General features: G+C 67.9%; 105 protein-coding genes (1 of these 105 cut by a window edge). 43 read left to right on the forward strand and 62 right to left on the reverse strand.

Features of this window, described 5'->3' with window-relative positions:
* Positions 1–117 precede the first annotated feature (117 nt).
* Entirely contained in the window at positions 118–519 is a 402-nt protein-coding gene (locus tag KMW22_RS12265; RefSeq protein ID WP_221090340.1) for a hypothetical protein, read from the forward strand.
* Between the two features lie 18 nt (positions 520–537).
* On the opposite strand, the gene KMW22_RS12270 is transcribed toward KMW22_RS12265, so the two are convergent.
* The 8 genes from KMW22_RS12270 to KMW22_RS12305 form a co-directional block, all read right to left on the reverse strand.
* Complete coding sequence (locus KMW22_RS12270; RefSeq protein ID WP_221090341.1) at positions 538–1,290, reverse strand: ABC transporter ATP-binding protein; 753 nt, start codon at positions 1,288–1,290, stop codon at positions 538–540.
* Positions 1,287–2,120 carry an ABC transporter permease gene (locus KMW22_RS12275; protein WP_221090342.1) on the reverse strand — a complete coding sequence of 278 codons (834 nt, stop codon included), beginning with the start codon at positions 2,118–2,120 and terminating at the stop codon, positions 1,287–1,289. The genes KMW22_RS12270 and KMW22_RS12275 overlap by 4 nt, the downstream gene beginning before the upstream one ends.
* A 9-nt stretch (positions 2,121–2,129) precedes the next feature.
* The gene (locus KMW22_RS12280) at positions 2,130–3,080 is read right to left on the reverse strand and encodes an ABC transporter substrate-binding protein (protein WP_221090343.1); all 951 of its coding nucleotides are present in this window, start codon (positions 3,078–3,080) and stop codon (positions 2,130–2,132) included.
* Positions 3,081–3,254: 174 nt separating this feature from the next.
* The gene (gene sat, locus KMW22_RS12285; protein WP_221090344.1) at positions 3,255–4,424 is read right to left on the reverse strand and encodes a sulfate adenylyltransferase; all 1,170 of its coding nucleotides are present in this window, start codon (positions 4,422–4,424) and stop codon (positions 3,255–3,257) included.
* A gap of 132 nt (positions 4,425–4,556) precedes the next feature.
* The gene (locus KMW22_RS12290) at positions 4,557–5,285 is read right to left on the reverse strand and encodes a phosphoadenylyl-sulfate reductase (RefSeq protein ID WP_221090443.1); all 729 of its coding nucleotides are present in this window, start codon (positions 5,283–5,285) and stop codon (positions 4,557–4,559) included.
* A 29-nt stretch (positions 5,286–5,314) separates the two neighbouring features.
* Positions 5,315–5,854, reverse strand: a complete 540-nt coding sequence (gene cysC, locus KMW22_RS12295; protein WP_221090345.1) for an adenylyl-sulfate kinase — start codon at positions 5,852–5,854, stop codon at positions 5,315–5,317.
* The gene (locus KMW22_RS12300) at positions 5,851–7,422 is read right to left on the reverse strand and encodes a nitrite/sulfite reductase (RefSeq protein ID WP_221090346.1); all 1,572 of its coding nucleotides are present in this window, start codon (positions 7,420–7,422) and stop codon (positions 5,851–5,853) included. Before KMW22_RS12300 ends, cysC begins: the two co-directional genes overlap by 4 nt.
* Before the next feature lie 12 nt (positions 7,423–7,434).
* Positions 7,435–7,887: a DUF4395 domain-containing protein gene (locus tag KMW22_RS12305; protein WP_221090347.1), complete on the reverse strand. Its 453-nt coding sequence runs from the start codon at positions 7,885–7,887 to the stop codon at positions 7,435–7,437.
* Positions 7,888–8,064: 177 nt separating this feature from the next.
* On the opposite strand from KMW22_RS12305, the gene KMW22_RS12310 reads away from it, so the two are divergent.
* From KMW22_RS12310 to KMW22_RS12320, 3 genes are all read left to right on the forward strand, one after another.
* Positions 8,065–8,517, forward strand: a complete 453-nt coding sequence (locus tag KMW22_RS12310) for a protease inhibitor I42 family protein (protein WP_221090348.1) — start codon at positions 8,065–8,067, stop codon at positions 8,515–8,517.
* Between the two features lie 49 nt (positions 8,518–8,566).
* The gene (locus tag KMW22_RS12315; RefSeq protein ID WP_221090349.1) at positions 8,567–9,097 is read left to right on the forward strand and encodes a phosphoribosyltransferase family protein; all 531 of its coding nucleotides are present in this window, start codon (positions 8,567–8,569) and stop codon (positions 9,095–9,097) included.
* 101 nt (positions 9,098–9,198) lie between these two features.
* Positions 9,199–9,741, forward strand: coding sequence for a phosphoribosyltransferase family protein (locus tag KMW22_RS12320; protein ID WP_221090350.1), 543 nt, complete (start codon positions 9,199–9,201; stop codon positions 9,739–9,741).
* Positions 9,742–9,870: 129 nt separating this feature from the next.
* Here KMW22_RS12320 and KMW22_RS12325 read toward each other — a convergent pair whose 3' ends face one another.
* The 3 genes from KMW22_RS12325 to KMW22_RS12335 form a co-directional block, all read right to left on the reverse strand.
* Positions 9,871–11,109 carry an NAD(P)/FAD-dependent oxidoreductase gene (locus KMW22_RS12325; protein ID WP_221090351.1) on the reverse strand — a complete coding sequence of 413 codons (1,239 nt, stop codon included), beginning with the start codon at positions 11,107–11,109 and terminating at the stop codon, positions 9,871–9,873.
* Complete coding sequence (locus tag KMW22_RS12330; RefSeq protein WP_221090352.1) at positions 11,106–12,212, reverse strand: semialdehyde dehydrogenase; 1,107 nt, start codon at positions 12,210–12,212, stop codon at positions 11,106–11,108. Before KMW22_RS12330 ends, KMW22_RS12325 begins: the two co-directional genes overlap by 4 nt.
* A 220-nt stretch (positions 12,213–12,432) precedes the next feature.
* Positions 12,433–13,422, reverse strand: coding sequence for an NADPH:quinone oxidoreductase family protein (locus tag KMW22_RS12335; RefSeq protein ID WP_221090353.1), 990 nt, complete (start codon positions 13,420–13,422; stop codon positions 12,433–12,435).
* Positions 13,423–13,558: 136 nt separating this feature from the next.
* Here KMW22_RS12335 and KMW22_RS12340 point away from each other — a divergent pair, with 136 nt between their 5' ends.
* From KMW22_RS12340 to KMW22_RS12360, 5 genes are all read left to right on the forward strand, one after another.
* A complete protein-coding gene (locus KMW22_RS12340) occupies positions 13,559–15,655 on the forward strand; it encodes a 3-hydroxyacyl-CoA dehydrogenase NAD-binding domain-containing protein (protein ID WP_221090354.1) in 2,097 nt (698 codons plus the stop codon).
* An 18-nt stretch (positions 15,656–15,673) separates the two neighbouring features.
* Positions 15,674–15,862 (forward strand): type II toxin-antitoxin system HicA family toxin, encoded by a 189-nt coding sequence (locus KMW22_RS12345; RefSeq protein WP_221090355.1) that lies wholly within the window; start codon positions 15,674–15,676, stop codon positions 15,860–15,862.
* Entirely contained in the window at positions 15,859–16,314 is a 456-nt protein-coding gene (locus KMW22_RS12350) for a helix-turn-helix domain-containing protein (protein WP_221090356.1), read from the forward strand. The genes KMW22_RS12345 and KMW22_RS12350 overlap by 4 nt, the downstream gene beginning before the upstream one ends.
* Positions 16,315–16,334: 20 nt before the next feature.
* Entirely contained in the window at positions 16,335–17,516 is a 1,182-nt protein-coding gene (locus tag KMW22_RS12355) for an acetyl-CoA C-acyltransferase (protein ID WP_221090357.1), read from the forward strand.
* Positions 17,517–17,614: 98 nt separating this feature from the next.
* Positions 17,615–18,562 carry a ring-cleaving dioxygenase gene (locus KMW22_RS12360; RefSeq protein WP_221090358.1) on the forward strand — a complete coding sequence of 316 codons (948 nt, stop codon included), beginning with the start codon at positions 17,615–17,617 and terminating at the stop codon, positions 18,560–18,562.
* A gap of 62 nt (positions 18,563–18,624) precedes the next feature.
* Here the strand turns inward: KMW22_RS12360 and KMW22_RS12365 are convergent, their stop codons facing one another.
* The 5 genes from KMW22_RS12365 to KMW22_RS12385 form a co-directional block, all read right to left on the reverse strand.
* Entirely contained in the window at positions 18,625–19,176 is a 552-nt protein-coding gene (locus KMW22_RS12365) for a hypothetical protein (RefSeq protein ID WP_221090359.1), read from the reverse strand.
* Positions 19,177–19,262: 86 nt separating this feature from the next.
* The gene (gene miaB, locus KMW22_RS12370; RefSeq protein ID WP_221090444.1) at positions 19,263–20,642 is read right to left on the reverse strand and encodes a tRNA (N6-isopentenyl adenosine(37)-C2)-methylthiotransferase MiaB; all 1,380 of its coding nucleotides are present in this window, start codon (positions 20,640–20,642) and stop codon (positions 19,263–19,265) included.
* A 123-nt stretch (positions 20,643–20,765) separates the two neighbouring features.
* Positions 20,766–21,194 (reverse strand): hypothetical protein, encoded by a 429-nt coding sequence (locus KMW22_RS12375; protein WP_221090360.1) that lies wholly within the window; start codon positions 21,192–21,194, stop codon positions 20,766–20,768.
* Complete coding sequence (locus tag KMW22_RS12380) at positions 21,191–22,363, reverse strand: amidase (protein ID WP_221090361.1); 1,173 nt, start codon at positions 22,361–22,363, stop codon at positions 21,191–21,193. The genes KMW22_RS12375 and KMW22_RS12380 overlap by 4 nt, the downstream gene beginning before the upstream one ends.
* Positions 22,364–22,692: 329 nt before the next feature.
* Complete coding sequence (locus tag KMW22_RS12385) at positions 22,693–23,202, reverse strand: LEA type 2 family protein (protein WP_221090362.1); 510 nt, start codon at positions 23,200–23,202, stop codon at positions 22,693–22,695.
* A 75-nt stretch (positions 23,203–23,277) separates the two neighbouring features.
* Between KMW22_RS12385 and KMW22_RS12390 the strand changes: the two genes are divergently transcribed.
* Entirely contained in the window at positions 23,278–24,306 is a 1,029-nt protein-coding gene (locus KMW22_RS12390) for a hypothetical protein (RefSeq protein WP_221090363.1), read from the forward strand.
* A 96-nt stretch (positions 24,307–24,402) separates the two neighbouring features.
* A complete protein-coding gene (locus tag KMW22_RS12395; RefSeq protein ID WP_221090364.1) occupies positions 24,403–25,056 on the forward strand; it encodes an outer membrane lipoprotein carrier protein LolA in 654 nt (217 codons plus the stop codon).
* Positions 25,057–25,198: 142 nt separating this feature from the next.
* Here the strand turns inward: KMW22_RS12395 and KMW22_RS12400 are convergent, their stop codons facing one another.
* Positions 25,199–25,828, reverse strand: a complete 630-nt coding sequence (locus KMW22_RS12400; RefSeq protein ID WP_221090365.1) for a C40 family peptidase — start codon at positions 25,826–25,828, stop codon at positions 25,199–25,201.
* A gap of 408 nt (positions 25,829–26,236) precedes the next feature.
* Between KMW22_RS12400 and KMW22_RS12405 the strand changes: the two genes are divergently transcribed.
* The 5 genes from KMW22_RS12405 to KMW22_RS12425 all read left to right on the forward strand — a co-directional run bounded on the left by KMW22_RS12405 (position 26,237) and on the right by KMW22_RS12425 (position 29,352).
* Entirely contained in the window at positions 26,237–26,602 is a 366-nt protein-coding gene (locus tag KMW22_RS12405) for a hypothetical protein (protein WP_221090366.1), read from the forward strand.
* Positions 26,603–26,627: 25 nt separating this feature from the next.
* Complete coding sequence (locus KMW22_RS12410; protein ID WP_221090367.1) at positions 26,628–26,900, forward strand: DUF1844 domain-containing protein; 273 nt, start codon at positions 26,628–26,630, stop codon at positions 26,898–26,900.
* 1 nt (position 26,901) lies between these two features.
* Positions 26,902–27,342 (forward strand): D-aminoacyl-tRNA deacylase, encoded by a 441-nt coding sequence (dtd, locus tag KMW22_RS12415; RefSeq protein ID WP_221090368.1) that lies wholly within the window; start codon positions 26,902–26,904, stop codon positions 27,340–27,342.
* A gap of 80 nt (positions 27,343–27,422) precedes the next feature.
* Positions 27,423–28,508: a LysM peptidoglycan-binding domain-containing M23 family metallopeptidase gene (locus KMW22_RS12420; protein ID WP_235692913.1), complete on the forward strand. Its 1,086-nt coding sequence runs from the start codon at positions 27,423–27,425 to the stop codon at positions 28,506–28,508.
* A gap of 55 nt (positions 28,509–28,563) precedes the next feature.
* Positions 28,564–29,352, forward strand: coding sequence for an N-formylglutamate amidohydrolase (locus tag KMW22_RS12425; RefSeq protein ID WP_221090369.1), 789 nt, complete (start codon positions 28,564–28,566; stop codon positions 29,350–29,352).
* A 7-nt stretch (positions 29,353–29,359) separates the two neighbouring features.
* Here the strand turns inward: KMW22_RS12425 and KMW22_RS12430 are convergent, their stop codons facing one another.
* Complete coding sequence (locus KMW22_RS12430; protein WP_221090370.1) at positions 29,360–30,349, reverse strand: polyprenyl synthetase family protein; 990 nt, start codon at positions 30,347–30,349, stop codon at positions 29,360–29,362.
* Between the two features lie 126 nt (positions 30,350–30,475).
* Here KMW22_RS12430 and KMW22_RS12435 point away from each other — a divergent pair, with 126 nt between their 5' ends.
* Both KMW22_RS12435 and KMW22_RS12440 read left to right on the forward strand, forming a co-directional pair.
* Entirely contained in the window at positions 30,476–31,417 is a 942-nt protein-coding gene (locus tag KMW22_RS12435; protein WP_221090371.1) for an alpha/beta fold hydrolase, read from the forward strand.
* Positions 31,418–31,572: 155 nt separating this feature from the next.
* A complete protein-coding gene (locus KMW22_RS12440) occupies positions 31,573–32,757 on the forward strand; it encodes an amidohydrolase family protein (RefSeq protein ID WP_221090372.1) in 1,185 nt (394 codons plus the stop codon).
* A 57-nt stretch (positions 32,758–32,814) separates the two neighbouring features.
* On the opposite strand, the gene KMW22_RS12445 is transcribed toward KMW22_RS12440, so the two are convergent.
* Positions 32,815–33,276 (reverse strand): hypothetical protein, encoded by a 462-nt coding sequence (locus KMW22_RS12445; protein ID WP_221090373.1) that lies wholly within the window; start codon positions 33,274–33,276, stop codon positions 32,815–32,817.
* A 162-nt stretch (positions 33,277–33,438) separates the two neighbouring features.
* Here KMW22_RS12445 and secA point away from each other — a divergent pair, with 162 nt between their 5' ends.
* Positions 33,439–36,048: a preprotein translocase subunit SecA gene (gene secA / locus KMW22_RS12450; protein WP_221090374.1), complete on the forward strand. Its 2,610-nt coding sequence runs from the start codon at positions 33,439–33,441 to the stop codon at positions 36,046–36,048.
* Positions 36,049–36,306: 258 nt separating this feature from the next.
* On the opposite strand, the gene KMW22_RS12455 is transcribed toward secA, so the two are convergent.
* The 3 genes from KMW22_RS12455 to KMW22_RS12465 all read right to left on the reverse strand — a co-directional run bounded on the left by KMW22_RS12455 (position 36,307) and on the right by KMW22_RS12465 (position 39,299).
* Positions 36,307–36,930, reverse strand: coding sequence for a hypothetical protein (locus tag KMW22_RS12455; protein WP_221090375.1), 624 nt, complete (start codon positions 36,928–36,930; stop codon positions 36,307–36,309).
* A 61-nt stretch (positions 36,931–36,991) separates the two neighbouring features.
* On the reverse strand, positions 36,992–37,486 hold the full coding sequence (locus KMW22_RS12460; RefSeq protein WP_221090376.1) for a DUF892 family protein: 495 nt from the start codon (positions 37,484–37,486) through the stop codon (positions 36,992–36,994).
* 340 nt (positions 37,487–37,826) lie between these two features.
* Entirely contained in the window at positions 37,827–39,299 is a 1,473-nt protein-coding gene (locus KMW22_RS12465) for a GGDEF domain-containing protein (RefSeq protein WP_221090377.1), read from the reverse strand.
* Between the two features lie 421 nt (positions 39,300–39,720).
* Between KMW22_RS12465 and KMW22_RS12470 the strand changes: the two genes are divergently transcribed.
* The 3 genes from KMW22_RS12470 (at position 39,721) to polA (ending at position 43,968) form a co-directional block, all read left to right on the forward strand.
* Positions 39,721–40,251, forward strand: coding sequence for a DUF4142 domain-containing protein (locus tag KMW22_RS12470; RefSeq protein ID WP_221090378.1), 531 nt, complete (start codon positions 39,721–39,723; stop codon positions 40,249–40,251).
* A gap of 686 nt (positions 40,252–40,937) precedes the next feature.
* Positions 40,938–41,081: a hypothetical protein gene (locus KMW22_RS12475; RefSeq protein WP_221090379.1), complete on the forward strand. Its 144-nt coding sequence runs from the start codon at positions 40,938–40,940 to the stop codon at positions 41,079–41,081.
* A 115-nt stretch (positions 41,082–41,196) separates the two neighbouring features.
* A complete protein-coding gene (gene polA / locus KMW22_RS12480) occupies positions 41,197–43,968 on the forward strand; it encodes a DNA polymerase I (protein WP_221090380.1) in 2,772 nt (923 codons plus the stop codon).
* 223 nt (positions 43,969–44,191) lie between these two features.
* On the opposite strand, the gene KMW22_RS12485 is transcribed toward polA, so the two are convergent.
* The 7 genes from KMW22_RS12485 to KMW22_RS12515 form a co-directional block, all read right to left on the reverse strand.
* Positions 44,192–44,467: a thioredoxin domain-containing protein gene (locus KMW22_RS12485; protein WP_221090381.1), complete on the reverse strand. Its 276-nt coding sequence runs from the start codon at positions 44,465–44,467 to the stop codon at positions 44,192–44,194.
* A complete protein-coding gene (locus tag KMW22_RS12490) occupies positions 44,457–45,449 on the reverse strand; it encodes a ribonucleotide-diphosphate reductase subunit beta (RefSeq protein ID WP_221090382.1) in 993 nt (330 codons plus the stop codon). The genes KMW22_RS12485 and KMW22_RS12490 overlap by 11 nt, the downstream gene beginning before the upstream one ends.
* A gap of 65 nt (positions 45,450–45,514) precedes the next feature.
* Positions 45,515–47,602 carry a class 1b ribonucleoside-diphosphate reductase subunit alpha gene (gene nrdE, locus KMW22_RS12495; RefSeq protein ID WP_221090383.1) on the reverse strand — a complete coding sequence of 696 codons (2,088 nt, stop codon included), beginning with the start codon at positions 47,600–47,602 and terminating at the stop codon, positions 45,515–45,517.
* A complete protein-coding gene (locus KMW22_RS12500; protein ID WP_328774685.1) occupies positions 47,581–48,003 on the reverse strand; it encodes a ribonucleotide reductase stimulatory protein in 423 nt (140 codons plus the stop codon). The genes nrdE and KMW22_RS12500 overlap by 22 nt, the downstream gene beginning before the upstream one ends.
* Positions 47,987–48,436 (reverse strand): acyl-CoA thioesterase, encoded by a 450-nt coding sequence (locus tag KMW22_RS12505; RefSeq protein WP_407928444.1) that lies wholly within the window; start codon positions 48,434–48,436, stop codon positions 47,987–47,989. The genes KMW22_RS12500 and KMW22_RS12505 overlap by 17 nt, the downstream gene beginning before the upstream one ends.
* A gap of 522 nt (positions 48,437–48,958) precedes the next feature.
* Positions 48,959–49,288: a cyclic-di-AMP receptor gene (locus KMW22_RS12510; protein ID WP_174366391.1), complete on the reverse strand. Its 330-nt coding sequence runs from the start codon at positions 49,286–49,288 to the stop codon at positions 48,959–48,961.
* Between the two features lie 100 nt (positions 49,289–49,388).
* Positions 49,389–49,895, reverse strand: a complete 507-nt coding sequence (locus tag KMW22_RS12515; RefSeq protein ID WP_107136248.1) for a transcription initiation factor IIE subunit alpha family protein — start codon at positions 49,893–49,895, stop codon at positions 49,389–49,391.
* Positions 49,896–50,462: 567 nt separating this feature from the next.
* On the opposite strand from KMW22_RS12515, the gene KMW22_RS12520 reads away from it, so the two are divergent.
* The 3 genes from KMW22_RS12520 (at position 50,463) to KMW22_RS12530 (ending at position 53,464) form a co-directional block, all read left to right on the forward strand.
* The gene (locus KMW22_RS12520) at positions 50,463–51,197 is read left to right on the forward strand and encodes an ABC transporter ATP-binding protein (RefSeq protein WP_221090385.1); all 735 of its coding nucleotides are present in this window, start codon (positions 50,463–50,465) and stop codon (positions 51,195–51,197) included.
* Positions 51,187–52,452 (forward strand): ABC transporter permease, encoded by a 1,266-nt coding sequence (locus KMW22_RS12525; protein WP_221090386.1) that lies wholly within the window; start codon positions 51,187–51,189, stop codon positions 52,450–52,452. Before KMW22_RS12520 ends, KMW22_RS12525 begins: the two co-directional genes overlap by 11 nt.
* Positions 52,453–52,615: 163 nt before the next feature.
* Complete coding sequence (locus KMW22_RS12530; protein ID WP_221090387.1) at positions 52,616–53,464, forward strand: metallophosphoesterase family protein; 849 nt, start codon at positions 52,616–52,618, stop codon at positions 53,462–53,464.
* 193 nt (positions 53,465–53,657) lie between these two features.
* On the opposite strand, the gene KMW22_RS12535 is transcribed toward KMW22_RS12530, so the two are convergent.
* The gene (locus KMW22_RS12535; protein WP_221090388.1) at positions 53,658–55,340 is read right to left on the reverse strand and encodes a fasciclin domain-containing protein; all 1,683 of its coding nucleotides are present in this window, start codon (positions 55,338–55,340) and stop codon (positions 53,658–53,660) included.
* A 665-nt stretch (positions 55,341–56,005) separates the two neighbouring features.
* On the reverse strand, positions 56,006–59,284 hold the full coding sequence (locus KMW22_RS12540; protein WP_221090389.1) for a DNA translocase FtsK: 3,279 nt from the start codon (positions 59,282–59,284) through the stop codon (positions 56,006–56,008).
* 426 nt (positions 59,285–59,710) lie between these two features.
* On the opposite strand from KMW22_RS12540, the gene KMW22_RS12545 reads away from it, so the two are divergent.
* The gene (locus KMW22_RS12545; protein ID WP_221090390.1) at positions 59,711–60,106 is read left to right on the forward strand and encodes a Mov34/MPN/PAD-1 family protein; all 396 of its coding nucleotides are present in this window, start codon (positions 59,711–59,713) and stop codon (positions 60,104–60,106) included.
* A 54-nt stretch (positions 60,107–60,160) separates the two neighbouring features.
* Here the strand turns inward: KMW22_RS12545 and KMW22_RS12550 are convergent, their stop codons facing one another.
* Positions 60,161–61,111, reverse strand: coding sequence for a nucleoside hydrolase (locus KMW22_RS12550; protein WP_221090391.1), 951 nt, complete (start codon positions 61,109–61,111; stop codon positions 60,161–60,163).
* Positions 61,112–61,188: 77 nt separating this feature from the next.
* The gene (gene pulA, locus KMW22_RS12555; RefSeq protein WP_221090392.1) at positions 61,189–64,899 is read right to left on the reverse strand and encodes a pullulanase-type alpha-1,6-glucosidase; all 3,711 of its coding nucleotides are present in this window, start codon (positions 64,897–64,899) and stop codon (positions 61,189–61,191) included.
* Between the two features lie 244 nt (positions 64,900–65,143).
* Here pulA and KMW22_RS12560 point away from each other — a divergent pair, with 244 nt between their 5' ends.
* A complete protein-coding gene (locus KMW22_RS12560) occupies positions 65,144–65,344 on the forward strand; it encodes a hypothetical protein (RefSeq protein ID WP_221090393.1) in 201 nt (66 codons plus the stop codon).
* A 53-nt stretch (positions 65,345–65,397) separates the two neighbouring features.
* Here the strand turns inward: KMW22_RS12560 and galK are convergent, their stop codons facing one another.
* From galK to KMW22_RS12605, 9 genes are all read right to left on the reverse strand, one after another.
* Entirely contained in the window at positions 65,398–66,441 is a 1,044-nt protein-coding gene (gene galK, locus KMW22_RS12565; RefSeq protein WP_221090394.1) for a galactokinase, read from the reverse strand.
* On the reverse strand, positions 66,438–67,559 hold the full coding sequence (galT, locus tag KMW22_RS12570; protein ID WP_221090447.1) for a galactose-1-phosphate uridylyltransferase: 1,122 nt from the start codon (positions 67,557–67,559) through the stop codon (positions 66,438–66,440). The genes galK and galT overlap by 4 nt, the downstream gene beginning before the upstream one ends.
* A complete protein-coding gene (locus KMW22_RS12575) occupies positions 67,552–69,039 on the reverse strand; it encodes a glycoside hydrolase family 36 protein (protein ID WP_221090395.1) in 1,488 nt (495 codons plus the stop codon). The genes galT and KMW22_RS12575 overlap by 8 nt, the downstream gene beginning before the upstream one ends.
* A complete protein-coding gene (locus KMW22_RS12580) occupies positions 69,032–71,065 on the reverse strand; it encodes a beta-galactosidase (protein ID WP_221090396.1) in 2,034 nt (677 codons plus the stop codon). The genes KMW22_RS12575 and KMW22_RS12580 overlap by 8 nt, the downstream gene beginning before the upstream one ends.
* A 402-nt stretch (positions 71,066–71,467) precedes the next feature.
* The gene (locus KMW22_RS12585) at positions 71,468–72,319 is read right to left on the reverse strand and encodes a carbohydrate ABC transporter permease (protein ID WP_221090397.1); all 852 of its coding nucleotides are present in this window, start codon (positions 72,317–72,319) and stop codon (positions 71,468–71,470) included.
* Positions 72,316–73,179: a carbohydrate ABC transporter permease gene (locus KMW22_RS12590; protein WP_221090398.1), complete on the reverse strand. Its 864-nt coding sequence runs from the start codon at positions 73,177–73,179 to the stop codon at positions 72,316–72,318. Before KMW22_RS12590 ends, KMW22_RS12585 begins: the two co-directional genes overlap by 4 nt.
* Before the next feature lie 97 nt (positions 73,180–73,276).
* Positions 73,277–74,587 (reverse strand): extracellular solute-binding protein, encoded by a 1,311-nt coding sequence (locus KMW22_RS12595; RefSeq protein ID WP_221090399.1) that lies wholly within the window; start codon positions 74,585–74,587, stop codon positions 73,277–73,279.
* 65 nt (positions 74,588–74,652) lie between these two features.
* Positions 74,653–75,411 carry a DeoR/GlpR family DNA-binding transcription regulator gene (locus tag KMW22_RS12600; RefSeq protein ID WP_224604195.1) on the reverse strand — a complete coding sequence of 253 codons (759 nt, stop codon included), beginning with the start codon at positions 75,409–75,411 and terminating at the stop codon, positions 74,653–74,655.
* A gap of 545 nt (positions 75,412–75,956) precedes the next feature.
* A complete protein-coding gene (locus KMW22_RS12605; protein WP_221090400.1) occupies positions 75,957–76,295 on the reverse strand; it encodes an FKBP-type peptidyl-prolyl cis-trans isomerase in 339 nt (112 codons plus the stop codon).
* A 246-nt stretch (positions 76,296–76,541) separates the two neighbouring features.
* Between KMW22_RS12605 and lepB the strand changes: the two genes are divergently transcribed.
* The 3 genes from lepB (at position 76,542) to KMW22_RS12620 (ending at position 78,403) form a co-directional block, all read left to right on the forward strand.
* Entirely contained in the window at positions 76,542–77,114 is a 573-nt protein-coding gene (gene lepB, locus KMW22_RS12610; RefSeq protein WP_328774686.1) for a signal peptidase I, read from the forward strand.
* Positions 77,115–77,183: 69 nt separating this feature from the next.
* Positions 77,184–77,693 carry a hypothetical protein gene (locus KMW22_RS12615; RefSeq protein WP_221090401.1) on the forward strand — a complete coding sequence of 170 codons (510 nt, stop codon included), beginning with the start codon at positions 77,184–77,186 and terminating at the stop codon, positions 77,691–77,693.
* A complete protein-coding gene (locus KMW22_RS12620) occupies positions 77,690–78,403 on the forward strand; it encodes a DUF2259 domain-containing protein (protein ID WP_221090402.1) in 714 nt (237 codons plus the stop codon). The genes KMW22_RS12615 and KMW22_RS12620 overlap by 4 nt, the downstream gene beginning before the upstream one ends.
* 272 nt (positions 78,404–78,675) lie before the next feature.
* Here KMW22_RS12620 and KMW22_RS12625 read toward each other — a convergent pair whose 3' ends face one another.
* The 3 genes from KMW22_RS12625 to KMW22_RS12635 form a co-directional block, all read right to left on the reverse strand.
* On the reverse strand, positions 78,676–80,319 hold the full coding sequence (locus KMW22_RS12625; protein WP_221090403.1) for a VOC family protein: 1,644 nt from the start codon (positions 80,317–80,319) through the stop codon (positions 78,676–78,678).
* Between the two features lie 69 nt (positions 80,320–80,388).
* The gene (locus KMW22_RS12630; protein ID WP_221090404.1) at positions 80,389–80,874 is read right to left on the reverse strand and encodes a MarR family winged helix-turn-helix transcriptional regulator; all 486 of its coding nucleotides are present in this window, start codon (positions 80,872–80,874) and stop codon (positions 80,389–80,391) included.
* A 90-nt stretch (positions 80,875–80,964) separates the two neighbouring features.
* Positions 80,965–82,239 (reverse strand): PLP-dependent aminotransferase family protein, encoded by a 1,275-nt coding sequence (locus tag KMW22_RS12635; protein WP_221090405.1) that lies wholly within the window; start codon positions 82,237–82,239, stop codon positions 80,965–80,967.
* A 351-nt stretch (positions 82,240–82,590) separates the two neighbouring features.
* Here KMW22_RS12635 and KMW22_RS12640 point away from each other — a divergent pair, with 351 nt between their 5' ends.
* On the forward strand, positions 82,591–83,139 hold the full coding sequence (locus tag KMW22_RS12640; protein WP_221090406.1) for a LabA-like NYN domain-containing protein: 549 nt from the start codon (positions 82,591–82,593) through the stop codon (positions 83,137–83,139).
* Between the two features lie 4 nt (positions 83,140–83,143).
* Complete coding sequence (gene queA, locus KMW22_RS12645) at positions 83,144–84,271, forward strand: tRNA preQ1(34) S-adenosylmethionine ribosyltransferase-isomerase QueA (RefSeq protein WP_235692914.1); 1,128 nt, start codon at positions 83,144–83,146, stop codon at positions 84,269–84,271.
* A gap of 133 nt (positions 84,272–84,404) precedes the next feature.
* Here the strand turns inward: queA and KMW22_RS12650 are convergent, their stop codons facing one another.
* Entirely contained in the window at positions 84,405–85,424 is a 1,020-nt protein-coding gene (locus KMW22_RS12650; protein WP_328774687.1) for a GNAT family N-acetyltransferase, read from the reverse strand.
* Between the two features lie 74 nt (positions 85,425–85,498).
* Between KMW22_RS12650 and KMW22_RS12655 the strand changes: the two genes are divergently transcribed.
* From KMW22_RS12655 to KMW22_RS12665, 3 genes are all read left to right on the forward strand, one after another.
* A complete protein-coding gene (locus KMW22_RS12655) occupies positions 85,499–87,562 on the forward strand; it encodes a M3 family metallopeptidase (RefSeq protein WP_407928445.1) in 2,064 nt (687 codons plus the stop codon).
* Positions 87,563–88,034: 472 nt separating this feature from the next.
* The gene (locus KMW22_RS12660; protein ID WP_235692915.1) at positions 88,035–88,532 is read left to right on the forward strand and encodes a CAP domain-containing protein; all 498 of its coding nucleotides are present in this window, start codon (positions 88,035–88,037) and stop codon (positions 88,530–88,532) included.
* A gap of 128 nt (positions 88,533–88,660) precedes the next feature.
* A complete protein-coding gene (locus KMW22_RS12665) occupies positions 88,661–89,359 on the forward strand; it encodes a CoA transferase subunit A (protein ID WP_221090408.1) in 699 nt (232 codons plus the stop codon).
* Between the two features lie 172 nt (positions 89,360–89,531).
* Here KMW22_RS12665 and KMW22_RS12670 read toward each other — a convergent pair whose 3' ends face one another.
* Genes KMW22_RS12670 through deoC form a run of 7 tightly spaced genes read right to left on the reverse strand, consistent with a single transcriptional unit; the run spans position 89,532 to position 94,964 of the window.
* Positions 89,532–89,879 carry a hypothetical protein gene (locus KMW22_RS12670; RefSeq protein WP_221090409.1) on the reverse strand — a complete coding sequence of 116 codons (348 nt, stop codon included), beginning with the start codon at positions 89,877–89,879 and terminating at the stop codon, positions 89,532–89,534.
* A 42-nt stretch (positions 89,880–89,921) separates the two neighbouring features.
* Complete coding sequence (locus KMW22_RS12675; RefSeq protein WP_221090410.1) at positions 89,922–90,248, reverse strand: hypothetical protein; 327 nt, start codon at positions 90,246–90,248, stop codon at positions 89,922–89,924.
* Positions 90,249–90,294: 46 nt separating this feature from the next.
* Positions 90,295–92,343, reverse strand: coding sequence for a peptidoglycan D,D-transpeptidase FtsI family protein (locus KMW22_RS12680; RefSeq protein ID WP_221090411.1), 2,049 nt, complete (start codon positions 92,341–92,343; stop codon positions 90,295–90,297).
* The gene (locus KMW22_RS12685) at positions 92,340–92,882 is read right to left on the reverse strand and encodes a transmembrane protein 268 (protein WP_221090412.1); all 543 of its coding nucleotides are present in this window, start codon (positions 92,880–92,882) and stop codon (positions 92,340–92,342) included. The genes KMW22_RS12680 and KMW22_RS12685 overlap by 4 nt, the downstream gene beginning before the upstream one ends.
* A gap of 16 nt (positions 92,883–92,898) precedes the next feature.
* Positions 92,899–93,678 carry a rod shape-determining protein MreC gene (gene mreC, locus KMW22_RS12690; protein WP_328774688.1) on the reverse strand — a complete coding sequence of 260 codons (780 nt, stop codon included), beginning with the start codon at positions 93,676–93,678 and terminating at the stop codon, positions 92,899–92,901.
* Positions 93,675–94,301, reverse strand: a complete 627-nt coding sequence (locus KMW22_RS12695; protein ID WP_221090413.1) for a Maf family nucleotide pyrophosphatase — start codon at positions 94,299–94,301, stop codon at positions 93,675–93,677. Before KMW22_RS12695 ends, mreC begins: the two co-directional genes overlap by 4 nt.
* Complete coding sequence (deoC, locus tag KMW22_RS12700; RefSeq protein ID WP_221090414.1) at positions 94,302–94,964, reverse strand: deoxyribose-phosphate aldolase; 663 nt, start codon at positions 94,962–94,964, stop codon at positions 94,302–94,304.
* A gap of 548 nt (positions 94,965–95,512) precedes the next feature.
* On the opposite strand from deoC, the gene KMW22_RS12705 reads away from it, so the two are divergent.
* From KMW22_RS12705 to KMW22_RS12715, 3 genes are read left to right on the forward strand one after another with little or no spacing between them, the layout of a single operon-like run.
* The gene (locus tag KMW22_RS12705; protein WP_221090415.1) at positions 95,513–96,013 is read left to right on the forward strand and encodes a peroxiredoxin; all 501 of its coding nucleotides are present in this window, start codon (positions 95,513–95,515) and stop codon (positions 96,011–96,013) included.
* Positions 96,010–96,702: a ribose 5-phosphate isomerase A gene (rpiA, locus tag KMW22_RS12710; protein WP_221090416.1), complete on the forward strand. Its 693-nt coding sequence runs from the start codon at positions 96,010–96,012 to the stop codon at positions 96,700–96,702. Before KMW22_RS12705 ends, rpiA begins: the two co-directional genes overlap by 4 nt.
* Before the next feature lie 8 nt (positions 96,703–96,710).
* Complete coding sequence (locus tag KMW22_RS12715; protein ID WP_328774689.1) at positions 96,711–97,370, forward strand: GNAT family N-acetyltransferase; 660 nt, start codon at positions 96,711–96,713, stop codon at positions 97,368–97,370.
* On the opposite strand, the gene KMW22_RS12720 is transcribed toward KMW22_RS12715, so the two are convergent.
* A complete protein-coding gene (locus tag KMW22_RS12720) occupies positions 97,367–99,400 on the reverse strand; it encodes a thioredoxin domain-containing protein (protein WP_221090417.1) in 2,034 nt (677 codons plus the stop codon). The two genes, KMW22_RS12715 and KMW22_RS12720, sit on opposite strands and share 4 nt — an antisense overlap.
* A 294-nt stretch (positions 99,401–99,694) precedes the next feature.
* Here KMW22_RS12720 and KMW22_RS12725 point away from each other — a divergent pair, with 294 nt between their 5' ends.
* Positions 99,695–100,693 (forward strand): hypothetical protein, encoded by a 999-nt coding sequence (locus KMW22_RS12725; protein WP_221090418.1) that lies wholly within the window; start codon positions 99,695–99,697, stop codon positions 100,691–100,693.
* A gap of 24 nt (positions 100,694–100,717) precedes the next feature.
* On the forward strand, positions 100,718–102,547 hold the full coding sequence (locus KMW22_RS12730; RefSeq protein ID WP_221090419.1) for an arginine--tRNA ligase: 1,830 nt from the start codon (positions 100,718–100,720) through the stop codon (positions 102,545–102,547).
* Between the two features lie 65 nt (positions 102,548–102,612).
* On the opposite strand, the gene KMW22_RS12735 is transcribed toward KMW22_RS12730, so the two are convergent.
* The 7 genes from KMW22_RS12735 to KMW22_RS12765 all read right to left on the reverse strand — a co-directional run bounded on the left by KMW22_RS12735 (position 102,613) and on the right by KMW22_RS12765 (position 108,247).
* Entirely contained in the window at positions 102,613–103,143 is a 531-nt protein-coding gene (locus KMW22_RS12735) for a GrpB family protein (protein WP_221090420.1), read from the reverse strand.
* Between the two features lie 54 nt (positions 103,144–103,197).
* Entirely contained in the window at positions 103,198–103,887 is a 690-nt protein-coding gene (locus KMW22_RS12740; RefSeq protein WP_221090421.1) for a polysaccharide deacetylase family protein, read from the reverse strand.
* Positions 103,884–105,002: an MGDG synthase family glycosyltransferase gene (locus tag KMW22_RS12745; RefSeq protein WP_328774690.1), complete on the reverse strand. Its 1,119-nt coding sequence runs from the start codon at positions 105,000–105,002 to the stop codon at positions 103,884–103,886. The genes KMW22_RS12740 and KMW22_RS12745 overlap by 4 nt, the downstream gene beginning before the upstream one ends.
* Entirely contained in the window at positions 104,999–106,144 is a 1,146-nt protein-coding gene (locus KMW22_RS12750; protein WP_221090422.1) for an LptF/LptG family permease, read from the reverse strand. Before KMW22_RS12750 ends, KMW22_RS12745 begins: the two co-directional genes overlap by 4 nt.
* Positions 106,145–106,282: 138 nt before the next feature.
* On the reverse strand, positions 106,283–106,711 hold the full coding sequence (fabZ, locus tag KMW22_RS12755; protein WP_221090423.1) for a 3-hydroxyacyl-ACP dehydratase FabZ: 429 nt from the start codon (positions 106,709–106,711) through the stop codon (positions 106,283–106,285).
* Between the two features lie 120 nt (positions 106,712–106,831).
* Entirely contained in the window at positions 106,832–107,872 is a 1,041-nt protein-coding gene (mreB, locus tag KMW22_RS12760; protein ID WP_107136290.1) for a rod shape-determining protein, read from the reverse strand.
* 90 nt (positions 107,873–107,962) lie between these two features.
* Entirely contained in the window at positions 107,963–108,247 is a 285-nt protein-coding gene (locus KMW22_RS12765; RefSeq protein WP_221090424.1) for a hypothetical protein, read from the reverse strand.
* A 218-nt stretch (positions 108,248–108,465) separates the two neighbouring features.
* On the opposite strand from KMW22_RS12765, the gene KMW22_RS12770 reads away from it, so the two are divergent.
* The 3 genes from KMW22_RS12770 (at position 108,466) to KMW22_RS19565 (ending at position 111,207) form a co-directional block, all read left to right on the forward strand.
* Positions 108,466–108,720: a hypothetical protein gene (locus tag KMW22_RS12770; RefSeq protein WP_221090425.1), complete on the forward strand. Its 255-nt coding sequence runs from the start codon at positions 108,466–108,468 to the stop codon at positions 108,718–108,720.
* 179 nt (positions 108,721–108,899) lie between these two features.
* Positions 108,900–110,069, forward strand: a complete 1,170-nt coding sequence (locus KMW22_RS12775; protein WP_328774691.1) for an acyl-CoA dehydrogenase — start codon at positions 108,900–108,902, stop codon at positions 110,067–110,069.
* 136 nt (positions 110,070–110,205) lie between these two features.
* On the forward strand, positions 110,206–111,207 hold the full coding sequence (locus KMW22_RS19565; protein WP_221090426.1) for a potassium channel family protein: 1,002 nt from the start codon (positions 110,206–110,208) through the stop codon (positions 111,205–111,207).
* A gap of 238 nt (positions 111,208–111,445) precedes the next feature.
* Here KMW22_RS19565 and KMW22_RS12785 read toward each other — a convergent pair whose 3' ends face one another.
* Positions 111,446–111,658 carry the final stretch of an HD domain-containing phosphohydrolase gene (locus tag KMW22_RS12785; protein ID WP_221090427.1) on the reverse strand. The gene runs 1,818 nt beyond the window's last position, so only the last 213 of its 2,031 coding nucleotides appear in the window; its start codon lies beyond the right edge, outside the window — the gene reads right to left on this strand; its stop codon occupies positions 111,446–111,448.

Here is a 111,658-nt window from a genome sequence, read left to right on the forward strand (position 1 = left end):
TCGCGGCCGTTGACGAGCGATGTGCTTGGCTGATGACCCAAGAAGCTCTGGTTTCGCGCACGACGTACTTCCACTGGCTTCCCAATGCGTAATGTCCAATCTTTACTTCATTTTCGTATGATCCGGCGCTTTCCGCAGCTGTACCACGGCGAACTGTATGTCCTGCTGGCCCTGATCGAATGTTCAAGGACAGAAGGGAACACCTGCCCGGCCCCTTTGGAAGTGCCAGCGGCAGTGAACCGGAAGTACAAGCAGGCTCTGGCCGATCTGGCGCAGACCTTGCCCACACAGCTGGCGCTGGCGGATGACAGCACCCCCGATGGGCTGGGCCACGTTCAGGCCATGCTGGCTCTGCTGGCTTTCGGGCACGGCCAGGCGTATGCGGCGCATCTCTGCTGGGGCGCCCAGACCATGAATGCTGACCTGAGCCTCACGGCACCCCTGCGTGACTATGAAGCGCGTTCCGGCCGAACCGCGCTGTCGGACCAGCTGAAAGCCCGCCGGAGGGGCGGGCCTTGAAAGCGGAGCTGTAGGGCTTTACACCCGCAGCAGGCGCTGCAACTCCGTCACGCTGGTCTGGCTGGCGGGGGCGTCCAGGGCCACCTCGCCGTCGCGCAGGGCCACGATGCGCTGGCCCAGGTGCAGGGCCTCGTCCAGCTGGTGGGTCACGAACACCACCGTCACGCCGGACTGGCGCCACAGGGTCAGCAGTTCGTCGGCCAGGGTGGTGCGGGTGGCATGGTCCAGGGCGCTGAAGGGTTCGTCCAGCAGCAGCAGGCCCGGGCGCGTGACCAGGGCGCGGGCCAGGGCCACCCGCTGGCGCTGCCCGCCCGAGAGTTCATGCGGGCGCCGGCCCTCGTAGCCGGCGAGGCCCACCTGCCGCAGGGCGTCGGCCACGCGGCTCTGGCGTTCGGCGCGGGGGCCGGCGCGCAGGCCAAAGGCCACGTTGCCCGCCACGGTCAGCCACGGAAAGAGCGCGGGTTCCTGCTGCACCAGTGTCAGGCGCGGGTGGGGCCCCCGGATGGTTTCGCCGCCCAGGGTGATCTGCCCGGTCTGCGGGCGTAGAAAGCCCGCCAGCAGCGACAGCAGGGTGCTCTTGCCGCTGCCGGACGGGCCCACCACACACAGGAATTCGCCGGCTGCCACATGCAGGTTCAGCGGCCCCACCCCGGCGCCGGTGGCTTTGCGGCCGTGGTAGCGGTAGGTCACGCCGTCCAGCGTCAGGGGAGCCCCACCGCGCGCGGCGGCAGAAGCGGCAGCAGGCCCGGCAGCATTCATGGTGGTGGTCATTGTGGCACCTCCAGGCCGTAGTCGCGGCGCACCCGGCCCTCGAAGGTGCGCAGCAGGGCGTCAAACAGGCCGCCAATCAGGCCAATGATGATGATGGTGGCCAGCACCAGCGCCACGTTGGCTGTGTTGCGGCCCACTTCCAGCTGCTCGCCCAGGCTGGCGACCCCGCCGATCAGGAGTTCCCCGCCCACCAGGGCCCGCCACGCGAAGCTCCAGGCAGTGCGCAGCCCGGTCAGGATGTTGGGCAGCGAGGCGGGCAGCAGCACCCGCAGGGTCAGGCCCAGCGAGTTTGCTCCCAGCGTGCGCCCGGCCACGCGCAGGGCGGGCGGCACGTTCAGCAGCGCGCCCGACACCGCCAGGGCCATGGGAATGAACCCTTCCAGAATCACCACGGCCAGCGCGGCGCGTTCATTCAGGCCGAAAAACAGAATGGCAAACGGCACAAAGGCAATGCTGGGCACGCTCTGAATGCCCGTCAGGTACGCGCCCAGGGTGGTGCGCAGGGGCCGCCACGCGCCCATCAGCAGGCCCACCAGTACCCCCAGCGCCACCGCGATCAGGTAGCCGGTCAGCATCCGGCGCAGGCTGCCGCCGATGGCCGACAGCAATTTGCCGTCCTGCGGGCCACTGCCCCACAGCCCGTAGCTGATCTCGGTCCAGACCGCCTTGGGCCCCGGAAACACGTAGGGCGGGTACAGCTTCAGCACGTCGGTGAGCAGCCACCACACGCCCAGAATCAGCACGAGGCCCAGCAGTTGCCAGCCCAGCGCCACCCAGCGCGAGGGGCCGCGCGCCGGGCGGCCAGGGCCCGCATGGTCAAGCGTGGTCATGTCCAGGCCTCACTTGCGAAGAAACGGAGTGAGGTCCGGGGCGCTGCGGGCGTAGCCGGCTTCCACGTTCAGGGCGGCGTATTCCTTGAGGGCCGCCGGGTCCAGCGCGGTGGTGAAGCGCGTGCGGGCAAAGGCGCGCTGCAGCACGCGGGGATCAATCTTGGCGCCCGTCAGGGCCAGCAGCTGCTTGTTGACCGCCGCCTGGGCCGCCGCCGGGCTCTTGTTGATGAACGCCACGGCGTCGGTGTGCGCTTTGAGGAACGCGGTGACCAGCGCCGGGTTGGCCTGGGCGAACCTGGCATTCACAATCACGATGGTGGTGGGGTAGTTGCCGCCCCGCCACACGGTTTTTTCCGTGCCAATGATGCGGTGGCCCTGCGCTTCCAGCACCGCGCCCCAGGGCTCGGGGACCAGCGTGGCCTCCACGCGTTTGGCCGCAAAGGCAGCGATCACGTCGGCGGGAGCCACAGGCGTGATGGTCACGCTGCCGCCGTCGGTTTTGGGCTTCAGGCCGTTCTCGTTCAGGATGTGGCGCAGGCTGATGTCCTGGGTGTTGCCCAGGGTGGGCACCGCCACGGTCTTGCCGGCCAGGTCCTTGTAGCTCTTGATGGCGCTGTCCTTGCGCGCCACCAGTACGGCGCCTGCCTCGCTGGCCCCGGCGATGATCTGCACTGGCATGCCGCGCCCGATGGCATTGATGGCCGGCCCCGGCCCGATGTAGGCGATGTCAATCTGCCCGGCCGCAAAGGCTTCGGTCAGCGTGGTGCCTGAAACGAACTCCTTGGGCTCCAGCTTGACCTTGCCCAGCGCCTTTTGAAAGGTGCCGCGTTCCAGGCCTACCAGGGCGGGGGCGTGGGTGAGGTTCGGGAAAAAGCCCAGGCGCACGCTCTGCGCCTCCTGGGCCGAGGCGAGGCTGGGCAGGGCGAGGGCCAGGGCAAGGGTCAGGGCAAGTCGGGTCATGGAACCTCCTAAGAAATCTTGGGCGCACTCAGAGATGCTGCATTTCACGGTGGGGGGCGGGCCGTCACGTGTGACCACACCCGCCCCACCTTGAGGGCTTCTTAAGGCCTGATCAGGGACATGAGAGCGCGGTGGGTGTAGGACCAGCCGGCCCCCCACCGCTTCCCTAGCGCCTCAGACCGGCTCGGCGTAGGCGGCGCGCAGCACCTCGGCCACTTCCGGGCGGGTGAACTCGGCGGGCAGCGGCTCGCCGGCGCGCAGCTTCTCGCGGACCTTGGTGCCGCTCAGCACGAGGTGGTGCGAGGCGTCGTGCGGGCAGGTGCGGGGGCTGACCAGTTGCCCGCAGGAATTGCAGTAAAAGGTGTGCTCGAACTTCAGAATCTGGATCCCCAGTTCCTCGGGGGCGTAGGCGCTGAAAATTTCCTGGGCGTCGTAGGTGCCGTAGTAGCTGCCCACGCCCGCGTGGTCGCGCCCCACGATGAAGTGCGTGACGCCGTAGTTGCGCCGCGACAGGGCGTGCAAAATGGCCTCGCGCGGGCCCGCGTAGCGCATGGCGGCCGGGTACACGCTCAGCAGCGTGCGTTCCTGGGGGTAATAACCCTTCAGCAGCACCTCGTAGGCCTGCACGCGGGTGTCGGCGGGCACGTCGTCGCCCTTGGTGCTGCCCACCAGCGGATGCAGCAGCAGGCCGTCCACCAGTTCCAGCGCCACTTTCTGCAGGTACTCGTGGGCGCGGTGAATGGGGTTGCGGGTCTGGAACGCCACCGTCGAGCGCCAGCCGCGCGCTTCAATGACCTCGCGCACCTCGGCGGGCGTGCGGTGATGGCGGGGAAAGGCGCCGCGCGGCACCTCGAACAGCGCCACCTCGCCGGCCAGATACACGTCGCCCTGGGCATACAGCGCCGCCACGCCGGGGTGGGCCTCGTCGGTAGTGCGGTAAACCTCCTGGGCTTCCAGGGTCTTGCGGGCATCGAAGGCCTCCTGCACCTCAATCCAGCCCACGTCCTGGCCCCCGAAGGTCAGGACCACGCGGCCACGGGCGCGCGCGGCGTCCTCGCCCGACACGGGCAGCGTGATCGGAATGCTCCAGGGCGTGCCGTCCGCAAGGCGCAGGCGCGAGAGGATGCTGAGGTAATCGGCCTCGTTCACGAAGCCGCGCAGGGGCGAGTAGGCGCCCGTGGCCAGCATCTCCAGATCGGCTGCCGAGCGCTCGCTCAGGGCCAGACGGGGCAGGCCGGCCAGTTCAGCGGGGTCGAAATCGTGACCGGGGCGGCGCAGGCCGCTGACCAGGGTGCCGCCAAGCGGCGCGGGCAGAAGGGTGGATTCGGGCAGCAGGATGGTCATGGCAGGGGCGTCCTTGGGGGCAGGGGTGGGTGCAGAGGGTTGTGGATGAAAAGACTCAACTATTGGGGCAAAGAAAGGGCGGGGCAGATCAGCGGGAACGGCGACATCGCTGGGCAGGTCGCGGGCACCACCTCACAGGCGGCCTTCCCCGGCCCACAGGCCACATTCGGTCTTGCCTTTCCCTGCCCAGCGGCCCGCGCGGGCGTCCTCGCCGGGGCGCACGGCGCGCGTGCAGGGCCAGCACCCGATGCTCAGAAAGCCGTCCCAGTACAGCGGATTCACCGGCAGGTCGTGGTCGCGGGCGTACGCTTCCAGCTGTTCACGGGTCCAGTGGGCCAGCGGGTTGATCTTCACCCGCGTGCCGCCCTCTTCCACAAAGGGAATATCGGCGCGGGTGGCGGCCTGGTCGCGGCTGCGGGCGTTCAGCAGCGCAGAGGGGGCCTTTTGGCGCAGATACGCCTGCAGCGGCGCCACCTTGCGCGCCGCGCAGCAGGCATCCGGGTTGCTGGCGTACAGCGTGGGGTCGGTCTGCCCGTCGTCCGGGTGGGCGCCCGCATTCAGCGTGACAAAGGTCAGCTGCGGGTAGCGCGCCGCCAGCCGGTCGCGGGTCGCCAGCGTTTCGGGAAAGTGGAAGCCGGTGTCCACGAACACCACCTCGCCCTGGTAGCCCGCCTGCGCGGCGAGGTCCAGCAGCACTACCCCGTTCAGGTTGAAGGCACTGGGCATCAGCAGGTCCGGGTAGGTGTCCAGCGCCCAGCGGATGATCTCCAGGGGCTCGGTCCCCGGGGAAAAGGTGGTGGGGGAGAAGGAGGCGAGGGGAGCGGGCGCAGCAGCCTCCGCACCGGCGGGGCCATCCGCCATCCGCCATTCGCCATTGGCCTCTATCGCCGTCACAGCCCCAGCGCCCCCAGCAAGCGCGCCACACCCTCCTCCACGCTGATCTGGTCGGTGCGCAGGTGCAGGTCTGGCTGTTCGGGCGCCTCGTAGGGATCGCTCACGCCGGTAAAGTGCGGGATTTCGCCGGCCAGGGCCTTCAGGTACAGGCCCTTGACGTCGCGGGCGGTCACCACGTCCAGCGGGGCGTCCACGAACACTTCCAGGGCGTTCGGCAGCCCAGCCAGCACCTCGCGCCGGGTGTCGGCATACGGACTGATGGCGCTCACGAGTACGGTGACGCCGTGCCCCGCCAGCAGGCCAGCCACGAAGCCGATGCGGCGCACGTTGGTATCGCGGTCCGCCTTGGAAAAGCCCAGGCCCTTGCTCAGGTTCTCGCGCACGGCGTCGCCGTCCAGCAGTTCGGTGGGAACGCCGCGCGCGAGCAGCTCGGCGTGCAGCGCGCTCGCCAGGGTGCTCTTGCCCGCGCCGCTTAAGCCGGTCAGCCACACCACGCGGCCGGTGCCCACTGCGGGACGCTCTTGCAGGGCGGTCACGCCGTCACCAGTTCACGCGCGGCCAGCACGGTGTCCGGGGTGAAGCGCTCGTGGCCCACGCGGTCGGCGTACTCCACAAAGCTTTCATCGGGGCGTTTGTTCGCCTGGAAGTCGGCCAGCACAGCTTCGGTGTAGGCGTTCAACTGCTCGGCGGGCACCGCACCCTTGAGTTTGGTGCCAGTGCGCTGCGCCTGCCCAATGCTGCCGGCCAGATGCACGTTGTAGACCTCGTGGACAGTGCCGTCCTTGTCGGTGCGGTTGGCGCCCATGAAGCCCAGGTCTGCCACCTGATAGCGCGTGCAGGCGTTGGAGCAGCCCGTGAGGTTGATGGTGAAGGGCACGTCCAGCGCCATTGTCAGCGGCTCCAGGTGGTCCACCAGCGCGGCGGTGCGGGCCTTGGTCTCGGTGAGGGCCAGCCGGCAGAACTGGTTGCCCGTGCAGGCGATGGTGGTGCCGCGAAGGGTGGTCTTGGGCGCCAGATTCAGCGCCGCCAGGGCCTCGCTCAGGGCGGCCACGTCCTCGGTCTTCACGTGCGGAATCACCATGTTCTGGAAGGCAGTGGTGCGCAGCACGCCCTCGCCGTAGCGGTCCGCCAGATCCGACAGCGCCCGGGCCTTGTCGGGGTTGATGCGGCCCACGGTGGTCGCCACCACCACGTAATTGCGGCCGTCGGCCTGCGGGTTCACGCCCAGCACGTCATTGCCGCCGAAGCGGGCGACAGGCGCGGAAGGGCCGTCGGGCAGCTTGCGGCCCAGGTACTCGGTTTCCACGATCTCGCGGAACCTCTCCACGCCCAGGTCCTTGATCAGGAACTTCAGGCGGCTCTTCTTGCGGTTCTGGCGGTAGCCGTGGTCGCGGTAGGCGGCGGTGATCGCCTGTCCCACCTCCACCACCTCGTCGGGGCGGATAAATACGCCCAGACGCTTGGCGAGGTGCGCCACGGCGCCCAGGCCGCCGCCCACCCACACGTCAAAGCCCACCTCGCCGTTCACCCGGTGCGCCAGAAACCCAATGTCGTTGATGAGGTGAATCCCTTCCAGTTCCGGGGTGGCGGTCAGGCTCATCTTGAACTTGCGCGGCAGGTCCTGAAAGTCGGGGTTGCCGGTCAGGGTGCCTTCCATCGCAAAGGCAATGGGGCGCACGTCGATGATCTCGCGGGCGTCCAGCCCGGCCAGCGGCGAGGCGATGACCGCGCGCACCGTGTCGCCGCACGCGCCCTTGGGGTGCAGGCCCAGCGGTTCCAGGCGGTCAAAAATCGCCGGAATCTTGTCAATGGTCAGCCAGTGAAACTGAAAGGCCTGCCGGTCGGTCACGTCCAGAAAGCCGCGCCCGTACTCTTCGGCAATATTGGCCACCTCGCGCAGGGTGGCGCTGGAAAACTCGGCGGCCGGCACGCGCACCCGCATCATCAGGTAGCCGTCTTCCTGGGGGCGCTGGGGATAAACGCCGGCCCACTTGAGCAGGTCAATACGCTCGGGGTCAATGAAGCCCTGGGCGGCGTACTGGGGAATCAGGTCGAAAATCTGGAACGGGGGCACTTCTTTTTTCAGCGCTTCAATGTCGGACATATATGGACTTCCTTAGCGGTGCAGGAGGGCGAAACGCAGGCGGCGGTACTGGAAGTACATCAGGCAGCCCACGCAGATTTTCTGGGAGAGGTTCAGCAGCGCCAGGGCCACCACAGTCATGCCCAGCACCGTACCAGCCAGCCAGAGACCGGCCAGGGACAGCGCGGCGCTGGCCAGCAGGAAGGTGCCGCCCACGCCCTGCGCGAAGTGGTGGGCGCGCGGGTCTTCTTCGACCACCTCGGGCCTCAGGCCCAGTGCGGGCCCCAGCATCCGGTACGCGGCGCGCAGGGGCGACCACGCTGGGCGCAGGGCCCCCAGCAGCATGAACGCGCCCAGCACCAGCGTCAGCCAGGGCATTCGCACCGCCAACGCCAGCAGGGTCACCGCCACCACCGTGACCTGGTTGAATTTCAGCGCACTCAGATCTGTGCGCGCAGGCTGGGCGGGAGAGGCAGGGGCAATCATTGACAAAAAAGGTAAACCTTTATGGGCGACAAAACAAGTCAACTATTCGCCTTTTGTGGGGACCTGTCTCGGCAACCCGTGGCCCGGGACGGCGGGCTACAGTGGGGGGTCTCCAGTTGGCGCGCCTGGTGGCCTGCGCGTTTTTCTCCCCTTGCGCGCCAGCCTGGAGGCGGTTCTGTGCGTACATTGCAAAAGATTCTTCTGTGGGGTGCTGCCTGTGGTGCAGCGACGCTGGCGCCTGTCGTCCTGGCAGGGTCGGCCGCTGCGCCGCGCACCCTGAGTTTTACTGTGGGGAGCGCCGGCCAGGACATTGCGGTCCAGCCCGGCGACCGGCTGCAATTCACGTTGAACACCTCGGCGGGCACCGGCTACACCTGGCGGGCCCTGGAAGTAGACCCGGCCTACCTGACCCTGATCGAGAAACGCACCCTTCAGGTGGCCCCCGCCGCTGGCCGCGCGCCGGTGGTGGGCGGCGCGGGCCCGGCGACGGTCTACACCTATCAGGTGGTCGCGCCCCTCAAGCGCGGCAGCCTGTCGTTGACCACGCCGATCTTTTTTGCCCAGGTGCCCCCGGGCCGCGCGGGGGCGGTACAGGTGCAGCTGGTGCAGTTCAATCTGGTGGCCCGGTAGCGCCGCAGGGCCGCTGCGAAGAGAGGGGCGGCGTATTACACTGCCCAGCGTGAAGACGTTTAGCGTTCAGGTGGGTCACGTGACCCGTGACCTGCCCATCGTGCCCGTGGCCCCGGGGGTCAGCGTGGCCCTGTTCAACATGCTGGGTGACACCGAAGTGACCGAGGAAGCCGGGCGCGAACTGGCCGCCCGCCTGCCCGCCGACATTGACGTGCTGGTGACCCCCGAGGTCAAGGCCCTGAGCCTCGCCCACGTGATCAGCCGCGAGAGTGGCAAGCCGTACATCGTGATTCGCAAGACCCAGAAGCCCTACATGGTGGACCCGGTGGCGCGCGAGGTGGTGTCGATCACCACCGGCAAACCGCAACTGCTGGTGCTCGACGGCTTCGATGTGCAGAAGATCCGGGGCCGCAAGGTGGCGATTGTGGACGACGTGGTGTCCAGCGGCGGCACGCTGCATTCCATCCGCCAGATTCTGGAAGAGGTGGGCGGGGAAGTGGCCGCCGTGGTGGCCGTGTTCACCGAAGGCCAGGAGCGCCCCGAGGTGACGGCGCTGGGGCACCTGCCGCTGTTCGAGTAATTCAGTTCCAGCCCTGAAACGGCGCGGCGGTCTTGCAGTGGGAGGGCCGCCGCGCTGCTCTGCCGCCCCGCCCCTGACACAGGTGCGTTAGCCTATGCGCCATGACCACCCAGACGCAGGAACTGACGGTAAGCATCGGCGGCGTGTCGCGCACCCTGCCCACAGTGCGCGCGGGCAACCTGGGCCGCGTGCCCCTGGTGGAATTCATTGGCGACAGCGAATTCACCAACGCCGTGGCGCAGGAGATGGTCGCGCTGATTCCGCAGGGCACCGAACTGCTGCTGACAGTGGTGACCAACGCCCTGCCCCTGACCCACGAACTCAGCGACCGCTCTGGGCTGCCCTACGTGTGCGCGCGCAAGAAGCGGCGCACCTACATGCAAGAGCCCCTGATTCAGGATGTGCCCAGCATGACCCTGGGCGTGGCCGAGACCCTGTGGCTGGACGGCCCCCACGCCGCCCGCCTGAAGGGCAAGCGCGTGACGATTGTGCAAGACGTGGTGGCCTCGGGCGGCACAGCGCAGGCCCTGGCCCGGCTGGTGGAGCGGGCCGGCGGCACCCTGAACGGGTATCTGGCTGCCTTCCGCCAGGGGGAGAGCACCCTGCCCGTGGTGGCGCTGCAGGACCTGCCCCGAACGCTGTAAGCGGGCTTTGGCCCGAATCGTTTGCGAGAACGATTCAGTCCGAGCGAGGGAAGCAGATGAGCCAAGTCTGTGCCCAGTGCTCGCACGGTAGGACAGTTCCGAAGGTGCGAGCTCTAGGGGTGGGAAGTTCTAAGGCGTGGTTCCCGAAGTAAGTGTCGTGGCTGTGCGGGATGCGCGGCGGGGGCGACGCCACAGCAGGTCGGCGGTCACCCGGGCGCCCTGGCGCTTGCTGGGCATGTACCAAGCAAAAAAGGCCAGCCGCAGCACCCAGGCCACGGGGCCTTTGAACTGCAGCCCCAGCAACTCGGTAATGCCGTTCAAGTGCCCCAGGCTGGCGCTTTGCCCCAGGCCGCCGTAGGCGAAGGGGCGCAGTGGCTGGCCGCGCAGGCTGCGCGCCACGTTGTTGCCGGCGCACATGCCATGTTTCATGGCCCATAGCGCGTTGACCGGGCAGTCGCCGGGCCGCTTCGGATGTGCCACCTGCGCGGCGTCTCCGCCCGTCCAGATGTTTGTGTGGCCCGGCACACGCAGATACTGGTCCGTGAGCAGGCGGCCAGTGTGAGGATCGCGCATGGCCTCGGTGCCGGGGAGGACGGCTGGCGCGATGCCGGCCGCAAAAAGCGTGAGGTCGGCCGGAAAGAAACGGTCATCCTGGGCGTGGGCCCCGCCACTGGTCACCTCGCGGATTCGCACGCCCTCGTGAAGCTGAACCCCCAGCCCCTGCAGGGACTGGCGGGCATGCGCTGCCAGTGGGGCCAGCGCTGGCCCCAGCGTTTCCAGAACCAGGCCACTGCTGAGCAGATGAATCTCGCCGCCCAGGCCCTCGCGCTGCTGCCGTTCCCGGAGGGCGGCGGCCATCTCGACCCCCGCGTAGCCGCCTCCAATGACATTGATCGTGGTGGGCTGGCGGGCCTGAAATCGTGCGTGCAGTTCGGCGCGGAATGCCCGCATATCGCGCGCGTCCTTGAGGCAGCGGCCGTGTTCACGCAGCCCGGGGAGGCGATCAAACGGGTCCACCGAGCCTACGCCCAGGATCAGATGTTCATATGCCAGCATCTGGACTTGGCCCTCTTCACTGTGGACCTCCACCTGTTGCCGCTGGGCGTCAACACGGGTGACCGTGCCTTGCAGATAGCGGGCATGGGGGATAAGGGGCGGCAGGGGCGTGAGGGTATGGGCCAGGGGGACCAGCTCGCCCAGGCCTTCGCCGGTAAAGCCGTGAAAGGTGTGGTAGGGCAGAGTGCTCACCACGGTGATCTGTACTTGGCCGCGCTTGACCTGCCGGCCCAGGCGCCGCATCAGGGCGCGGTAGGCGTCCAGGCCCACGTAGCCCCCGCCCACAATGACGACCTGCGCCGCACCGCTCACGCCTGGGCCCCGCTCAGCGCTCCCAGCGCAGGGAGAGGGGCTGGCGCGTCGTCCAGCGTCACGGGCTGGCCGAACGAGTGGGGCTCGGCCAGGGTGAAACCCAGATGCCCGAACTGGGCTGCCAGCGCCAGCATGTGTTCGGCCTGCTCCACGCTGGGCCGACCCAGCGAAAAGTGGCCCTGCTGGCCGCTGAGCCCCAGCAGCAGCGTTTCGGCGAGGCAAGCGTAGGCCACCCCTTGCGGCAGGCCAATAAAGCCTTTGCGATGTACGCCGGGCACACTGACCAGCCCGCCGTCCACCACTCGCACGTCGGGTCGTTCCTGCAGCAACTCTGGACGGGTATTGCGCGGCTGGGTGTCATCCAGCACCACGGCGCCCTCTTTCAGGTGCTCGCTGCGCAGCACGGCGTCGGTGGCGCTGGTGAGCAAAATCACCAGATCGGCTTCACGCACGCGGTTCATGTCGGTGGTGATCTGGGACCGGCCGGCAGGGAGGGTGGCCTGCAGGGTGCGCAGGCGCTCTTCGTTGCGGGCCACCAGCAGCAGCGGCTGCGCGGTGCGGCGGGCCAGCAACTGGGTGAGGCAACTGCCCACGCTGCCGCTGGCGCCCACGAGTGCGATGGTGGCGTTACTGGGGCACAGGCTCAGCAGCCGCTCGGCGCCCAGGAAGGTCATGGCGGCGGTAAAGGCGTTGCCGTTGGTGATGCCCACGTCGGTGCGGTGGCGCAGCGCCATACCGCCTGCAGTGGCCGGCGCCGTGAGCGCCCCCAGCCCCACCGTTCTGGCGCCCAGCCCCACGGCCTTGGTCACGGCCCGGTCAATGATGCTCTGAACACGGCGTCCGCCTTCCAGCAGGGCTTTTGGCGTCAGGGGCACGGTGAGCAAGTAGGCCGCCACCTGTTCAGGCTTGTCGCTGTAGCGCAGGGTGCCTGTCACTGGGGCCGGCAAGGACAGGCGGCCAAGTGCGGTCTCATAGGCGCGGTTGGGGATCCAGCCGAAGGGGCGGCAAATGTCGCCCAGGTCGCGGGAAACGTTGGTCCGGGGATGGACCAGGAAGGCGACGGCGTGACGGTCTTGGGTGGACAAAGACAGCTGTTGCGACATAGAGACCTCATCTCGGCCTATGAAGACCGGGGGAATGGAACTGCAGAGTGCGCCCACGGGCGTGATCGCTCCGTGACCGGCTGTCTCGACACACGACAAGGCCAACGGGAGCAGCTGCCACCGTTGGCCTTGACTCTGGGATTAAGTTACACTGAGTTGAAAATGAAGTAAATAAAGGCCCCTGCCGGGTGTTCTCATGTGAGGGACAACTTCTATTGCCTTACCGCCCCGGCTCGATGATCACCTTCCCCGTGGTCTTGCGGTCCAGCAGATCCTGAAAAGCGCGGGCGCTGTCGGCCAGGGCGTAGGTGGGCCCCACCTGCGGCACCACCTGTCCACTCGCCACCAGTTGGCCCAGCACCTGCGCGGCCTCGGCGGTGGCGTCGCGGTCACTCATCAGGCTGGTCAACCACAGGCCAGTGACCGTCAGGTTGCGCTTCATCAGTTCCACCGGGCGCAGCCCTGCCTGCTCGCGGCTGGCGTTGCCAATCACGATGATCCGGCCCCGGTGGGCGGCCATATCCAGGCTTTCCTGAAAGCGTTTGCCCCCCACGACTTCCAGAATGAGCGGCACGCCTTTGCCCCCGGCGGCCTCGCGCACCTTCTGCACCCGCCCGGGGTCATCCTGCAGCAGGGTCACGTCGGCGCCCAGGCGGCGGGCGATCTCCAGCTTCTCCTCGGTGCTGGCCAGCGCGATGACCTTCAGGCCCAGCGCCTTGGCGAGCTGCACGCTGGCGGTGCCCAGGGCGCCGGCGGCTGCCTGCACCAGCACCCACTCGCCGGCCTGACCGCGCCCCAGCGTTTTCAGGCCGTGGTAGGCCGTGAAGTACGACACCGGAAAGGCCGCTGCCTGGGCTGCACTCAGTGTCTGGGGGACGGGGATCAGACCGGCGGCGTTCACGGTGGCGTAGTGGGCCAGCGCACCGCTGCCGCCCAGGGCCGCCACGCGCTGCCCAGGCTGCACGCCCCGCACGCCCTCGCCCAGCGCGTCCACGATGCCGGCAAATTCCATGCCGGGCGTGTAGGGCAGGCGGGTGCGGGTCAGGTACTCGCCCGCCACCGCCAGGGCGTCGGCGAAGTTGATGCCCACGGCTTCCACGCGCAGGCGCACCTCGCCGGGCCCGGGCTGGGGCACGGGTGCGTTCTGCAGTTGCATCACGTCGGGCGGGCCCAGGCGCTCCACCCGGATGGCCTTCATCAGCTCGGTCATGGGGGCAGCATACCCCAGCGCCGCCAAAAGTGAACGTCAACGTGCATTCTGAACGTGGGCGTGTTTGACCACCCCAAGGGGGCCGTGAAAAGCTGTGGCCCGCCTAACACTCGTTTTTCAGCAAGGAGGCCCACCCATGACCCAGACCCCCCTGGTCGAGCAGTCCCGCCACGACGACATTCTGGTGCTGACCATCCACAACCCGCCTGTGAACGCCTTTTCGCCCGGTGTGCCCGAGGGCCTCAAAGCCGGCCTGAGCGCCGCTGCCGCCGACGACCGCATTGCCGCCGTGGTCATCATTGGCGGGGGGCGCACCTTCGTGGCGGGGGCCGACATCAAGACCTTCGGCCTGCCACGCGAGCAGGCCCCGGACCTGCGCGGCACCGTGCAGCAGCTGGATGCCTTTCCCAAGCCCACCGTGGCCGCGCTGCACGGCACGGCGCTGGGCGGCGGTCTGGAACTGGCCCTGGCCTGCAGCTACCGCGTGGCCGTGCCAGACGCCCGACTGGGCCTGCCCGAAGTCAAACTGGGCGTGCTGCCCGGCGCTGGCGGCACCCAGCGCCTGCCCCGCGTGGTGGGAGCGCAAAAAGCCCTGGACATGATGCTGAGCGGCGCGCCCATTAAGGCCACCGAAGCCAAGGAACTGGGGCTGGTGGACGACCTGATTGAAGGGGACCTGCTAGAGGGGGCCCTGGCCTTCGCCCGCCGCGTGGCGGCGGTGCGTCCCCTGCCGCGCATCAGCGAGCGCGCTGTGGACGGCGGCTCGCCCGAGGTCTTTGCCGCTGCCCGCGAAGCCATCAAGAAAACGCACCGGGGGCAGCTGTCGCCCTCGCTCATCATTGATCTGGCCGAGATGGCGGCCACCCGCCCCTTCGAGGAAGGCTGGCAGGCCGAGGCGCAGAAGTTCATGGAAGCGCGCGAGTCGCCGCAGTCGCGTGGCCTGCGCCACCTCTTCTTTGCCGAGCGCGAAAGTGCCAGGATTCCGGGCCTGGGCAAGGACACGCCGCTGCTGAACATCCGCCGCGTGGGCGTGATTGGCGCGGGGACGATGGGCGGCGGGATCGCCATGAACTTCCTGAACGCGGGGCTGCCTGTGACCATCGTGGAGACCACCCAGGAGGCGCTGGACCGGGGCCTGGGCGTAATTCGCCGCAACTATGAGAGCAGCGCCAAAAAGGGCCGCCTGAGTGCCGACGACGTGGAACGGCGCATGGCCCTGCTGACCCCCAGCCTGGACATGGCTGACCTGAAGGGCGCCGACCTGATCATCGAAGCCGTGTTCGAGGACATGGGGGTGAAAAAGGACATCTTCACGCGCCTGGACGCGCTGGCCAAGGACGGCGCCATCCTGGCCACGAACACCAGCACCCTGGACGTGAACGAGATTGCCGCCGTGACCTCGCGCCCGGAACAGGTGATCGGTCTGCACTTTTTCAGCCCCGCCAACGTGATGAAGCTGCTGGAGATCGTGCGCGCGGAGAACACCAGCGACACGGTGCTGGCGACCTGCATGGCGCTGGCGAAAAAGATCGGCAAGGTGGGCGTGGTGGTGGGCGTGTGCGACGGCTTTGTGGGCAACCGCATGGTGCACCGCTACGGTGAGGAAGCCCGGCGCCTGGTGGACGAAGGCGCCAGCCCAGCAGACGTGGACGCCGCCATGAACGCCCTGGGCCTGCCGATGGGCCCTTTCCAGATGACCGATATGGCTGGCCTGGACATCGGCTACGCCATCCGCGTGCACCGCGCCCGGCAGCGCGGCGAGCCAGAGCCTGACGGCTGGCTGGACCGCATCGTGAAGACTGGGCGCAAGGGCCAGAAAACCGGCGGCGGCATCTACGACTACGACGAGACCCGCAGGCCCCGCCCGAATGCGGAGATGCAGGCCCTGATCGAGGCCTACCGCGCCGAGAAGGGCATCACGCCCCGCTCCATCAGCGCCGATGAGATCACCCGCCGCCTCACCGGCACCCTGATCAACGAGGGCGCCCGGATTCTGGACGAGGGCGTTGCCCAGCGCGCAGGCGACATTGACGTGATCTACATCTACGGCTACGGCTTCCCCGCTTACCGGGGCGGCCCCATGCACTACGCGGGCGAACAGGGCCTGCAAACGGTGGTGGACGACCTGAAGCAGTACGGGCACACGCCCGCGCCGCTGCTGGAGCGCCTGGCCCGCGAAGGCGAGACATTCGCTGACTTTGACCATGAACGGGCCAAAAGTTCTCAAAAATGATAACATCCGGGGTAAGGGATGCCGCGCAAGCTCCGTGAACTGATCCGGGATCTGGAGCGGGCCGGCTTCGCGGAACAGAGTGTGCGGGGCAGTCACCGGAAGTTCGTGCGCGGCCCAGTGACCGTCATCCTGAGTGGCAACCTGGGCGACGACGTGAAGCTTTATCAGGAAAAGGCGGTGCAGTCCGCCATCGAGAGGGACTCGTGAGCTATCTGACCATCGTATCGGCAGGCGAGCGAAACTGGCAGGCGCTGGTGCCCGAGCTGCATTGCATCGTGACCGCCAGCAGTCGGGATGAACTTCTGCGCCTGAGCCGGGAGAGTCTTGCGGTGGCCCTGGAGGACAGAACCGGCCACCAGCCTGCAGTGCATCAGTTGGCCGATGTGGCCCCTGAAGTGCGCCGTGAACTAACGGGAACAGAGGAAGTGCTGTTCCTGGACCCTGCACCTATGAATCCCGTCAGTCTGGCCATTCAGGCGGCCCTGGACCGCGCCGGCATCTCTCAGGCCGAACTGGCCAGGCGCATGGGGACCAGCCGGTCGGCCGTTCACCGTCTGCTCAATCCGTTTTACTGGGGCCACTCGCTGGAACTCCTGCGCCGGGTGGCCGAGGCCCTGGACGCCCGCGTACACGTTACGTTCGAGGCCCAGGCCTCCTGACGCCCAAAAGGAAGGAATCTATGCCTGAAGCTGTCATTGTGTCTACCGCCCGCACGCCCATTGGCAAGGCGTACCGGGGCTTTCTGAACGACACCCACGGGTCGGACCTGGGGGCGCATGCCGTGACCCACGCCATAGCGCGCGCGGGCGTGGACCCCGCCGAGATTGAAGACGTGATCATGGGTGCCGGCAACCCTGAAGGCGCCACCGGCAGCAACATTGCCCGGCAGATTGCCCTGCGTGCGGGCCTGCCGGTGTCGGTGAGCGGGATGACGGTCAACCGCTTCTGCTCCAGCGGCCTGCAGACCATCGCCCTGGCGGCGAACCATGTCATGACCGGGCAGGGCGACGTGTTCGTGGCCGGCGGCCTGGAAAGCATCACCCTGACCCAGAGCGAGCACGCGAACAAGTACCGCCTGCGCGGCGAGTGGCTCTCCGAACACAAGCCCGAGATCTACATGCCCATGCTGGAAACGGCGGAAATCGTGGCGCGGCGCTACGGCATTTCCCGTGAGCAGCAAGACGAGTACGCCTACCACTCGCAGATGCGCACCGCCCGCGCTCAGCAGGCCGGGCTGTTTGAGCACGAGATCGTGCCCATGACGGCTGGCATGAAGGTGCAGGACAAGGCGACGGGCGAGGTGAGCGAGCAAACGGTCACGCGCACGCTGGACGAGGGCAACCGCCCCGACACCACGCTAGAGGGCCTGGGCAAACTCAAGCCGGTGTTCGAGGGCGGGGTGATCACCGCCGGCAACGCCTCGCAGCTCAGCGACGGGGCGGCGGCCGTGGTGGTCATGAACGCCGACGTGGCACGGGAACGGGGCCTGAAACCGCTGGGCCTGTTTAAGGGCTTCGCCATCGCCGGCTGCGAGCCCGACGAGATGGGCATAGGCCCGGTATTCGCCGTCCCCAAGCTCCTGAAGCGCCACGGCCTGAGTGTGGACGACATTGACCTCTGGGAACTGAACGAGGCGTTCGCGGTGCAGGCCCTGTACTGCCGCGACCGCCTGGGCATTGACCCGGAAAAATACAATGTCAATGGCGGCAGCATTTCTGTGGGCCACCCCTACGGCATGAGCGGCGCCCGCCTGACCGGCCACATTCTGCTGGAAGGCCAGCGCCGGGGCGCCAAGCATGTGGTGGTGACCATGTGCATTGGCGGCGGGATGGGCGCTGCGGGGCTGTTTGAGGTGCTGTAAGGGGCGTGGATTGTTGGGCATAGGGAAGGGGCTTCTGTGGGGGCCCCTTTCTGCTGGCGGGTCACATTTGCTTAACGTTAAACGATTAGAGTAATGGTATGACTCCTTCCCTCGTTCCCCACGGGCTGCACCATGTGACCGCCGTGACGGCCAATGCCCGCGAGAATCTGCGCTTTTACACGGGCGTGCTGGGCCTGCGGCTGGTCAAAAAGACGGTGAATCAGGACGACGTAACCGCCTATCACCTGTTCTACGCCGACGCCGAGGGCAGCCCCGGCAGCGACCTGACTTTTTTCGAGTGGCCGGTGCCGCCCGAGCAGCGCGGTAACCACTCTATTTCCCGTACCAGCCTGCGCGTACCGGAGGGCAGCCTGGACTGGTGGCAGGCGCGCCTGGAAGGTCAGGGCCTGCGGGTGGCCCCGGTCACGCGCGCCGGGCGACTCCATCTGGACTTTCAGGACCCCGAGGGCCAGCGCCTGAGCCTAGTGGAAGGGGGCCCGGCTGGCGTGCCGTGGGCGGGCAGCCCAGTGCCGGCCGAGCACCAGATCCTGGGGCTGGGGCCTGTCGAGTTGACGCTGCCCAACCTCTTTCCCACCGGGCGCGTGCTGGAAAAAGCCTATGGCCTGCACGCCGCAGACACCTACGCCGACCCCGAGGGGGAGGCGCGGTCCATTCACGTGTACCGCATGGGCGAGGGCGGCCCACACGCCGAGCTGCACCTGCGCCTGGACCCTGCCCTGCCCCCCGCGCGGCCTGGGGCGGGCGGGGTTCACCACCTCGCGTTGCGGGTGCCAGATGACCAGTACCACGCCTGGGAGGCCCACCTGCGCGGCCTGGGCCTGCGCACCAGCGGCGAGGTGGACCGGCACTGGTTCCGCAGCATCTACTACCGCGAGCCCCAGGGCGTGCTCATTGAACTGGCCACCGATGGCCCCGGGTTCGCTGTGGACGAGGACCCCGCCCACCTGGGTGAGACCCTGATCCTGGCCCCGTTCCTAGAGCCGCGCCGCGCCCAGATTGAAGCCGGATTGACGCCGCTGGAATAGATGATATGGCAGCATAAAGAGCAACGCCCCTCATTCGCAGAGAGGCGTTGCTCTTTATGCACTCAGTCAGGTGAAACAGCATCACCTGTGGCCACGCATGATGTGTAGACCGGAATATAGTTCTGTGACGTCGCGCTGTCCGAAGCCGAGCCGCTGCTGACAGTGACTTTCCCATTAAAACGTCCGCGTTGAACGTTGGACGTGTTGACATAACGGTAGCGTAGATTGATATCCACGTCTTGAGGGCTCACACTCGCTGGCAGTACGCTGCTGTCAATTACGTAATCAATAAGGAAGTTGCCACGGCTGGACGTGCGGAGATCGGCTCTATTAAATTGTTTGACCGACTTGGACTGAGAAATATCCCCCGTCAATTCCAAAGTCACAAGGTCAAAACCGCTACCGGCGAACTCAGCCACCACTATATTTTGCGTTGTGCTGGTACCGTCACTAAAAAGTGTGCGGTCGCATGCCACGTAAGCATTGGTGCCCTGTTGGATATAGGTTGTTCTTAAGCGAACGCTGTCATTGTTGACGTAATCAGGTGGAACCACTACAACGTTACAACTAGCTAGGGTCACACCAAGGGCTGCCACTGCTGCGATTCTCTTCATGGCTCTCACTGTGCATCCTCAGGCTGATCCAAACGTGACGCCCGCCTGAGAGATGCTTCAGGCGGGGCAAATATTGGGAAAAGTGCTTAGGCCATGGCCAGCGGTGCACTCAACGCTGCCGAGGCCGGGTCCAGGCGCGGCAATTCGGGCAGCTCGTGGCCCTGGGCGTCCAGAATCTTGCCGTACATCATGTGCGGGGTGGCGTGCTCAATGCGCACGGCGTAAATGCCGGCGCGGTCTGCCCCCAGAGCCTTGGGCACCACGGTGGGGTGGTTGCCGCGCGTGTGCCCTTCCAGAAAAGCGGGGTCGTGGGCGTCGCCGCGCAGCAGGACTTCCTGAGTGGTGCCCACTTTCTCGGCGTTCTTGCGCGCGCTCCACTCTTTCTGCCGGGCGATCAGGCGGCTGAGGCGCTCGGTCTTGACCTCGCGGGGCAGGTCTTCAAAGTGCTTGTAGCTGGGCGTGCCGGGGCGGGCGCTGTACGCGAACATGTAGGCGCTGTCGTAGCCCACCTCGTCGTACAGGCTGAGGGTCTCCTGAAAGTCCTCCTCGGTCTCGCCGGGAAAGCCCACGATGATATCGGTGGCCAGCACGGCGCCGGGCAGGTGCCTGCGGATCTCGGCAATGTGCGAGAGGTACTTCTCGCGGGTGTACTCGCGGGCCATGCGGCGCAGTACGCGGTTGCTGCCGCTCTGCACGGGCAGGTGCACGAACTCGCAGATGGCGGGGGTTTCAGCCATCGCAGCGGCCACGTCCTCGGTGAAATTCATGGGGTGGCTGGTGGTGAACTTCACGCGCCGCACGCCGCTCTGGCCCACCAGGCGCAGCAACCCTGCAAAGCTGGGGTAGCCGCCCAGGCGCGCGCCGCCGTCCACGCCGTAGGCGTTCACGTTCTGGCCCAGCAGCGTCACTTCCTGCACACCCGCCGCCAGCAGCGTGTCCAGTTCGCGCAGGATGTCGTCCGGGTGGCGGCTCACCTGCGGGCCGCGCGTGGTGGGCACGATGCAGTAGGTACAGTGGTGGTCGCAGCCCCGCATGATCGTCAGGTGCGCCTGCAGTTTGCCGGTGGGCGGCGGGGGAATGTGGTCGTGCAGCTCGTCCTTGAAGGCCAGGCCCCAGAAGCGCTCGTTGCCTTCCAGCGCCTTGCCAATATCCAGCAGGCTGCCGGGCCCCAGCAGCACATCCACGCCGAATTTGCGGGCCATTTGCTGGCCTTCGTCCAGCTGCGCGAGGCAGCCCATCATGCCCACCACCAGGGGCCGCTGCGCCTTGGTCTTGCGCAGGGTGCCCAGCACGCTGCGGACCTTTTCCACAGGTTTGCCCCGCACCGCGCAGGTGTTGATCAGCACGAAATCGGCCTCGTCCACCGTATCCACGATGTCGGCCCCGAAGCTGACCAGTTGAGACTGAACGAGGTGCGTGTCGTACTCGTTCATTTGACAGCCGTATGTAATGAGATGCGCCTTGATACCTATCAACTCCTTCAGCCTGACGGAGGGATTCCGGGGCCTTTGGCGCGCCCTGCGTGGGTGCAGGGGCGAACGCTGAATTGTACTGTGTGCGCCGGGCCGCTGCGCGTTTCCTGGCGCGCCCTACGGCACCCATTTCAGGGTGAGGGGATAGCGCACCGCATTCACGGTGAGGGTGCCGGTCAGGAGGTTACGCACCTGCACCGCGCTGAGGGTGGCGCTGGCCTTCAGGGGAATATTGCTGATGCCAAAGCCCAGCACGCTGGCGTTCAGGCGCGCTGTCTCGGCGGGGGTGATTCGTGCCGTCAGGGTGTCACCCTCTGGGCCGGGGAGCAGGGTGCCTTCCAGCACAAAGGTGTCGCCGCTGCTGAGGTTGCGGTAGGCCCCCTTGACCTCGTGGGTCAGGGGATTGACGGTGTAGGTCACGCGCACGCGCTGGGGCAGCAGTAGGACCCGCAGCTCGCCCTCGTAGGTCACCACCGGTTGGGCCTGCGGGGCGGGGGCGCAGGCGGCGAGACCAGCGGCCAGCGAGAGGCAGAACAGCCGCTTCACTGCGCACCCTCCAGCCCCAGCGCCAGCCCCAGCAGGCGGTCGTCCTGCCCTGCGCGGCCCACCAGTTGCACGCCCACAAAAGGGGTAGGCGAAGGCCACGCCACCACGGGCACCCCCAGGAGGCTGAAAGGCGCGGTCAGCCTCAGCACAGCGCGGCGCAGCGGCACAGCCCCGCCGGGCAGTTCCAGTTCCTCCTGGCCGATCAGAGGCGGCGGGCAGGGCACGGTGGGGGCCAGCAGCACCTGGGCGCGGGCGAACAGGGCGTCCAGGTCGGCGCGGTAGGCCGCGCGGCGGGCCTGGGCGGCCTCGCGCTCGGCTTCGGTCAGGGCCGCGCCCTGCTGCAGGGCGGCCAGGGTGAAGGGCAGGAAAGGCGGGTCGGCCTGGGCCAGTGCAGCCCGGTGTACCGCCGCCGCCTCACCCAGCACGGTGGGGGAGTAGGCGTCCAGCACCTCGGGGAAAGTGACGGGCTCGACCGTGGCCCCCAGGGCCTGCACCTGCGCGGCCACGGCGTGCGTGGCGGCCTCCACCTCCGGGGTTACCCAGCCGCTGGGGAGCCACAGACCCACCCGTACCCCGCCCCACGGCGCCGGCTGGACGGGCTGGCCGGTCAGGGCGCCGTGCACCCGGGCGATGGTCTGCACGTCGCGCGCCAGCGGGCCTGCATGATCGCAGCTGGGCGAAAGGGGCAAGATGCCCTGCGTGGGCCACGCCGGATGATCCTTGGTGGGTTTGAAGCCGGCGACCCCGCACCACGCCGCCGGAATGCGGATGCTGCCGCCTGTATCGGTACCCAGGGCAAAATCCACCTGTTCCAGCGCCACGCTGACGGCCGCGCCGCTGCTGCTGCCCCCCGGCATATGGCCGGGCCAGAAGGGATGCTCGGTGCCCCCGTGTCCGTTGTGGCCGGTGATCCCCAGCGCAATTTCATGCAGGTGGGTCTTGCCAGTGGCGCTGGCGCCCAGGGCCAGCAGACGGGCCACCAGGGGGCTGGGCCCGGGGTCGGGCACGGGGGCGCGGGTGCTGGCCTGCAGCGGCCAGCCGGGCACGCCAAACAGGTCTTTCACGCTGAAGGTCAGCCCCGCCAGGGGGCCCTGGGCCGCCCCGGAGAGGGGAGAGGCCGGGCGGTAGGCCCAGGCGCGCTGCGGGTCGGGGAGGGGGGGAGCACTCACGCCCTTCAGGGTAAGGGAGGGGAGTGGGGGCTGGTTGGGACGGCCAGGGGAGGCCTTGGGCGTAGGGGGAATGGGGGAAACGTGGTGGAGGCTGCCTGTTCACCCCCATCCGGCCTCCCCCATCAAGGGGAGGAGAAGAGAAGGCAGTGGGGGCCGTCTCCCTGCCGGGCGCGGAGAAAGTTCTCGCTGCGAGAGGCCGAGTACAGGTCAACAGCTGGGGCATCCCAAGCAACCTCTTACCGCACTTGATTGGAAGCGTGCTGCGCTGTCACCTGCATTCGGTCACTGACCTCAGAGCCATGCAGTGCTGCCCCGACCGCGCTTCGTGTTCAGAACGGCAAGATGGCCGGCTGCTTCCATTGCCCTTGCGCCAGCGTGAACGGGCCAAAGGCCTGCAGCCCCAGCGGGCCCAGGTCGGCGCTGAATTGGCCGTCCAGGCGGTAGGTGACCAGCTGGCCGCGCGCCACCTTCAGGAACGAGGCCGCCGTGTTTAGCGACACCGGAATGGAGAGTTCGGCGGGCTGCAGGGCCTCGCCGCGTGCCGGAAGCGCCACGTTGGGAAAGCTCACCTGCCCCACCTCGAACCCGTCAATCACCAGCGCGCCGCCCAGGTTCGCCAGCCGCAGCGGCAGGGGATTGGGGTTGGTCACGCGCAGGGTGACGCTCAGGTCGGCCACAGGGGCGGCGCCCAGGCCGCCGGGCAGGGTCAGGCGGGTCAGACGGATGTCCTCCACGGCCACCTGCGGCACCTGAAACACCTGTTGCAGCGGCGCGCAGGCGCTCAGCGCCCCACACAGCACAGCGGCGAAGGTCACGGGCAGAAGGCGGCGTCCGGGCATACCCCCACCTTAACGCGCCCGCCTTGCCCGATCCTGACCGGTGCCCGCGCCACGTGGCCCTGCTACGCTGCCCCCATGCACCGCTTTGCCCCGCGCCTGTTGCTTCCCCTTCTCTCTGGCCTGCTGGCGGGCGCGGCCCAGGCGGCCACCCTGGAGTTCGGGGTGGCGTATACCCGCCCCGGCAGCCCCCTGTGGGCCCGCGCTGGCATCAGCGATGTGGAGGTGCTGGGCGGCACCGCCGCCTTTGGCGTGGGCACCCGGGGCGCCGATCTGAGCTACGGCCGGGGCCTGGCCCTACCGCCGCTGGGGGCCGTGGGCGCGCGCAGCAGCCTGCTGGTGACGTGGCAGGGCGGCGTGCGCGCAGGCAGCCGCGTGACCGGCAGCCTGGGGCCTGTGGCCCTGAACCTGGGCCTGAGCGCCTTTACGGTGGCGGCGCAGGCGGCCGATCCACTGGCCCCCTTTGCCGAGGCCTCCACGGACCTCCGGGAGCGCGGGCTGAGCGGCGACGTGGCGGTGCGCTACCGCCTGTCGCGCGATCTGGTGGCGGTGGCGGGCGGCGAGTTCGGCGCGCAGCCGCACCTGCTGGCTGGGGTGGAGGGCCGCCGCGTGCTCACCCGCGCCGTGCCCGCCGGGGCCGAGGCGCCCGTGCCCGAATCCGCCCCCACCGACAGCGCCCCGGCTGACGAGGCCCCCACCGAAGAAACGCCGGCCGCCGAACCTGAGCAGGAGACGGTGGGCACCCTCTCGTGGCGCCTGGGGGCCCGTGCGGGGCGCGGGGTGCTGGGGCTCAGCGGCGGCCTGGGCTACGCCACCGAAAGCGGCCTGAGCCTGGGCCTGGACGCCCTGGTGGGCCCGCAGACCTTCGGGGTCACAGGCAGCGTGTCAGCTGCCGAGGTGCTGGGCGAGGGCAGCACCCTGCGCCTGTACGCCGCCTACGAGCCCTGGCGCACGGCCAGCACGCCCCTGCGTGCCGGTCTGGAAGCCACCTGGACCGCCGGGCCGGGCACCCTGGCCCTGAATGTCAGCGGTGGGCGCACCCGCAGCGGCGGCCTGGGCTACGGCGCACGGGTCTCCTACGCCCTGCCGCTGGGCACGCAGCCCTGATCCCAGCCTGACGAAAAAGCTGCGCCAGTGCGAGGTTAAACCTGCCGTCAGGCGCCCGCATGCCTTCTCATGTGTGGGGGCGGGATACTGCCGCGTATGACCCGACGCCTGACCCTGACCCTGCTGGCCGCCCTGCTGCCGGTGGCTGGTGCCCAGACCGCCCAGGACATTCTCGCCAAGGTGGACGCCGCCCAGAAGGCTGCCAAGGACGTGTCCTTCCGCCTCAGCGGCACCGCCGCCCTGGACAGCAGCACCCAGAAAATCGACATGACCATCAAGGCCATCCCCGCCCAGAGCGTGGCCCGCGTGCAGTTCGCCGCCCCCGACGCCCTGGCCGACAACGTGGTGGTGGCCGACAAGAACGAAGTGCGGCAGTACCTGTACCTCACCAACCAGATCACCGTGACCAGCACCAAAAAGGCCGCCGACGCCGCTGGTTTCGGCTTCGACTTCACCCAGCTGAGCAACACGGCGACCCTGCTCAGCGGCTACAACGTCAAGCTGCTGGGGACCAGCGGCGCGGCGGGCGCGCGCCAGTACCAGCTGGAAGCCACGGCCAAGAGCGGCGGCGGCGACCGCACCCGCGTGTGGATCACCGAAGCGGGCTGGCGCCCCACCCGCATTCAGGTGCTCAGCAGCGCGGGCAAGACCGTGGCCGACCTGAACGTGTCCAACTACCGCGTGAACAGCGGCCTGACCCCCGCCGCCCTGCGCGCCCTGCCCAAGGACGCCCAGATTATTCGCCAGTAACAAACCGTACAGGGGTGCGCCCGGAGTCTGTTCAAGGCTCCGGGCGCACCTATGGGCTGGCCCGCTCTGACTGGTCACCAACCACAAAAAGCCCCCGCCGTGTGGCGGGGGTGTCGATGAAACTTTTTTAGGGCTGCGGGTTTTAGTTCAGGACGCGGCGGGCGCCGTCGTAGCGGGTGGCCCAGTAGGCGTTGCCGAACAGGGGCTCAATGACGGTGCGGCCCTGGTAGCTGTTGGCGTTGGCCATCAGGCCGTCGCCCAGGTAGATGCCCACGTGGCTGGCGGTGCGGCCCAGGGTGTTGAAGAACACCAGATCGCCTGCGCGCAGGTCGCGGCGGCTCACGGCGCTGCCCACGCGCCACTGCGCGGCGGCGGTGCGGGGCAGGCTGATGCCCAGCTGGCGGAACACGTTCATGGTAAAGCCGCTGCAGTCAATGCCGCCGCGCCCGGTGCCGCCCAGCACGTACCGAATGCCCAGGAAGTTGCTGGCTGCCGCGCGAACGTAGGCGCCGCCGGCCGTGCGCGCCACCGGGGCCGCCGGGGCGGCGGGCGCCGGGCGGGCGGCCGCCCCAGCGCTGCCGCCGGTGCTGAGCTTCTGGCCCACCTGAATGGTGGTGCTGCCTAAGCGGTTGAGCTTCATCAGGGTGGGGGCGTCCACGCCCGTGGCCTTGGCGATGGAGTACAGGGTGTCTCCAGGCTTCACGGTGTAGGTGGCGGCGCTGGCGGTGCTCGAAAGAGCCAGGACAGTTAGGAAGGCACGAGAGAGTTTCATCGACGGGGGCAGTTTATCGTCTCTTTATTTAGTTGTCCTTAATTCATGGAAATTTGGGGGGCTGGTATGCGCCTATACGGCGTTTATGCGTCGTCTGACCTGTACGGCCTCCCCTTTATGAGCCTCCTGCGTTCAGGATTCTCAAGTCCAGGCTCATGTTTTCAGATCACTGGCTTCTGCCGTGACTCAGGCACTTTTCGCTGAATGCCGAGTTTCCGATATTCTCATTTTACTCATCATGGCTTTGGGTGGTCATCTTTTGGCGGATGCGGGGTGCCCATTCCAGCCGATCAAGGGGCGGCATGGAGGCGCATGCAGGACTATGCCCCGTCACGCCGCTCTCTGGCACCCCAGGTGGGACGGGGAGGGTTCGGCAGAACGCGCGCAGGGGTTAGGCTAGGAGGCAGCATGAAGGAAACCCTCTCGACCGAGCAGATTCAGCTGGGCCTGAAGCATTACCGCCGCATTGCGCGTCAGGACATGCTGCGGGCCAGCGAGACCCCCCATCCCGAGGCCTTTTTGAAGCACGCCGAGAGCCGCCGGGAGGTCTACGCCCAGTTGGGCACCGTTGCCGAGACCCACGGGCCCGACGACGTGATTGCGCACGCGCTGGAGCTTTACCGCGCGCTGCCCTTTGCCACTGGCACCCCAGAGCACGCCCACCCCGACATCAAGGGCCAGGAAAACGCCCTGGAGAACTTTTTCCTGCTGGTGGGCCTGGACCCCAAGACCCGGCGCGAGGCCCGCAGCAAGCGCCCTCGCCTCAGTCCCTGACCGGGCCCCTACACTAAGGCGCGTGATGCCCCACCCGGATTTTGTTGGACTGGTGAACACCCTGCAGGCCACCGCCGAGGCCGCGCTGGGCGACCTGAACGCGGCGACGGCCAGCGCCGCCCGCGACGGCCTGCTGGACGAGCGCCGCGCCCGCCAGACCGCCGAACGCAGCCTGAAGCTACTGACCATGCTGGCCGAGAAAACCCGGGGCAACCTGGATTTCACCGAAGCCGAACTGCTCAGCGACGCCATCACCAGCCTACACGCCCGCCTGCAGGCGCCCGGCGGCCAGGGCTAGCGTGCGCGCTGTGCTTCAGCGGGTCACGCAGGCCCGCTGCACCGTGGCGGGGCAGGTGACCGGCGAGACCGGGCCAGGACTGGTCCTGCTGCTGGGCGTGGCCCCCGGCGATACCGAGCAGACCGCCCAGGTGCTCGCCGCCAAAATCGCCAAATTGCGTATTTTTGGCGACGAGGCCGGCAAGATGAACCGCAGCGTGCAGGACATTGGCGGCGGTATCCTCAGCATCAGCCAGTTCACGCTGTACGCCGATACCCGCAGCGGCAACCGCCCCAGCTTTACCGGCGCGGCCCCGCCCGAGCAGGCCCGCGCCCTGTACGCGGTGTTTAACGCGGCGCTGCGTGACCTGGGCCTGCCCGTGGGTGAAGGGGTCTTCGGCGCCCACATGGTCATTGACCTGACCAACGATGGCCCCGTGACCCTCACCCTGGACGTGGCGTAAAAACGGGCAGGAGGGGGCCTGCCGTGCCCGGCCCCCCGGCCCTCTTTGTTCTCACCGCCGCCCACCCTATGCTGCGCCGCATGATCCGCCGCACTGCCCTGCTGGCCGCGCTCCTCTGTGTGGGGGGCGCGGCGGCCTATACCGTCAAGCCCGGCGACACGCTGTATTCCATTGCGCGCGCCAACGGCACCACCGTCGAGGTGCTCGCGCACCTGAACGGGCTGCAGGGCACCGCCCTGAAGGTGGGCCAGGAACTGAAGCTGCCAGGCGCGGGCACGGCGGCCACCCCGGCTGCGCCAGCCACGCCTGCGCCCCTCCCCCCGGAGCAACTGGCCCCCACCCCCACCGGCGCGCGCATTGCGGGCGTGAACATCACCGTGCCCGCCAGCCTGCGCATGGGCGAGGCCTTTGTGGTGCGCCTCAGCGGCGCGCGGGCGGGCGAGGCCACCGTGCGCTTTCCCAGTGAGGTGGGCGAGGATGTGCGCCGCCCCAACGAGGCCCTGAAACCCACAGGCGCGGCGGGCGAATACGTGGTTCCTGGGCGCGTGGTGCTGGGCAAGACCACCCCGGTGGTCTATGAGGTCACGCTGGACGGCGCGCTCGTGCGCGGGCGCATTCCGGTGGCCGGGCTGGACCAGCCCATCCAGCACCTGAACCTGCCCCCCCGCATTAGCGGCGTGCTGCAGGACCCCGCCCGCAAGGCTGAAGACGCCCTGGTGGAAGGGGCGTACGCGCGGCGCACCCCGCAGGCCTGGAGCCGCCCCTTTGCCCCGGCCCTCAGGGGCATGGCCCCCACCAGCAGTTCGTTCGGGCAGCCGCGCACCTACGTGGCGGGCGGCGCGGTGGCCTACCACTTTGGCACCGACTACCCCGCCCGCAGCGGCACCCCCGTCCTGGCCGTGAACGACGGCACCGTGGTGGTGGCCGGGCGCTACCCCGTGCGCGGCGGCCTCGTGGTGATTGACCACGGCGCGGGGGTCACCAGCCTGTATTTCCACCAGAGCAAGGTGAGCGTGAAGGTGGGTCAGAAGGTGGCGCGCGGCGACAAGATCGGCGAGGTGGGCAGCACGGGCCTGAGTGCCGGCCCCCACCTGCACCTGGAAATCCGCGTGCGGGGCGAAGGCACCAACCCCGCGAGCTGGATGAACCGCCTGTGGCCGCGCTGAGGCGCTGACCCCTGCTGGCTGAAGGCTGAGCGAGGGCTACACTATGCTCTGGCGCATGGCCCCGCTCCGCGACCTGTTGATCGTCACGCCCCACTCTTCCGGGCAGCTGCCGGCGGACGTGCTGTGGGGCATGCTGGGCGAGGCGATGTTCGACACGCCTGCGCGCGAGGCCCTGCTGCGGCGCGTGTTTCTGGACGGCGACCCCTACACCGAGCTGCTGTATCACGTGCCCGGCGCCCGCCACGTGCAGGCGCCCTGGAGCCGATTTGCCGCCGACCTCAACCGCGAGCGCGGTGACCGGGCCGACAATGGGGTGTTGAAACTCACGGGGTTTGACCGAGACACGCTGTATCCCCCCGGCTTCATGCTGGGCGAGGAGGCCCGCGAGGATCGCCTGCGCCGCCTGTGGGACCCGTTCGACGCGCTGCTGTCGACCGAAGCGCCACGCAGCCGCCTGATGATCGTGGGACACGCGATGGCGCCGCATGGCCCCGCCCTGGGCCACGACACCGGAAAGCCGCGCCCAGCCGTCTGCTTAATGCCGGGCACTGCCCAGGCCCCCACCTTTCCGGTGGCCCTGTGGCCTGCGCTGCAGCAGGCTGCCGAGCAGGCGTTTGCCCCGGCCATCGCCCACAGCCCCGATCCCCGGGTGACCGTAGGCGAACCCTGGAGCACCGATACCCTCAGCCGCGTGCACGGGGCGCGCGCCGGGATTCCAGCGTTCGGCATCGAGTTCAATACCGCGCTGTACCTGCAGGGTGGGCAGCCCCAGGATGAGCAGTTGCGTGCCCTGAACCGGGGCTTTATCGCCTTTGCCGGGGCGGCGCTGGCGCTGCTGGCCTAACCCGGCTTCACGCCTCGCGGGTGGCGAGGTCGCGCACGGTGTGCAGCAGCTCGGCGGCGGCGGTGGCCTCGGGGGCAGCGGCCAGGGCAGTTTGCAGCAGTTGCAGGCCGGCGGCGGCTTCCTGGGCGGCGAAGGCCTGGGCGTGGGTCACACTGCCGCTCTCCAGCAGCCATGCCTGCAGCTGAGCCACGGTGACCGGGTCCTTGTCGGGGCGTGGGCGGGCCATCTGGGCCAGGAAGACCTCGCGCTGCTGCTCGGGTGCACTCTGCAGCCAGTGCAGCACGATCAGGGTGCGCTTGCCTTCCAAGAGGTCGCCGCCGATCTCCTTGCCGTACTTGAGGGGATCGCCCAGCAGGTTCAGCACGTCGTCGCGGATCTGAAAGGCGGTGCCCAGAGCCAGGCCCGCCGCCTCAAAGCCGGGGTGGGGCACCTGCCCAGCGGCCAGCGCGCCCAGCTGCAGCGGCACCACCACCGTGTAGTAGGCGGTTTTCAGGCGCACCATCTCCAGGTAATCGGCCTCGCGCAGCGCCCACTCGCGGCGCTCCACCCAGCACAGGTCCAGGTGCTGGCCCTCGGCGGTGCGGTGAATCATTTGCAAGAAGGCGTCCATGCCCCCCGGTACCCCGGCGCGGTGCACGGCCGCCCACATGTAGGCGTGCAGGCCGTCACCCGCATTGATGGCCAGCGGCACGCCGTGCAGGCGGTGCAGCGCGGGGCGGCCCCGGCGGTCCTCGCTGTCGTCCTCGATGTCGTCGTGGATCAGTACCCAGTTCTGAAACAGTTCCAGGGCGGCGGCCAGCCACAGCGCCCCTTCCCAGCCGGGCCCGCCGACCTGCAGGCCGTGGGCGCGGGCGCTGAGCAGCAGCAGCTCCGAGCGCAGGCCCTTGCCGCCCCGCTGCGGATAGTCGCGCAGCATGTCGTGGTAGCCCTGCAGTTCGGGCCTCTGGGCAGACTGGGGCAGCAGCGACAGCACGCGGGACAGCAGTTCGGGGCGCATCGCCGGGCAGCATAGAGCATGGCGCTGGGGCGGCCCGGCCTCGCGTGCGCACCGCACAGATGCCCCAAGTGCAGCCGCGCCGACAGTGCCGCGCCGCCTGGACCGGCCAAGATGCAACGTATGGTCATGGCGCCCCCTCTGCTGCGTTCCCTCTGGGCCCTGCTGGTGCTGGCGCTGCTGGGCGCACTGGGGCTGGCGGCGGCGCAGGCGGCGCCCACGGCCTCGCTGCGCCCCGCCCTGAGCGGCGAACAGCGCACGCTGAGCCTGCCGGGCTTCGGAGCGGTGGCCTACACGGCCGATCCCCGGGGCAGCGGGCGCCCGCTGGTGCTGCTGCACAGCGTGAATGCCGCCGCCAGCGCCTACGAGATGAAGCCGCTGTGGGACGCCTATGCCGGCAGCCGCCCGCTGTACGCCCTGGAGTGGCCCGGGTTTGGCCGCAGTGCCCGCCCCGACGTGCCCTACACCCCGGCCCTGATGGTCTCGGCCCTCCGGGCCCTGCTGGACACCCTGGGCACCGAGGTGGACGTGGTGGCCCTGAGCCTGGGTAGTGAATTTGCCGCCCGCGCCGCCCTGGCCGACCCGCGCATCCGCCGCCTCGCCCTGATCAGCCCCACGGGCCTGGGCCGGGCGCGGGGCGAACCCAACCCGAACACGGGCCGGGCCCTGCGCGCGGTGTCGGGGCCGCTGTACAGCGCCCTGCGCACCCGCCCCAGCATCGAATACTTCCTGAGCCGCTCGTTCCGGGGGCCCGTGGATGACGGCCTGCTGGCCTACGCCCTGGAGACCTCGCGCCAGCCGGGGGCCGTGTACGCTCCGCTGGCGTTTCTGAGCGGCGTACTGTTCACGCCCGACGCCTACGGCGAGCTGTACGCCCGACTGAGCGGGCCGCTGCTGGTGCTGTACGACCAGGACGCGTTCACGTCTTTCGAGCGCCTGCCTGAACTGCTGGGGCGTCCGGGGGTGCAGGCCGTGCGCATTGAGGGCACCGACGGCCTGCCCCAGTTTGACCGCCCGGGCGAGGTGAAAGCGGCCCTGGACCGCTTCTGGAACGAGGCAGAGACCCGGTAAACGTGCACGGCTGGTTTGAACATCAACCGAGCCGACGAGGACAGCGGCGCAGCAGAGAGGGGAGCAAAGAACGTCTCCTTCACCGAAAATGGCAACGTTTTGGCGCTTCCCTGCAACGTTGTCAGAGAAGGGGCGAGGCCCTTAGCATGGCGCGCATGACTGCGCCTGCCGCCTTTACCCCCCGCCTGCTCGTGTGCGACGTGCTGTACACCGGCATGGGGGGCGCGCAGGCGCCGGGCGCTGTGGTGGTGGTGGGCGGCACGGTGGCCGCCACCGGGCACCCGGACACCCTGCGCGCCGCCTATCCCCACGCACAAGAGGAGTGCGTGGGCGGCGTGATTGCCCCGCCCCCGGTGAACGCCCACACCCACCTGGACATGAGTGCCTATGCGTTTCAGGCCCTGCCGTATTTCCGCTGGTTGCCCGAGGTGGTCATTGCCCAGCGTGAGCGCCGGGGTGTGGACGGCGCCCTGGCCGGAGCCGAGACCCTGGTCGCGCAGGGGGTAGGCGGCGTGGGCGACATTGTGAATATTCCGGCCGTCATGGACGCCCTACTGGCCCGTGAGGACCTGCGCGGCGTGCTGTACTTCGAGGTGCTGGGGCCCATTCCGGCGCAGGCCGAGGAGCGCTTTGCCGCCATGCGCGCCCTGGTGGACGGCTGGCGGCGCCACCCCCGGGCAGGTGAACTGCGCGTGGGCCTCACCCCGCACACGCCCTTTACCGTCAGTCACCGCCTGATGCGCCTGGTAACCGAGTACGCGGCGGGCGAGGGCCTGCCCCTGCAGATTCATGTGGCAGAGCACCCCAGCGAGGTGGAGCTGTTCGCCACGGGCGGGGGTCCGCTGTGGGACAACCGGATGCCCGCGCTGTACACCGCCACCTTTGCCGAGGTGATTGGCCGCGCGCCCGAGCCTGACCTGACCCCGGTGCGCTACCTGGACGAACTGGGCGTGCTGGCCGCCCGGCCCACCCTGGTGCATATGGTGAACGTGACCGCAGACGACATCGCCCGGGTGGCGCGCGCGGGCTGCGCGGTGGTGACCTGCCCGCGCTCCAACCAGCACCTGGACTGCGGCGTCTTTCCCTGGACCGCCTTTGCAGCGGCCGGAGTGGAGGTGGCCCTGGGCACCGATTCCGTGGCCAGCGGCGAAACGCTGGACGTGCGCGACGAGGTGGCTTTCGCCCGGCGCCTCTATCCGGAACTGGACCCCCGCCTGATCGTGCGCGCGGCCGTCAAGGGTGGTCACCGCGTGCTGGGGACCCGCGCGCCCCTGATCCGCCGGGGCGAGGGTTGGCAGGAGGCGTTCATCTGGTCAGCAGCCAAGGAAACCCGCCGCTGAGGCCCGGGGCTTCAGCGGCGAGGGATGGCGGACGCGGGGCCATGTGCCCCGCCCCGGTCAGGGCTGGCTGACCGTGGCCTGGCAGGGCCCGGTGACGACGTTGGTGCCCTGAAGGCGCGTCAGGCGGCCGGTGTAGGGCAGGCTCAGCAGGGTGTCCAGGCGGCAGGTGTAGCGCTCGCCGCTGTTGCCAATCCACTCGAAGTTCAGCACGCGGCGGTCCCCGTCGTAGGTGGCCACGGCGAAGCCTGGGCGCCCGCGTGAAAAGGCGTCGGCCTGATCCAGCCCGCCCACGGTGGCGGTGCCGCCGCTCACGCTCACCAGATCCGGCACCGCCACGGTGGCCGTGACCGGGCTGCCTTCCAGTTGTCCGCTGACGGTCCAGGTCTGCCCCACCGTCAGCGGCCCAGCTGTACGGGGCGCCGGGCCGCCCTCGCGCGGCGTCAGCAAGGAAGCCAGGGGCGCGCAGGACGCCAGAAGCGGCAGCAGGGTGAACGAGAGCAGCAGTGCGGGCTTGGTCATGCGCGCAGCATACGGGCGGCGCATGAGCGTGACCGGGCCCACCTTCACCGCGCCCAGAGCCACCGTTCATTCTCCCTGAGCCCACAGGACTCAAGATGCTTACGCCTGTCTCACTGAAATCGCAGCCGCCTGCCGGCACGGGGCGCGTTATACTCGCTTGTCATGTTCCGTGTCCTGAACAAAATGTTCGATAACAACCAGCGCGACGTGGCGCAGATCGTCAAGACGATTGTGCAGCCCGTGAATGCGCTGGAAGAAGAAACCCAGAAAATTGAAGATCTGGCCGCCGCTTTCATGGACCTGCGCCGCCGCGTGCAGGAGGGCGGCGAGTCCCTGGACGACGTGGTAGTGCCCGCCTTTGCCCTGATTCGCGAGGCCGGGCGCCGCTCGATTGGCAAGCGCCACTACGACGTGCAGCTGATCGGCGGCTACGCGCTGCACAAGGGCCGCATTGCGGAGATGCGCACTGGTGAAGGCAAGACGCTGGTGGCGACCTTGGCGCTGGCCCTGAACGCCCTGGAAGGCCGTGGGTGCCACCTCGTCACGGTGAACGACTATCTGGCGCGGGTGGGTATGGAAGAAATGGGCCTGCTGTACCGCACCCTGGGCCTCACCGTGGGGCTGGCCAGCCGCGACCTGCAACCGCACCAGAAGCAGGCCGCCTACGCCTGCGACATCACCTACGTCACCAACAGCGAACTGGGCTTTGATTACCTGCGCGACAACATGGCCCAGAGCCGCGAGGCGCTGTCGCTGCGCGCCGAGCATCCCCTGAACTTCGCCATCGTGGACGAGGTGGACTCGATCCTCATTGACGAGGCCCGCACGCCGCTGATCATCTCGGGGGCCGCCGAAAAGGCCACCGACCTGTACTACGTGTACGCCAAACTGATTCGCCGGCTGCAAAAGGGCGAGCCCGCCGAACCCGGCGTGCGCACCGAGCCCACGGGCGACTACACCATTGACGAGAAGAGCAAGCAGGTGCACCTCACCGAAGGCGGCATTGCCAAGATTGAGCGCCTGCTGAGCCTGTCGGACCTGTACAGCCCCGAGAACATGGACAAGGCCCACATGATCACCCAGGCCATCCGCGCCCGGGAGCTGTACCACCGCGAGAAGGATTACATCGTGAACGCGGAAGGCGAAGTGGTCATCATTGACGAGTTCACGGGCCGCTCAATGCCGGGGCGCCGCTACGGCGAAGGGCTGCACCAGGCCATTGAAGCCAAGGAAGGCGTGAAGATCGAAAACGAGAACCAGACCCTCGCCACGATCACCTACCAGAACTTCTTTCGCCTGTACAACAAGTTCGCGGGCATGACCGGCACCGCCAAGACCGAGGAAAAGGAATTCCTGGACATCTACGGCAGCGACGTGCTGGTGATTCCCACCAACCGCCCCGTGCAGCGCGATGACTCGGACGACTTGGTGTATCGCTCCAAGATGGGCAAGTACAACGCGGTGGTGCAGGAAGTGATCAAGATGCACGCCACCGGGCGCCCGGTCTTGATCGGCACAGCCAGTATTGTCACCAGTGAGCAGCTGAGCGACCTGCTGACCCAGGCGGGCGTCAAGCACAGCGTGCTGAACGCCAAATTCGAGGCGCAGGAAGCCAGCATCGTGGCGCAGGCGGGCCGGTCGGGCACCGTGACCATCGCCACCAACATGGCCGGACGCGGCACCGACATCATGCTGGGCGGCAACGCCGAATTCATCATCGGGGAGGCCATCGAGCAGAACTTTGGCATCAGCCGCTTTGCCCCCGAAGCCGAGAACTTCATCAAGGCGGTGAGTCGTCAGGACGAGGGCGCCGTGGCCCTGGGCATGCTGATTCCCGGCATGACCGAGGACTTTGCCCGGCAGGCGGTGCAGCTGCAGGCCGATATTCTGGCTGATCGGCACAAGGTGCAGTTTTTGGGTGGCCTGCACATCATCGGCACCGAGCGCCACGAGTCGCGCCGTATTGACAACCAGCTGCGTGGTCGTGCGGGCCGTCAGGGCGACCCCGGCAGCAGCCGCTTCTACGTGTCGTTCGAGGACGACCTGATGCGCCTGTTCGCCAACGAGCGCGTGGTCGCCATGATGGACCGCCTGGGGATGGATGACAGCCAGCCCATTGAAGCCAAGATGGTCACGGGCGCCATTGAAAAGGCGCAGGCACGCGTGGAAGACCGCAACTTCAGCACCCGCAAGCAGCTGCTGGAGTTCGACAACGTGATGAGCAAGCAGCGCGACACCATCTACGCCCAGCGCCGCGAGGTGCTGCTGGGCCGCGACGAGGACGTGGAAGAAAGTGCCGAAGGCATGATCGCGGACTTCGTGGACCTGCAGCTGGCGACGTTCCTGCCCATAGACCAGAACGCCGACACCTGGGACATTGAAGGCCTGCGCGCCGCCATGCTGGACGCCGTGCCGCAGCTCGAAGGCTTTGATTTCGAGAGCCTGCGCGCCATGAGCCCCGCCCAGGCCCAGGACACGCTGCTGCAGGCCGTGGCCGACGCCTTTGACGCCCGCAAGGAAGAGCTCAGCCCCACCATGCTGAACAGCCTGTCGCGCTACGTGCTGCTGCAGGTGGTGGACCAGCACTGGAAAGAGCATCTGCACGGCATGGATGTGCTGCGCCAGGGTATTGGCCTGCGCGGCTACGGCCAGCGCGATCCCTTCACCGAATACAAGTTCGAAGCCACGAACATGTTCAACGAGATGATTGACAACCTGAAAGCGGACGTGACCAAGTTCATCTTCCGCATGCAGTTCGGCCAGACCGCGTAAAGCTGGCTGAAGCCCGGGGCGCCCGCAAGCAGGTGGGCGCCCCGGGTCGTTTTGTGTGAAGTGGGGTAGAGGAGAGAAGACGAGGCAGAAATGGCTGAGCCCCGCGAAGCTTCATGAGGAGCCACAGCGATGGGCCGTCCTGGCAGACAGAGCCTCATTGCCTTGCCCCAAGCACTCTGCACACCAGCCGCAAGTGCCCCGGACCACCGTTCACGGTCCAGGGCGCTTCCTTCTGTCTCTGCCCTGATACCCATGCCCTTACCGGGGCGTCGCTACCTCGCCTAGCGGCACGTCGTCCTGCTCCTCACCCTGGAAGAAGCGGCCAGCCAGCACGCCGCCCATCACCGTATACAGCCCCACCGAGCACTCCTCGCCGCCAAAGGCCACGGCGTAAAAGTCGTCGCTCAGCAGGCCCACGCCGGGCGTGGTGTCGTCGCCAATCTGCCACTCCACGGCGCTGTACTCGTCCTGCACGCCCAGCAGCAGCTGCCCCTTGTAGGTGCTGCCATCCGGGTTGGCGCCACTGACGGCCGTCCGCGTGGCTTTCTGGCCGTCCCAATCGAATTTCTCGGTGCCCTTGGCCTTGCCGGTCATGGTCCAGACCCCAGAGAAGGTGCGCCCGCTGCGCTCGTAGGCCGCCACGCCGCAGTTGGGCCCCCCGAAAGCCACGGCCACATAGTCACCCAGCTGCAGGCCCACGCCCACCCGCGCGCCACCATCCCACTCGAAGCGCAGTGCGGCGGCCGTTTTGGTGATCTTCAGCTGGGCCTTTTCTGTCAGGCCGCCAGAAAAGCGTTGCGTGACATCGTAAGTGCCTTCCACAGAGGCCGCTGTGACGGTACCGAAGAGGAGCGCGCAGGCCAGAGCAACGATTCGTTTCATGGCGCCATGATGCGGCGAGGGGTGGGACAGTCGGGGGGACAGTTTGCTGGCGCTGGCGAGCCTACAGCCCCAGCGCCGCGCGGTTGATGGGTGTAGCAGCGGCCGTCAGCGTGAGGTCGGCGGCCTGTTCTTCGCGCTCACTCAGGCGCAGGCGTTCGGCATGGTGGGGCAGTTGCAGCACATCGGCCAGCTTGGCGGCCGTGCCGTAGGCCGAAATCTCGTAGTGCTCGACGCGCTGGGCACAGGCAATCAGGCCGGCGTCTCTTACCGCCGGGGGCGCATCGCGGCGCAGCAATTCGTCGCCCTCGGCCAGCAGGCCGCGCATGGCCTGACAGGTCTGACCGCCCGGCGACTGGTCCAGATCCATGAACAGGCCTTCCAGGCGCTGCGCCTGCACCCGGGTCTGGTCCAGGTGGCGTTCCAGGCCGGTGCGCAATGTCTGGTCGCTGGCCGCCGCGATCAGGCGCGGCAGGGCGCCCAGCAACTGGGTTTCGGCGGAATACAGGTCGCGCAGCTGCTGCAGGTACAAAGCCATCAGGGTGTTCAGGGCAGGCATAGCATCCTCCTTGGGGTGGGCGTGGCGAAGGCACGGGGGGGCGGTCGGAGTCAGTATGTCCACCCCAGTGCACGGCAGCGCCCCAGATGGAGAGACGCTCAAGCCCAGGTGTGAAGGGTGCAGAGGGGCGGAAAGGGAACTCAGCGGAGCCGCTTTGGCCATCTTGAGTTGACTTCTGCTCAGCGCCGCCGGGGTCATGGGCCGTGTTGCCCACAGCCTACTTCCCGTCTACTTTCCACCTAGAGCGGTTGACAAAAGAACCCCTCACCCCTGGCTGCGCGGGGCCCTCTCCGACGACGGGAGAGGGTCAAGCACCAACATCTTCTTTATGTCAACTGCTCTAATTCAGCGTCGGGTCCTCGCCCGGCCGGGGGCGGCGGTGCAGGGCCTTCATGGCGTACATGCGCTGATCGGCCAGCCGCAGCAGGCTCTCGGCCCCTGCGCCCTCGTGCGGGAAGAAGGCGATGCCCGCACTCACGTCCGCCTGTGCAAAGCCCTGCGCCTGCACCTGTGTCATGACCGAGCGTATGCGCCCGTACAGCACGCCCTCTACGCCTGGCTGCCCGTGAGAGAGCAGCACCGCAAATTCGTCGCCGCCCAGCCGGTAGCAGCGGTCACCAGCGCGCATATGGGACCGTAGCCCCTGGCCGAACAGCCGCAGCAGCTGGTCGCCTGCCTCGTGGCCCAGCGCGTCGTTGACGGCCTTCAGGCCATCAAGGTCCATCATGATCACGCCAAAGGGCTGCTCGCGCGCCACCAGACTGTTCAGGTCGGTTTCAAAGGCGCGGCGGTTGTTCAGGCCGGTCAGGGCGTCCTGCAGGGCGGCGCTTTCCAGCTGGCGCAGGTGGCTCTGGCGCTCCAGGGCCACATTCACGGACACCCGCGCGGCTTCAAACAGCTGCCGTTCCCAGTCGGCCCAGCCTCGGTTGTCCCCCACCTTGGCGGCCATCAGTACTAGGGCGCCGCTGCCGCTGCCCAGGGGCACCAAGGCCGCCGAGGCCACCCCCGCCTGCAGGTACAGGGGATGGGCGCGCGGATGCGCAGCGTAGTCGTCCACAAACACCGAGCGCTGGGTTTCCGTGGCCAGCGCGGCGAGGCTCTGGCCGTTTTCCAGCGGGGGCGCGTGCAGCAGCGGGCCAGACACGCGCGGCGAGTGCCACACCTGCCGCACCTGCGGGGCCGCGCCGTCGTGAACCGACAGGCCCAGCCAGTCCACATCCAGGGCGCCCTGAAATTGCAGCAGCACATGTTCAGCCACTTCCAGGGCTGGGCGGCGCTCCTGGGCCAGTTGCACGATGTTCAGCAGGGCCGTGTTCACCCGCAGCGCCTGCTGCAGTTCCTGTTCCTTGCGCTGCAACTCGGCCGTGGCGCGCAGGGCCTGACTCACGCGGGGCATCAGCGGGGGCAGGGCCGCTGCCGTGGCCACGCTCACGATGGCGGTCAGGGCGCGCACGTAGGCGTCAAACCAGTACACCGGCACAAAGCGCACCACCACGTGCATGACGTGGGTAAACCCGCAGGCCACGATAAACAGCCCGAAGGCCAACACCACCCAGTCGAAGGGCAGGTGGGCCCGGTTGCGGTACACCAGCAGCGCCAGCAGCAGCGCAATCACCGTGTACGACAGCCACACCAGCAGGTCGCTGCCCACATGCAGCGCCACCAGCGCGGCCGGCCAGGTCTCGTGGTGCTCCGCCGCAAAGCCCGAGGTGTTCCAGAGGTTGGGCAGCAGCCCCGGCCAGAGCAGGGGCAGCAGCACGCCGCACAGCAGCAGCAGGAAAATGCGGAATGACCCAGAACGTAGCAGGGGCATGGCAGGTCACCTCGGGGGCAGGAGAACGAAAGGCAGACTCTTGAGGTGAAGTATTGGGGAGCCGGTCTGACAGGGGTCTGAATAGGCTGGCATGCCGGCATGGCCCCTAAACCGCGTGCCCATGGGCCAGGACGAGCCCGGCACCCTGCCCCTGGCCCGCAGCGTGGCAGGTGGGTGGGTGCCCGTCTGTCAGGCTTCTAACAGCAACGGGCCGCGCTGTCATGAAATCCACAAATCTGCCGGGGCGGAGTAGAGGAATGCTGGCCGTGCCCTGTTCTTTTTCCTGGCCCGGCAACAGCGTTCCCCCTCCGTGGGCCGGCCCTCTTCGCCCGGCCCAGCCTAAGGCCGGCTCTGCAAGCGGTAGGGAAAGGCTCAAGGCAGGCGGTATCTGCCTGGGGCAACGGGCCGGCAGGATACGCCCATGCAGCGAATCCTGATGACGACCCTGGCCCTTACCTCTTCCCTCGCCCTGGCTGGTGGCGCCGGTATGGCCCCCATGGGCCCCGTGAGCACCGCCCAGGTGAGCAACAACACCAACGTGCTGTTCATGGAAGTGGCCGCCATGAGCAACCTCGCCGAGATTCAGACCTCGCAGCTGGCCCTGCAGAAAAGCAGCAACGCCCAGGTGCGTGCCTTTGCCCAGCACATGATTGAGGCCCACACCCAGGCCCACCGCGAACTGCTGCAACTGGCCGCCATGAAGGGCGTGAAGCTGACCGACAAGCCCGGTGCCGATCAGCGCCTCCAATACAACAAATTGAGCACCCTGTCGGGAGCCGCCTTTGACGCCATGTACATGAAGGTGCAGATCCAGGGCCACGAGATGACCCTGGACCTGATCAAGACCTACCGCACCATCGGCACCGATGCCCAGGTGCTGGCCTACGCCGCCAAGATGCAGCCCGCTGTAGCGATGCACCTGGAAGAGGCCAAGGCCCTGCCCGGGATGTAACCAACACTCGCCTTTACGCCCCCTGTCGGTGATTGAACGGGCAGGGGGCGCGCTTTCTGAAGATCGTTTCATGTGCAACGGTATTCAGGGCTTCTGTAGGCAATGCGGGTCAGGGCCTCACATTGGCCGCCTACGATAGAGGCACCCACAAGTCAACGCCGACCGGGTGAAGTCGGTCAGGGCCACCCCGCCGAGCGCGGGGTTTTTCCTGAGCAGAGGGTGGGGGCGAGGCCGCCCAGGATATGCACCGCGCAACACTGGTTTGGTCGGTTCTGTCACCGTACAGGTATGAGAGCCCCTCTGCAGCGGCGCTCCCCAGGTCGCACAAGGAGAGCGCCTCAGAGCAGAATGTGTTTCTCCCCCTTCTTTGCGGGAGATCGGCACCGCTCGCGTGGCGACGGACAGAACCTCATTGAACCGTGTACACGAGGACTTCCCTCCAGTTTCGTCTTTCCTGCCTGCCGCTTGAACAGTGCCTGGGTAATGGCAGACGAAGGCCGCAAGGAAAAAGTCGTCTGACAGGCCGTTTCTTTCCTGTGCCAGTCCTCGCCTCACCCCCTTTGCCCCTCCTTCTCAGCCAAGATGGACGTTCATTCAGGGTTGGCTTGAGGGCTGGTCAAGAAGCGGTGACGCCCTCTTGAGGCTGGCGTCATGGACCGCTTGGGGGCGCGGCGCACACTGAGGCCATGGACGTTCTCCTGATCATGGCGGCCCTGACCCTCCTGATCATGCTGGTGGCCTTTATGGCCCTCACGCATGAGGACCGCGTACTGCTGCGCGAGCAGGAAGACGCCCCCGCGTCCCTGCGCGGCCTGCAGGCGGGTGACTGACCCTGCCCCTTTCCTTGCCCCCCACGCCCGCTGCCCTGGTCCCTCACCCAGGGCGGCGTTTTTTTGAGTCCTGGCGCGCGGCGGCTCACGTTACGTCCACAGTAGAATGGTGGGCATGACAGCCGCTCCCGATACCCTGGTGCTGATTGACGGGCACGCCCTGGCGTTCCGCTCGTACTTCGCCCTGCCGCCGCTTTCCAACAGCCGGGGCGAGGCCACGAACGCCATCGTGGGTTTTCTGCGCCTGACGCTGCGCCTGATGCGGCAGCGCAGCAATCAGGTCATCGTGGTGTTCGACCCACCCGTCAAGACCTTTCGCCACGAGCAGTTTGAGGGCTACAAGTCGGGCCGCGCCGAGACACCCAGCGACCTGCCCGCGCAGATCAACCGGATTCGCGCCATCGTGGACGCGCTGGGCCTGCCGCGCCTGGAAGAACCCGGCTACGAGGCCGACGACGTGATCGCCTCGCTGACCCGCAAGGCCGAAGGCACCGGCATGCAGGTGCGCATTGTCACCAGTGACCGGGACGCCTACCAGCTGCTGGATGACCACGTGCGGGTCATTACCAACGACTTCAAGCTGATTGGCCCGGCCGAGGTGCTCGAAAAGTACGGCGTGACCGTGGCCCAGTGGGTGGACTACCGCGCCCTGACTGGTGACGCCAGCGACAACATTCCCGGCGCCAAGGGCATTGGCCCCAAGACGGCCGCCAAGCTGCTGCAGGAATACGGCACCCTGGAGGGCATTTACGCCGCCGCCAAGGCCGGCACCCTGAAGCCCGACGGCACCCGCCAGAAGCTGCTGGACGCCGAGGAAGCCGTGCAGTTCAGCCACCAGCTCTCGTGCATGGTGACTGACCTGCCGCTGGAGGTGGAACTGGGCACGGGCCGCCTACCGGGCAACCCGGACAAGCTCAGCGAGTTGCTGGACGAACTGGAACTGCACTCGGTCAAGCGCGACATTCTGGCCCTGGACGGCCGCGAGGCGGCAATGCCCGACGGTGTGCTGGACCAGGCCCACCGCGCCTCGCCCGCTGATGATCAGGCGCCGGCCCCCCTGGCCGGCCCGGCCCAGGCTGTGACCCAGGCCCCCTGGCGCACTCCCAAGGAGGGCGTGGTGTGGGGCTACGTGCTGTCGCGCGAGGACGACCTGACGGCCGCGCTGGTGGACGCCGCCACCTATGAACGCGAGGGCGAGCAGGCCACCGTGCGCGTGGCCCCCACCCAGGAGCCCGACGAGTGGGCCCAGGCCGCCGCGCCGCAGGGGCCAGGGGAAGGCGGCCTCTTCGAGGCAGGCGAGGCCGCCGCGCCCCTGACCAAGGCGCAGCAGAAGGCGGCCGAAAAGGCGCGCAAGGACGCCGAAAAGGCTGCCGCCAAGCTGCGCGCGCAGTTTCCGGCCGTGGTGGACGAGGCCGAATTCGTGGGCCAGCGGCAGGTGACGGCTGCCAGTGCCAAGGCGCTGGCGACCCACCTCAGCGTGCGCGGGCTGACCATTGAACCCGGCGACGACCCGCAGCTGATGGCCTACCTGCTGGACCCGGCGAACACCACCATGAGCGCCGTGTGCAGCCGCTACCTGAACGTGCCCTGGCCGGACGACGCCGCTGGGCGCGCGGCCCTGAGTGCGCAGTTGCTGGACCTGCTGCCCCCCCAGCTGGACGAGGCCCGGCGCACGCTGTACGAGGACATGGAGCGGCCCCTCTCGGCGGTGCTGGCGCGCATGGAGGTGCGCGGCGTGCGGCTGGACAGCGAGTACCTGCGCGGGCTTTCCGGCGCCACGGCGGCGCGGCTCTCGGCGCTGGAGGCCCAGATTCACTCGCTGGCCGGGCGCGAGTTCCAGATTCGCAGCCGCGACCAGCTGGAGGCAGTGCTGTACGACGAACTGGGCCTTGCCAGCGGCAAGAAAACCAAGCTGACCGGCAAGCGCTCCACGGCGGTGGCGGCGCTGGAACCGCTGCGGGACGAGCACCCCATTATCCCGGCGCTGCTGGAATACCGCGAGCTGGAAAAGCTGCGCGGCACCTATCTGGACCCGCTGCCCAATCTGGTCAACCCGCGCACCGGGCGCCTGCACACCACCTTTGCCCAGGGCGCAGTGGCCACCGGGCGCCTGAGCAGCCTCAACCCCAACCTGCAGAACATCCCCATCCGCAGCGAACTAGGCCGCGAGGTGCGCAAGGGCTTTATTGCTGACCCTGGCTTCTGCCTGATCAGCGCCGACTACTCGCAGATTGAGCTGCGGCTGCTGGCCCACATTGCCGACGACCCCCTGATGCAGCAGGCCTTCCAGGAGGGCGCCGACATTCACCGCCGCACCGCCGCGCAGGTGCTGGGGCTGGACGAGGGCACGGTGACCCCCAACCAGCGCCGCGCTGCCAAGACCGTAAACTTTGGCGTGCTGTACGGCATGAGCGCCCACCGCCTGAGCAACGATCTGAGCATTTCGTACAGCGAGGCAGCCGGGTTCATTGACACCTACTTCGCCACCTACCCGGGCATTCGCGGCTACATTGACCGCACCCTGGAATTTGGGCGCCAGCACGGCTACGTGGAAACGTTGTACGGCCGGCGGCGCTACGTGCCGGAACTGGTGGCCAGCAACCGCACCCTGCGCGAAGCCGGCGAGCGGCTGGCCTACAACATGCCCATTCAGGGCACGGCCGCCGACATCATCAAGCTCGCCATGATTCAGCTGGACCGTGAACTGCAGGGCACCGGCGCCCGGCTGCTGCTGCAGGTGCACGACGAACTGCTCCTTGAAACCCCCGAGGACCGCGCCGAGGAGGTCGCCGCGCTGGTGAAGCGCGTGATGGAAGGCGCCGCGCAACTGAGCGTGCCCCTGGCAGTGGAAGTGGGGGTTGGCCCCAACTGGTACGACACGAAGTAAAAGAGGGAGAGAGGTGGTGAGGCGGGAGGTCTTTGCGCCTCCCGCCCCTGTTGACGTCCTATCCAGTATTTTCTAGCCGACCCTCACAGCGGAGCCTGGGGGCCGCCTGGGTGGCCGCTTTTCATCTCTTTAGGGCGAGTGATAAGGCATGTCCGTCAAAGACAGCGGAGTAAGCGGAATGGGGAAGGACGCCCTTGGCATCAGGTTGCAAGGGGAATAGCTGTCAAGTCCTGGGGCGCTGCAAAAATGCCTTCACCGTGCCCAGGCTGCCTGTCTCCAGCAGCAGTTCGCCGCTGGGGCGGTGCAGCAGGGCGGGCGTGCGGGCCAGGCCGTGCCGCCCGGCCAGCGCCTCAAAGTCGGCCGGGCGCTCCTGGCGGTGCAGCACGTCAATCTGGTGGTCAAACGCGCCGCGCAGGGGCAGGGCCAGCATCCGGGCCAGCACCTCGCAGGCCGCGCACTGCGCCTGCGTGAACAGCACGAAGGGGCGCTCAGCGGACATATGGCGCCTCCTCGGGCCACAGTTCTTCAAAGTCGGCGTCGGTCAGCGGCTCGGCGCGCAGTTTGGCGTAGCTGCTGCCCTTGGCGCTGAAAAAGTCGTGGGTGGTGCCCCGCGAGCGGATGCCGTTCAGGACCACGGGGTTCACGTCCTCTTCCTCGAACAGGCGCGGCAAACTCAGGTTGTCAGCCAGCACATTGAAGTTAAAACGCAGGAAGCGCGTGGCGTCGTCAACAAGGCCCAGGCGGCGGTAAAGCATGTCGGTGTAGGCCAGTTCGTTCTCGTACAGGCGCCACACCACCGCCTCGTACCACGCCGCTGCGTCGGCCTGCTGGGGCTCGCTCAGGGCGGCGAAGCGCTCCTGGGCCAGCAGGGCCACGTACACGCCGTGCACCGCTTCGTCCAGAATGATCAGATTGAAAATCTCGCCTGCCGACACCATCCGCCCCTGGCCGGCCAGCAGCAGGGGGTAGTAAAAACCGCTGTAGAACAGGGCCGTTTCCAGCAGGCAGGAGACAACCATCTTGCGCCACAGCCCAAAGTCAGAGCGGTCGGGGTCCTCGAACACGTCCTGCAAAAAGGCAATCTTGTATTGCAACTGCGGCTGCTGCGTGACCCACTCGAACAGCGCCCGTTCCTGGGTGGTGGTCAGGAAGGTCTTGTTCATCAGGCTGTAGGAACGCGCGTGAACGTCTTCCATCATGCCCTGGAACTGCAGCGTGGCCTTGCGAATGTGGCCGTCCACCAGGGCGCGCAGCGCAGGCATACCCACCTCGCCCTGCAGGGTGTCCAGTGCGTTCAGCCCCGCCGAGGCGTGCATGTAGGTCCAGCGTTCGTCCTCGCTCAGGCCCTGCCAGGACAGCGCGTCGTTGGACAGTGGAATCTCGTCGGGAAACCACAGCTGCGAGGTGTATTTCTCGTAAAAGGCAACCGAGAAACTGTCTTCCGGCTCGCTCCAGTTGGTGGCGGTAAATGGGGTGGTCATAGAAACCTCTGGCAGGGGGAGTGGGGGAGGGGGGATGTACGCTGGCTCATGGCTCATGGCCCCCCCTACACCGCGCACCCGGCGCAGTCCTCCACGCTGACCTTCTTCAGCCGCGTGTAATACAGCGTTTTCAGACCGCGCGCGTAGGCGTACAGGTAATAGCGCTGCAGGGTGCGGGTGCTGGCGGTGCTGGGCACGAACAGCGTGCAGGAAATGCCCTGGTCTACGTGTTTCTGCGCGGTGGCCACCGTGTCAATCACCCGGCGCTGGTCCATGTCGTAGGCTTCCTCGTAAAACCATTCGGTCAGCTCGTTCAGGTGCGGCATGGGGTAGACCGTGCGCGCCTTGTTGCTGGTGCGCGTTTCCACCCGTTCGGTCACCGGCATGATGCTGGCCGAAGCGTGCGAGACATAGCTGATCGAGCCGGTGGGCGCAATCGCCATCACGAAGGAGTGCGCCAAGCCGTGCTGCTGGATGTCGGCCACCAGCCCCGCCCAGTCCTGGCGGGTGGGGAGCGTGTGGCCGGCGAACAGGGCCTGAACCTCGGGCGTGCGCGGCGCGAAGTCCTGCTGCAGGTACTGGGCAAAGTGCTCGCCACTCTGGTAGCGGCTGCCTTCAAAACCGCTGAACACAAAGCCGGTGTCGCGGGCAATCTCCATGCTGGTGCGGCGGGCGTGGTAGTGCACGGCGGCGAAGTACACGTCCACAAATTCCAGCGCTTCCGGGCTGCCGTACACCAGTTCGTTTTTGGCCAGAAACGAATGCAGGCCCATGGCCCCCAGGCCCACCGAGCGCATCTCGTCGTTGGCACGCTTCACGGCCGGCACCTCGTGAATGGCCGTGGAGCGCGCCACGTTGTCCAGCAGGCGCACAGCCGCCCGCACCACCCGCCCCAGATCACCGCTGGCGAGGCTCTGCTCTATGACCAGCGAGGCGAGGTTGCAGCTCACGTCCAGCCCCACCTGATCGCGGTGTTCCTGGCCGTAGGGGTAAAAGGTGCTGGGCCGCGTGGGCTGCAGAATCTCGGAGCAGAGGTTGCTCATCTTGATGGTGCCCACGTTGGGAATGGGGTTGGCGCGATTGGCGTGACCCTCGAACAGCAGGTAGGGATAGCCGCTCTCGCCCTGCGTCACCGCGATCTCTTCGAGCACCCGCCGCGCCGAGACGCGCTTTTTGCGAAGGCGGGGATTGGCGGCCAGCGCCTCGTAGTCGCGCGTCCAGTCGATGTCGGTGAACTCACGCCCGGTTTCCTGGGCAAGCGAGTGGGGGTAAAACTGGTAGATGTCCTCGCCCGCGCGCGCCTTGGCCATGAAGATGTCGGGAATGGTGGCGCCCACCGAGAGGGTTTTCAATCGGGCGTCCTCGTCGGTGGCAATTTTCTTGGCGCTCAGGGTATCCAGAAAGTCGGCGTGCAGCACGTTCAGGTAGATGGCCCCGGCGCCGGGGCGCTGCCCGGCCTGATCGGCGTAGCGCAGCATGTGGTCCAGCATCTTGGCCACGCCCATCACACCCTTGGTGACGTTCTGCAGGCCCCGCAGCGATTCGCCCCGGGCGCGCAGGTTGCTGAGCTCCACCCCAATCCCGCCGCCGCCCTTGGACAGCTCGGCCACAAAGGCCAGCGTCTTGGTGATGGAATCCAGGTTGTCGGTACAGTCCTGCAGCAGAAAGCAGCTCACCAGCCGCCCCGTGTTCGCCTTGCCAGAGTTCATCAGGGTGGGCGTGGCCGGGGTAAAGGTCTGCGTGACCAGGTGCTCCACCAGTTCCAGGGCCCCCGCGCCAGAGTCGCTGCGGGCCAGGGCGGTCACGCTGAGGCGGTCCTCGTAGCGCTCCAGCCACGCCGTGCGGTCGGGGGTCATGGTGGCGTACTCCGAGTAGAACTTGTGGGCGCCCATAAACGAGCGGAACTGAAAGCCCAGCGCCTCGGCCCGCGCGAAGACCGCCTGCACCTCCTGCGGCGCGTAGCGCGCAAACACCCCGGCGTCCCACACGCCGCGCGCCACCAGCGCGTCAATTCTGGCCTGCAGGCTGGGAAAGGCCACCATGTTGGGCCGGACCTTCTGCGAAAGGTAGCTCTCCAGCGCGGCCTGATCAAAGCTCGTGTCCACGGCCGTGCCCGAGAGCACGCGGTTATTCAGTTCGGTCCAGGGGTCCATAGCGGGGTCCTTTTGGGGGAATGAAGTTCGGTGGGCTGGGTCTGCGCGCGCAGCCACGCGGTCACCTGCGCGCGGTCGGCGGCGGTGCCCCCTTTGTTCAGGCGGGCCACCAGCGGCACGCCGTACTGGGCAGCGATCAGGGTGCCGGCCCGCGCAAAATGGGCGCCCCAGTGGTAGCTGCCGCTGGCGACCACGCCGCGCAGGCCAGCGGCGTGCTGAGCCAGAAACGCCTGGGTGCTGGCGGGCACCTGCCCCTGCCCGAAGGTGTAGGTGAGCAGCAGGTAGGGCCCGGGGGGGGCGCCGTAGCTCACTTCATGCACGGGCAGCCCGCCGGCTTCACGGGCCACCGCCTGGGCAAAGCGCCGCACGTTGCCGGTCAGGGAATCAACGACCAGCTGCACGGGGCTCCAGGGTGGGCACGGCCACCGGCTGCCCCTGGTCGTCCAGGGCCACCAGGGTAAAGGTGCCGGTGCAGGCCAGTTCGCGCTCATCGCTGTACAGCGCCTCACGGAACAGCTCGACCAGCACGGTCATGCTGGTGCGCCCGGTGCGAACCACGCGGGCCACCAACTCCACCAGTGAGCCCTGCGGAATGGGGTGACGGAACTCCATGGCGTCCAGATGGCGGGTGACCACCTTGCGGCGGCAGTACCGGGTGGCAGCGATAAAGGCGGCCGAATCCATTAAGGACAGGGCTTCGCCCCCAAACAGGGTGCCGTGGTGGTTGGTGTGGCCAGGAAACACGGCGTGCGTGACACGGGTTTCACCCGTAAAGGGCCGCACCGGGGGTGCTGAAGGAGGCGGGGCCGAAGTGGGCAGGGCAGCGTCAGGCAAAACGACCTCGGCTGACCGCTGGGGGCAGGGTCAGCAGGACAGCGCCCCCTGGGGCCAGGGGCGGCGAAGGTGAACCTGGGCCAACAGGGGGCCGGCAGGTTAAAAAAGGGTATTCATGGGGTGGCCCGGCGGGCACACGCGTTACAGGGTTAAGCCGTCACAAAACCAACCACCTTGCGCTCCTGACGCGGGAGCAGAAAAAGGGCGAGAACTCCGCGAGGCGAGCGTTCGGACTGAAAACCGTGGCGCGACCGTGCCGGACTGAAGGCCCCCGGGGTGGGGACCGTGACCGGACTTCCCTCTGTTCCTGCGGAGTGTTGCCACGCGGCAACAAACGTGCCGAGTCTACAGTTTGTACCCCGGCCGGTCAAATGGGCCCAGCAGGTACAAGATCTGGACAGCAAAAGAAACGCAGCCTCTGGGCGAGAGCTGCATTCTGGCTTTCCAGCGGTTCTGTGCTTCGGCCGTCTCCGGCTGGTCCTGCCTCATGGCTCATGGCCCAGAGCCCGCAGCCCCCAGCCCTTACACCTTTACAAACTCCTGCACGCCCATCACGAACATCACCGCTCCGCCCACCGGCACCTCCACCGGGTCGTTCACCAGGCCCTCGTTCTGCTCGCCCATGGGTACGCTGGGGGCCACGAGGCGGGTGCGGGTGCGGCAGGTGCGCTGGACGTGGCGCTTGAGTTCGTCCAGCCGCTCGTCACTCACGCCAATCATCAGCGTGGTGTTGCCCTCGCGCAGGAACCCGCCGGTGCTGGCCAGCTTCGTGACTTCAAAGGCGTTTTGCGACAGAACGCGCACCAGGGCGGTGGCGTCGGCATCCTGAATCACGGCCAGCACAAGCTTCATGCCCCGCACAATACCAGACCGACTATTTGGGCGCCGTCAGCTGCCTGCCCCTAACAGCAAAGCCCCCGCACAGGGGCGGGGGCAGCAGTTCAGCACAGAATCAGGCGACGTTCTTCTTCCGCCCGGCCTTTTCCGGGGCGGCGTTCTCCTGCCCCAGAGCCTGGGTTTCTTTCAGGCGGAAAATCACGAGGCTGCCCACAAAGGTGCAGGTGATCATGCCGTGGGCGTTGAGCAGGCTCAGAGCCGCCATCACTTCTTCACGGGTCATGCGCAGCTGCTCGCTCATGTACAGGGCGCTGTCGGCGCGGCCTTCGAGGTAGTCACGGACCTTCTTGGCGCTCTCGGTCAGCGGGGTGGCGGGCACGTCAGCCAGACCGGGGTCCGCCAGACCGTACACGGCGCGGGTGCCGGTGCCGGGCAGGCGGCGCACGCGGCCCTGGTCCAGCAGGCTGGCCAGCGCGGCGCGCAGGTGCGACAGGGCGAGGCTCGTGGTCTTGGCCAGTTCCGTTTCAACCCATTCGGGCTTGCTTTCCAGCGCCTTCAGAACCAGCTTCTCGTTGGCGCGCCGGGTTTCTTGCAGATCTTCAAGGGTGGGGGGATTAAACATGTAACGCCTCCGGGAGGACTGCGGCGGTGGGCGCGGCGCGGAGCCAGCGCCGCCACAGAAAAAAAGGTGCGAAACCAGTGTGGTCCAGCGCCACCCGTTCAGGCAGGATGGGGGACCGGAGAACACGCGACTTTGGCCGAAAAGATGCGCCCAGTTGCGCAACTTTCCTATTGTTACAGATCTTTTCTCATCTTGCATGAGCTGCGGGGGACTTGCATTTAAGGCGCGTCCTATGAAGCGGAACAGGAGAAAAAGACAGTCAAAATGGGCTTTGTGGCCTCATGGGCTACTCACTTGTACAGGTGTGGGACAGCAAGTTAGGCCACCGGCTGTTTCCCAAGCCGCCTCTGGCAATCAAAACATCCAGCAATTGGCTCTGAAGCAGGTCCTTGCCTGCGTGCTCCTGAAAGTCCGGCAAACCTCTTCATTCAAGCATCCGGCACCGCTCTCCCTTCAGCACAAGCGTCCGCGCTGATCGTTGTTCCTTGACTTCTGGGCCAGGAACTCTTAGGCCACCTTGCACGTAAGCTCTTTGTAACCACGCTCACGCTGTGTGGAAGGAGACGAATGCTGGAACTGCGCGACATCACCAAGACCTACGGCACATTCACGGCGCTACGGAGTGTGACCCTGCACGCCGAGAGCAATCAGGTGTTTGGCCTGCTGGGGCCCAACGGCGCCGGCAAAACCACCCTGCTGCGCATTATGGCCACGCTGCTGCAGCCCGACCGGGGCTCGGCCACCCTGGCGGGGCACGACATTCACGCCGACCCCGAAGGCGTGCGGCGAGTGGTTGGCGTGGTGAACGGCGGCATGGGGCTGCCTGCGCGCCTGACCGGCCGGGAAATTTTGCGGTCCTTTGCGGTGCTGTATGGCCTGAGCCGTACCCAGGCCGACGCCCGCATTGCCGAACTGGATGCGCGGCTGGAACTGGGCCGCACCCTGGACACGCGCGCCGGGGAGTATTCCACCGGGATGAAACAGAAGGTGGTGATTGCCCGCGCCGTGATTCACGACCCCCCCGTGCTGATTCTGGACGAGGCGGCCAGCGGCCTGGACATTTTTGCCCGGCGCACGCTGCTGGACTTCGTGCAGGCCACCCGCGCCCCCGGGCGCCTGACGGTGTATTCCACCCACGTCATGAGTGAGGTCGAAGAGGTCTGTGACCGCGTGGCGATTCTGCACGAGGGTGCCCTGCTGGCCAGCGGCACCCTGAATGAGTTGCTAGCGCGCACCGGCGAGCGCACACTGGAACGCGCCTTCTTTGCCCTGGTGCGCCCGGGGGTGGCCCATGCGGGCTAGAGGCCTGCGCCCGGCGCTGGTCTGGCAGGTGGCCACGCGCGACCTGCTGGGCACCCTGCGCGACCGCCGCACCCTGAACGCCACCATCCTGATGCCCCTGATCCTGATCCCGCTGCTCACACTGGGCCTGCCCCTGATGATGGGCGGCCTGATCGGCGGGCAGCAGCAGGCGCGGCAGACGGTAGGCATCAGTGGCACCATTCCAGCCGCCCTGCGCGCCGCCCTGGAGCGCGACGAGAAACTGCCCGACGGCACCGTGGTGCGAGCCGGCGTAGACCTGAAAACCGTGGCCGATCCCACCCAGGCGGTGCAGGACGGCGAGGTGGACGCGGCCATCCGGCCGGTGGGCACCCTGCCGCAGCGTGCGGGCGACGGCACCGGCACCCTGGAACTGCACGCCAAGCTGAGCAATCTGCGGGCCCAGACCGGGGCCTACAGCAAGGTGTCAGACGTGGTGGAAGCGTACAACCGGGCGCTCGCCGTGCAGCGCCTGCAGGGCCTGGGCCTGAATGAACAGGTGCTCGCACCCATTGCCCTGAAACCCGTGGACGCCAGCACCCAGCAGGAGCAGCGCAGTGGGCAACTGGCCTTTCTGATTCCCATGCTGATGCTGCAGTTCATCCTGTCTGGGGGCATGGCGACCGCGCTGGACGCCACCGCCGGGGAAAAGGAGCGCGGCACCCTGGAAAGCCTGCTGGTGGCCCCTGTGCGCCGCGCCGAGGTGGTGGCGGGCAAGCTGCTGGCGACCACCCTGACCGCCCTGACCAGCGCCGCCTTCAGCGTGGCCGGCTTCGTACTCAGCGGGGTGGCCATGCGCCTGTGGCTGCAAAACCAGCCGCAGCAGCAGGCCATGCTGACCGAGGGCCTGGGCGGTCAACTCAGCCTGAGCGTGGGCAGCACGCTGGCGCTGCTGGGCGTGGCCTTGAGTGCCGCGCTGCTGATCAGCGCCCTGCTGATTTCGGTGGGCATTTTCGCGCGGTCATTCAAGGAAGCTCAGACCTACGTGGCACCCATTACGCTGTTTCTGGTGCTGCCGGCGATCCTGCTGCAGTTTGCAGACTTTCTGCAGATTGGCCTGGGCGCCTACGCCATTCCGGTGATTGGCGGCATGATCGCCATTCTGGACGCCGTGCGCGGCACGCCCGACGCCGGGCACGTGCTGCTGGCGATGGGTGTAAACCTGCTGGGCGCCGCCCTGCTGGCCCTGTTCGCCCTGCGCTCGTTTGGACGCGAGGAAGTCATTTTCCGCAATTAGGACGATACAGAGGTGGAGGGGTGGCCTGAGAGAGGGCCACCCTTTTCTTTGGCGGCAACCAGGGGCGCACGGAACACGTTGTGCCGTCAAAGGGCTTTTCCCGCTGACTTTTGTTCTGTCGGCCCTGGTCGGCGGGGCAGGCAGTGTCTAGAATGCCCCGGCGATGAGGGTGGCGGTGTTGGCAGACATTCACGGCAATGCCGACGCCCTGCGCGCGGTCCTGGCTGACGCAGCGGCGCAGGGGGCCGAGCGCCTGATCGTGAACGGCGACGTGGTCAACCGGGGCCCGGATTCGGTAGAAGCGCTGGAGCTGCTGCTGGGCCGCGCAGATGTGACCTTCACTCTGGGCAACCACGACGATTTACTGCGGATGTGGCACGCGCGCAGCGACACCCTGCCGCCAGACTGGTTTGCCGATCCCTTCTGGGGCGCCACCGACTGGAGCGCACAGGCGCTGGACCGCGCTGGCCTGCTGCACGCCAGTGCTGCGTGGCCCCTGACCACTGAACTGTTTGAACCCGGAGCGGGGCGTGTGCTGCTGGCCCATGGCACCGCCGACCACTACCGCGAAAGCCTGAGCGAGCGCACCCCGCCCGAGCGGCTACAGGCCCTGCGCCGCCGCAACGGGGCCGCACCCTACGACGTGCTGGTGGGCTCGCACATTCACCGCCCGGCCCACGCGGTCATGGACGGCACGCTGGTCCTGAACACCGGGGCTGTGGGCGCCCCGGCCAACCACGACCCGCGTGCCCAGTATCTGCTGCTGACGGCCACTCCTGAAGGTTGGGTGCCCACCTTCCGTGCGGTGCCCTACGACCAGCGCGGCGTCCTGCGCCGCTTTGAAACTAGTGGCTTGCTGTGCACCGGCCTGAGCGCCGAGATTTTCCGCGAGGAGCTGCGCACGGCCCGCAGCCTTTACACGCCCTACTGGACGTGGACCGAGGAAACCGGCACCCCCCGTACACCGGACAGCTGGGCAGCCTTCCTGAACACCCTGGCGGTCTGTAGCTGATAAAGGCTACAGGCCGTGCTCCGGGCCATCGAAAGGGCCGTGACGAAAAGAGCCGTATTCATTGAGTCGCGCCGGCTGCACTCTGGCCAGCCCTGGCAGCGGTGCTGAAAGCAAGTTCGCCTCAAAACGTGGCTTTACCCCGCCCATCAAAAAGCCCCGCCAGAGGAGGCGGGGCCAATTTGAGTGAGAGGTCTTAGCGCAGGGTGGGAGGAATCAGCACGGTGTCAATGGCGTAGACCACGCTGGTGCCCGCGTCGGCGCGGGTGCTGACCATGCCGCCCGTGATGGTGTCGCCGCTGCGCACGCCAGCGCGCAGGCCGCCGCCCGTTTCCATCATCAGGTCAATCGAGCTGCCTTCCACGGAGCGCAGCTGCGCCACGTTCAGCGCCTGGTCAATCACGCGGCCGGTGACCACGTGGTACTGCAGCACCTGGGTCAGCTTGGCGGGGTCGGCCAGGAGCATGTCCAGCGTGGCCTGGGGCACCTTGGCAAAGGCGTCGTTGGTGGGGGCAAAGATGGTCACGTCGGCCGCCGTGAGGCTGGGCAGCAGGTTGGCCCGCTGCACGAGGCTCAGCAGGGTGCTGAACTGGGGCTGGCTCAGCACTTCCAGCAGGTTGGCGCCGTTCTGAGCCGGGGCCAGCGTGATGGTGGTGGTGGTCGTCGTGGTCGTGGTCGTGGTGGTCGCCGTCGTATCGGTGGTTGCCGCATCACCCGTGGGGGGCTGGGGCAGCACCAGATCAGGGGGCAGGAGCACCGCGCTGACCGGGTAGATAAAGCCGTTGCTGGCCTGGATGGGCGTGGTGGTCACCATCGCCTCGCCAATCATGGAGTTGGTGCCGTTCAGGGTCACGTCCAGGCTGGCGCCCTGCTCGCTGCGCAGCTGTCCGGCCTGGGTCAGGCGCGCGCTTTCCAGGCGCCCAGCCACCACGTGGTACAGCAGCACGGCCTTCAGGGTCTCGGGGTCGCTGGCAATCAGGGCCAGGGTGTCGGGGTCCACGGCCTCAAAGGCTTCGTTGGTGGGTGCAAACACCGTGTACTCGTTGCTGATCAGCACGTCGGTGAGTTCGGCGTCACTCAGCAGGTCGCGCAGGGTGGTGAAGCGCTCGTCGCCCGAGATCAGGTCGTACAGCGTGGTGGTGGAGACCTCGGTGGTCGTGGTGGTGGTCGTCGTCGTGGTGGTTGTGGTGTTGGTGGTGTTCGTGTTCGTGGTGACGGTGGTGCTCGCTCCCACGCTGACTGGGGTGGCCGGAATACGCAGCACGTCCACAGCGGCCGGCGCCGTGGTGGCCGGGGCCGTTGCTGCCGGCGCGGGGGCCGGAGCAGGCGTGGTGGCGGCAGGCGCTGGGGACGGAGCGGGGGTGGCGGCCGTGTTCATGGCGGGCATCAGCACGGTGTCAATCACATGGACGATACCGTTGCAGGCCATCACATCGGCGCGGGTCACGGTGGCGTTGTCCACCATCACCTTGTTGCCCATCTTGGTGACCAGGAAGCTGGAGCCCTGCAGGGTCCTGCCCGAGGACATGCCCATGACCTGCTTGGCGCTGACCTTGCCGGGCACCACGTGGTACAGCAGGATGTTGCGCAGCATGGTGGCGTCGTTCAACACCATCGCCAGCGTGTCGCTGGGCAGCTTGGCAAAGGCCGCGTTGGTGGGGGCAAACACCGTGTACTGCCCGCCCATCAGGGTCTGGCTCAGGCCAGCGGCCTCCACAGCGGTGGCGAGCGTGCTGAAGTTGGGATCGCTCATGACGATCTGCGCAATGCTGCGGCAGGGGCCACTGGCAGGGGCGGAGACGGGTGCACCGGCGCCGCCGGCGAGGGCGGGCGTGGCAAGCATCAGGCTGAGCGTGACAAAGCTGGTCTGCTTCTTCATGGACATCACCTCGAAAAGAAATATTGAACTGCTGATCCGGCCCCTAATCTTCACCAACCCGTCTGTAAAAGCAACTTTTGGAAGATTTAAGACAAGAGATGTAAATGAAAAAGACAGGGCTATTATGGTGCTTCTCATATTCACTTCATGACCTGAAGAATTCATTGAGAATTGAGAGGAGCATGGTCCGAAAGGTTGGGGCGGAGAGGTTGCTTACCAACCTGAAGGGGAGGGGAGAGCCTTCGACATACGCACGGGGCTGAGGGCCAGTGGGCCGCTTTGGCACCATGAAACCCTGACGACGTCGCCATCGCACGTTTCCGTGCTCAGCTCGCCCGCCGCTGGATGAGCTTCCCTCCGCTGCTGTTGGCGCCTGTTCTCTCTAGAGGCTGAGAGCACGGTTGAGCTTGCCGGGCCCGCCAGCGCCCTCTGCTGCTCAGCTTTGCCACTCCCCTGCAGGGGAAGAGCGATGAGGCGCAATGATTGACGCAGAATTTGTGTAGTGCCTTGGCACTGTCTGCGGCGGGGCTTATGTGCTGATGCGGTTCGGAAGGAGCCCCTCTTGCACCCTGCAGGTTGAGCGGACCCCACGGCGACTTGGGGCCCGCTTATCTGTGGCTGCAGGTGACAGGTTTAAGGCCTACGCGCCCAGCCCGCGTTCCCACTCAGCGGCCAAAATACTCCGGCAATTCAGCTTCGGTGATCAGCACCTCGCGGGGTTTGCTGCCCTGATGCTTGCTGACAATCTTCATGGCCTCCAGCATGTCCATCAGCTTGCCGGCCCGCGCGTGGCCCACCGAGAGGCGGCGCTGCAGACGCGACACACTGCCCTGACCTTCCTCAATGCAGATCTGCGCGGCCTGACGCAGCAGGGGATCAGAGAAATCCATGCTCGTCTTGTCGCCGCTGGGGCCGCTGGCCTCCACGCCACCCTCAAAGTCTGACCCGTAGGCTTCCACGAACGTGTCCTCGAACACCTGCCGCCGCAGTTCATCGGCAATGCGGGCGGATTCCACCTCGCTGATGTACGGGCCCTGCAGACGCACCGGCTTGATCAGACCCGGCTGGTAGAACAGCATGTCGCCCATGCCCGTCAGGCGTTCGGCGCCCAGGGCGTCCAGAATCGTGCGGCTGTCGTGGCTGCTGCTCACCGCAAAGGCAATGCGCGCGGGCACGTTGACTTTGATCAGGCTGGTCAGGATATCCACGCTGGGCCGCTGGGTTGCCAGCACGAGGTGCATGCCGGTGGCGCGCGCCATCTGGGCGAGGCGCATGATCGCGCTTTCCACTTCCTTGGGACTGGTGATCATCAGGTCGGCGAGCTCGTCAATGATGATCACGAGGTGGGGCAGTTCCGTTTCGCCCACCTGCCGCATCTTGGCGTTGAACTGCTCCAGGTTCTTGGCGCCCACCTGGCTCATCATCTTGTAGCGGCGCTCCATGTGGGCCACGGCGCCCAGCAGCACGCCCGCCGCGTCCACCGGGTTGGTGACCACGCCGCGCACCAGATGGGGAATGCCGTCGTAGGGCGTGAGCTCCACCATCTTGGGGTCAATCATCAGGAAGCGCAGTTCGGTGGGCAGGTACTTGAACAGCAGCGAGGTGATCAGCGTGTTCACGCACACCGATTTGCCCGAGCCCGTGGAGCCCGCCACCAGCAGGTGCGGCATTTTGGCGAGGTCGCCCACCATCAGTTCGCCGTCAATGCTCTTGCCCAGGATGATGGGCAGCTTGGCGCGGGTGTTCTTGAAGCTGGGCGCGTCGGCGGCCTGGTGGAAGGTTACGGGTTCGCGTTCAGCGTTGGGCACTTCCAGGCCAATCACGCTTTTGCCAGGCACTGGGGCTTCCACGCGCACGCCGCCCACGGCCAGCGCGCGGGCAAGGTCGTTGGACAGGCCCGCAATGCGGCTGATCTTTTCACCGGGGGCCGGCTCGATCTCGTAGCGGGTGACGGTGGGGCCCCGGGCGTAGTCCACCACGCGCGCCTGCAGATTGAAGTGCCGCAGCGTCTCGTCAATCAGCCCGGCGCGCTGCCGCGCCGAGATGTCCAGCGCCGCCGTGTTCAGGGCAGCGGCCGGAATGGGGTCCAGCAGCCGCTCATCGGGCCGGGCCAGCGGCAGCGCACCCTGCACCGGGCGGGGGCTGGGGTTGGGCTCGCCGGTAAACAGGGGGAGCTGGGTGGCGGGTTTGGGGGCCGTCTTCTCGGGCGCGGGGCTTTCCCAGGGGGCGGCCGGTGATGTCCCACTCGCCGGCCCGGTGGCCGAAGCAGGCGGGCCAAAGGGCAGGTCGTCGTCTTCCCAGCCGGAAAAGGGGTCCATGCCGTCCGGGGCGCCCTGGAGCAGTTCGCCCAGATCGGGGTCGGGGGTGGGCATAGGCGTGGGCACCGGGGCCGGGCGGGTGATGGCCGGGGGGCGAGGGGCAGCAGTGGGGGCAGCCCGGTCGGGGCTGAGGTCGAGGTGGGGTGTTTCCAGCGGCCGGACCTCGTCGGCCTGTTCTGCCGGGGGCGGCGCCACCACGGCTGCGCGCGCGCCAGCCGGCGGGCTCCACAGCGGGGCGGCGGGTTCGGGGCTGGGGGCCGCCACCGCGCCAGAGAAATCACTGGTGAAGTCGAAGTCCAGGGTGGGCATGCCGGAGACCGGCATGGTCATGGCTTCCACGCGGCGGCGCGCTTCCTCTTGGGCCTGGGCCAGCACCGCGCGCCAGCCGGCGGGATCAATCACGGTGCCTTCGGGGTCGGCGCTCAGGGCCTCGGCGAGCTGGGTGGCGACCTCGGTGGGGGCACGGTCAAAAGCGGCGGTCAGTTCCGGCCAGCCGCTGTAGGCGGCGGCGCGGCCCCGCCACGCCGTGACCTCGCGGGCCAGGGCGGCCCATTCCTCACGACGGGCCCGGTGGGCGGGCCACTCGCGGGCCAGTGCGGCGCTGTCGGCCTTGTTCAGGGCCTTTTCGGCGGCCTTGCGCTCGCGCTCCAGGCGTCCGGCCCGCACGGCGAGGCGCTGGGCCTCGGCCACCAGGGCGCGGCGCCAGCGTTCCAGGGCGCCGCACGCCTGGGTGCTGGGCAGTTCCGTGCTCAGCTCGTGGCGCCCGGCGCGGATCTCGTTGGCGGCGGCTTCACTTAGGGCGCCAGCCTCGGGGGCTTCGGCGGCCACCTCTTCGCGCAGGTCGCGCGCGGCGTTGCCCACAAAGGTGTCCAGCAGGGTGCGCCAGCCGGCGAGGTCGCGTTCCAGGTTCTTCAGTCCGGCCGTGTCCAGGCCGCGTACCTCGCGCGAGGCGGCGCGCAGCTCCTGCTGCAGGTCGCGCAGGCCCGGGTCTTCGGGCAGCAGGCGGCGCAGGTCGTCCAGTTCGCGGCCCAGCGCCGAGAGGCCCTGGCGGGCTTCGGTGCGCACCCGCGCCGATTCGCGCCCGCCCTGCCGGGCTTCCAGGGCGCCCTGCACCTGCGCCGCGCTGCCGCCCAGCAGCACACTGGTGTGCCGGAAGAAGCCTTTGAGCAGCGTAAAGGGCGCCAGGCGCAGCATCAGCTCGGCGCCCAGGGTCAGGGTGATCAGTGGCAGCAGCGCCGCCAACACGCTCAGCACCGCGCGCAGCGGCCCCATGACCCGCGCGGCCAGTTCGCCTGCCTGACCGGGCTGCGCCACCTCATGCAGCGCCAGCAGGGAGACCACCACCACCACGCCGCCCAGCACCCGGCGGGTGAGGTTGCGCAGGTCACGGCCCAGAAAGACCAGGGTGCCGTAGGCCACCGGCACCACCGGCAGCAGCCACGCGGCCCAGCCCAGGTTCGAGAGCAGCAGCGTCCGGGCCTGCCCCATGAATTGATCGGGGGCGGCCTCTGGCTGCGGCAGAAACACCGTCACCCCCAGAAAGATCCCCAGAGCGAACAGCACCAGGCCCAGTGCCTCTCCATCGAACTGACTGACCGGAGCGGCCCTCCTTTTCGCCTTCGCCATAGGGGGCAGTGTAGCTCAAATGGGGGGGTGTGCTTGGCGGCCAGGACGGTGTTTCGGGTGGGTTGGGTTGTGAGGTGGCGCTTCGTGGGTGGCCCCACCCCCCCAGCCCCCCTACCCCAGACTCGCAGAGCTGCGTAGCAGAGGGGCAGGGGGGAGCGGCGCTGCGCTGGGCAAGAGTTTCTACTGACGTTGACTGGGTTGCTCTCCTTGATGACGTGTCCGGCCTCGACGCCATCCTCCGCCCCATCGCAAGGGCCCGCGCGCTTCGCGCACGACGGCCTCGTCTGGACCTGGGCGGTACGGGGGCAAGAAGGCTTGATGCGTGCCAGAAGGTTCTACTTTTGAACAGACCAAAGCAAATGCGGGATGGGGGTGGGCCTTCTGGCCCCGTCTATTTCTTCCGTGCTGGGGGGCATAATGCGGGGTATGCGCTTGCTGCTGCCGGAGGTGCTGCGCCGTGAGGTGTGGCGGCATGCCCGCGCGGAGGCGCCGCGTGAGTGTGTGGGGGTGCTGGGAGGACGGCAGGAGGGGGAGACCTGGGCGGCGCAGACGCTGTATCCGCTGCCCAACATTGACCCGGCGCCGGAGCGCGCGTATCTGGCTGATCCCGGCCACCTGCTGCGGGCGTGGCGGGCCATGCAGGCCGAGGGGCTGGACCTTGTGGCCCTGTACCACAGCCACCCGCGCGGTCCGGCCGGGCCCAGCGCCACCGATCAGGCGCTGGCGGCCTACCCGGTGCCCTACCTGATTGCGGATCTCAGCACCGGCACGCTGCGGGCCTACCTGTTGCCGGGTGGGGAAGAGGTGGGGGTGGAGGAGTAGGCAGCGGTGCGCGGGGAGCCGCTTTCTGCCGACCGCGCACCGCTGCCCGCCTCCCTATCCCAGCCGCCCAATCCGCTCCAGCAGCCAGCCGAAAAACGCTTCATCGCGCACGCCCATGGCCACCTGGGCATTGGCGGGCTCGTCTGTCACGCCGTACAGGTCGCACATGGTTCGGCCGAGGTTCAGGCCCGCCTGGGTTTCGACCTGCACGTTCATGGGTTGCCAGTCCAGCAGTTCTGGGCGCAGGGCCGCCGCCACCGCCAGCGGGTCGTGCAGCGCGCCGCCGTTCATACCGTAGCGGCGCTGGTACACCCCGGCGTAAAAGGTCAGGAGTTCGGCGCACACCGCCCCGGCGCGGTTGCCCAGCGCCCGCAGCGCGGCCACGCGGTCTGGCGTGGCAATGCACCCCATGGTGGCGTTCAGACCCACCATCTTCAGCGGCACGCCGGCCTGAAAGACGATCTGCGCCGCGTGGGGGTCGGCCAGGGCGTTGAATTCGGCAGCGGGGGTGCGGTTGCCCTGTGCCGAGGAACCGCCCATCCAGACGATCTCGCGGATCAGGGGCGCGATGTCCGGGGCCAGCCGCAGGGCCAGGGCCACGTTGGTCAGCGGGCCGGTGGGCACCAGGGTCACCTCGCCGGGGCGCTCACGCACGGTGCGGATGATGAACAGGGCAGCGTGCTCGGCCTCGGGGGCGCGGGTGGGCGGGGGCAGGTCGTCGGCCGGCAGGCCGCTGTCGCCGTGGACAGCGGCGGCGCTGACGGCCGGCACCACCAGCGGCCGGTCGGCGCCGGGGTACACACGCACGTCAGCACCTGCCTCGCCGGCCAGCGCCAGCACCACGCCCGCGTTGTGGGTGGTCAGGTTCAGGCCCACGTTGCCGTGTACGGTGGTCACGCCCAGCACCTCGGCGTCTTCGGGGCTGGCCAGCGCCAGCAGCCAAGCCACAGCGTCGTCCAGGCCAGGGTCGCCGTCGAGAATCACGGGCAGGGGAGCGCGGGTCATGCGGGGCAGCATAACGAAAGAAGAGGGCTGGCCCCTCACGGGCCAGTCCCCTTCTTCAGAATTGCCGCTCAGGTTGTTTACTTGCCGACAAACACCGCTGTGGTCAGCGCCGGAACCGTCACACTGTTACCGCTGGCCTTGCTGGTCTTCACCGTTGCGTCGGTGCTGGTGGCCAGGACCGGGTGCAGGCTCAGGTTCAGGCCAGCCAGCGCCGCGTCGCTCAGGGTGACGCTCTGGCCGCTGGCGTTGAACACCACCACGACGTTGCGGTAGGGGTTGGTCGCGTTCACGGCGCCGCTGAGTTTCATGGCGATCACGCCGGGGGTCTGGTTCGGGCCCACGTTCAGGAAGGTCAGGCTCTGCTGCACCTGCGCGCCCGTTTCCATGCGGAAGAGGCTGCTGGAGTAGCGCACGCGCAGCATCTCGCGGTAGTGGTCAAAGGCGCGGGTGATCTCGGCCGTGCCCGGCTTCAGGGCCGCGTTGGCCAGCAGCGGGCGGTACAGATCCCAGTTGCCGCTGTTCTTCTCGGCGGGCGGCAGGCCCTTGCCAAAGCCGTTGCTGGCGCGGGTGTAGTCCAGGGTGTTGAACCAGTCGCCGCTGTTGTAGCTGTCGGTGTCAAAGCTCTTGGAGCGCAGAATCTCGTCGCCGGCATACGAGAAGGGCAGGCCCTGGCCCAGCAGCACCACGCTGTGCGCGAGGTTCTGCATGCGGGTGCGCTGCGCCGGGGTGGCATTGGCGGGCGCCTTGAGCAGCACCGCGTCATAGATGGTCTGGTTGTCGTGCGCGCTGACATAGGTGATGGCCTCGCGCGGGCTGGCGGCGTAGCCAGCGGGGGCCGAGCCGTACTTCAGGTCGGCGCCCGTCACGGTCTGGCCCGCCGCGTTCGTGAAGCGGTAGTCGCGCAGGTTGCCAGTCAGGCCAATGCGGACCAGATCGGCCAGGGCCAGCGCCTTATTCTTATCGGCATTCACGGGCAGGCCGTTGGGCAGCACGAACGCGCCCGTGGCAAAGCCCTGTTCCTGCAGGCCGCCGAAGGGGTTGCCGCCGCGCACCGCGTCGCGCAGGCGGTCATTGAAGGTGCCAATCCCCAGGCCGTACAGGTTGAGTTGCGTGGCGTTCTTGCCCCGGGCGTTGCTGGCCACCTCGCCAAAGTCCCAGCCCTCGCCGTACAGGTAGATGCTCTTGCCATCCACGCCGTCTTTTTGCACCGTCAGGGCGTCCAGCGCGGCGCGGGCGGCCTGCATGTCGGCCACCATGTGGTGCCCCATCAGGTCGAAGCGGAAGCCGTCCACCTTGTAGGCCCGGGCCATCAGCACCAGGGTGTCCACCATCAGTTTGCGCATCATGGCGTGTTCGGTGGCGGTGTTCGAGCAGCAGGTCGAGTTCTCCACCGCGCCATTGGCGTTCAGGCGATGGTAGTACCCGGGCACGATCTTGTCCAGCACCGACCGCTCTGCCTGTCCACTGGACGCCGTGTGGTTGAACACCACGTCCTGCACCACGCGCAGGCCCATGCCGTTCAGGGCCGCCACCATGCGGCGGTATTCCAGCGTGCGCTGGTCCGGGTTCACGGCGTAGCTGCCTTCGGGGACCATGTAGTGGTAGGGGTCGTAGCCCCAGTTGTAGGCGTCCTGGTCCTTCACAGCGCCAATGGCCTTCTGCTGCTCGTCGCTGTTGGGCGCGAACTTGCTGAGGTCGCCGGGGGTCTTCCACTGGCCCTTGTCCTCGTTGATGGTGGCAATGTCGAAGGTGGGCAGCAGGTGCACGGCCTTCAGGCCCGCGTCGGCCAGGGCTTTCAGGTGCTTGTTGCCGTTGCTGCCCGCCTGGGTAAAGGCGAGGTAGGTGCCGCGCTGGGCCGCCGGCACGCTGGCGTCGGCGGCGCTGAAGTCGCGCAGGTGCAGTTCGTAAAAGCTGAGGTCCGAGGCGCTGCGCAGCGCGGGCTTTTTCAGCGCGTCCCAGCCCTGGGGCTTCTGGGCGGCGTCGTTCAGGTCCACCATGACGCTGCGGGTGCTGTTGCGCGTCAGGGCCACCGAGTAGGGGTCAGTCACGAGGTTCGTTTCGATCTTGCCGGTGCTGGGGGCAAAGACCTTGACCTCGTAGCGGTAGGTGCCGCCCTTCCAGCCGGCCGCCCCCTTGGCCGTCCACACGCCCTGCGCGTCGCGCGTCATGGGCACGACCGTTTCGGCGCTCGATCCGCTGGTACTTAGGCGCAGTTTCACGTCCTGTGCCGTGGGGGCCCACAGGCGCACGGTGGGCACGTTGCCCTGCCACGTCACGCCCAGCGGGCCGTTGTAGGTGTACAGGTCGTCCAGCGCCCAGGCGGTCTGCACGCCCGTGGCGTCCAGCACGGTGCCGTCGGGCAGCACGCTGGACACGGCCAGTTGTCCGCGCAGGGCCTCGGAGATGCGGGCGCGGTCCTCGGCCCGCACGCGCAGCAGGGCGTAGTTCGCCAGATACGGCGCTTTGGCCTTCTGGGCCGCGCTCAGGCCGCCGTCCACGGGTTCCAGGGTCAGGCTGTCGCCGCCGTCCACACCCGCTGCTGTCAGCTTCAGGCCGGCGTTCTTGGCGGCGTGCAGGGTCAGGAAGGCGCCGGGCTGCACCAGTTCTGGCTTCACGGCAATCAGGTCGCGCGACAGCATGATCGCCTGCGCCCGCATCAGGTCGCCCACCTGGCGCACCGAGGTGTCGGGGCGGGTGGTGTACACCTGGGTTTTGCCGCTGACCACCCAGGCCTGATTGCCCTGTTCAGCGGCCAGGGTCATGTCGGGGCCGGGGTCCTTTTCGTCACCCTTGTGCACAATGAAGTTGAGCTTCTTCCAGTCTGTTTTCATGGGCACGTCCCAGTACACGCCAAACGAGTTGGTACCCGTCTGGGCCAGCGGCTTGGTCCACTCCACCTGCGCCGTGGTGTCTTCCCAGGCGTGCAGGCCCCAGCCCTCGTACTTGCCGTCCGGGCGGAAGTAATTGATCCGGGCAAAGCCGGCGGGCACGGGCGGGTCACTCAGGGCGGCGGGCGCGCCATAGGCGAATTCGGCCTTCCCGCTGGTCACCGTGACTTCGCGCCCCTTGGTCAGGTCGGCAAACATGTCGGCACCGGGGTCCTTCTCGTCGCCCTTGTGCACGATGAAGCCCACCTTTGCAGCGCCGGCTTTCAGCGGCACATCCCAGTAGGCACCGCCGGCGTCCACACCTGTGGGGGGCAGCGGCTTGGCCCATTCCACCGTGGCCGTGGTGTCTTCCCATACATGCAGGCCCCAGCCGTCGTACTTGCCGTCGGGGCGCACGTAGCGCACGCGCAGCACATTCTGGGGAATGGGAGTGCTTCCAGAGGCCGCTGTGTTCGCCGGCGCGGCTGGCGCAGCGGGTGTAGCAGGCGCCGCCTGCGCCACAGGCTGCTTTGTGGCGTCTACATTCAGCGCGGCGCCCTTGGCATAGGCCACATTCGTGCTGCCAGATTTCAGGAACAGCTCGCGGCCCTTGCTCAGGTCAAACCACAAATCAGCGCCGGGGTCCTTGTCGTCGCCCTTGTGGACGATAAAGCCCACTTTCTGCGCGCCCGGCTTCAGGGGAATGTCGTAGTACGCGCCCCAGTCGTCCTTGCCGCTCTGGGCCAGGGGTTTGGCCCATTCCACCGTGGCCGTGGTGTCTTCCCACACATGCAGGCCCCAGCCGGCATAGTTGCCGTCTGCACGCTGGTAATGTACGCGCGCTGTGTTGGCCGGCAGGGCACTTTGCGCCGCTGCCATAGCAGCCAGCGCGACCGTTAGCAGGGTCGCCATTTTTTTCATGTTGAGAGAATTGTAGCGGTTCCAAAGAGCAGGTCAGCCTATGGAGCCTAATCAAGAAAGGCGAGGGGCCGTCTCTGAGCCTGGGGCCCTCTGAGGCGCAGGAGGGTGGAGCGCGTGCGGATTTCGTTGAGACCGAGGGCAAAGTGTCACCGCCAGGCGCCCAGGAATGGCCGAAGCCCAAAGGGCAGTCTGCCCTTAAGGCCCCCCACACCTGCCCCTGTTCGCGCGCGCCTACCCTGCCCCCATGACTGGACGCCGCAGCGACGAAAGCACAACCCGCCCCGAGGAGCACCACAGCCACAGCGACGCCGAGAGCCTGCGCCACGTGCCGCACCACATCAGCGGCGTGCGGCAGGACAGCCCTGGCACCCACGATATTGGGGTAGAACACGGCGAGCCCAACCGCCAGAAGGACCCGGACAACGACCGGACGAACGACGGTTAAACAGAAAAAAGCGGGGCCGGGCGTGTGTCTGCCCGGCCCCGCTGCCTGACGGCTTACGGCACCACTTGCCGGCCCTGCGGGCCATAGTCGGCCAGCACCGCCTGAGCCACCGCCCCGGCGTGGCCGTCGCGCACCAGGGCCACCACGGCGCCGCCAAAACCCGCGCCGGTCATGCGGGCGCCGTACACGCGCGGATGGCCCTGCAGGGCCGCCACCAGTTCGTCCACGCGGGGGTGGCTCACCGCGTAGTCGTCGCGCAGGCTGGCGTGGCTGGCGTTCATCAGGGTGCCAAAGCGCACCTCATCCACCCCATCTTCCACAGCGGCCAGCACACGGGCATTTTCGGTGACCACGTGGCGGGCCCGCTCACGCAGCGGCGAGGGCAGGGCGTCCAGCGCCGCCACATCCGTCACGTCGCGCAGCTGGGGCACGCCCAGCAGGCGGGCGGCTTCTTCCACCTGCGCGCGGCGTTCGTTGTAGCCGCTTTCGGCCAGCTGGCGCGGCACGCCGCTGTCCAGCACCAGCACCTGCGTGCCGGCGGGCAGGGGCAGGGTGCGGCGCTCCAAGCTGCGGGTGTCCAGCAGCAGCAGGGTGTGTTCGTCGGCCACGCTGCTGGCCATCTGGTCCATGATCCCGCACTGCACGCCCACGTAATCGTGTTCCACGCGCTGGGCGATCAGGGCAATGCGTTCGTCGTCGGCCGTCAGGTCGCCCAGCAGGCGCAGGGCGCGCAGCACCGCCACCTCCAGCGCCGCGCTGCTGCTGAGCCCCGCGCCCATCGGCACGTTGGACGTGACATGCACGTTCAGCCCGCCGCTGGCGCCGCCCAGCGCCAGGGCCCCGGCCACGTAGCGGGCAAACGGCGCCTGGGCGTTCTCGCCCACCGGGAACGTGGCGTGCTGGTCCAGGTCGGCGGCGTACACATGGTGCTCGGCGGTCCCGTTGCGCCCCACGGTCACCGTGGTGACCTGTGGAATGGCGGTGGGCAGCACGAAGCCCCCCTGGTAATCGGTATGTTCGCCCAGCAGGTTCACCCGGCCCGGCGCCTGGGCGCTCAGCTCGGGGGGCTGGCCAAAGGTGGCCTCAAAAGTGGTCATAGGGCGGCTCCAGCGTCGGGGTTCACCGCGCGCAGTTCGGCGGCGGCGGTTTCGGGAAATTTGTCGTTGGCAAATTCACCCGCGCCCTGCTCGGTGCCGGCCAGATACTTCATGCGGCCCGGCGCGCGCAGGTACGGGTACAGTTCGATGTGCAGTGGAAAGGCTGGATGCGGCCCATCCAGCGGCGCCTGATGCACGGTGAGCAGGTAGGGCATGCGCACCCCGAACAGGCCGTCCAGCCGCAGCAGGGTGTCTTTGAGCACCCGCGCGAAGGCCGCGCGCTCGGGGGCCGTGAGGTCGGCCAGCAGGCTCACGGGCCGCACGGGCACAATCCAGGTTTCAAAGGAATAGCGCGCAAAGGGCGGCACCACGCTCAGGGCCGCGCCGCCGTCCAGCACCACCCGCTCGCGGCTCTCCCGCTCCTGGGCCACAAAGTCGGCCAGCCAGGGGCGGCCGTGCTCGGCGTGGTAGGCCTCGGCCTGCGCCAGCATGCGCGCCTGCACAGGCGGGAGATGGTCGTAGGCGTAGATCTGCCCGTGCGGGTGGTGCAGGGTGACCCCCACCTCCACGCCCCGGTTTTCAAAGCACAGCACGCTCTGGATGCGCCCGGTGGCGCCCAGGCGCGTGGTGCGGTCCGCCCACACCGAGAGCAGCAGGTCCAGCTGCGCTTCACTCAGATCGGCCAAGCGGCCCCGGGCGTCCTGGCTGAACACCACGACCTCGCACGCGCCCACCCCCGCGCGGGTCTGCGCCGGGCCGCCTTCGGGGTCCGGTGCCCCCAGGCTGAGGCTGGGAAAGCGGTTGTCAAACACCGCGATGTCGTACTCGCCGGTGGGCAGCTCGGTCGGATGCTCAGGGTCGGTGGTGGGGGCCAGCGGGTTGTATTCGGGCGGCGGCAGAAAGGTGCGGTTCAGGCGGTGGGCAGCGTACATCACCCACTCGCCGCGCAGGGGGTGCCAGCGCAGGACCGGCCGCGCGTCCACCGGCTCCGGGCTGGGGCTGGGAATCGCGGCCGTGACCCTCACCGGGCGCAGGCCATACAGTGTTAGCGCGCGGCCATCGGGCTTGGTGAAATCGGCGGCGTACAGGGCCGTGGGGGACGGAATGGGGTCAGCCATGTGAGCCTTCACGGTACGAGTGTGGCCGCACCCCAGCCGCCGTGGTGTCGGTTAGGTTAAAGGTGCCGCGCGAAAAATGAGTGGTGGCCCCACCAAAACTCTGAGAAAGCGTGACCGGGCGGTCCGGCGTGCTCACGTCGAGGCAGCGGCGCAGCAGGGCCAGCCCCGCGTCGTCCAGCAGCTCAATGGGATCGCTGCTGGCGCGCAGGCCGCCCACCACGTCCAGCATCCCGGCCACGGCTTCCCGCTCGTCGTGGCCCAGCAGGCTGAGTTCGCGGCGGCAGATCGCCACGTCCGGGTCGGGCTGATACCAGGGGTGCTGGTACCAGCGCGACAGCGCCGTGTGCAGCGCGTTGCGGGCGCTGGGGCCGGTGGCGTCGCCCAGCCACACGCGGCGCGACTCCTCGTCCCAGAAGGGCGCCACGTCGGGGCCGGTACGCATGGCGTCCACCAGGCCAATGCTCTGGGCCAGTGGGGCGCCGCAGCCCAGCAGGAAGGCGTCCGGGCCGGCACCGTCGCGCAGGGCCTGCAGCCCCATGCGGTAGGCCTGCGCGCGCCCCACCCTGGGGTCGTGCCGCACGCCGGGCAGCGCCGCGCCGTACAGGAAATCCAGCTTCAGGTAGGTGTAGCCCCAGCCGCGCGCGGTGGCCGCCAGCTCGCGCAGCCACGCCAGCACCTCGGGGTGAGTGGTGTCCAGGGTGTAATACGGCCCGCCCCAGTTGTGGCCCACCGGCAGCGGCTGGCCGCCTTCGCCGCGCAGCATCCAGTCCGGGTGCTCGGCAAACAGGCGCGAGGTGGGCGAGGCCAGAAACGGCGCCAGCCACAGGCCCGGGGTGTAGCCCAGGGCCTGCAGGGGGGCGGGCAGGTCGCGGGCGTGGCCGCCGAAGTGCGCGCTGGGCTCGGTCCAGTCGCCCAGGTCGGCCTGAAAGCCGTCGTCCAGCTGAAACACGTCGAAGGGCAGTCCCGCCGCCCTGGCCCGGCGGGCGTTGTCCAGCATGGCCTCCAGGGTGACGGCGCGGTAGTACGAGTACCACGAGCACCACACCCGCAGCGGCGCGGGCGTGCGCGCGTGCATGGCCTGTCCCAGGTCGGCGGCGCGCGCTTCGAGGGTGGCAATCACATCCCGGGTGTCCTCCCAGTGCAGGGGAACGTCGGGGCCTTCCAGGGTGCAGGTGACGGTCACGTGGTCGCCCTGCGCGCGCGCCTCCCATTGAATGAAGGTCTGGGTGGCTTCCCCGGCCATGCCCACCCAGCCGCTGCCGTCCGGGCGCACCAGCGCCAGCATGGTGTGGCTGCGCCACACGCCCGCCTGACCGCTGGGCAGAAAGCCGGGGTCGTGGCCCTGTTCGTGGCGCCAGCGCATCAGGGGCACGGCCTGGCTGTCCGTGAGGGGCCGCAGTTCGGCCTCGCTCCACGACTGAAAACCGCTCACCAGCACGCGCACTTCGGCGGGGTTCACGTTCAGGATCCATTCACGCATGGTCGGCCTCCGGCAGCACCTGAAAGCTCACGGGGGGCAGGGTTTGGCCGTTCCACTCGGCAGGCGCGGGGTTCCAGTTCTGCACCAGCATCTGCCCCGCCCGGCGGCTGAGGCGCACGCCCTCCGGCAGCGGGGTGACAGGTACGCCCGCCGTCTCCAGCACCTCAGCCAGCACCGCGCGGATCAGGGCCTCGCTGTGCGCGCCAATGACAGTAGCGGTGCCGTGGCGAACCACGGCGGCTTCGCCGTCCAGTGGCCCGCCCGCGTAGGTGGCCAGCACCTGCGCGCCCACGGGGCGGTAGCTTTCCGCCCAGGTGTGGGCCTCAAAAGTGCTGTTCAGCCCCGTCACGCCCTGGGTCAGCCCGGGCCGCAGCGAGTCGTACAGCGACAGGCGCGCGCCCAGCAGCTCTGCCAGGGGACCCGGTTGTCCGGTGGCCCAGGTGCCGCCGCCCGGGGTGCGAAAGGCCGTGCGCGGCCCGCAGACCAGCGCCGCGCCCGCTTGCACCGCCGCCGCCCAGCGCCCGGCCCGCTCCGCGCTCACCAGCGTGACCGCCGGAGCCACCACCACCGCGTAGCCGTTCAGGTCGGCGTCGGCGTGCACCACATCCACATCCACCCCCAGCGACCGCAGCGCCGAGTAGTAGGTCACCGTCTGGCCCCAGTAGCTCAGGCCCGCTGTGTGCGGCTGGGCGTCGTACAGCCACAGGCTCTCGTAGTCGTGTAGAAGGGCCACCCGCGCAGGCACCGGCCCCAGTGGAAACTGCGCCTGCTCCAGCGCCCCCACCTCTGCGTGCCCCGGGCTGGGCGTTTCGTCGTGCCGCAGCAGCCCCGAATGCATGACCTCCTGCGCCATCGTCGCCGCCCGCCAGCGGAAGTAGCTCACCACGTCGGCCCCGTGCGCCCACGCCTGCGCCGTCCACAGCGCCGTGGCCCCGGGTGCCGGCTGCGCGTTGTACGGGGCCCAGTTGACGGGGCCGCACTGCTGTTCCATGACCCAGAAACCGGGCGCGGGAAGCGGGGCGCGGGAAGCGGTTGGCGGTTGTTGCTGCACCCCGCTTCCCGCCTCCTGCTGCCCCGCCAACCCCCGATACAGATCATGGTTAAACCCCACCAGATCCGGGTGCCCGGTGCGGGCGTAGTGGGTTTTCAGCGCCTCGTTCACGCCGGGGGGGGCGAAGAATTCCAGCATGCCGGTGGGGTAGTTGTCCCAGCTGGCAAAGTCCAGGCCGCGCGCCACCTCGTAGTGGTCAAAGCCGGACTCGAAAATCATGAAATTGTGCGTGATGAAACGGCCCGGTGACAGCTCGCGCAGCAGGGCCACCTGCTCGGCCTGGAACTGGGCAATCAGGCCCGAGGCAAAGCGGGCGTAGTCCAGCAGGTGGGCGGGATTGGGTTCTGTGACCGTCAGGATCGGGGGCTTAATCTGCGCCCAGTCGCTGTACTCCATGCTCCAGAACACGTTGCCCCAGGCGTCGTTCAGGGCGTCCAGGGTGCCGTACTTGGCCTGCAGCCACGCTGGAAACTGCTCGGCACTGGCGCCGCCATACGAGCGGCTGGTGGCGTGGCAGCCAAATTCGTTGTCGGTCTGCCAGCCGGCCACGGCGGGGTGCCGGCCGTAGCGCTCGGCCAGCGCGCGGGTGATGCGCCGCGAGTGCTCGCGGTACACCGGCGAGGCGAAATCGTAGTGCCGCCGCGAGCCAAATTCGCGCACGCGGCCCTGGGCGTCCACGGCCAGCATCTCCGGGTGGGCGCGCACCAGCCACGCGGGCGGGGTGGCGGTGGGCGTGCACAGGACGATTTTCAGGCCGGCGGCGGCGTAGGTCTCTATGGCCTCGTCCAGCCAGGCCCACTCGTACTGGCCGGGGGCGGGCTCCATGCGGCTCCAGGCAAATTCGGCCAGGCGCACGTACGACAGGCCCAGGGCCCGCTGCTGCGCGGCGTAGGGGGCCCAGCGGTCCTGGGGCACGTGTTCGGGATAGTCACAACTGCCAAGCAGCAGATGAGACGGGAAGTCAGGGGCAGTCATGCAGAGGTGTCCTTGGGGGTAGAGAGGGGAGGGGGGCTGGGGGCGACAGGTTCAATCCACAAGACGCTGAATGCGAGTGATTGAGGAGAGAGCTTGAGAAGCAAAGCACCTTTTTGGCGTCTCAGTCAGAGGTGAGCTAAGGCTGCCATCCTCCTCTGCAAGCAGCTCTGCGAGTCCCCAGCCCTCTCCTTCAGAGCTGTCCCAGTCCCCCGCAAGGGGAGAGGGAGAAAAAGATCTCTCCAGCACGTACGTCTTCTCTCGCGCGTCAAGCGTTCAAGGAGATGACTCAGTGGTCGTGAATCGTGTCAGGCAGGTCTGAACTGAACGTGGTGCCCAGAAAGAAATGCGGAGGCTGAGGTTTTGTCCATCAACTTTCAACCATCAACAATTCCCCTGCAGCCATCACCCCTTGACCGCACCGGTCGCCAGCCCGCCCTGCCAATAACGCCCCAGGGTCAGGAACGCGGCCACCAGGGGCAGAATGCTCACCAGGGCGCCCAGCACGATCACGGTGTACAGGGGTTCCTGACCGCTGGAACTGCTCGTCTGGTTCCACACGCTCAGGCCCAGGGTCAGAGGAAACAGTTCGTCGCGGCTGACGGCCACCAGCGGCAGAAAGAAATTGTTCCAGGCCCCCACGAACGAGAACAGCCCCACCGTGACCAGCCCGCCCTGCACCAGCGGCAGGCCCAGGCGCTGGAAGATGGTCCATTCGCCCGCACCGTCGATGCGCGCGGCTTCCATCAGTTCCTTGGGAAACCCGGCGTCCCAGAACAGCCGCATCAGGTACAGGCCGAATGGGTTGACCAGCCCCGGCAGAATGACCGCCCAGTAGGTGTTCAGCAGGCCCAGCTTCTGCATCATCAGAAAGAGGGGCAGCACCAGCGCCGTGCCCGGCACCATGATGGTCACCAGAATCAGTGCAAACAGCGCGTCTTTGCCCCGGAAGGCGTAGGCCGAAAAGGCGTAGCCGGCCAGGGCACTGACCAGCACACTGCCCAGCGCCGTGGCCCCGGCATAGATGAACGAGTTCAGCAGCCAGCGCCGGAAAATCCCGTCCTGGCGCGTGAGGAGTGTCTGCATGTTCTCGGCAAGGTGGCTGGGGCTGGCAAACCACAGCCCAAAGGTGGAAAACAGCTGCCCGTTGTCCTTGAACATGGTCACGATGACCCACCACAGCGGCAGCAGGGCGTACACCGCAAACAGCGTGAGGGCCAGCAGTTGCAGCGGGGTAAAGCGGTTACGGGTGTTCACACCTCACCTCCCCGGCGGGTAAAGCGCAGAAAGACGGCGCTCAGCAGCAGGGTAAACACGGCCAGCAGAATGGCCAGCGTGGCCGCGTAGCTGAAGTTGCCGTCGCGCGTGGCGACCAGATAGAGGTAGGTGTTCGGCGTGATGTTGTCTGGCACGTAGCCCAGCGGCCGGATCACGAAGGGCTCGCTGAAAATCTGCATGGTGCCGATGATCGAAAAGATCAGCACCAGCAGCAGGCTGGGCTTGAGCAGCGGCAGCTTGATAAAGCGCGTGAGGTTCCAGCCGTCGGCGCCGTCAATGCGCGCGGCCTCGTACAGGTCGCTGGGGATGTTCTGCAGCGCGGCGTACAGGGTGATCATGTTGTAGCCCGTCCAGGTCCAGGTGACGATGTTGGCAATGCTCCAGAGCACCACGTCGCTGCCCAGAAAGTCGAACGAGCGCCCGGTGATCTGGTTAAACGGCGAGAGGTTCCTGGAATACAGGTAGCCCCACAGCAGCCCCGCAATGACGCTGGGAATGGTATAGGGCAGGTAAAAAGCGGTGCGGAAAAAGCCCTGCAGGCGTCCCCGGCTGGCGTCCAGCGCCAGCGCCAGCGCGGTGGCCAGCACGATCATTAGCGGAATCTGCACGGCCGCGAATTTCAGGATGTTCAGCAGGCTGGTCAGAAACTCGCTGTCCTGGAAGGCCCGCACATAATTGGTCAGGCCGCCGAAAACTTCCTTGGCGGGGCCAAAGCCCGCGCGCTTTTTAATAAACAGGCTCAAGTACCCGGCATACAGCACCGGGGCCACGTAAAAGGCGGCAAACAGCACCAGAAATGGGCTCAGAAACAGCCACGGTACCGCACGCGGCGGTTTCATGGGGTTCCCGACAGAGCAAAATCAGTCATAGGCACCTTCTCTCAAGGCGGGGGGCGCAGGACCGTTGCGCGCGTCCTGCGCCCCCCAGGTCTGGCGCTCAGCGCACGTCGTAGCCCTGTTTCTTGGCCTCGGCCAGCGTTTCGCGCTGCCACGCGTCCAGCGCCTGGTCGGGGGTCAGGCGGCCCTTGAGCATCAGGTCCATCTGCTTATTGAAGTTGTCGTTGGCGAAGGGGAACCACGGCGCCCACTGGAAGTTCACGTTCACGCCCCGGCTGGCGCGGGCGTACACCGCGCTGATGTCCTGGCCGCCGAAGAACTTGCTGGGGTTCTTGGTCTTGTCCTTCAGCACCGCAAGGTCCAGCCCGGCGTCGCTGGCAGGGAACAGGCCGCCGTTGACCCAGTTGTTGGTAATGGCGCTTTGCGAGAGGTTCAGCCACAGGCTAAAGAGCATGGCGGCTTCCTTGTTCTTGCTCTGGGCGGTGACCACGTTCGAGCTGCCGCCCCAGTTGCCAGAGCGCACGGTGCTGCCGGCGGTCCACTGCGGCAGGTTGGCCGCGCGCCACTGCCCGGCGGTCTTGTTTTTCAGGCTGCCCGCGTAGCCGCCCGGGCCCCAGGCCGCTTCCATGTTGCTCAGCACCTTGCCGGCGCCCACCGCGTTCCAGTAGTCACTGGTAAAGGCGTTCAGGGTGCCCACGTGGCCCTTCTTGATCATGCCGTACCAGTAGTTCAGGACCTTCTTGGCGGTCGGGTTGTTCAGCGTCTGCACCCAGCGGTCGCCGTCACGCTTGAAGAACTGCGCGCCGTCGGCCCAGGCCAGCGCCATGAACCACGGGGCAAAGGTGGCGTAGAAGTTGCCCAGCTTCACCTGCCCGCCGCTCTTGGTGTACACCGTGGCGGCGGCCTTTTCGTATTCGGCCCAGGTGCGGGGCACGGCGACACCGTACTTTTTCAGGGCGGCGTCGTTGTAGACCATGGCAAAGGGGCCGGTGTCCTGCGGAATGGCGAACACCGCCTTGCCGTCGGGGCTCACCTGCCCCCAGGTCCAGGGCACAAAGTATTTCTTGTAGTTGTTCGCGCCCAGGGTGCTCAGGTCGGTCAGGCCGCCCGTGTCCACGAAGGCGGGCAGAAAGCCGTACTCAATCTGCGCCACGTCCGGCGCGCCGGTGCCGGCCTTCAGGGTGGTCAGCAGCTTGGTGTAGGTCTGCGGGCCGCCGCCCAGGTTGGTCACCTTCACGTCAATGTTCGGGTACGCCTTTTCAAAGGCCTGCACGGTCTTGTCCAGGCCGGGCACCCAGGACCAGACTTCCAGCGTCACCTTACCGCTGGGCGCTTTGGGAAAGGCCGGATCGGCGGCCAGGGCAGAGCCAGCCAGCAGGGCAGTCAGGGCGGTCATCAGCACTTTGTTCATACGTCCTCCGGGTGGGAAGAAAAGGGGTGCGGGGGTTGGGGCCAGGGGGGCTCAGATGGGGGGACTTAAACGAGGTGCAATTCGCGCACCGCGCCCCCCAGGCCCGGCGGGGGTTCAGGGCCCCGGCGGTTGGTGATCAGCGCCGACACACCGCCAATAGGCGCAATGTGCGCGCGGCTCACCTGACCCAGCTTGCTGTGGTCGGCCACCACCACCACCTCCCGGGCCTGGGCCACCATCAGGCGTTTGACCTCGGCTTCCTCGTGGTTGGCGTTGGTGACGCCGTGTTCGGGGTGCACGCCGTTGCAGCCCAGAAACAGGCGGTCGGCGTGAATGTGTTTCAGGACGTCCAGCGCGTAGGGGCTGACCAGTGAATGCTGCAGCGGGCGCAGGGTGCCGCCTGTGACGATCACCCGCACGCCGCTGAGGCGTTCCAGTTCCAGGGCGATATTCAGGCCGTTGGTGACCACCGTGACTCCCTGCAGCGTGGGCGATAGGGCGCGGGCCACCTCGGTGGTGGTGCTGCCCACATCCAGAAAGACCGTTTCGCCGTCGCGCACCAGGGCCGCCGCCGCGCGGCCGATGCGGCGTTTGGCGGCGCTGTGCTCGTGCCGGGTCTGTTCCAGCGGCGACTCGCGGCGCAGTTCCAGTGGCGGGCGCACGCTGCCCCGGGTGCGGCGCACCTGCCCCGCTTCAGCCAGGGCTTTCAGGTCGCTGCGCACCGTGACTTCCGAAACGCCCAGCAGTTTCGAAAGTTCCGCAACGGGCAATTCGCCGTGGCGATGAACAAGCGAGAGAATCTCGCTTCTGCGCGATTCGATCAAGGAGGCCCCCAAAAAGGTGAGTTTCGTTACTTACGAATCTTATGTTGAAAGGTTTTTCACCGTCAAGCCCTGGGTGTGAGGGAGAGAGGAGGGTGGGCGTGACGTGCTGGGGCTGAGAGCCGGAGCAGAACCGCTTTTGCGCCCTATTTGGAAGCGTAACCAACAGCGCGCTGCGTAAGGAGCAGAGTCGGCGGGCAGAGCCGTTTTTGCCTCTAGGCGCAGAGAGGTGAGTAGGCGTTAAGCGTCGTGAAGCAAAGGGCAGGCACGCGATGGTGGCCTGACCGTGCAGATTGCATGTGCCTTCTATCGCAGCGTGGGGCCTGCTCTGATGCGCCGCGCTTCAATGGTCATCAGGTCAGAGGGCTCCCGCCTTCCACTCTTCAGATTCCGGGGCACGCTTGATTCGGCTGGGAAAGCATCGGCACTGAAGCGACGCCGTGCCGTTGGTGTGCAGCGGATCGGCGCTGTTAGTCCCCATCGCCCTGCCGACACGCAAAAAGCGCCGGAAAGCGGCTGGGCTTTCCGGCGCGGTTGAGAACTGCAGCTTAGCGCACGTCCACCAGTTCCACGTCGAAGATCAGCGTGGCGCCGCCGGGAATCACCCCGGGCACGCCCGCTGCGCCGTAGCCCAGATGGGCGGGAATGGTCAGTTTGGCCTTGTCGCCCACGCGCAGCTGCGCGATGCCCTGGTCCCAGCCCTGGATCACGTAACCCACGCCCAGCGGGAACTCGATGGGTTCGCCCCGGTCACGGCTGCTGTCGAACTTCTGGCCGTTTTCCAGCGTGCCGGTGTAGTGCACCCGCACCATCTTGCCGGTCTGGGCGGGGGCGCCGTGGCCCTCGTGGTATTTCTCGACTTTCAGTCCACCTGCGTCAGCGGTCATGCGCGACAGGGTAACGGCTGAGCTGGGGCGCCGTCACGTCGCCCATTCACTCTGAGGTGACCATGAAGCCAGTTCGGGTCTGGGGTGGCGGCCTTTCGGAGCACGAGTAGGGCAGAACAAGGCCCGCTGCCACGTTGGGAACCCGTCGGAAGAGCTTTGGGCTGGGCCGCCCTTTCGCCCTCTCTGGTGGCTAGACAACTACGCCTGTCTGCCCGGCCCCCACCAGAGGCGCTACCCTGGGCGGTCGTGGCCGACCGTTCCTCCTCTTCCGGCTGGCGGGCGTGGGTGCTGGGGGGCCTGTTGCCCGCCTACCTGCTCACCACCTTCGGGTTCACGCTGGCGCGGGTGCGTGGCGATTCCATGCTGCCCACCCTGCATAGCGGCGACGCCCTGCTGCTGCTGAAATACCCGCGCTGGCTGCATGCCGCTGGCCTGTGGCGCAGCTATCCCCACCGGGGCGATCTGCTGGTGTTCAAGGCGCCGCAAGACAGCGGCTACGCCTATGAAACGGTGTATGGTGTGCGTCACCGCCCGTACAACATCAAGCGGGTGCTGGGCCTGCCCGGCGACACCGTGGGTATTCAGGATGGCCGCGTGGTGGTGAACGGCAAAGTGTTGGCCGAAAGCTACGCCAGCGAAGGCTTTGTGCAGGATCAGGCCGCCCAGCGTGTGCCTCCGGGGAAGGTGTGGGTGCTGGGCGACAACCGCCGCCTGGGCGAAAGCCTGGACAGCCGCGCCTACGGCTTTGTGGCCCTGCGCGACGTGGCCGGGCCGGCCAACCTCCGCCTCTGGCCGCGCCCGGGGCTGATGAACCGCTGACGGCTGAGCGGTGATCGTGCCCATCTGCCCTGGAGTCAGCACTCACCTTGGCCTGCTACGGTGCGGCCCATGAAGGTTGTTGCCGCGCTTGGTCTTGCCACACTCCTCTCGCCCCTGGCCCAGGCCCAGACCCTGGTGCCGTTCAGCGATCCCCAACTGCCCTTTACCGTCAGCCTCCCCAAGGGCTGGCTGGGCGCTGACTTTCAGGACGGCACCAGTGGCGTGAGTCTGGTGTCGGCCAAGGCGCCGCCGGCCACCATGATCCGGTTGCTGTTCACGCCCAAGAACGGCACGTCGCCCACCCCGGCGGGCGAGTTTCAGAAGTTCGAGGCGGGGATCAAGGGCACCGGCGCCACCCCCAAGCAGACCAGCAGCCGCGCGGTCAGCTACGGCGGCGTCAGCGGTGTAGAGCGCCAGTACGCCGTGACGCACCCCAAGGGGCAACTCACCATGCGGGTGTGGTACGGCGTGGGGGCCAAAAACCTGTATTCGTTTCAGATGACCGATACGCCCGCCCGCTTCGCCCAGGCCAGCGCACTGTTTAGCAAGGTGCTGGCCAGCGTGCGGTTCAAGCGATGAGACGGGTGTCGGCAGCGGGCGGCCTGCGCGCCGGCCTGCTGGCAGTGGCCCTGCTGGTCTCTGGCGCGCAGGCCAACGAACGCCTCCCCATCACCGACGTCCGCTTCTCGGCGGGCGCCGAGCGGGTGCTGGCCGTGGTGAGTGGCGAGCGCGATGGCAGTGGGTTTGGCTACGCCACCCTCTCGGTGCTGTCCACGGGCAGCGGGGCGGTGCTGGGTGGGCGCACCGTGGAGGACGAGAACGCCACCGCCGCCCAGGCGCGCCAGACCTTGCTGTCGTCCAGCCAGAGCCTGCTGGGCCGGCTGGGGTTGCTGGGCCGGGGGGCCAGTGTGCCCCGCTACCAGCGCGCCTATCCCACGCCGTACCCCCGCTGGGAAGATGGCGTGCGCCCCGGGGCCGCGCAAGTCACTCCGATTCGCCTCTGGAGCCGCGCGGTGCCGGTCAGCCTGAAGGTGGTGCCGTTGCCAGCTTCCGCCTGCCCCGAGCCCGATCTGCTGCTGCCGGGCGAACGCTCCGCTGGCTTCGAACTGCGGGTGAACGGGCAACTCGTGCGCCGCCAGTTGTCCCCTGGGAACCGCTGCGCCTCGCGCTACAGCCTGGAGCGGGTGGACGTGCAGGGGAACCGCGTCCTGCTGACTTTACGCGCCTACGCCATGGGCTTTGAAGGCCCCGACGCCCTGCCGGTGTTCGTGGCGGTGACGTTGAAGTAAGACGGACTGCGGTTCATTTCTGGACCATCAAGTCCTACCCTGACTGGCCCCCACCTTCTGTTCCTTTCATATCCAAGGACCGATATCCGGTCCTTGGTTCTGCAGGTTTCTCTGCAGGGGAAGCTTCCTGCACACCTGGCGCATCGTTTTCGAAGACGGGTAAAGCCAGCAGAAGGCGCGGCGGCCCCGCCCGCTTGCACAGGGGAGAGGGCCCCAGGTGTGGGGCCCTTATGTGCGGATCAACAGTTTTATGGTGCCTGTGCCGCCGAGCCTTACAGCATTCCTGCCACCTGTCCCAGCAGTGCCCGCGCGGCGTCCAGCTCTTCGCGGTTGATGCTGTGGCCCAGGCCCGGCAGCACGCGGGCGTCCACGGTGGCGCCGCGTGCGCGCAGGTGCTCGGCGGTGTCGGTAAAGCGTGCCAGCGGAATATGGCTGTCGTGGGGGTCCACGCCCATAAACACCGGCAGGCCCCCCAGGTCGCCTGCGCGGTCCAGGGTGATCAGGCCGCCGCTGAACGCCACCACGGCGCCCGGACGCTGGGCGGCGCGGCTGGCGTATTCCAGCGCCAGACAGGCCCCCTGGCTGAAGCCCGCCAGCACCACGCGCTCGGCCGGAATGCCCTGCTCGGCCAAGTGGGCGAAAACCGCGTCGACCGTCGCCAGGGCCTCGTCCAGCTGCGGCTGGTTCTGCTCCACCGGGGCTAGGAAAGAGTGCGGATACCACGTATTGCCCGGCGCCTGCGGGGCCAGATACGCAAAGGCGCTGAGGTTGAATTCGCGCTCCAGGCTCAGGATGTCCTGCGCCGTGCCACCCCGGCCATGCAGCAGCACCGCCGCCACGCGGGCCTCGCCCAGGGGGCGGCCGGCGGTCAGCACGTTCACGCCGGGGGCCTCGGCTGGGGCAGGGACCGCGCCGCCCAGCAGCCGGGTGCCCAGCGTCACGCCGTATTCGGGACTGCGCAGCTGGGGCAGGTGGGCCTCAATCTGCGGGCGCTGCGCCTCGTACCACGCGGGCAGTTTCAGGTGGCGGCCCAGTTCGGCCACTGGCTCGTCGCTGGGAAAGCCGGGGGCGTCGGTGGCAATCTCGAACAGCACGCCGTTCGGCTCGCGGAAATAGATGGAATGGAAATACTGCCGGTCCTGCACGGGCGTGGGCCGGTAACCAGCGGCGTCCAGCGCCGAGAGGTACGCGGCCTGTTCGGCGTCGTCCCGGGTACGCAGGGCCACGTGGTGCACGCTGCCCGCGCCAAAGTGCCCGCGTGCCAGCCCCGGGCGCTCCACCATGTCCACGTACAGGCCCACGCCCGCGCCGCTGCCCTGAAAGCGGGTGCGGGGCGAAGCGGTGGCGCGGTCGGCCTCGGTGCCGTGCTCGGTGAAGCCCAGCTGCCCCACCAACAGCGCGCGCACCGGGGCCACGTCCCGCACCCAGGCGGTCACGCTGTGAAAGCCGCGCAGGGCGTGTTCGGCCGGCACGGGCGAGGCGGGCCAGGGCTCAACGGCGGCGCCGTCCTCAAAGACCAGTTCGGTGGTCGTGCCGTCGGGGTCCTCGAAGACCAGCACCTCCTGCCCAAAGCGCCGCTGCAGGGTGGCGGAAAAGCCGGCACTTCGCAGCCGCTCTTCCCAGTAGGCGCGGGAAGCCAGGGGGGCGCTGTAGGCCACCGCCACCACCTCGCCGCTGCCGCGCGTGCCCCGGCGGGCGCCCGGCCAGGGGAAGTGGGTCATGATGGTGCCGGGCTGCCCCGTTTGGTCGCCGTAATACAGGTGATAGGTGCCGGGATCGTCGAAATTCACCGTGACCTTCACCAGCCGCTGCCCCAGCACCCCGGTGTAGAAATCCACGTTGCGCTGCGGGTCGCTGGCCATGATGGTGACGTGGTGCAGGCCCTGAACAGGGGTGGTGCCGGGCGGTGTGGTCATGCGCCTATATTACTTAATATTGAACGATTCTGGGTGAGAGGCTTGGGTGGAGCGCGGTAACAGTACCTCCTAGCGCCGCCCGGCCCCGGCCAGCTCGTCGCCCTGGGCCTGCAGCGCGCGGCCCAGTTTGCGCGTCAGCAGGCTCAGCTGCGCCGTTTCCTCCGGGGTCAGCACGCTGAATACCTCCCGAATGCCCTGCACGTGGCGCGGCAGAATGCGCTCAATCAGCTTCTGGCCGGCCGGGGTCAGCGACACGCGCATGATGCGGCGGTCGTTGGGATCGCGGTCACGCCGCACCAGCCCGTCGCGCTCCAGGTTGTCAATCACCATGGTCAGGTTGCCGCTGGAGCGCAGGATTTTCTCGGCCAGTTGCCGCTGGCTCAGGGGCCCCAGGTGGTACACCGCTTCAATCACGCCGAACTGGCTGATGGTCAGGCCGTGTTCGGCCAGATGCCGGTTGGCGCTGACCTCCACCGCGTGGGCCGCGCGCCACAGCTTCACGTACGCGTCGAGCGCCGCGCGGTCATCGGGAGAGCCAGCGTAACGGTTGGGCATGGGGCCTATGCTCCGGGTGGGTCTTCATGAAGTCAAGGTGACGCACTGTTCAATTGGGGCCGTCCAGGCGCCCCGGACGCTGCTACACCCTCAGCGGGCGCGGTGCTCCTCGGTGGCCAGGCGCACGCAGGCGGCCACGGCGCGCATGGCCTCGTACACTTCCTCGACCGGGGGGCGGGTGGGGGCCAGGCGGATGTTGCGGTTGTGCGGGTCCTGGCCGCCGGGGTAGGTGGCGCCCGCCGGGGTCAGGCTTACGCCCGCCGCTTCGGCCAGGGCCACCACGCGCGCCGCCACCGGCTCGGCGGTGTCCAGGCCGATAAAGTAGCCGCCCCGGGGCGTGGTCCAGGTGGCGTACTCGCCGCTCACCCCCAGTTCGGCGCGTAGCACCTCGTCCACTGCGCGGAATTTCGGGGCAATCAGCGCGGCGTGCTGCGCCATCAGGCCTTCCAGGCCGCCTGGGTAGGCCTGCAGGAATTTCACGTGCCGGGCCTGCTCCAGCTTGTTGGGCCCAATGCTCTGGGCGTTCAGGTACTTGGACAGCCAGCGCACGTTGTCCTCGCTGGTGCCCACAAAGCCCAGCCCCGCGCCCGCAAAGGTGACCTTGCTGGTGCTGGCAAACACGAAGGCGCGGTCCGGGTGGCCCGCGTCGCGGCACAGGGCCACGAAATTCACGGGGGTGTCCTGCTCGGCCGGGTCGGGGGAGAGGTGGTGGGCGCGGTAGGCGTCGTCGGCCAGGATCGTGAAGTCGGGGGCCGCTGCGTTCAGGCTGGCCAGGCGGCGGGCCTTCTCGGCGCTGATGGTCTCGCCGCCCGGATTGGAGTAGGTGGGCACGAACAGCAGGCCCTTCACAGCTGGGTCCGCCGCCGCCAGGGCTTCAATGGCGTCCACGTCGGGGCCGTCGGGCTGCATGTCCACTGGCAACAATTCAAAGCCCAGCGTCTGCAGCAGCAGGAAGTGGCGGTCATAGCCCGGCGTGGTGACGATCATTTTGGGCCGCTGGCCCGCCCAGGGCTGGCCGCCGCGCCCGTGTAGCAGGGCGAACGTCAGCACGTAGCCTTGCAGTTCCAGGCTGGCGTTGTTCCACACCACCATGTTTTCCGGCTTCAGGTCCAGGTACTGCCCGAAGAGCGCCCGGGCGGACGGCAACCCGGTCACGCCGCCGGGGTAGTTACGCAGGTCCAGGCCATCCATGTGGGTGTCGGCCGGGCCCAGCACGCTCAGCAGGTCATTGCTGAGATCAAAGTCGGCGTCGGCGGGCTGGCCGCGCTGCATGTTCAGCTTCAGCCCCTTGCGCTTCACCGCGTCGTAGGCCGCCTGCGCCTGGGCCAGGGCCGAGCCGGGGGTCGCCTGCACGTCACTCGTCATGGTGCTTACCCTACCTGCCCGCCAGGGGGCAGGCGCGCGGCGTGTCTACCAGAGTTGGCCTGATGATCTGGGGCGGGCGCCGGCAACAGCGGTTTGGTTCAAATCACGCGAGGAGGTGAGACGCGGACGTTCGGGCGGAGTAACTACTGTGGCGATGGGGCCCGGCCTGTCACCCCCAAGGCGGGCCTCCGGGTGCAGAGGGAGCCCCACAGCCCGGTCCCAGGGGGTTGGCGGAACGCACGGCATCCGTATTACACTTCGGCCGGCCTGCGCGCAGGCTCTCTTTTTTCCGGCCGCCTTTTTCCCGACCTCGCCTCCCCGTCCGCGTCCTACCCAACAGGAGAAACCACAATGCAGTACGTCGTGCACCGCCCCCGCGTGGGGGTCTTTATTGACACCCAGAACCTCTACCACTCGGCCCGCGACCTGCTGGAGCGCACGGTCAACTTTGAGACCATCCTAAAGTGCGCCACCGACGGCCGCGAACTGGTCCACGCCATCAGCTACACCGTGGAGCGCGAGAACGAGGCCACCGCGCGGCCCTTTATCTATAAGCTTTCCACGCTGGGTTTCAAGGTGCGGCGCATGAACCTGACGCTGCACCACGTCACCGACGGCGGCAAAGCCATCTATGAGGGCAACTGGGACATGGGCATCGTGGCCGACATGGTGCGCCTGATGGACCACCTTGACATCATCGTGCTGGGCAGCGGCGACGGGGACTTTACCGACATCGTGGAAGTGCTGCAGGAGCGCGGCAAGCGCGTGGAAGTGATCGCCTTCCGCGAACACACCGCCCAGAAGCTGGTGGACGCCGCCGACCGCTTTACCCATCTGCCCGACATTGAGCACGCCCTGATGCCCGCGCGCGCCCCCCGCGCGGCCAAGACCGAGGACTGAGCAAATGGCCGCCTCCTATCCCCAGGACAGCGCCTACATGGACCCGGGCAGCGCCGACGCCGTGCTGGCGCGGCTGCACTTTGAGCTGCCCGAGGACCGCATTGCCCAGACCGGTGCCCAGCCGCGTGACGCCAGCCGCCTGATGGTGGTGGGCGAGCAGCTGGAGCACCGCATTTTCCGCGACCTGCCCAGCCTGCTGCGCCCCGGCGACCTGCTGGTGTTCAACGAAAGCCGCGTGATTCCGGCGCGCGTGATGGCCCGCAAGCCCGTGGACGCCGCTGGCTTTGGCGGCGGACAGGTGGAAGTGCTGCTGCTGCGCGAGGAAGAAGCCAACGTGTGGAGCGCCTACCTGAAGCCCGCCAAACGCGCGGGTAAGGAACTGTGGCTGGGCGGCGCGCCGGGGGAGGGCCACCGCGCCGAGGTGGTGGGCACCCTGGACGACGGCGCGCGGCTGCTGCGCTTTGACCACGACATCAAGCCGCACCTGGATGAGATTGGCCGCCTGCCTCTGCCTCCCTACATTCAGGCGGGCGACAGCGACGAAACGTGGCGCGAGCGCTACCAGACGGTCTACGCCCGCACCCCCGGCAGCGTGGCGGCGCCCACGGCGGGGCTGCACTTCACCCCGGAACTGCTGGCGCAGCTGGACGCCATGGGCGTGGAGCGCGCGCACGTCACCCTGCATGTGGGGGCCGGTACCTTCAAGCCCATCACGGGCGCGGTGGCCGACCACGTGATGCACGCTGAGCGCTACGCGGTGAGCGACGATACCGCCCGCGCCATCAACCGCGCCCGCGCTGAGGGCCGCCGGGTGGTGGCGGTGGGCACCACCACCGTGCGCACCCTGGAAAGCGCCTGGAACGGCCACGAGGTGGTGCCCGGCGAGGACGAAACCCGCATTTTCATCACCCCGGGGACCGTGGTGCAGGTGCCGGACCTGCTGATCACCAACCTGCACCTGCCCGGCAGCACCCTGTTGCTGCTGGTGACCGCCTTTGCCGGCGAAGCCCGCATCCGCGCCGCCTACGACGCCGCGTTGCAGGAGGGCTACCGGTTCTACTCGCTGGGCGACGTGATGCTGCTGGAGAACAGGCGGGTGCGGGAAGCGGGAGGCGGGGAGCGGATGGGGTAGGGCGTCAGGTCCTCTCATAAGGATTCCGGTTAATCCGTTATTCCATAACGGATTAACCCGACCGGAGGGAGAAGGAAAAACGGTGACGGATAGGAGTGGAAGCACCGAAGCGACGCGTAGGGGCTGTAACGGATTATCCGAAATCCGTATCAGGCGCGTCTTGTTGTTTCTGCGCCCTGCGCCCCGCCTCCCGCACCCCCGTTACCAGCGTCACCAACGCCGCTTCCCGCACGAACCCCAGCCGCTCGTTGATGCCCAGCATGGGGCGGTTGATCGCGTGGTTGCCGGTGCGCGAGTGGGTGAAGCCGCGTGCCAGGGCGGCGCGGGCGGCGGCCAGTTTCAGGGCCAGCCCCAGCCCCCGGCCGCGCCACGCGGGCAGCACGCCGGTCAGGCCGTTGTGCAGCATGCCGGGGTGCGTGGGGATTGGCTGGGCCAGCTGGCTGGTGCCGATCCACTCGCCGTCTGGGCTCAGGGCGATCATCAGGCCACGCGGATCCGGGTTCAGGGCGGCCATGCGGGTGCGCCACAGCTCGTAGGGCCAGACCACAATCGGCTCACGGCTGGGCACGTCACTTAGCAGGGCGTGAATCAGGGCGTAATGGCGCTCTGGTTCGCCGTCCCAGCCACCCAGGTCGCTCAGGGGGCGAATGGTCACGCCGCCGGCCAGGGCCCGCGCCTCTTCCGTCGCAAAAGCGGCAAAATCCAGGGTGCGCAGGTCCAGGGTACTCAGCCACATCCGGTCGAATTCGCGCCAGCCCTGGGCCAGCAAAAACCCATGGTCCCACCAGTGTTCCTGCACCCGCGTCACGGCCGTGTGGGCGCCCGCCTGGGCCAGCGTGGTCAGCCCGCGCCGCAGCAACGCGCCCGCCAACTGGGGGTCTGGCTCGGCGGTGGTCACGGTCAGGTCCAGCCAGCCGTCGTGGGCGTCCATGCGCGGCACACCCGTCTGCACGGCGCCCACAGCCGTCCTGCCCTCGAAGGCCCCCTCACGCGTGAAATGCTCGTCCTTCTGGCGTCCGGCAGCGATCCGGGCCAGGTCGTCCTCGCTCACTGGGCTGTCGGGGTGAGCCTGTGAAAGCAACTCGGCGTAGGCCCGGTCGGGCAGCGGCGCAAAGGTCAGGGGTTCAGGGCGCTCCATACGGAAAGAAAGCACGGGGGCAGCCCCCCCGCCACCCCGCCAGGATGCTTAGGGCGCGCGGCAGGGCGCGGCGCCTATACTGGCCGGTGATGACGCAAACTATGTCGGCGGCGACCGACGCGAGCAGCAATCCGCTGCTGAACGTCGGCTTTCGCATTCCCTTTGACCAAATCCGGCCCGAGCACGCCGAGGGTGCCGTGGACACGCTGCTGGCCCAGACCCGTGAGCGCATGGAGCACCTCGCCGCTGCAGGCGAGCGCGGCTTTGCCGGCTTCATGGACGATCTGGACCGCCTGACCGAGGGGCTGAACACGGTCACGACCATCGTGGGCCACCTGGACAGCGTGTGCAGCACGGACGGCTGGCACGAGGCCAAGATGGCGATTCTGCCCAAGGTCAGCGAGTTCTACACCGCCCTGAGCCTGCACGAGGGCCTGTACGCGGCGGCCAAGGCATTTGCGGCCACCGAGGAGGGGCAGGCCCTTGACCCTGTGCGCGCCCGGCACCTGAAGCTCACCATTGAGGAGTTTCAGCGCGAGGGCGCCGAACTGCAGGGCGAGGCCAGGGCCCGCCTGACCGACCTGAACACCCGACTGGCCCAGGTGACCAGCGAGTTTGGCAAGAACGTGCTGGACGCCACCGCCGCCTACGAACTCTACGTGGGCCCCGAGCGCCTGGGTGGCGTGCCGCAGCGCGTGCAGGAGGCCACCGCCCGCGACGCGGAAGCCAAGGGCAAAGGTGGGCAGCATCGCCTGACCCTGCACGCCCCGGTGCTGATGCCGGTCATGACCTACGCCGATGACCAGGAGCTGCGCCGCGAGCTGTGGGAAGCCAGCGCCCGCCTGGGCGTGGAAGAGGGCCGTGACAACCGCCCCCTGATCCGCGAGATTCTGAAGCTGCGCCGCGAGAAAGCCGAGCTGCTGGGCTTTGAGAACTTTGCCGATTACGTGCTGCAAGACCGCATGGCGGGTAGCGGCGCGCGCGCCCTGGCCTTTGAACGCGATCTGGACGCCCGTACCCGCCCCGCCTTCGAGCGCGAGAACGCCGAGCTGGACGCTTTCTACCGCCAGCAGGCCGGGCCGGACGCCCCCGCGCTGGCCCCCTGGGATGTGGGTTACTGGGCCGAAAAGCAGCGTCAGGCCAAGTATGACTTTGACGAGGAAGCCCTGCGCCCCTACTTCGCGCTCGACCGCGTGCTGGCCGGCCTCTTTGAAATTACCCGCCGCATCTTCGGCATCACCGTGACCGAGGACCAGGCGCCCGCGTGGCACCCCGAAGTGCGCTACTACGCCATTCACGATGAAGCCGGCACCCACCTCGCCAGCTTCTACACCGACTGGTTCCCGCGCGACAGCAAGCGCGGCGGCGCCTGGATGAACGCCTTTATCACGGGCGGCCCCAAAGAGGACGGTGTCGAGCCCCACCTGGGACTGATGTGCGGCAACATGACGCCTCCCAGCGGCGACACCCCGGCCCTGCTGTCTATCCGCGAGGTGGAGACGGTGTTCCACGAGTTCGGCCACCTGCTGCACCACGCGCTGTCCAGCGTGCCCGTGCGCAGCCTGAGCGGCACCCAGGTGCCCTGGGATTTCGTGGAGCTGCCCAGCCAGATCATGGAGAACTGGGTCATGGAGCGCGAGGCCCTGGACCTGTTCGCCCGTCACTACCAGACCGGCGAGGCCATTCCCGACGACCTGTTTGCCCGCATGGTCGCGGCGCGCAACTACCGCGCGGCCAGCGCCGCCATGCGCCAGTACTCGTTTGGCCTGACCGACCTGTCGCTGCACGTGGAATTTGACCCCACAGGCGAAGCTGACCCCATCACCTACGCCCGCGACATCATGGCCACGTTCTCGTCCACGCCACTGCCCGAAACCTACGCCATGATCGCCTCGTTCAACCACCTGTTCAGCAGCCCCGTGGGCTACGGCGCTGGCTACTACTCCTACAAGTGGGCCGAGGTGCTGGACGCCGACGCCTTCAGCCGCTTTGCTAAGGAAGGCATCTTCAACCGTGAAACCGGGCGCGCCTTCGTGCAGAGCATCCTCAGCCGGGGCAACAGCGCCGACCCGGCTGAGCTGTACCGCGAATTCATGGGCCGCGACCCCGATGCCGACGCCCTGCTGCGCCGCAGCGGCCTGCTTCCCGCCTGATCTTCAGCAGAAATGACTCAAGGCTGTGCCATAAGGCGCAGCCTTTTTTGCTGGTGAGGGGAGGGCCTCGGCTTAGTTCCTGACAAGCAGTCGAGAAGACAGTGCAAATCACCGTTTGAGCCGTGATTCAGAGAGGTGGCTCGGCAGTGCAGAGGAGCAAGCATTCTGCAGGGTGCACGCCCTCATCACTTCTGTGGGCTCACCGGGCCCCAATCTTTCCTGGGGCAACAGGTTCCAACTTCCCGCAAAGATGAAGGCCCAAGAACGCCTGGTTCAACAGGCCTTGTCAGGAACCGCCCCATTGCGCTTGGAGCGGGCCTGCGCGCCGTGCTGTAGGCCGTCTGTCTAAGGCTGTTTGCCCCCGATCACTGCCTTGCAGCCCCAGCTACTCGCTCCTCCACCTCGCCTGCCCTCTCATTCTTGCGGAATTTTTCTCATGCTCTCTGATCAATGTGGGTTAAGATTCCTTCACATGCTGAACGTGACCCCCCGGCGGCTGCTGGGCACGCTGGCGACCCTTGCGGCGCTGGCGACCCCGGCCACAGCCCAGACCACGGCCGAAAGCCAGCTTGTTGCGCGCCTGAATCAGGTGCGGGCCCAGGGGGTCAGTTGCCCGGGCAGCGGCGTGCGCCCGGTGGCGGGGGGGCTGACCTACACTCCGGCCCTCGCCGCCGCCGCCCGGCAGCAGGCGGCGTACATGAGCAGCACCGGGCGCATCAGCCACACCGGGGCCGGGGGCAGCACCCCCCGCGTGCGCGCCGCGAGCACCGGCGTCAATGCGGTCAGCGTGACCGAGATCATCTTTATGGGTGGGGGCGTGAACCCCGAAAGCGCCATTCGCTGGTGGCTGAATTCCGCCGTGCACTGCTTCTGGATGAACGAGCGCCGCTACACCCATGTGGGCGCCGCTGTGGTGCCTGGGTCGCGCGGCACGGCCTACGTGATGGTCCTGAGCAGCCAGCCGCGCTGAAGGCCAACTCAACCACAGCTGGAGGCAACGAGGCTGAAGGTGCCCCCAGTTGCCGTGCCAGGCCGGTGGGCTGAGCGCCCTGCGACAACCAAACGCCCGTTAGGTTTTGTGCCGTACACTGTCTGACAATGAACAAGGTGTACTCAGACGCTCGGGCGGCCCTGGCCGATGTGGTGCGTGACGGTCAGACCATTGCGGTGGGCGGCTTCGGGCTGTGCGGCATTCCTGAACAGCTGATCCTGGCCCTGCGTGACACCGGCGCCAAGGGGCTGACCGCCGTCAGCAACAACGCGGGGGTGGACGGCTGGGGCCTGGGGCTACTGCTGGAAACCCGCCAGATCCGCAAGATGATTTCCAGCTACGTGGGCGAGAACAAGGAGTTCGAGCGGCAGTTCCTGGCCGGCGAACTGGAACTGGAATTCACGCCCCAGGGCACGCTGGCCGAGCGCATGCGTGCAGGCGGCGCCGGCATCCCCGGCTTTTACACCAGAACGGGCGTGGGCACCGTGGTGGCCGACGGCAAGGAACACAAGGACTTCGACGGCGAAACCTACATCCTGGAGCGCGGCATCCGCGCCGATGTGGCGCTGGTCAAGGCCTGGAAGGGTGACCGCGCCGGGAACCTGGTGTACCGCAAGACCGCGCGTAACTTTAACCCCATGGCGGCCACCTGCGGCCGGGTGACGGTGGCCGAGGTGGAAGAACTTGTGGAGATTGGGCAACTGGATCCCGACGAGGTGGACACCCCCGGCATTTTCGTGCAGCGCGTGGTGCATAACCCGACGCCTGAAAAGCGAATTGAGCAGCGCACGACGCGCCCCGGATAAGCAGCGGCGGTGCGGTGAAAGGCCGCTCCACCCTCACACCGGTATTCCGTGACGTTGAGGAGCGGAAAGTACCCCCCTCAAGGCCACGCCAACCGCTGTCTGTCACGGTCACTCGCGCCGCTCGCCCCACATGGCCTGAAGGGATCACCTTCAGGCCATGTGCTTACCGCCTTCACTCCCGCAGGAACTTCAGACCATCTGTCACCTGCTCCATGCACACGCGGCGGGGTCCCGGGGACGCCGACCACCGTTCTGTTCGCTGCGGCCGCATATCTGCGGCCCAGGTGCTGAACAGCTCTTGCTGCCGCCTGGTCAGAACGTTCACGCTAAGCAGGTCGGTGCGGCTAGTGTTGCGCTCATGGGTGGTCTGGTCATAGCCGATCACCTGGAAACAGCCATCCTGAAAACGCACGGTGAAGATCACGCTGCTTTCTGTCCAGGAACCGGCGCTGAAAAATTCGGTCAGCAGCAGAGAAAAGCCGCCTGGGCGCAGATTCAGGGTCTCAAAGGGGTCACTCATGGTGGCCTCTTCATGGCGTGGAATCACGCGGCTCTGAAACGCCTAGCGGTACCCGCCTGAACGCTGGCCGAGGGCGCCCACCAGCAGGCGGGGATTGGTGTTCAGTGGCCACGCGCCCAGCGCAAAGCCCGCTGGGGCCTTCAGGATGTGGCGAGGGTCGTTCATGGGCAGCACCAGCAGCGCATCGTCCAGCCGGTCGCCGTTAAAGTCGGCCTTCAGCCGCTGTTCAATGACCCAGCCGCGTGGCACCAGGGCCTGCACACTGGGGGCTGTTGCGCGCAGGGTGGGCAAGGGGATGGGCGGCAGAGCGCTGGCCCAGGCACCCGAGAGGCCCAGGGCAGCGCCCAGACTGAGCAGGCATCGGCGCATGGGGAGCAGCCTGGATGAAATTTCCCGCCTTGACGCGCGACTTTGCCTACGGCTTAGTGGCCGGTGCCTTCGCGCGTGCGGCCCGGGCTTTGTAGACCTTGTGCATCTGGTCCAGTTCGCCGGTGCAGGGCTGCTGGGTGTTCAGCGGCAGGGCGCTGCCTTTGTCATCCAGCGTCACGCACCAGCGGGCGGCGAACATCTTTTTCACGGCTTTCAGGGCGGGCCCCGATCCCTCGCCGCCGTTCTGGAAAAAGGCCACGACGGCAAAATTGGGGCTGCCCAGGGGGCCGTAGCCCTCGTACCACGCGTGGGTGTATGCGTACCCACCCCGGGCGCTCATGCCGTTCTCGGCGGTGCCGGTCTTGCCGCCAGTGCGCACTGGGAAGAGGCGGGGGCCGATCTCGTGCTGCGCGGTGCCGTAACGGGTGCCGGCCGTGGTGCCGCTCATGCCTTCTTGCACCAGCTTGAAGGCGGCCACATTGCCGTTGCGCACCACGTTCACCGCTGGCTTGCGCGGCTGCAGGCGTCCGCCTACCGCTTTCAACACCGTCAGCGGCCGCTTCTGACCGTCATTGATGATGGTGGACATGACCGAGACCACCTGGGCCGGGGTTACACGAACATCCCCCTGCCCGATGCTCATGTTGAGACCGAAGCCGGGATACCACTTCGCCGCCGGATTGGTGTAGTCGTCAACGTCCAGCAGCACGCCTGTTTTTTCTCCGACAAGTTCCACCCCCGTCGTGCTGTTGTAGCCCAGCTCTGTCAGACGAGCCTTCAATTGTCTGGAATAGGCTTCTGGCTGCGCAGTGGCGGCAGAATGGTAGTACCAGGGGTTGCAGGAATAGGAGATCGCCAAGCGACCATCAACAGGCCCTAGGCTGTATCGTGCCCAATTATTAAACCGCGCGCGGCCAAAGTAATAGCTTGGCGCACAGTTAATCGTAAAGTTGCCCCATTTTTCCACGTACATCAGGGTGGTCGCGATCTTGAACACGCTGCCGGGGTTGTACGCCTGCACCACACGGTTGCTGGTCACGGCGTCCAGTTCGGCCAGAGGACGCTGGGAGTCAATAGCCCAGTTTTTGGCCACCGGGTCGGCGCTGGGGACGCGGGCAAACCAGTTGGGGTCGTAGGCCGGGCTGCTGGCCATCGCCAGAACCTCGTTGGTGCGCGGGTCAATGGCGATGATGGCGCCGCGCGTGTAGGGCTCGGGTGGCTTGCCCTGTGTGGCGCGCCCGGCGTTCACATCCGCCAGCCCCTCCCGCAGCGCCCGCTCGGCGGTGCGTTGCAGCAGCGAATCAAGGGTGAGGGTCACGTCCTGACCTTTGGTGCCGGGGTCAATCACCCGCTCGGTCTGGGGCTTGCCGCTGGCCGTGACCTCGCGGCGCCGCAGGCCGTTTTTGCCCTGCAGGGTGCTCTGCAGGCTGTATTCCAGCCCGGAGCGGCCCACCAGATCGCCTGGGGCGTAGCCGTCTTCCTTCACCTGGGTCTCGGTGGCTTCCTGCACATAGCCCAGCAGGTGGCCCGCCATCTTGCCCTGGGGGTAGACGCGCTCCACGCGCTCGCGCAGTTCCAGGCTGGGCACCAGCACGGTGTATTCGTACAGGGCCGCCAGCTTGTCCTGGGGGATGTTGCGTGCGAGTACCGTTTCGGTTTCGCGCTCGAAGTTGGGTTCGCGCGGCTGGCCGCTGACCAGCACGTCGCCCTTGATGCCCGCCAGATAAATGATCTTGTCCCAGGCCGGAATCGCCTGTGCCGGGTCCTCCGGGTTGCGCCGCCCGGTGTACACCAGATCCACCGCCAGCCGGTTGGTGGCCAGCAGCACGCCGTCGCGGGTGCGGATCTCGCCGCGCAGGGCGCGCAGGATCTCGTCGCGCTGGTAGTTGCTGGCCGACTGCACCGCAAACTGGTCATGCTGCAGCACCTGCAACTGGTACAGCCGCGCCCCCAGGCCCAGCAGGCACAGGTTGAACCCCAGCGCCATCCAGACCACCCGCGTGGCCCCCTGGCGCGCCTGCCGCCGGGTGCGCGCCCGGGCCCCCGCGCGGCGCGCCCGCTTGCGACGGTCAATCAGGTCACCCGCGCGGCTCATCCCAGGGCCTCCTCGGGGCCGGTGCGGGGCCCAAAGGCCCAGGTCACCACCCGTTCCCACAGCGGAAACACCAGCAGCGTTCCAATCATCAGCGCGGGCAGTGTGGCGCGCAGCAGGTCCAGCGTGACCAGGTTGGAGCGCAGCCAGTAGGTCAGCAGCAGGAACATCAGCCACTGCCCGATCACGGCCAGCAGCACGGTGAACACGGCCTGAAAGGGCCCGGAATCCGCCATGTAGCGCCGCACGCCCAGCGCCAGCAGCGCCCCGCCCATCACGCCCGCTGCATGCAGGCCCAGTACGCCGCCACCCAGCAGATCCTGAGCCAGCCCCACACCATAAGCCCCGGCCAGCGCCCACACGGGACTCACGCGCCACGCCAGCGCCGCACCGGTCAGCAGAAACAGGTCTGGCGCGGGCAGGCCCGCCGCGTCGCCCAGGCGCGACAGGAGGCCCTGAACCAGAATCAGCAGCAGCACATAGCCCGCCATCCGCGCCCAGCGGGGTGGGCCGCGCCGGGGCCGCAAGGCGTCGCGCCTCATGGCTGCCTCCCGGACGTCACAGGCCCTCCAGAATCGTTACGTCTTCCACCACACCCACGTCCACCGCCGGCTTGATAATCACCGTGCGGTTGATGTCGTTGGGCCCCAGCGGCAGCACCTTTTCCACCGTGCCCACCGGAATGCCCACCGGGAACACCCCCCCCAGGCTGTTGGTGACCAGCACGTCGCCCGGCTTGATGGGCACCGAGCGCGAGAACGCCGCACGCAGGCGGTCTGGCGGCACGCCCCGGGCCACGCCGCGCCCGCCCCGGTTGCCCTGCAGGGTCACGCCCACGGTGCTCTCCGGGTCCACCAGCGCCAGCACGGTGGCGTGGCCCGGGCTCACGTCCGTGATCTGGCCCACCAGGCCGCGCGGCACCGTCACCGGCATGCGCAGCCGCACGCCGTCGCGCGCGCCCTTGTTCACGTCCAGCCGGGCCAGCAGCGGGCTGGGGTCCACCGCCACCACCTGCGCAATTCCCAGGGCGTTGGGCGCCTGGGTGGTCGTGATTTTCACCACCTGCCGCAGCCGCGAAACCTCGCGGGTCAGCAGTTCGTTGCGCTGGCGCAGCACGTCGTTTTCCTTTTGCAGGGTGCCCACCTGGGCCGCCAGTTGCCGCTCGGACACCAGGGTCTGGTAGGCGCGGCGCACGTTGTCGGCGGCGACCACCGCCAGCTGCGAGAGCGGCGCAATGCCCGAGCGCAGCGCGCCGGGCGGCACCACCTGAAAGCGGGTGGTGACCATGCTCAGGGCCAGCAGCCCCAGCAGGGTCAGCAGCGCGGCGCGGGCCTTCACGCCCCGGGCACCCCGGCGCTCTGCCCCCACACCGGCACCCCGGCGGCGCGCAGCAGGCGGGTGGTCACCGTCAGCGGCAGGCCCACCACGTTGGCGTATTCACCGTCCACCCGTGCCACCAGGGCCATGCCCACGGCCTGGATGCCGTAACCCCCGGCCTTGTCCAGCCCCTCGCCCGTGGCGGCGTAGTAGGCGATTTCGGCGTCGCTGAGGGTGCGGAAGGTCACAGCGGTGCGCGCCACTTCCACCTGTTCATGCCCGCCGCGCAGGACCACTACACCCGTGAACACCTCGTGGGTGCGGCCGGAAAGGCGGCGCACAAAGGCCTCGTTCTCGGCGCGGTCGGCGGGTTTGCCCAGCAGCTCACCCTCAATGGCCACCACCGTATCGGCCGCCAGCACCACGGCCTCCGGTGCCGTGCGCGCCACCGCGCGGCCCTTGAGGCGCGCCAGTTCGGCCGCCAGCCGGGCGGGGTCGGTGTCACTGCTGTCCTCGGCCTCGCCGCTGACCTGCACGGTAAAGCGCACCCCCAGCAGCCCCAGCAATTCCCGGCGCCGGGGGCTGCCCGACGCCAGAATGACCTGCGGCCCCGCGTCTCCGGCGCCGCTGCCTTGGGGGGTCACTCAGTACCCCTCGCCCAGCTGTTCACCGGCCACCAGCGCCACCCCGCCCGAGGTGCCCAGGCGCGTGGCCCCTGCCTCGATCATCGCCTTGGCGTCCTCGGCGCTGCGCACGCCGCCCGCCGCCTTGATCTGGGCGCGGCCCGCGATCACCTCGCGCATCAGGCGCACGTCTTCGGGGGTGGCGCCGCCCGTGCCAAAGCCGGTGCTGGTCTTCACGAAGTCGGCCCCGCCGCGCACAGCCGCTTCGGTGGCGGCGCGCTTTTGCTCGTCGTTCAGGTAGCAGGTTTCAATGATGACCTTCAGCACCGCGCCCGCCGTGGCTTCCCGCACGGCGCGCACATCGGCCTCCACGCTGGCCCAGTCGCCGTCCAGCGCCGCGCCGATGTGAATAACCATGTCCACCTCGTCAGCGCCGGCCTGCACGCTGGCGCGGGCCTCAGCGGCCTTCTGGTCGGGGCTCACGGCGCCCAGGGGAAAGCCGCACACGGTGGCCACTTTCACGTCGCTGCCCGCCAACTGCGCCTTGGCCAGCGGAATGTAAACCGGATTGATGCACACGGCGTAGAAGCTGTGCTTGCGCGCTTCCTGGCACAATTGGATGATGTCCGCCTGCGTGGCGGTGGCTTTAAGGAGGGTGTGGTCAATGTACGGCGCAAGCTTCACGCCCCCCAGAATACCCCCGATGTCTTGAGAAAGATTGAGCCGAAAGGAGGAGGGGGCAGGGGTTTGGTGAGGAGTTGGGGGCAGGGGTAGGCGGCTGTCGGGGAAGGGTCGAGAAGTCGAGGAAAGGTCGAGGGGTCGAGGGCAATGGTTCGGACAGTCCTCGGGCCCGGCGGGCGGCATTTGCGAAAATGTCGTCTCGAACGCCATGCCCGCTTCCCCCCTCTGCTGCGCCGCTTTTCAAGCCCCAGCCTCTGCTGCGCAGCTCTGCGAGTCCCGCACAAGGGGGGAGGAGAAAAACAGCGTGTTGGTCGGTTCGCAGCATGCGAACTGTTGCCACTGTCCGAGCCATTGCGAGAGGGGGTCTGGACGGGACCGGGATTGGCCGGGAAGTGGAAGGCCCTCCAAAACCTTCCTGTCGTCCCTCCCCTCGACTTCTCGACGCCTTGACCCCTCGACCTCACACAGCGCCACGCCGCGACCTCGTAGACCTGCCAACTCTCCTCGCCCTCTTGACCCTCAATCCTCCGCCCCGCGCTACCCTGAACGCCATGAGCGATGCTTCCCCCGCCAGCCCCCAGCCGGGCCAGCCCTTTCCCGACTTCGCCTTGCCGGATGCCCAGGGGCAGACCCACCGTCTGTCCGACTACGCGGGGCGCTACGTGGTGCTGTACGTGTACCCCAAGGATGACACCCCCGGCTGCACCAAGGAAGCCTGCGATTTCCGTGACAACGCGCTGCTCAGGGGCCACGGCGCGGCCATTCTGGGTGTCAGTGCCGATGACGCCGAGAGCCACACAAAATTCGCCGAGAAATACAGCCTGCCCTTTCCGCTGCTCAGCGATGACGGCGCGGCGTTCCTGCGCCAGATCGGCTCGTACGGCACGAAGAACATGTACGGCAAGGTCACCGAGGGCATCAAGCGCCAGACCTTCCTGATTGGCCCGGATGGCGCGCTGGTCAAGAGCTGGCTGGCGGTGAAGGTGGACGGCCACGCCGATCACGTGGCCGCCGCCATTGACAAGGACCGCGCCGCGCGGGGGCCCGCATGAGCGACCTTGAGGCCCTGAAAAAAGAAGCCGCCCTGCGCGCCGTGGCCCTGGTGCAAAGCGGCATGCGAGTGGGCCTGGGCACCGGCAGCACCGCCAAGTACGCCATTGAGGAAATTGGCCGCCAGCTGCAGAGCGGCGAGCTGAGTGGCGTGGTGGGCGTGGCGACCAGCGAGGCCAGCGACGCCCTGGCCCGGCAGGTGGGTATTCCGGTGGAAGCGCTTGACCCCCGTCCGCTGGACATCGCCATTGACGGTGCCGACGAGATTGCGCCCAACCTCGACCTCATCAAGGGGCTGGGTGGCGCCCTGCTGCGCGAGAAGCTGACCGAGGTGCAGGCGCGGCGCTTTATCGTGATCGCCGACCACACCAAGCTGGTGACGCGCATTGGCGAGAAGTCGGCCCTGCCCATCGAGATCGCCCGGTTTGGCTTCCTGAGCACCATCGAGCGCCTGCGTGAGGTGTTGCCCGCTGGCCGCCTGCGCCACAGCGGCGCCCAGCCCTACGTGACGGATAACGGCAACTACATCTTTGATGCCCAGATTCCCGAGGGGCACGACATTGCCGTCCTGGAACGGACCCTGAAGGGCCTGCTGGGCGTGGTGGACACCGGGCTCTTCCTGGGCATGGCCGAGCGGGCGTTCGTGGCGGCGCCGGACGGCGTGACCGAACTTACGCCACAGGGCCGCTAAGGCGCGCCGTGCCTCTGCCTCCCGCCGTGACCGTGCGCCCCATTCAGCCCGGGGACGAGGCGGCGGTAGGGCGCGTGGCCTATCAAACCGGATTTTTCGGCCAGAGCGCCGCGCGGTATTTTCCCGATGCGGCGCTGTTTGCGGCCCTGTGGGTGGGTCCGTACTTCCGGGGCGGTGGCTTCGGTGGCTTCGTGGCGCAGCAGGGCGGCGCGGTGGTGGGCTATGTCCTGGGTTCGCCGTCTCCGGCGCGGTACCGGCGGGCGCTGGCAGGGCTGGTGGTGGAGCGGGCCGGGGATCTGCTGCAAAAGAGTGGGTTCCGGGGCCTGCCATACCTCTGGCGCGCTGCCCGCTGGCCGGCCCCGCACGCCGATGAGCACGCCTTTCCCGCCCATCTGCACCTGAATCTGTTGCCAGAGGTGCGGGGGCAGGGCGTGGGTGAGGCGCTGCTGCACGCCCATCTGCGGGTCCTGGCCGGTGCGGGCGTACCCGGCGTGCAACTGGCCACCACCGCCGAGAACGCAGCGGCCCTGCGGCTGTACGCGCGGCTGGGCTTCACGGTGGCCGCGCGCCGGGTCACGCCCCTGTGGACGCCCTGGCTGGGGCACCCCGCCGAGCACCTGTGCCTGACCCTGGTGCTGGGTGGGGCGGTCGGGGTCGCCCGACCTTAGCCCAGCACCTGCAACTGCCGCTCCAGCGTGGCCGGGTCGTGGGTGGGAAGGTCGCAGGCATGGTTCACGCACAGGTAAGCGGTGCCGTCCCCAGGGCGGCCTTGCACCACCGGCAGGGTGCCGCCCGGTTCGGTCAAGGCCAGGGCAGTAAAGGGCAGGCTAAACCGCGCGGCCACCTGCTCCAGCGGTGCGCGCTCCTCGGGCGTGCCCAGAATCGCCAGTTCGGTGTGCGGGGCGTGCAGGAAGGCTGCCGCCTGCCACAGGCCCCCAAAGCCCCCGGCCGCCGCCAGCATGTCCCCCCGGAACGCCGAGAGCACCCGCCGGGCCCTGGCCTCGCCCGTCTCGTCAGCAAAATAGCGGTGCATCCACAGCCCCAGCAGCGCGCCCGCCGCGTTGTCCGACAGCACGGCGCTGTCAAAGCCAGGCGCGGGGCGGGTCAGCAGGCTCTCGGCCCGCCCGCCCGACGCCAGGAAAACGCCCGCCTCCTCTTCCCAGAAGTCGCGCCCGCAGACGGCCCACAGGTCACGCGCCCAGGTCAGCCAGCGCTCCTCGCCGCTGGCCTGGAACAGGGCGACCAGACCCAGACCCACCAGGGCGTGGTCTTCCATCAAGCCTTCCACCCGTGCTTGTCCGCCGGACCAGACGTGGTAAAGGCCGCCCTCTGGCGCCCGCATCCGCTCGTGCAGAAAGCCGGCCACGCGCTGGGCGATGCTCAGATAGGGACCCTCACCCAGAATGCGCGCGGCGTCCGCAAAAGCGGCCAGCGCCAGTCCATTCCACGAGGTCAGCACCTTATCGTCGGTGCCGGGCTGGGGGCGGCCCTGGCGCAGCAGGAAGAGGCGGGCTTTCAGGCGCTCCAGGTGAGTGCTCAGGCCTTCCTCGCTCTGGCCCCGCTCGGCGGCGAGGTCGGCGACCGGCACCGCCACATACGGCACACTGCGGCGCCCGGCGTCCGGCCGGTGGGGGTCGTGAAAATTGCCGGGGTCGGCAATGCCCAGGTGGCGGCAGAGCAGTTCGGCGTCGGCTTCGTCATTCAGGGCGGCATGCACCTCCGCTGGGGTCCAGGTGAAGGTCAGGCCCTCTACACCGTTCGTATCGGCGTCCTGGGCGCTGTAAAAGCCGCCGCCCGGTGAACGCATCTCGCGCGTCAGGTAGGCCAGGGTGCGCCGCGCGGCGTCCGCGAAAGCCGGATCGCCACTGACCTGAAAGGCCCGCAGCAGCGTGCGGGTCAGCTGCGCGTTGTCGTACAGCATCTTTTCAAAGTGGGGCACCCGCCACTGCCCGTCCACGCTGTAGCGGTGAAACCCGCCGCCCAGTTGATCGTGAATCCCGCCCGCGATCATGCGCCGCAGCGTGTGCAGGGCCATTATGCGGCCGTCCGGGCGGGTCAGCAGGAAGTCCAGCGTGGTGGGGGCCGGGAACTTGGGCGCGCCGCCAAAGCCGCCGTTCGTCTCGTCGAACACCCGGCGCAGGTTGGCCGCCGCGCGCTCCACTTCGTCCGGGCCCACCTCGCTTTCGCCCGCGCGGGGCTGGGTGGCTTCGCGCACATGCTCGGTCAGGGCATGGGCGTTGCCCAGCAGTTTGGGGCGGTCCTCCTGCCACGCCCGCGCCACGCTGGCCATCACGCGCCCAAAGCTGGGCATGCCGTGCCCGTCGCGTGGGGGAAAGTAGGTGCCGGCATAAAAAGGCTCGCCGTCCGGGGTCAGAAAGACGGTCATAGGCCAGCCGCCCTGCCCGGTCATGGCCTGGGTGGCGGCCATGTACACGGCGTCCACGTCGGGGCGCTCCTCACGGTCCACCTTCACGTTCACGAAGTGCGCGTTCATGTAGGCGGCCGTGGTTTCGTCCTCGAAGCTTTCGTGGGCCATCACGTGGCACCAGTGGCAGGTGGCGTAGCCCACCGACAGCAGCACCGGCAGGTCGCGCGCGCGGGCCTCGGCAAAGGCGTCTGGCCCCCAGGGCCACCAGTGCACCGGGTTGTCCGCATGCTGGCGAAGGTACGGACTGCTTTCCTGGGCAAGACGGTTCATGGGGGCAGCGTAGCCTGTGGGGGAGGGGGCCCGGGATGAGGCCACAGGCAGGAGAGGCTTCACGGGAGAGAAGGAAGAGGAGCGGGACGCCTCATGGTTGGAGGGGCCGGACATGGGAGGCGGGCACCCTTTCTGCTCTGGGTAACGCCCGCGACCTCTGGGATTGAGAGGGCTCCCAGGCTCCGGCGCGCCTTCTTCCAGCGAAAGGCAACAGCGGCCTCCCGTCTTCAGCCGCCGCTCTAAGCTCACCCTATGCCGCTGTTCTGCCCACCAGCCACTCCCCTTCGTGTGGGTTTGCGGAGCGCTCTGCTGCTGCTCGCCTTGGGCTCTGTCGCCTCTGCCCAGCGCCTCACGTTGCAGGTGCCGCCCTCGCCCCTGTACCTGAAAGACACCGGGCAGATCACCCTGAGCGCTGTGCTGGAAAACACGGGCCCGCGCCCCGTCACCCTGACCTGCCTGAGCCCGGGCGCCCCCATCCTGCGGGGTGACCTGGGCACATCTGCAGGATGGGCCGGGCAGACCCGCCTCCTTCCCCAGGGGTCGGCCCCCACCTGCACCCGCACTGGACAGGTGCTGACCGTCCCCCCGGGCGCCCGCTACGAATACCACCGCCGCGTGCCTCTGCGCCGCGCCGGGCAGGGCCAGTACCGGGTGGGCTGGAATGTGCGCCCAGCGTCCGGCCGCGCGTGGCTGGTTGCGAACCCGGCCTGGGTGGTGGTTAGCCCTGGCCGCGCTCCCCGGCCCACGCCCACCCCAGAGGCGTACCGCGCGGCCCTGCGCGAAAGCCGCGCCGGGGTGGCGGGCCTGAGCATGGTAGGGCCCCGCCTGCGCGTGACGGTGGTGGACGACCTGTCACGCGCAGCTTTCCTGCAGGCCCTGAAACGCCGCAACCTGGACCCCGCCGCGCTGGACCTGACCGTTCTGCCCCCCGTGACCTTCGGCGCCCGCGCATGGCCCCATCGCGCGGCCCTCACCGTGCGGCGCCAGGGGGAGGGGTACCTGCTGACCCTCATGGTGACTAACCGGGCCGCCCGGCCGCTGACCGGCATGACCGGCCCCTGCCACCCGTTGGCCGTGACCGCGCTGGCAAGTGGCGTGCGCGTGTGGCAGGACGGCCACCGCCCCTGCGCCGACCTGGGCGTGGGGGTGCGGCTGGCGCCCGGCTTCGTCCAGATGGTGACCTTCCGCTGGAACGGCCGCACCAGTCTGGGGGAGCAGGTGCCAGCGGGGCGCTACCGGGTCACGGCGGGCTGGTTCGGCTTCTCGGCCTCGGCGGTGCTGGCGGTGCCGTAGCCGCCTCCCGTACACTGCGCAGTTATGGACTTGAAGGCACAACTCAAGGCAGCGGTGGAAGCGGCGGCCACCCAGATGGGCGCGCCGCTGGACGCCGCCATTCAGGAAACCCCGGCCAACAAGCCCGGCGATTACGGCACCCCCGCCGCTTTTCAGATGGCGAAAATGCTGGGCCAGAACCCCGCCCAGGTGGCGCAGACCCTGGCGCAGACCGTGCAGTTGCCGGCCGGGATCAGCCGCGTGGAGGCCGCCGGGCCCTTCCTGAACTTTTTCGTGGACACGGCCGCCTTTGTGCGCGGCGTGGTGGATGCCCCCTTCGCCATGCCCGCGCAGGGCGGCAAGGTGGTCATTGAGCACACCTCGGTTAACCCCAACAAGGAACTGCATGTGGGCCACCTGCGCAACGTGGTGCTGGGCGACTCCATGGCGCGCATCTTCCGCGCGGCGGGGTTTGCCGTAGAGGTTCAGAACTACATTGACGACACCGGCCGTCAGGCGGCCGAGAGCCTGTTTGCCATGAACCACTACGGCCGCACCTGGGACGGCACGCAGAAGTACGACCACTGGCTGGGCGAAGGCTACGTGCAGCTGAACGCCGATCCCGCCAAGGAGAGCCTGGAAGCGGGCATCCGCGAGGTCATGCACAAGCTGGAAGAAGGCGCGCTGCGCCCGCTGGTGGAGCAGACCGTCAAGGCCCAGCTGGACACCTGTTTCCGCATTGGTGCCACGTACGACCTGCTGGTCTGGGAGTCCGACGTGGTGGGCAGCGGCTTCCTGGCCCAGGCCATGAACATTCTGGAGAGCAGCCGTTACACCTCGCACCCCACTGAGGGCAAGTTTGCCGGCGCCTTCGTGATGGACGTGTCCGAGTTCATGCCGGGCCTGGAAGAACCCAACGTGGTGCTGCGCCGCAGTGACGGCACCGCCATGTACGTGGCCAAGGACATTGGCTACCAGTTCTGGAAGTTTGGCCTCTTTGAAGGCATGAAGTTCAGGCCCTTCATGCAGGACCCGGCCGGCCACACCATCTGGACCAGCGCCCCCGACGGTCAGCCCGACACGGAGAAGCGCTTTGGGCACTGCGACGAGGTCATCAATGTCATTGACTCGCGCCAGAAGCACCCGCAGATGCTGGTCAAAAGCAGCCTGGGCGTGGCCGGGGAACAGGAAAAGGAAGCGCGCTCGATTCACCTGAGCTACGAATTCGTGAACCTGAACGGCCAGACCATCAGCGGGCGCAAGGGCATTACCCTGGCGGTAGACACCGCCCTGGAAGAAGCCAGTGGGCGCGGCTTTGCCGAACTGAGCGACAAGAACCCCGAACTGGCCGGCCGCGCCGACGCGCCAGAAATTGCCCGCCGCATCGGCGTGGGTGCCCTGCGCTTTGCCATGCTGCGCAACGAGCCCAGCCGCTCGTTTGACTTTGATCTTGAAAAGGCCAGCAGCCTCAGTGGCGACACCGCGCCGTACATCCAGTACGCCGCCGTGCGCGCGGCGAACATTCTGCGCAAGGCCCAGGAGGCCGGGTACGCCGTAGACGGCACGGGCGCCAACTGGGACGCGGTGCCCGAGGTGGACCTGATTCTGGCCAAGCAGGTGGCGAAACTTCCGGAAATCGTGGCCCAGGCGGTGCGCCTCCACTCGCCGCACGGGGTGGCGCAGTACGCCCTGGATCTGGCAACCAGCTTCAACGCCTGGTACAACGCCAAGGACAAGCAGGGCAAGCCCGCCACCAACGTGCTGCAGAGCCCCGAAGGGCTGCGCGAGGCCCGTCTGGCGCTGGTGGCCCGTCTGCGCGCGGCCTTTGAAGACACGCTGGGTCTGATTGGGATTGAGATTCCGGCGGCGATGTAAGGAGCGGGAAGCGTGGCGTGTGGAGCGTGGTCCAAGGGCCGCGCTCCACCGCTTTTTGAAAGTGATCAGCTGGGGGAGGGCACCCGGCCTTTCAGCACCTGCTCAATGAATTCGCCTTTACGGTTGGTGTAGACCCGGCGCTGCTCTGGGTGGGCCTGAGCCAGTGTCTGCTTGAGGCGGGCGTAGTCGTCGCGCAGGTCCGCACTCTGGCGCAGTGCATCCCGGAAAGTCAGGTAGGCGTGCCAGTGCGGGTGGCCGGCGCTCAGCACATGGAGGTAGTGGGTGCGGGCCTCGTCGCTGCCCCGGGCAAAAAAGGCTTCCCCCTTGCCCACCGGGTCGCCCATGAACACGTACCCCAGGGTGGCGAGTGGCTGGGCACAGGCGGCCACCCTTTTCTGGTCCGGCACGGCCACCGCGAGGTCCAGCACCGGTTTGGCCACCAGCCCCGGAATGCTGGTGCTGCCGATGTGCTGGATATCGCTGGCAAGAGTCCCCAGCACCCCGGCCACGCGGGCGCGTTCCTGTTCAAACAGCGCCGGGTAGGCCGGTGACCAGGGCCGCAGTTCGACCATGCCCCGTTTGAGTCCAAGGGTCATGGGGGCAGTGGAGGGCGCGGGCGTCGCTGGAAACGGAACGGCGGGGCGGCGACCTTATGTCTGTCTTTCCAGCTCCCTCAGCGTCACCGACCTCAGCCCCTGTGTCTGCATGGCCTGCAGCAGCGCCGGGAGCATAGGCACTGTGACCCGCGCCCCTGGCCCGGCGTCGTGCAGCACCACCACCGCGCCGGGCCGCAGCCGGGGGAGGAGGGCCTGAAGGGTACGGCCCGGAGATGCTCCCTTCTGCCAGTCGCCGCCTTCCACACTCCAGTGGGCGCCGCGCAGCCCTGCCGTCCGCTGCCCCAGAATGGTCGCCAGGGTATAGGCCCCGTGGGGCGGGCGGTGCAGGGTGACCGGCTGCCCCGTCACGGCCGCAATGCGCCGCGCCGCCTCACCGGGGTCCAGAAACGCCGACCACGGCGACCGCACCCAGGCGTGAAGGTGTCGCGCGGCGTGGGCCTGCACCTCGTGGCCCTCGGCCAGCAGGCGCCACACCAGGGCCGGGTGCGCCTCGGCGTGGGGGGCCAGCACGAAGAAGGTGGCGTGCATCCCTGCCGCCTTCAGGGCGTCCAGCACAGCGGGCGTGGTCTGGGGGTCTGGGCCGTCGTCAAAGGTGAGGGCCAGCTGCCCGGGGCGCGGCGGCCCCTCGCGCAGCACCCCCAGATTCAGCCGCTGCACCAGCAGGTAGGGCAGGCCGATGTACCCCAGCAGCAGGGCGCCCCCCCAGGCCAGGGCGCGCCTCATACCCGCCCCAGGCGGCGCAGCAGTTCGGCGGCCACGCGGTCAGCGGCGTCGGGCTGGCTGGCCGCGTGGGCGGCGCGGGACATGCGGGCATGCTCGTCTCCGTCCAGGGCGCGCAGCACGGCCGGGCGCAGTTCGGCCAGCGTGCGGGCCCAGATCGCCGCGCCCCGGCGTTCGAGGTACAGGGCGTTGTATTCCTCCTGGCCAGGAATAGGGGCGTGAATCACCATCGGCACGCCCAGGGTGGTGGCCTCGGCCACGGTCAGCCCGCCGGCTTTGCCCACCACCAGATCGGCGGCGGCCAGCAGTTCGGGAAACGAGGTGGTAAAGCCCAGGCGGTGCAGCGTGGCCCCGCCCAGCTGGGCCACCCCGTGCCCGTCGGCGCCGGCCAGCACCAGCACCTGCACGCGCACCCCCAGGTTCGCCAGTTCGGTCAGCACCCGGCCCTGCGCGCGGTAGCTGCCGGTGCCGCCTGCCGAGAGCAGAATCAGGGGCAACTCTGGGTCCAGGCCGTGTTTGGCCCGCAGCGCCGCCTTGTCGGCCCCGACTAGTTCGCGGTAGATACCCGCAATGGGAATGCCCGTGACCGCCACGCGCTCCGGCGGAATGCGGCAGCCCAGCATCTGCTCGCGCGCCTCCTCACTGGGTACCATCAGCAGGTCGGCTTCAGCGCGGGCCCAGTGCTGGTGCACCCGGTAGTCGGTGACCACCAGCGCGTTCAGGAATTCGGCGCCGGTGCGGCGGCGCACGTTGTCGGCCAGGGCCACGGGCGTGGGGTACGAACTCACCACTGCCTCCGGGCGCACCTCCTGCACGTCGCGGCGCATGGCGCGGTAGCCCAGCCAGCCGAACACCTGCGCGGTGGGCGCCTGTTCGCGGTCGGTCCACTGGTAAAAGGCGCGGTACACCGCCGGCATGTGCCGCACCCACAGGTCGTAGGTGCCCGCCGTGACCGTGCGCTCCACTGGGCTCATGTACTTGAGCAGGTCGGCATGGCGCACCTGTAGCGGTACGCCCCGGGCCCGCAGGGCGGCGTCCAGGGCCCCGTTCGCCTGGTGGTGCCCACTGCCGAACGACGCCGACACGATCAGCGCGCGCAGCGGGTCCCCGGCGGTCACGCGCGCCTCAGCAGGGTCAGGCCCAGGGCCAGAAACGCGATATTCGCCAGCCACACACCCAGTTCAGGGAAAGTGGGAAAAGCCCCCGCCACCGTGAGCCCCACCAGAAACAGCAGGTAATACGCCACGGCCAGCGCCAGCGCCACCCCCAGGCTGACCCCCAGGGTCCGGCCAAAGCGCAGCGCAAATGGCAGCGCCGCCAGCGCCAGTACGAGGTTGGCGAAAGGCAGGGCCAGCTTGCGGTTCAGGCTGAGGCGGGCCTGATGCCGGTCCTCGGGCTTGGCCTCCGGGTCGCGCAGGATGGCGGTCAGCTCGCGCCACCCCTGGGCATCGGCCCCAATGGCGTCGGCGTATTTCGCCAGCGTTTCCTTGCGGCTCAGGCCCGTGTCCACGGTGAGGGAATCGCTGGTCTTTTCCGGCACGATCACGCTGGGAAACACCGCCTGCACCGCCGCGCGAAAGGCCGCCGGGTCGCCTTCGGGCAGCCGGGTAAGTTGCCGGGCCGCCGCGAAATCCACGGCAAAGGTGGCGTAGTCCCGCAGGGTCAGCCGCTGCCCTTCGTAGGTGCCCCGCTCGGCCAGGATGAGGGTGCCGCGCTGGTGGTTGTCCGCCTGCCACTTCTCCACCCGCACGCCCTGCAACTCGCGCGTTACGGCGTCATAGCCGCGCAGGTACAGGGTCAGGCCACCTCCCAGGTCCACCGTTTTGCCTGCCAGCTGCCCCAGCCCGGCGCCGGTCAGCGTGTCCCAGTACAGGCCGCGCGTCTCTACATTGGCGCGTGGCGCCACCCACAGGCTCAGCCACACGCTCAGCGCTGTGACCAGCAGGGCAGTCACCGCCGCTGGCCGCGCCACCCGTCCCAGGCTGATCCCCCCCGACTGCACCGCTACCAGTTCGCGCTCGGTGCTCATGCGGCCAAAAGCCACCACGGTCATCAGCACCACCGCCATGGGGAGCACCTTCACCAGCGTGTCGGGCACCTGATACGCGATCCACTGGCCCACCAGCCCCAGGGGCACGCCCTGCAGCCACTGGCTGGACACGAAAAAATACCCGAAGCACAGAATGGCCGTGAACAGCGCCGTCCCGGCCAGCAGCGGCGGCCACAGCTCGGCGGTGACAAGGCGGGTGAGTCGGGTCATGAGGGGCCTTCGGCCCCGGAAGTGGGGTGTGGGGTGTGGGAAGTGGGAAAAGACAGAAAACCGGCCCCCCTGGTGCGCCTTGCCTGGAAAAAGGGCCTAGGGCTGCGTTGTTTCCACTTCCCACTCACCACTGACCACTTACCCTTTGGCAACGGCAAACAGAATCGTCGCTTCCGCCGCCAGTTCGCCGTCGACCTCGGCGCGGCAGGTGGTCTTGCCCAGGCCCCGGCGCAGGAATTCCAGCTTGGCGTGCAGGTGCAACTGGTCGCCGGGAATCACCTTGCGCTTGAAGCGGGCGCCTTCCACACCAGCCAGGTAGCCCACGGTGCCGGGTTCCAGTTGCCCGTGCAGGCAGAACATGCTGGCCTGCGCCATGGCCTCCACGATCAGCACGCCGGGCATCACGGGTTCCTGAGGGAAGTGCCCCGGAAAGTAGGGCTCGTTCACGCTGACATTTTTCAGCGCGTGTACGGTGCCGCCATCGGCCGAAAGCACCCGGTCCACCAGCACAAAGGGAAAGCGGTGGGGCAGGGTCTGCAGGACCTCTTGAATCAGGATAGGGGACATGAAGCCTCCTTTTGAGCTCTGGGCTCTGGGCCATGAGCCATGGGCAAAAACAGGGGAGAGCGCGCCGGGGCGACCCTCTCCCACCTCATGACCCAGAGCCTCTGGCCCACGGCTGTCTTTTTACCGCCGCAGATAGTTGTCGCTGCTGACCAGACTGTCGCCCAGGACCGGGATCATTTCCAGGGCCATGCCGGTGCCCACGGCCACGGCTTCCACCGCGTTTTCGGCCACCGCCACCGGAATCCCGGTGGTCTGGCGCAGCAGTTCGTCGAAGTTGCGCAGCAGCGAGCCGCCGCCGGTCATCACGATGCCACGGTCAATGATGTCGCTGACCAGTTCGGGGGGGGTGATTTCCAGCACCCGCTTCACGCCTTCCACGATCTTGGTGACAGGCTCCGATAGGGCCTCGACCACATCGGTGCTGTCCAAGCTGATGGTCTTGGGCAGACCGTTCACCAGGTCACGGCCACGCACCTCGGCAGTCAGGTTCTCGGCGTCGTCGAGCAGCATGGCCGCGCCCACCTTCACCTTGATTTCCTCGGCGGTGCGCTCACCAATCAGGACGTTGTGCTTGCGCCGCACGTAGCGGATGATGCTCTCGTCGAACTCGTTGCCTGCCACCCGCATGGATTCAGAGACCACGATGCCGCCCAGCGAGATCACGGCCACGTCGGTGCTGCCCCCGCCGATGTCCACGACCATACTGCCCACCGGCTCGGCGATTTTCAGGCCCGCGCCAATGGCGGCGGCCAGGGGTTCTTCGATCAGGAAGGCACGCTTGGCATTGGAGTTCAGCGCGGCGCGCAGCACGGCGCGTTTTTCCACGTCGCTGACGTTGCTGGGCACGCCCAGCATCAGCTGCGGCTTGAAACCGAACAGCCGACCCGCGCTGCCCTGCACCTTCTGAAGGAACATGGAAATCATCTTCTCGGTCAGGCCCTCGTCGGCAATCACGCCGTCCTTGATGGGCCGCACCGCCACGATGCCGCCGGGGGTGCGCCCAATCATGCGGTACGCCTCTTCCCCCACGGCCTTGACCTGCTTGTTGTCGCGGGCCATGGCAATCACGCTGGGTTCCTGGAGCACCAGGCCCCGGCTCTTGCTGTAAATCAGGAACGTGGCCGTTCCCAGGTCAATTCCGATGTCTTCAGACAGCCTCACTTTGCCTCCGGTACAAACCCCACAATCGTACCACGCACCATGAGGACCGCCTAAAGCGGCGTGAGAAGCGCGTCAACCCGCGCCCCGCGCTTACCCCCGGGGCTTGACATACGCGGCGGCGGCGGCCACGAGGCTGGTGAGCACCATCAGGCTCAGGGCCTGGGCCACGCCGCTCCAGTGGGCCACGCCCAGCCCCTCGGCCAGGGGCCGCACCAGCGCCCCCAGCGAGCGCAGCCACAGCGGCCCGCCCCCGGAAATCGAGCCCAACAGGCCCAGGGTCAGCAGCCCCAGCACGCCGGTCAGGGCAAACAGCAGCAGGCACAGCACCCAGCCCAGCACCCGCCACGCGCGCCCTCTTACGTCTGTCTGTGCCATTGCGTGCCGCCCCCGATCATTGCGGGGCATTGTAAAGGGACAGGGGCCGGGACGTGCGCCCTCCAAGTAGCTCGCTGTTGATCTTTAGATCAACCGAGCGGAGCGAGAAGCGAAAAAAGTGCCTCACCCCGAGAATGGAAACGTTTCTGCGCTGTTCTGAAACGTTGGAATGGGAGGGGTGAGGCACTTAAAAGGAGGGGAACGCTAAACTTCCCCGCGTGACCCTGCCCGCCCGCGTTCGCGTGACCTGCCCGCCGCTGCCTCTGGCCCCTGCCCTGCGCGCCGCCGCCGCGCGCCTGTGTCCCCAGGCCCCCGCCGCCCACCTGACCGCTGCCGCCCTGGCGATTGCCGGCGGCACCGTGATCGGCGCCCACCTGCGCTGGGACGGTGGCGAGGCCGCTGCCGTAGAAACCGGCTGGCGCGGCCGGGGCATTGAAGAGGCACTGGCGGAGGCTGTCGGCCGTAGCGTGTAGGAAACTCGGGCCTGATGGGGTCTCTGGCCCCGATGAATGCGAACCCGAGAGCAAGGCACGACAGCAACCTCACACCAAAGCCTCTGACAGGATGCAGGACCCTCCCGCGTACCGCCCCCTGCGGCCCTCCTCCCTCTTTTCCCCCAATCTCCCTAACGCCCGTTTGGTAGCCTGCACCCATGACCGTCACCGACGCCCCCGGCATGACCTTCGCGCTCAGCGACGACCAGCGCCTGATCGTGCAGCACGTGCGCGACTACGCCCGCGCGGAACTGGCGCCCAAGGCCGCCGAGTATGACCGCAGCGGCGAGTACCCGCGTGAACAGCTGCGCGGGCTGGCCGAGCTGGGCCTGCTGGGCGCCACCGTCCCCGAGCGCTGGGGCGGCGCCGGCCTGGACAGCGTGACCTACGCCCTGTGCCTGGAAGAAATCGCCGCTGCCGATGCCAGCGTGGCCGTGATCGTCTCGGTGCAAAACGGCCTGCCAGAACAGATGATTCTGCGCTACGGCACCGACGAGCAAAAAGTGCGCTACCTGCAGCCCCTGGCGAGTGGCGAGCACATCGGCGCCTTTTGCCTCACCGAGAGCGGGGCGGGCAGCGACGCCGCCAGCCTCCGCATGCAGGCGGTTCGTGACGGCGACCACTGGGTGCTTAGCGGCACCAAGGCCTGGATCACCAGCGGCGGACAGGCCGATACCTATCTGGTGATGGCGCGCACGGGCGGCAGCGGCGCGCGCGGCGTGTCGTGCTTCATTGTGGAGAACGGCACGCCGGGGCTGTCCTTTGGCAAGCCCGAGGAAAAGCTGGGCCTGCATGCCTCGCACACCACCACGGTCACCTTTGAGGATGTGCGCGTGCCCCACGCCAACATGGTGGGCGAGGAAGGCCAGGGGCTGATCATTGCGCTGGCCAGCCTGGACGCCGGGCGCATTGGGATTGCCATGCAGGCCCTGGGCATTGCCCGCGCCGCGCTGGAACATGCCACGCGCTACGCCAACGAGCGCGAGCAGTTTGGCAAGAAGCTGCGTGAATTCGAGGGGGTGTCCTTCAAGATTGCCCGCATGGCCGCGCGCATGGAAAGCGCCCGGCTGGTGGCCCTGAAAGCCGCGTGGCTCAAAGATCAGGGCAAGCCTTACGGCAAGGAAGCCAGCATGGCCAAGCTGCTGGCCAGCGAGGCGGCGGTGGACGGCACCCGGGACGCCATTCAGATTTTCGGCGGCAACGGCTACAGCCGCGAGTACCCCGTCGAGCGCCTGTACCGCGACGCCAAGGTGACCGAAATCTACGAGGGCACCAGCGAGATTCAGCAGCTGGTGATCAGCCGCGCGGTGTTTGCCGAATTGACCTGAGCAGAGGGCGGCCCACTGTCTTCCGGCCCGGGTCTGCCTTACTCGACCCGGGCCGCCCTGTTTCAGGGAGACTGCAGGGCAACGTAAAGAAAGCGCCTCTCACCGCCGGGCCAGCTCAAGCGCGACAATGCCCCGCATGCGCCAATTGCTGTGGGTTCCAGGGACCTTTCTGGTGCTGGCGGTGCTGGTGGACCTGCTGGTGACCTGTATTCAGGCGGGCGAGGGCCGCCTCAACCGCACGGTGCAGCGCACGCTGTACGGCATTCTCAGCGCGCTGGCCCGGGTGCTGCGCCAGCGCTGGCCGCTGGTCTGGAGCACGCCGGTTCTGATCATGGGCACGCTGCTGGTCTGGACGGTGCTGACGTGGCTGGGCTGGACCCTGATCTTCTGGTCGCAGCCGGGCGCGCTGATCCGCTCGGATACCGGGCAGCCAGCGGCCTTCTGGGCCACCTTCTATTTCGTGGGCTACACCCTGAGCACCCTGGGCCTGGGCGAGATCGTGGCGCACGAACCGCTGTGGCGCATTCTGACGGACGTGGCGGCCATTTCTGGCTTTTTCCTACTGACCTTTGCCATCACCTTTATCGTGCCGGTGGCGCAGGCACGCGCCGACCGCCGTGAGCTGGCCCTGGCCTTGCACCGCGCGGGCCCCGGCGCCCAGGGCCTGATTCTCACTGCCCTGGACGACCACGACCGGGGCCTGCACAGCCTGACCGTGGACCTGCACACCGTCCTGAACCGGGTGGACGCCGCGCACCTGAACACGCCCTACTTGCACCGCCTGCACGACCACGAACGCCAGGACGCCCTGGACCTGCACCTGCCGGCCCTGGGCGAGGCGCTGCTGATCCTGCAGGGCGCGCTGCAGGGCGAGTGCCCCCACGGCCTGCGCCGCGCCCTGGCCAGCGTGGACAGCCTGAGCCAGACCTTCCACGCCACCCACGGCGGCGCGCTGCCCCCGCCCCCCCCGTGGCCGGATCTGACCCTGCTGCGCGCGGCGGGCCTGCCCCTGAAAAGCGACAGCGAACTGCGGGCCTTTCTGGATACCCACCGCGACCTGCGCCGCCGCCTGCGCGCCATGAGCGCCGCTGGTCTATGGACCTGGGACGAGGTGGCCCAGCCTGCCAAAGACATTTGAGGGTGATTGGGGGGAAGGGCCGTGAAGTGACCTCAAACCCATAGGGAACGAAGAGGGGAGGTGGTGGGGAAAGTGCAGCTCGATGCTCCCGCTCAGGACTGAGGCGCTCCTCGCCCCGCCGTTCTAGGGCTTCACCCGCTCTGGGGATGAGCTGCCTATCCGCGCTGGGATCTTGAGCCCAGCCGAAAAACGCTCTTCGGGTACAAGCGCATGTCCATGTCCAGCTTCGCCCCTACCGTCACTCCGACGCGGGGCCTTCCTGCTCACTCCCTGGTTCATCGGGGGTCTGGGTGCCCGCCAGCCGCTCGGCCAGCAGGTGCTCGAAGACCTGGAGTACATGGGGCGCTTCTTCCTCGGCCAGCAAGGGATCGTGTTCGCTGCCGAGCAGCTCATCGGCCCCCTGCAGCGGCAGCACGCGCAGGGCCGCTTCCACTACGGCCGGGTCAAACTG

This window comes from Deinococcus aquaedulcis (genome assembly GCF_019693445.1).
GTDB classification, from domain to species: domain Bacteria; phylum Deinococcota; class Deinococci; order Deinococcales; family Deinococcaceae; genus Deinococcus; species Deinococcus aquaedulcis.

What these genes read in the sequence shown, in the direction of transcription:
- KMW22_RS12265 (WP_221090340.1), top strand. Translation starts at nt 118, where the DNA reads ATGATCCGGCGCTTTCCGCAGCTGTACCACGGCGAACTGTATGTCCTG.
- KMW22_RS12270 (WP_221090341.1), bottom strand. Translation starts at nt 1,290, where the DNA reads ATGACCACCACCATGAATGCTGCCGGGCCTGCTGCCGCTTCTGCCGCC.
- KMW22_RS12275 (WP_221090342.1), bottom strand. Translation starts at nt 2,120, where the DNA reads ATGACCACGCTTGACCATGCGGGCCCTGGCCGCCCGGCGCGCGGCCCC.
- KMW22_RS12280 (WP_221090343.1), bottom strand. Translation starts at nt 3,080, where the DNA reads ATGACCCGACTTGCCCTGACCCTTGCCCTGGCCCTCGCCCTGCCCAGC.
- sat (WP_221090344.1), bottom strand. Translation starts at nt 4,424, where the DNA reads ATGACCATCCTGCTGCCCGAATCCACCCTTCTGCCCGCGCCGCTTGGC.
- KMW22_RS12290 (WP_221090443.1), bottom strand. Translation starts at nt 5,285, where the DNA reads ATGGCGGATGGCCCCGCCGGTGCGGAGGCTGCTGCGCCCGCTCCCCTC.
- KMW22_RS12300 (WP_221090346.1), bottom strand. Translation starts at nt 7,422, where the DNA reads ATGTCCGACATTGAAGCGCTGAAAAAAGAAGTGCCCCCGTTCCAGATT.
- KMW22_RS12305 (WP_221090347.1), bottom strand. Translation starts at nt 7,887, where the DNA reads ATGATTGCCCCTGCCTCTCCCGCCCAGCCTGCGCGCACAGATCTGAGT.
- KMW22_RS12320 (WP_221090350.1), top strand. Translation starts at nt 9,199, where the DNA reads ATGACCACCCAGACGCAGGAACTGACGGTAAGCATCGGCGGCGTGTCG.
- KMW22_RS12330 (WP_221090352.1), bottom strand. Translation starts at nt 12,212, where the DNA reads ATGTCGCAACAGCTGTCTTTGTCCACCCAAGACCGTCACGCCGTCGCC.
- KMW22_RS12335 (WP_221090353.1), bottom strand. Translation starts at nt 13,422, where the DNA reads ATGACCGAGCTGATGAAGGCCATCCGGGTGGAGCGCCTGGGCCCGCCC.
- KMW22_RS12340 (WP_221090354.1), top strand. Translation starts at nt 13,559, where the DNA reads ATGACCCAGACCCCCCTGGTCGAGCAGTCCCGCCACGACGACATTCTG.
- KMW22_RS12345 (WP_221090355.1), top strand. Translation starts at nt 15,674, where the DNA reads ATGCCGCGCAAGCTCCGTGAACTGATCCGGGATCTGGAGCGGGCCGGC.
- KMW22_RS12355 (WP_221090357.1), top strand. Translation starts at nt 16,335, where the DNA reads ATGCCTGAAGCTGTCATTGTGTCTACCGCCCGCACGCCCATTGGCAAG.
- KMW22_RS12360 (WP_221090358.1), top strand. Translation starts at nt 17,615, where the DNA reads ATGACTCCTTCCCTCGTTCCCCACGGGCTGCACCATGTGACCGCCGTG.
- KMW22_RS12365 (WP_221090359.1), bottom strand. Translation starts at nt 19,176, where the DNA reads ATGAAGAGAATCGCAGCAGTGGCAGCCCTTGGTGTGACCCTAGCTAGT.
- KMW22_RS12385 (WP_221090362.1), bottom strand. Translation starts at nt 23,202, where the DNA reads ATGCCCGGACGCCGCCTTCTGCCCGTGACCTTCGCCGCTGTGCTGTGT.
- KMW22_RS12390 (WP_221090363.1), top strand. Translation starts at nt 23,278, where the DNA reads ATGCACCGCTTTGCCCCGCGCCTGTTGCTTCCCCTTCTCTCTGGCCTG.
- KMW22_RS12395 (WP_221090364.1), top strand. Translation starts at nt 24,403, where the DNA reads ATGACCCGACGCCTGACCCTGACCCTGCTGGCCGCCCTGCTGCCGGTG.
- KMW22_RS12400 (WP_221090365.1), bottom strand. Translation starts at nt 25,828, where the DNA reads ATGAAACTCTCTCGTGCCTTCCTAACTGTCCTGGCTCTTTCGAGCACC.
- KMW22_RS12405 (WP_221090366.1), top strand. Translation starts at nt 26,237, where the DNA reads ATGAAGGAAACCCTCTCGACCGAGCAGATTCAGCTGGGCCTGAAGCAT.
- KMW22_RS12410 (WP_221090367.1), top strand. Translation starts at nt 26,628, where the DNA reads ATGCCCCACCCGGATTTTGTTGGACTGGTGAACACCCTGCAGGCCACC.
- KMW22_RS12420 (WP_235692913.1), top strand. Translation starts at nt 27,423, where the DNA reads ATGATCCGCCGCACTGCCCTGCTGGCCGCGCTCCTCTGTGTGGGGGGC.
- KMW22_RS12425 (WP_221090369.1), top strand. Translation starts at nt 28,564, where the DNA reads ATGGCCCCGCTCCGCGACCTGTTGATCGTCACGCCCCACTCTTCCGGG.
- KMW22_RS12430 (WP_221090370.1), bottom strand. Translation starts at nt 30,349, where the DNA reads ATGCGCCCCGAACTGCTGTCCCGCGTGCTGTCGCTGCTGCCCCAGTCT.
- KMW22_RS12435 (WP_221090371.1), top strand. Translation starts at nt 30,476, where the DNA reads ATGGCGCCCCCTCTGCTGCGTTCCCTCTGGGCCCTGCTGGTGCTGGCG.
- KMW22_RS12440 (WP_221090372.1), top strand. Translation starts at nt 31,573, where the DNA reads ATGACTGCGCCTGCCGCCTTTACCCCCCGCCTGCTCGTGTGCGACGTG.
- KMW22_RS12445 (WP_221090373.1), bottom strand. Translation starts at nt 33,276, where the DNA reads ATGACCAAGCCCGCACTGCTGCTCTCGTTCACCCTGCTGCCGCTTCTG.
- secA (WP_221090374.1), top strand. Translation starts at nt 33,439, where the DNA reads ATGTTCCGTGTCCTGAACAAAATGTTCGATAACAACCAGCGCGACGTG.
- KMW22_RS12455 (WP_221090375.1), bottom strand. Translation starts at nt 36,930, where the DNA reads ATGAAACGAATCGTTGCTCTGGCCTGCGCGCTCCTCTTCGGTACCGTC.
- KMW22_RS12460 (WP_221090376.1), bottom strand. Translation starts at nt 37,486, where the DNA reads ATGCCTGCCCTGAACACCCTGATGGCTTTGTACCTGCAGCAGCTGCGC.
- KMW22_RS12465 (WP_221090377.1), bottom strand. Translation starts at nt 39,299, where the DNA reads ATGCCCCTGCTACGTTCTGGGTCATTCCGCATTTTCCTGCTGCTGCTG.
- KMW22_RS12470 (WP_221090378.1), top strand. Translation starts at nt 39,721, where the DNA reads ATGCAGCGAATCCTGATGACGACCCTGGCCCTTACCTCTTCCCTCGCC.
- KMW22_RS12475 (WP_221090379.1), top strand. Translation starts at nt 40,938, where the DNA reads ATGGACGTTCTCCTGATCATGGCGGCCCTGACCCTCCTGATCATGCTG.
- polA (WP_221090380.1), top strand. Translation starts at nt 41,197, where the DNA reads ATGACAGCCGCTCCCGATACCCTGGTGCTGATTGACGGGCACGCCCTG.
- KMW22_RS12485 (WP_221090381.1), bottom strand. Translation starts at nt 44,467, where the DNA reads ATGTCCGCTGAGCGCCCCTTCGTGCTGTTCACGCAGGCGCAGTGCGCG.
- KMW22_RS12490 (WP_221090382.1), bottom strand. Translation starts at nt 45,449, where the DNA reads ATGACCACCCCATTTACCGCCACCAACTGGAGCGAGCCGGAAGACAGT.
- nrdE (WP_221090383.1), bottom strand. Translation starts at nt 47,602, where the DNA reads ATGGACCCCTGGACCGAACTGAATAACCGCGTGCTCTCGGGCACGGCC.
- KMW22_RS12510 (WP_174366391.1), bottom strand. Translation starts at nt 49,288, where the DNA reads ATGAAGCTTGTGCTGGCCGTGATTCAGGATGCCGACGCCACCGCCCTG.
- KMW22_RS12515 (WP_107136248.1), bottom strand. Translation starts at nt 49,895, where the DNA reads ATGTTTAATCCCCCCACCCTTGAAGATCTGCAAGAAACCCGGCGCGCC.
- KMW22_RS12520 (WP_221090385.1), top strand. Translation starts at nt 50,463, where the DNA reads ATGCTGGAACTGCGCGACATCACCAAGACCTACGGCACATTCACGGCG.
- KMW22_RS12525 (WP_221090386.1), top strand. Translation starts at nt 51,187, where the DNA reads ATGCGGGCTAGAGGCCTGCGCCCGGCGCTGGTCTGGCAGGTGGCCACG.
- KMW22_RS12530 (WP_221090387.1), top strand. Translation starts at nt 52,616, where the DNA reads ATGAGGGTGGCGGTGTTGGCAGACATTCACGGCAATGCCGACGCCCTG.
- KMW22_RS12535 (WP_221090388.1), bottom strand. Translation starts at nt 55,340, where the DNA reads ATGAAGAAGCAGACCAGCTTTGTCACGCTCAGCCTGATGCTTGCCACG.
- KMW22_RS12540 (WP_221090389.1), bottom strand. Translation starts at nt 59,284, where the DNA reads ATGGCGAAGGCGAAAAGGAGGGCCGCTCCGGTCAGTCAGTTCGATGGA.
- KMW22_RS12545 (WP_221090390.1), top strand. Translation starts at nt 59,711, where the DNA reads ATGCGCTTGCTGCTGCCGGAGGTGCTGCGCCGTGAGGTGTGGCGGCAT.
- KMW22_RS12550 (WP_221090391.1), bottom strand. Translation starts at nt 61,111, where the DNA reads ATGACCCGCGCTCCCCTGCCCGTGATTCTCGACGGCGACCCTGGCCTG.
- pulA (WP_221090392.1), bottom strand. Translation starts at nt 64,899, where the DNA reads ATGAAAAAAATGGCGACCCTGCTAACGGTCGCGCTGGCTGCTATGGCA.
- KMW22_RS12560 (WP_221090393.1), top strand. Translation starts at nt 65,144, where the DNA reads ATGACTGGACGCCGCAGCGACGAAAGCACAACCCGCCCCGAGGAGCAC.
- galK (WP_221090394.1), bottom strand. Translation starts at nt 66,441, where the DNA reads ATGACCACTTTTGAGGCCACCTTTGGCCAGCCCCCCGAGCTGAGCGCC.
- galT (WP_221090447.1), bottom strand. Translation starts at nt 67,559, where the DNA reads ATGGCTGACCCCATTCCGTCCCCCACGGCCCTGTACGCCGCCGATTTC.
- KMW22_RS12575 (WP_221090395.1), bottom strand. Translation starts at nt 69,039, where the DNA reads ATGCGTGAATGGATCCTGAACGTGAACCCCGCCGAAGTGCGCGTGCTG.
- KMW22_RS12580 (WP_221090396.1), bottom strand. Translation starts at nt 71,065, where the DNA reads ATGACTGCCCCTGACTTCCCGTCTCATCTGCTGCTTGGCAGTTGTGAC.
- KMW22_RS12590 (WP_221090398.1), bottom strand. Translation starts at nt 73,179, where the DNA reads ATGAAACCGCCGCGTGCGGTACCGTGGCTGTTTCTGAGCCCATTTCTG.
- KMW22_RS12595 (WP_221090399.1), bottom strand. Translation starts at nt 74,587, where the DNA reads ATGAACAAAGTGCTGATGACCGCCCTGACTGCCCTGCTGGCTGGCTCT.
- KMW22_RS12605 (WP_221090400.1), bottom strand. Translation starts at nt 76,295, where the DNA reads ATGACCGCTGACGCAGGTGGACTGAAAGTCGAGAAATACCACGAGGGC.
- KMW22_RS12615 (WP_221090401.1), top strand. Translation starts at nt 77,184, where the DNA reads ATGAAGGTTGTTGCCGCGCTTGGTCTTGCCACACTCCTCTCGCCCCTG.
- KMW22_RS12620 (WP_221090402.1), top strand. Translation starts at nt 77,690, where the DNA reads ATGAGACGGGTGTCGGCAGCGGGCGGCCTGCGCGCCGGCCTGCTGGCA.
- KMW22_RS12625 (WP_221090403.1), bottom strand. Translation starts at nt 80,319, where the DNA reads ATGACCACACCGCCCGGCACCACCCCTGTTCAGGGCCTGCACCACGTC.
- KMW22_RS12630 (WP_221090404.1), bottom strand. Translation starts at nt 80,874, where the DNA reads ATGCCCAACCGTTACGCTGGCTCTCCCGATGACCGCGCGGCGCTCGAC.
- KMW22_RS12635 (WP_221090405.1), bottom strand. Translation starts at nt 82,239, where the DNA reads ATGACGAGTGACGTGCAGGCGACCCCCGGCTCGGCCCTGGCCCAGGCG.
- KMW22_RS12640 (WP_221090406.1), top strand. Translation starts at nt 82,591, where the DNA reads ATGCAGTACGTCGTGCACCGCCCCCGCGTGGGGGTCTTTATTGACACC.
- queA (WP_235692914.1), top strand. Translation starts at nt 83,144, where the DNA reads ATGGCCGCCTCCTATCCCCAGGACAGCGCCTACATGGACCCGGGCAGC.
- KMW22_RS12655 (WP_407928445.1), top strand. Translation starts at nt 85,499, where the DNA reads ATGACGCAAACTATGTCGGCGGCGACCGACGCGAGCAGCAATCCGCTG.
- KMW22_RS12660 (WP_235692915.1), top strand. Translation starts at nt 88,035, where the DNA reads ATGCTGAACGTGACCCCCCGGCGGCTGCTGGGCACGCTGGCGACCCTT.
- KMW22_RS12665 (WP_221090408.1), top strand. Translation starts at nt 88,661, where the DNA reads ATGAACAAGGTGTACTCAGACGCTCGGGCGGCCCTGGCCGATGTGGTG.
- KMW22_RS12670 (WP_221090409.1), bottom strand. Translation starts at nt 89,879, where the DNA reads ATGAGTGACCCCTTTGAGACCCTGAATCTGCGCCCAGGCGGCTTTTCT.
- KMW22_RS12675 (WP_221090410.1), bottom strand. Translation starts at nt 90,248, where the DNA reads ATGCGCCGATGCCTGCTCAGTCTGGGCGCTGCCCTGGGCCTCTCGGGT.
- KMW22_RS12680 (WP_221090411.1), bottom strand. Translation starts at nt 92,343, where the DNA reads ATGAGCCGCGCGGGTGACCTGATTGACCGTCGCAAGCGGGCGCGCCGC.
- KMW22_RS12685 (WP_221090412.1), bottom strand. Translation starts at nt 92,882, where the DNA reads ATGAGGCGCGACGCCTTGCGGCCCCGGCGCGGCCCACCCCGCTGGGCG.
- KMW22_RS12705 (WP_221090415.1), top strand. Translation starts at nt 95,513, where the DNA reads ATGAGCGATGCTTCCCCCGCCAGCCCCCAGCCGGGCCAGCCCTTTCCC.
- rpiA (WP_221090416.1), top strand. Translation starts at nt 96,010, where the DNA reads ATGAGCGACCTTGAGGCCCTGAAAAAAGAAGCCGCCCTGCGCGCCGTG.
- KMW22_RS12720 (WP_221090417.1), bottom strand. Translation starts at nt 99,400, where the DNA reads ATGAACCGTCTTGCCCAGGAAAGCAGTCCGTACCTTCGCCAGCATGCG.
- KMW22_RS12730 (WP_221090419.1), top strand. Translation starts at nt 100,718, where the DNA reads ATGGACTTGAAGGCACAACTCAAGGCAGCGGTGGAAGCGGCGGCCACC.
- KMW22_RS12735 (WP_221090420.1), bottom strand. Translation starts at nt 103,143, where the DNA reads ATGACCCTTGGACTCAAACGGGGCATGGTCGAACTGCGGCCCTGGTCA.
- KMW22_RS12740 (WP_221090421.1), bottom strand. Translation starts at nt 103,887, where the DNA reads ATGAGGCGCGCCCTGGCCTGGGGGGGCGCCCTGCTGCTGGGGTACATC.
- KMW22_RS12750 (WP_221090422.1), bottom strand. Translation starts at nt 106,144, where the DNA reads ATGACCCGACTCACCCGCCTTGTCACCGCCGAGCTGTGGCCGCCGCTG.
- fabZ (WP_221090423.1), bottom strand. Translation starts at nt 106,711, where the DNA reads ATGTCCCCTATCCTGATTCAAGAGGTCCTGCAGACCCTGCCCCACCGC.
- KMW22_RS12765 (WP_221090424.1), bottom strand. Translation starts at nt 108,247, where the DNA reads ATGGCACAGACAGACGTAAGAGGGCGCGCGTGGCGGGTGCTGGGCTGG.
- KMW22_RS12775 (WP_328774691.1), top strand. Translation starts at nt 108,900, where the DNA reads ATGACCGTCACCGACGCCCCCGGCATGACCTTCGCGCTCAGCGACGAC.
- KMW22_RS19565 (WP_221090426.1), top strand. Translation starts at nt 110,206, where the DNA reads ATGCGCCAATTGCTGTGGGTTCCAGGGACCTTTCTGGTGCTGGCGGTG.